At 62.9% G+C, this 113,551-nt stretch carries 83 protein-coding genes (1 of these 83 cut by a window edge); 42 read left to right on the top strand and 41 right to left on the bottom strand.

The window, feature by feature from the left end; translation table 11 throughout:
• The 5 genes from B2527_RS19270 to B2527_RS19250 all read left to right on the top strand — a co-directional run.
• On the top strand, window positions 1-1,574 hold a 1,574-nt coding region (locus B2527_RS19270), incomplete at its 5' end, for an Ig-like domain-containing protein (RefSeq protein ID WP_293717304.1).
• Between the two features lie 26 nt (window positions 1,575-1,600).
• The gene (locus tag B2527_RS19265) at window positions 1,601-3,490 is read left to right on the top strand and encodes a hypothetical protein (protein ID WP_293717303.1); all 1,890 of its coding nucleotides are present in this window, start codon (window positions 1,601-1,603) and stop codon (window positions 3,488-3,490) included.
• A gap of 601 nt (window positions 3,491-4,091) precedes the next feature.
• Window positions 4,092-5,054: an OmpA family protein gene (locus tag B2527_RS19260; RefSeq protein WP_293717302.1), complete on the top strand. Its 963-nt coding sequence runs from the start codon at window positions 4,092-4,094 to the stop codon at window positions 5,052-5,054.
• A gap of 112 nt (window positions 5,055-5,166) precedes the next feature.
• On the top strand, window positions 5,167-5,853 hold the full coding sequence (locus B2527_RS19255; protein WP_293717301.1) for a response regulator transcription factor: 687 nt from the start codon (window positions 5,167-5,169) through the stop codon (window positions 5,851-5,853).
• 4 nt (window positions 5,854-5,857) lie between these two features.
• Entirely contained in the window at window positions 5,858-9,511 is a 3,654-nt protein-coding gene (locus B2527_RS19250; protein WP_293717300.1) for an ATP-binding protein, read from the top strand.
• 36 nt (window positions 9,512-9,547) lie between these two features.
• Here the strand turns inward: B2527_RS19250 and B2527_RS19245 are convergent, their stop codons facing one another.
• The 28 genes from B2527_RS19245 to B2527_RS19110 all read right to left on the bottom strand — a co-directional run bounded on the left by B2527_RS19245 (window position 9,548) and on the right by B2527_RS19110 (window position 44,028).
• A complete protein-coding gene (locus B2527_RS19245; protein ID WP_293717299.1) occupies window positions 9,548-10,600 on the bottom strand; it encodes a protein-glutamate methylesterase/protein-glutamine glutaminase in 1,053 nt (350 codons plus the stop codon).
• Window positions 10,597-11,196 carry a chemoreceptor glutamine deamidase CheD gene (gene cheD, locus B2527_RS19240; RefSeq protein ID WP_293717298.1) on the bottom strand — a complete coding sequence of 200 codons (600 nt, stop codon included), beginning with the start codon at window positions 11,194-11,196 and terminating at the stop codon, window positions 10,597-10,599. Before cheD ends, B2527_RS19245 begins: the two co-directional genes overlap by 4 nt.
• Window positions 11,193-12,038, bottom strand: a complete 846-nt coding sequence (locus B2527_RS19235; RefSeq protein ID WP_293717297.1) for a CheR family methyltransferase — start codon at window positions 12,036-12,038, stop codon at window positions 11,193-11,195. The genes cheD and B2527_RS19235 overlap by 4 nt, the downstream gene beginning before the upstream one ends.
• Window positions 12,039-12,051: 13 nt before the next feature.
• Window positions 12,052-14,211 (bottom strand): methyl-accepting chemotaxis protein, encoded by a 2,160-nt coding sequence (locus B2527_RS19230; RefSeq protein WP_293717296.1) that lies wholly within the window; start codon window positions 14,209-14,211, stop codon window positions 12,052-12,054.
• Window positions 14,212-14,340: 129 nt separating this feature from the next.
• Window positions 14,341-16,716 (bottom strand): methyl-accepting chemotaxis protein, encoded by a 2,376-nt coding sequence (locus B2527_RS19225; protein ID WP_293717295.1) that lies wholly within the window; start codon window positions 16,714-16,716, stop codon window positions 14,341-14,343.
• Between the two features lie 82 nt (window positions 16,717-16,798).
• On the bottom strand, window positions 16,799-17,185 hold the full coding sequence (locus B2527_RS19220) for a hypothetical protein (protein ID WP_414717148.1): 387 nt from the start codon (window positions 17,183-17,185) through the stop codon (window positions 16,799-16,801).
• A gap of 121 nt (window positions 17,186-17,306) precedes the next feature.
• Window positions 17,307-17,801: a chemotaxis protein CheW gene (locus B2527_RS19215; protein ID WP_293717294.1), complete on the bottom strand. Its 495-nt coding sequence runs from the start codon at window positions 17,799-17,801 to the stop codon at window positions 17,307-17,309.
• Between the two features lie 163 nt (window positions 17,802-17,964).
• The gene (locus B2527_RS19210) at window positions 17,965-18,732 is read right to left on the bottom strand and encodes a flagellar brake protein (protein WP_293717293.1); all 768 of its coding nucleotides are present in this window, start codon (window positions 18,730-18,732) and stop codon (window positions 17,965-17,967) included.
• Window positions 18,733-19,084: 352 nt separating this feature from the next.
• Window positions 19,085-21,316 (bottom strand): methyl-accepting chemotaxis protein, encoded by a 2,232-nt coding sequence (locus B2527_RS19205; protein ID WP_293717292.1) that lies wholly within the window; start codon window positions 21,314-21,316, stop codon window positions 19,085-19,087.
• 395 nt (window positions 21,317-21,711) lie between these two features.
• The gene (locus B2527_RS19200) at window positions 21,712-23,955 is read right to left on the bottom strand and encodes a methyl-accepting chemotaxis protein (protein WP_293717291.1); all 2,244 of its coding nucleotides are present in this window, start codon (window positions 23,953-23,955) and stop codon (window positions 21,712-21,714) included.
• Between the two features lie 327 nt (window positions 23,956-24,282).
• Window positions 24,283-26,250: a chemotaxis protein CheA gene (locus B2527_RS19195; RefSeq protein WP_293717290.1), complete on the bottom strand. Its 1,968-nt coding sequence runs from the start codon at window positions 26,248-26,250 to the stop codon at window positions 24,283-24,285.
• A gap of 36 nt (window positions 26,251-26,286) precedes the next feature.
• The gene (locus B2527_RS19190) at window positions 26,287-26,652 is read right to left on the bottom strand and encodes a response regulator (RefSeq protein ID WP_293717289.1); all 366 of its coding nucleotides are present in this window, start codon (window positions 26,650-26,652) and stop codon (window positions 26,287-26,289) included.
• Window positions 26,649-26,957 (bottom strand): STAS domain-containing protein, encoded by a 309-nt coding sequence (locus tag B2527_RS19185; protein WP_293717288.1) that lies wholly within the window; start codon window positions 26,955-26,957, stop codon window positions 26,649-26,651. Before B2527_RS19185 ends, B2527_RS19190 begins: the two co-directional genes overlap by 4 nt.
• 242 nt (window positions 26,958-27,199) lie before the next feature.
• Window positions 27,200-28,216, bottom strand: a complete 1,017-nt coding sequence (locus B2527_RS19180; RefSeq protein WP_293717287.1) for a chemotaxis protein CheW — start codon at window positions 28,214-28,216, stop codon at window positions 27,200-27,202.
• Entirely contained in the window at window positions 28,213-28,995 is a 783-nt protein-coding gene (locus B2527_RS19175) for a ParA family protein (RefSeq protein ID WP_293717286.1), read from the bottom strand. Before B2527_RS19175 ends, B2527_RS19180 begins: the two co-directional genes overlap by 4 nt.
• Window positions 28,995-29,936, bottom strand: coding sequence for a flagellar motor protein MotD (motD, locus tag B2527_RS19170; protein WP_293717285.1), 942 nt, complete (start codon window positions 29,934-29,936; stop codon window positions 28,995-28,997). The genes B2527_RS19175 and motD overlap by 1 nt, the downstream gene beginning before the upstream one ends.
• A 3-nt stretch (window positions 29,937-29,939) precedes the next feature.
• Window positions 29,940-30,680, bottom strand: coding sequence for a flagellar motor protein (locus B2527_RS19165; protein ID WP_293717284.1), 741 nt, complete (start codon window positions 30,678-30,680; stop codon window positions 29,940-29,942).
• Between the two features lie 214 nt (window positions 30,681-30,894).
• A complete protein-coding gene (locus tag B2527_RS19160; RefSeq protein ID WP_293717283.1) occupies window positions 30,895-32,748 on the bottom strand; it encodes a chemotaxis protein CheA in 1,854 nt (617 codons plus the stop codon).
• A 3-nt stretch (window positions 32,749-32,751) separates the two neighbouring features.
• Window positions 32,752-33,372 (bottom strand): protein phosphatase CheZ, encoded by a 621-nt coding sequence (locus B2527_RS19155; protein WP_293717282.1) that lies wholly within the window; start codon window positions 33,370-33,372, stop codon window positions 32,752-32,754.
• The gene (gene cheY / locus B2527_RS19150) at window positions 33,372-33,764 is read right to left on the bottom strand and encodes a chemotaxis response regulator CheY (RefSeq protein ID WP_293717281.1); all 393 of its coding nucleotides are present in this window, start codon (window positions 33,762-33,764) and stop codon (window positions 33,372-33,374) included. The genes B2527_RS19155 and cheY overlap by 1 nt, the downstream gene beginning before the upstream one ends.
• Before the next feature lie 12 nt (window positions 33,765-33,776).
• Entirely contained in the window at window positions 33,777-34,526 is a 750-nt protein-coding gene (locus tag B2527_RS19145) for an RNA polymerase sigma factor FliA (protein ID WP_293717280.1), read from the bottom strand.
• The gene (locus B2527_RS19140; RefSeq protein ID WP_293717279.1) at window positions 34,523-35,407 is read right to left on the bottom strand and encodes a MinD/ParA family protein; all 885 of its coding nucleotides are present in this window, start codon (window positions 35,405-35,407) and stop codon (window positions 34,523-34,525) included. The genes B2527_RS19145 and B2527_RS19140 overlap by 4 nt, the downstream gene beginning before the upstream one ends.
• Entirely contained in the window at window positions 35,394-37,127 is a 1,734-nt protein-coding gene (gene flhF / locus B2527_RS19135) for a flagellar biosynthesis protein FlhF (RefSeq protein ID WP_293717278.1), read from the bottom strand. The genes B2527_RS19140 and flhF overlap by 14 nt, the downstream gene beginning before the upstream one ends.
• Before the next feature lie 140 nt (window positions 37,128-37,267).
• Window positions 37,268-39,355, bottom strand: a complete 2,088-nt coding sequence (gene flhA, locus B2527_RS19130; protein ID WP_293717308.1) for a flagellar biosynthesis protein FlhA — start codon at window positions 39,353-39,355, stop codon at window positions 37,268-37,270.
• A gap of 17 nt (window positions 39,356-39,372) precedes the next feature.
• Window positions 39,373-40,503 (bottom strand): flagellar biosynthesis protein FlhB, encoded by a 1,131-nt coding sequence (flhB, locus tag B2527_RS19125; RefSeq protein WP_293717277.1) that lies wholly within the window; start codon window positions 40,501-40,503, stop codon window positions 39,373-39,375.
• A gap of 166 nt (window positions 40,504-40,669) precedes the next feature.
• Complete coding sequence (locus B2527_RS19120) at window positions 40,670-42,796, bottom strand: putative bifunctional diguanylate cyclase/phosphodiesterase (RefSeq protein ID WP_293717276.1); 2,127 nt, start codon at window positions 42,794-42,796, stop codon at window positions 40,670-40,672.
• 166 nt (window positions 42,797-42,962) lie between these two features.
• Entirely contained in the window at window positions 42,963-43,754 is a 792-nt protein-coding gene (gene fliR, locus B2527_RS19115; protein WP_293717275.1) for a flagellar biosynthetic protein FliR, read from the bottom strand.
• A gap of 4 nt (window positions 43,755-43,758) precedes the next feature.
• Complete coding sequence (locus B2527_RS19110) at window positions 43,759-44,028, bottom strand: flagellar biosynthetic protein FliQ (RefSeq protein WP_293717274.1); 270 nt, start codon at window positions 44,026-44,028, stop codon at window positions 43,759-43,761.
• Between the two features lie 393 nt (window positions 44,029-44,421).
• On the opposite strand from B2527_RS19110, the gene B2527_RS19105 reads away from it, so the two are divergent.
• The 6 genes from B2527_RS19105 (at window position 44,422) to B2527_RS19080 (ending at window position 51,322) form a co-directional block, all read left to right on the top strand.
• A complete protein-coding gene (locus B2527_RS19105; RefSeq protein ID WP_293717273.1) occupies window positions 44,422-45,417 on the top strand; it encodes a ligase-associated DNA damage response exonuclease in 996 nt (331 codons plus the stop codon).
• Window positions 45,417-47,021, top strand: coding sequence for an ATP-dependent DNA ligase (locus tag B2527_RS19100; RefSeq protein WP_293717272.1), 1,605 nt, complete (start codon window positions 45,417-45,419; stop codon window positions 47,019-47,021). Before B2527_RS19105 ends, B2527_RS19100 begins: the two co-directional genes overlap by 1 nt.
• On the top strand, window positions 47,018-49,510 hold the full coding sequence (locus B2527_RS19095) for a ligase-associated DNA damage response DEXH box helicase (RefSeq protein WP_293717271.1): 2,493 nt from the start codon (window positions 47,018-47,020) through the stop codon (window positions 49,508-49,510). The genes B2527_RS19100 and B2527_RS19095 overlap by 4 nt, the downstream gene beginning before the upstream one ends.
• Entirely contained in the window at window positions 49,503-50,144 is a 642-nt protein-coding gene (gene pdeM / locus B2527_RS19090; RefSeq protein WP_293717270.1) for a ligase-associated DNA damage response endonuclease PdeM, read from the top strand. Before B2527_RS19095 ends, pdeM begins: the two co-directional genes overlap by 8 nt.
• Window positions 50,145-50,292: 148 nt before the next feature.
• Window positions 50,293-50,541, top strand: a complete 249-nt coding sequence (locus B2527_RS19085; protein WP_293717269.1) for a hypothetical protein — start codon at window positions 50,293-50,295, stop codon at window positions 50,539-50,541.
• A gap of 499 nt (window positions 50,542-51,040) precedes the next feature.
• Window positions 51,041-51,322, top strand: a complete 282-nt coding sequence (locus B2527_RS19080; protein ID WP_293717268.1) for a DUF3247 family protein — start codon at window positions 51,041-51,043, stop codon at window positions 51,320-51,322.
• A 45-nt stretch (window positions 51,323-51,367) separates the two neighbouring features.
• On the opposite strand, the gene B2527_RS19075 is transcribed toward B2527_RS19080, so the two are convergent.
• The 3 genes from B2527_RS19075 to B2527_RS19065 all read right to left on the bottom strand — a co-directional run bounded on the left by B2527_RS19075 (window position 51,368) and on the right by B2527_RS19065 (window position 54,956).
• Window positions 51,368-51,589, bottom strand: coding sequence for a hypothetical protein (locus tag B2527_RS19075; protein WP_293717267.1), 222 nt, complete (start codon window positions 51,587-51,589; stop codon window positions 51,368-51,370).
• Between the two features lie 13 nt (window positions 51,590-51,602).
• Window positions 51,603-52,214 (bottom strand): DNA-3-methyladenine glycosylase, encoded by a 612-nt coding sequence (locus tag B2527_RS19070; RefSeq protein ID WP_293717266.1) that lies wholly within the window; start codon window positions 52,212-52,214, stop codon window positions 51,603-51,605.
• A 90-nt stretch (window positions 52,215-52,304) separates the two neighbouring features.
• Window positions 52,305-54,956 (bottom strand): bifunctional diguanylate cyclase/phosphodiesterase, encoded by a 2,652-nt coding sequence (locus B2527_RS19065; RefSeq protein ID WP_293717265.1) that lies wholly within the window; start codon window positions 54,954-54,956, stop codon window positions 52,305-52,307.
• 321 nt (window positions 54,957-55,277) lie between these two features.
• Between B2527_RS19065 and cls the strand changes: the two genes are divergently transcribed.
• Window positions 55,278-56,543: a cardiolipin synthase gene (gene cls / locus B2527_RS19060; RefSeq protein ID WP_293717264.1), complete on the top strand. Its 1,266-nt coding sequence runs from the start codon at window positions 55,278-55,280 to the stop codon at window positions 56,541-56,543.
• Between the two features lie 126 nt (window positions 56,544-56,669).
• Here cls and B2527_RS19055 read toward each other — a convergent pair whose 3' ends face one another.
• Window positions 56,670-59,105, bottom strand: a complete 2,436-nt coding sequence (locus B2527_RS19055) for an aminotransferase class V-fold PLP-dependent enzyme (RefSeq protein ID WP_293717263.1) — start codon at window positions 59,103-59,105, stop codon at window positions 56,670-56,672.
• A gap of 678 nt (window positions 59,106-59,783) precedes the next feature.
• Here B2527_RS19055 and B2527_RS19050 point away from each other — a divergent pair.
• Window positions 59,784-60,119 (top strand): hypothetical protein, encoded by a 336-nt coding sequence (locus B2527_RS19050; RefSeq protein WP_293717262.1) that lies wholly within the window; start codon window positions 59,784-59,786, stop codon window positions 60,117-60,119.
• A gap of 339 nt (window positions 60,120-60,458) precedes the next feature.
• Entirely contained in the window at window positions 60,459-61,121 is a 663-nt protein-coding gene (locus B2527_RS19045; protein ID WP_293717261.1) for a hypothetical protein, read from the top strand.
• A gap of 595 nt (window positions 61,122-61,716) precedes the next feature.
• Here B2527_RS19045 and B2527_RS19040 read toward each other — a convergent pair.
• The 4 genes from B2527_RS19040 to B2527_RS19025 all read right to left on the bottom strand — a co-directional run bounded on the left by B2527_RS19040 (window position 61,717) and on the right by B2527_RS19025 (window position 71,855).
• Window positions 61,717-65,580 carry an SIR2 family NAD-dependent protein deacylase gene (locus B2527_RS19040; RefSeq protein ID WP_293717260.1) on the bottom strand — a complete coding sequence of 1,288 codons (3,864 nt, stop codon included), beginning with the start codon at window positions 65,578-65,580 and terminating at the stop codon, window positions 61,717-61,719.
• A gap of 528 nt (window positions 65,581-66,108) precedes the next feature.
• Complete coding sequence (locus B2527_RS19035; RefSeq protein ID WP_293717259.1) at window positions 66,109-67,986, bottom strand: UvrD-helicase domain-containing protein; 1,878 nt, start codon at window positions 67,984-67,986, stop codon at window positions 66,109-66,111.
• The gene (locus B2527_RS19030; protein ID WP_293717258.1) at window positions 67,983-70,289 is read right to left on the bottom strand and encodes an ATP-dependent nuclease; all 2,307 of its coding nucleotides are present in this window, start codon (window positions 70,287-70,289) and stop codon (window positions 67,983-67,985) included. The genes B2527_RS19035 and B2527_RS19030 overlap by 4 nt, the downstream gene beginning before the upstream one ends.
• A 486-nt stretch (window positions 70,290-70,775) precedes the next feature.
• Window positions 70,776-71,855: a site-specific integrase gene (locus B2527_RS19025; RefSeq protein WP_293717257.1), complete on the bottom strand. Its 1,080-nt coding sequence runs from the start codon at window positions 71,853-71,855 to the stop codon at window positions 70,776-70,778.
• Between the two features lie 103 nt (window positions 71,856-71,958).
• Between B2527_RS19025 and B2527_RS19020 the strand changes: the two genes are divergently transcribed.
• Complete coding sequence (locus B2527_RS19020) at window positions 71,959-72,876, top strand: DNA-binding protein (protein WP_293717256.1); 918 nt, start codon at window positions 71,959-71,961, stop codon at window positions 72,874-72,876.
• 337 nt (window positions 72,877-73,213) lie between these two features.
• Here the strand turns inward: B2527_RS19020 and B2527_RS19015 are convergent, their stop codons facing one another.
• Genes B2527_RS19015 through B2527_RS19005 form a run of 3 tightly spaced genes read right to left on the bottom strand, consistent with a single transcriptional unit; the run spans window position 73,214 to window position 77,912 of the window.
• Window positions 73,214-76,207 carry a Tn3 family transposase gene (locus B2527_RS19015; protein WP_017355001.1) on the bottom strand — a complete coding sequence of 998 codons (2,994 nt, stop codon included), beginning with the start codon at window positions 76,205-76,207 and terminating at the stop codon, window positions 73,214-73,216.
• Between the two features lie 23 nt (window positions 76,208-76,230).
• Complete coding sequence (locus B2527_RS19010) at window positions 76,231-77,502, bottom strand: site-specific integrase (protein WP_017355000.1); 1,272 nt, start codon at window positions 77,500-77,502, stop codon at window positions 76,231-76,233.
• On the bottom strand, window positions 77,499-77,912 hold the full coding sequence (locus tag B2527_RS19005; RefSeq protein ID WP_014159604.1) for a MerR family transcriptional regulator: 414 nt from the start codon (window positions 77,910-77,912) through the stop codon (window positions 77,499-77,501). The genes B2527_RS19010 and B2527_RS19005 overlap by 4 nt, the downstream gene beginning before the upstream one ends.
• 105 nt (window positions 77,913-78,017) lie before the next feature.
• On the opposite strand from B2527_RS19005, the gene B2527_RS19000 reads away from it, so the two are divergent.
• The 11 genes from B2527_RS19000 (at window position 78,018) to B2527_RS18950 (ending at window position 92,970) form a co-directional block, all read left to right on the top strand.
• On the top strand, window positions 78,018-78,635 hold the full coding sequence (locus B2527_RS19000) for a cation transporter (RefSeq protein WP_014159605.1): 618 nt from the start codon (window positions 78,018-78,020) through the stop codon (window positions 78,633-78,635).
• 1,185 nt (window positions 78,636-79,820) lie between these two features.
• Window positions 79,821-81,536 carry a phosphoethanolamine transferase gene (locus B2527_RS18995; protein WP_017354999.1) on the top strand — a complete coding sequence of 572 codons (1,716 nt, stop codon included), beginning with the start codon at window positions 79,821-79,823 and terminating at the stop codon, window positions 81,534-81,536.
• A 73-nt stretch (window positions 81,537-81,609) separates the two neighbouring features.
• Window positions 81,610-81,981 (top strand): diacylglycerol kinase, encoded by a 372-nt coding sequence (locus tag B2527_RS18990; RefSeq protein ID WP_017354998.1) that lies wholly within the window; start codon window positions 81,610-81,612, stop codon window positions 81,979-81,981.
• 141 nt (window positions 81,982-82,122) lie between these two features.
• Entirely contained in the window at window positions 82,123-82,434 is a 312-nt protein-coding gene (locus tag B2527_RS18985) for a hypothetical protein (protein ID WP_017354997.1), read from the top strand.
• Between the two features lie 56 nt (window positions 82,435-82,490).
• On the top strand, window positions 82,491-83,744 hold the full coding sequence (locus B2527_RS18980; RefSeq protein ID WP_017354996.1) for a TolC family protein: 1,254 nt from the start codon (window positions 82,491-82,493) through the stop codon (window positions 83,742-83,744).
• 50 nt (window positions 83,745-83,794) lie between these two features.
• A complete protein-coding gene (locus tag B2527_RS18975) occupies window positions 83,795-84,994 on the top strand; it encodes an efflux RND transporter periplasmic adaptor subunit (RefSeq protein WP_399622552.1) in 1,200 nt (399 codons plus the stop codon).
• A 15-nt stretch (window positions 84,995-85,009) separates the two neighbouring features.
• The gene (locus B2527_RS18970; protein WP_293717255.1) at window positions 85,010-88,246 is read left to right on the top strand and encodes an efflux RND transporter permease subunit; all 3,237 of its coding nucleotides are present in this window, start codon (window positions 85,010-85,012) and stop codon (window positions 88,244-88,246) included.
• Between the two features lie 78 nt (window positions 88,247-88,324).
• Window positions 88,325-90,784: a heavy metal translocating P-type ATPase gene (locus B2527_RS18965; RefSeq protein WP_293717254.1), complete on the top strand. Its 2,460-nt coding sequence runs from the start codon at window positions 88,325-88,327 to the stop codon at window positions 90,782-90,784.
• 1 nt (window position 90,785) lies between these two features.
• Window positions 90,786-91,499 (top strand): response regulator transcription factor, encoded by a 714-nt coding sequence (locus B2527_RS18960; protein WP_017354993.1) that lies wholly within the window; start codon window positions 90,786-90,788, stop codon window positions 91,497-91,499.
• 82 nt (window positions 91,500-91,581) lie between these two features.
• Window positions 91,582-92,304 carry a hypothetical protein gene (locus B2527_RS18955; RefSeq protein WP_017354992.1) on the top strand — a complete coding sequence of 241 codons (723 nt, stop codon included), beginning with the start codon at window positions 91,582-91,584 and terminating at the stop codon, window positions 92,302-92,304.
• Window positions 92,305-92,691: 387 nt separating this feature from the next.
• Window positions 92,692-92,970: a hypothetical protein gene (locus B2527_RS18950; RefSeq protein ID WP_027080079.1), complete on the top strand. Its 279-nt coding sequence runs from the start codon at window positions 92,692-92,694 to the stop codon at window positions 92,968-92,970.
• Between the two features lie 12 nt (window positions 92,971-92,982).
• On the opposite strand, the gene B2527_RS18945 is transcribed toward B2527_RS18950, so the two are convergent.
• Window positions 92,983-94,080: a UvrD-helicase domain-containing protein gene (locus tag B2527_RS18945; protein ID WP_017354990.1), complete on the bottom strand. Its 1,098-nt coding sequence runs from the start codon at window positions 94,078-94,080 to the stop codon at window positions 92,983-92,985.
• A complete protein-coding gene (locus B2527_RS18940) occupies window positions 94,058-95,638 on the bottom strand; it encodes an ATP-dependent nuclease (RefSeq protein WP_017354989.1) in 1,581 nt (526 codons plus the stop codon). The genes B2527_RS18945 and B2527_RS18940 overlap by 23 nt, the downstream gene beginning before the upstream one ends.
• A 272-nt stretch (window positions 95,639-95,910) precedes the next feature.
• On the opposite strand from B2527_RS18940, the gene B2527_RS18935 reads away from it, so the two are divergent.
• The 16 genes from B2527_RS18935 to B2527_RS18860 form a co-directional block, all read left to right on the top strand.
• Complete coding sequence (locus B2527_RS18935) at window positions 95,911-96,951, top strand: DNA-binding protein (protein WP_017354988.1); 1,041 nt, start codon at window positions 95,911-95,913, stop codon at window positions 96,949-96,951.
• A gap of 74 nt (window positions 96,952-97,025) precedes the next feature.
• A complete protein-coding gene (locus tag B2527_RS18930; RefSeq protein WP_017354987.1) occupies window positions 97,026-97,376 on the top strand; it encodes a helix-turn-helix domain-containing protein in 351 nt (116 codons plus the stop codon).
• A gap of 174 nt (window positions 97,377-97,550) precedes the next feature.
• On the top strand, window positions 97,551-97,970 hold the full coding sequence (locus B2527_RS18925; protein ID WP_080354476.1) for a CopL family metal-binding regulatory protein: 420 nt from the start codon (window positions 97,551-97,553) through the stop codon (window positions 97,968-97,970).
• A gap of 115 nt (window positions 97,971-98,085) precedes the next feature.
• Window positions 98,086-99,957 carry a copper resistance system multicopper oxidase gene (locus B2527_RS18920; protein WP_017354985.1) on the top strand — a complete coding sequence of 624 codons (1,872 nt, stop codon included), beginning with the start codon at window positions 98,086-98,088 and terminating at the stop codon, window positions 99,955-99,957.
• Window positions 99,954-101,231, top strand: coding sequence for a copper resistance protein B (locus tag B2527_RS18915; RefSeq protein ID WP_017354984.1), 1,278 nt, complete (start codon window positions 99,954-99,956; stop codon window positions 101,229-101,231). The genes B2527_RS18920 and B2527_RS18915 overlap by 4 nt, the downstream gene beginning before the upstream one ends.
• 12 nt (window positions 101,232-101,243) lie before the next feature.
• Window positions 101,244-102,014 carry a c-type cytochrome gene (locus tag B2527_RS18910; RefSeq protein ID WP_026070603.1) on the top strand — a complete coding sequence of 257 codons (771 nt, stop codon included), beginning with the start codon at window positions 101,244-101,246 and terminating at the stop codon, window positions 102,012-102,014.
• A 19-nt stretch (window positions 102,015-102,033) separates the two neighbouring features.
• Entirely contained in the window at window positions 102,034-102,543 is a 510-nt protein-coding gene (locus B2527_RS18905) for a YybH family protein (RefSeq protein WP_293717253.1), read from the top strand.
• Between the two features lie 14 nt (window positions 102,544-102,557).
• Window positions 102,558-103,082, top strand: a complete 525-nt coding sequence (locus tag B2527_RS18900; RefSeq protein WP_229301210.1) for a DUF411 domain-containing protein — start codon at window positions 102,558-102,560, stop codon at window positions 103,080-103,082.
• Window positions 103,083-103,152: 70 nt separating this feature from the next.
• A complete protein-coding gene (locus B2527_RS18895; RefSeq protein ID WP_026070601.1) occupies window positions 103,153-103,503 on the top strand; it encodes a four-helix bundle copper-binding protein in 351 nt (116 codons plus the stop codon).
• Window positions 103,504-103,665: 162 nt separating this feature from the next.
• Window positions 103,666-104,049: a copper homeostasis periplasmic binding protein CopC gene (copC, locus tag B2527_RS18890; RefSeq protein ID WP_017354979.1), complete on the top strand. Its 384-nt coding sequence runs from the start codon at window positions 103,666-103,668 to the stop codon at window positions 104,047-104,049.
• A 10-nt stretch (window positions 104,050-104,059) separates the two neighbouring features.
• On the top strand, window positions 104,060-104,989 hold the full coding sequence (gene copD / locus B2527_RS18885; RefSeq protein WP_017354978.1) for a copper homeostasis membrane protein CopD: 930 nt from the start codon (window positions 104,060-104,062) through the stop codon (window positions 104,987-104,989).
• Between the two features lie 61 nt (window positions 104,990-105,050).
• Window positions 105,051-107,477: a heavy metal translocating P-type ATPase gene (locus B2527_RS18880; RefSeq protein WP_080354477.1), complete on the top strand. Its 2,427-nt coding sequence runs from the start codon at window positions 105,051-105,053 to the stop codon at window positions 107,475-107,477.
• A 44-nt stretch (window positions 107,478-107,521) separates the two neighbouring features.
• Entirely contained in the window at window positions 107,522-107,944 is a 423-nt protein-coding gene (locus tag B2527_RS18875) for a hypothetical protein (protein WP_017357200.1), read from the top strand.
• Between the two features lie 129 nt (window positions 107,945-108,073).
• The gene (locus B2527_RS18870; RefSeq protein WP_239503521.1) at window positions 108,074-109,396 is read left to right on the top strand and encodes a TolC family protein; all 1,323 of its coding nucleotides are present in this window, start codon (window positions 108,074-108,076) and stop codon (window positions 109,394-109,396) included.
• Window positions 109,393-110,805 (top strand): efflux RND transporter periplasmic adaptor subunit, encoded by a 1,413-nt coding sequence (locus B2527_RS18865; RefSeq protein ID WP_017357198.1) that lies wholly within the window; start codon window positions 109,393-109,395, stop codon window positions 110,803-110,805. Before B2527_RS18870 ends, B2527_RS18865 begins: the two co-directional genes overlap by 4 nt.
• Window position 110,806: 1 nt before the next feature.
• On the top strand, window positions 110,807-113,551 hold the 5' portion of the coding sequence (locus B2527_RS18860; RefSeq protein WP_049404640.1) for an efflux RND transporter permease subunit. Its footprint extends 405 nt past the window's final position; only the first 2,745 of its 3,150 coding nucleotides appear in the window; its start codon is at window positions 110,807-110,809; its stop codon lies off the right edge, out of view.

Raw genomic sequence — 113,551 nt, 5'->3', positions numbered from 1 at the left:
TCAGCGACGATGTGGGCAGCATCCAGGGCCTGCTGGTCCAGGGTGCCGATACCGATGACACCACCCCGACCCTGGCCGGCAGGGCCGAGGCCGGCAGCATCGTGCGCATCCATGACAATGGCAGCCTGCTGGGCAGCGTCACTGCCGATGCCAGTGGCAACTGGAGTTACACCCCCGGCACGCCGCTCAACAATGGCACGCACAGCTTCACGGTCACCGCACAGGACAGCGCCGGCAACCTCAGCCCGGCATCGAATCCGTATGCGATCACCATCGATACGGTGGCACCGGGCAAGCCCTCCATCGAGATTGTCGTTGACGATGTTGGCAGCGAAACGGGAGCGATTGAAAACGGTAGTGAAGTCGATGACGCACAGCCTGATATCTACGGGCGTGCAGAAGCAGTTAGTTCCGTCATCATCCGCGACAACGGCGTGGAGATTGGTCGTGTAACGGCGAATGCCGAGGGTGAGTGGCGCTTCACCCCTGCGGAAGAACTATCGGAGGGCCAGCACCGGTTCACGGTGGAGGCGGTGGATCTCGCAGGAAACACCAGCGTCCCGACCGATGCTTTTGACATGTCGTACTACGTAAACGGTGACGACTACCCGGACGAATTGATGGATGGCGCACCAAGTTTCAATGCCATGGTGGCAATTGATACCTCCGGCAGCATGAATGGTGTTCCGCTGGCGAATGTGAAGCTGTCCTTGAGAACCTTGGCTGATGAGTATCTGAACGCGGCCAAGGGCGAGGTGGTGACCCTGACATTGATCGACATGAGTACGGTCAGCCCGGTCACCTATACGTTCGCCTCAGTGCAGGACGCGGGGTATGCGAGTTACCTCAATGCCCTGAACAAACTGAGCGGCTCCGGGGCCTACAACTACGAGACGATGATCAACAAGGCGATGGATAGCATCCAGTCCGCCTATGAAGGGGGCAACGGACCGAGCCAGATATTTGTGCTGGGGGACGGTCAAAATCCACTGACAGTGGGGGCGGCGGACAGGTGGCAGCAGATGTTGGAGAACCCGACTGGGAGCCAGCTGATAATCCCAGCGATCCAATGCACGCCCATTTCGTTCGCCCCTCTGCAATCATCGTCGAGGTTCTCGTTCGACGGCATTGCAACCGGTGGCGAGGCGATCGACATGCCCTCGGCGGAGAAGTTGCCTGGCATCTTCCTGGGTAACACCGTGGCTGACAGCGTGGGTGGGAACGTTCTGCTTAACGATTCGAAGATCGAGCTGGATGGGAACGAGCGCTTGACCGAGGTCAGGTTCGATGGCGGAGTGTTCCGTATCGGAGCGGACAACATTCTTGTGCATGAGAACGTCAGTTCCAGTGTCGAATCCTTTGCCTACAAGCCGGACAGCGGTCTTCTGACGATTGAAACCACAGCTGGTTGGTTACGGATCTACGTGCATGGAGAGGGGGGCGCGGCTGCGGGCAGCTATACCTATTCTGCGCGGCTTTCGCAGCAGTACGTGGGCGAGCAGCAGGTTGCAGAGGTATTTGGATATACCGCAGTCGGGCCCGATGGAAGAAGCCAGGCTGCAAACCTGCTATAGCGATCGCTCAGCCGGACGTCACGGAGTTGATCGAGATCTCCAACATAGGCAAGGACAGTGTTTCACTGGGCGACTTCATGACCGCAAACGGCGATGCCGGGCGTGAAGTGTCGGGTGCCATCAGGATGCCGCTGGGTGAAGGGATGCAGCTTCAGGTATCTGTTGATGGCGGCCAAACCTGGGGTGACGCGCAGATCGCCGGACGCAAATGGGTGTTCATGGACATGACCACGCACACCAGTAGCTGGGACGTGCAGGTGCGCGTTACTGATGGAACCGCGCATGGCACGAAGATCGTGTCGCAGCACGTCGAGTATATGGCGCCGCTGGGCAAGGCCAGCATTGCGAGCATCCCGGATGCAGACGGCATCTACAAAACTGCCGAGGCTGCGGATGGTTCGGAGGTGGTGGTATCCATTGCCGGTACCGGAGCGCAGTCCGGTGATACGGTCCACGTTCAATGGGGGGTAATCAGCGTGGACTACACGTTGGGCGATGCAGATATCGCTGCGGGCTTCGCCACAGTGAACATACCTTCCAATGTCACTTCCAATGTCCAGACGGCGGCTTATGACTTCTCCGTCACCGCACAGGTTGTTGGGAAGGGCGGGGCGATTGGTCCCGTCTCGGATCCCTACGAAGTGGTTGGCAACTACAAGAAGACGGAGTCCTACGATTCGCTGCAAGGTGCGGTCGTTGACAATGCTTACGCCGGGTCAGGCTTTGCCGCCAGCACTGACGGGACGATGGCCATGGTTGGCAGTTCGGCCACCCACCTGGCCGGTATGAAGATCAGTGGTGAAGGCAGTGCCACAGCTACCTTTGCAATGGATGGTCCGCGCGATACGTTCTCATTGACACTCACGGGTATAGACAATGAGCTGGGCGCGATGATCGAGGTGTTCGATGTGGAAGGGAACCTCGTTCATTCCGAGAGTTTTGTGGGCGGTACTGATGCCCACCATACAAAGTTGTTCTCATTCAAGGTGATGGAAGTAGTGGGAGGCCCGGGTGTCATCGAGGTTGGGTCGTTCAAGGTCACTTCATTTGGCCCTTCCATCACCCTGTCCGGGCTGAACATGACGTCGCCGAAGCACATTGTTGATGCGCGACCTGCAGATCAGATTGAGTACATGTCGGAAACCTACTACGGCAGTGATGGCGACGACACAGTGTCGCTCGCCCTCTGGCCGACAACGTACTTTGCACAGGATTCGGCGGCCATCCATGGAGGTGGGGGTGTCGACGAGCTGAGGATCGCCGGTGGTGGCTATCCGCTGGACATGACAACTGCGATTGGAAAGATCAGCTCGATGGAGATCATCAATCTTACCGGCACCGGTAACAACACCCTGACCCTGAATTTGAGAAACGTGATCGACAACGGCGGTGTGGACCTGTTCTACCAAGGCGACCAGAGCCGCGTGCAGATGATGATCAAGGGCAACCCGGGCGATGCAGTCATGCTGAGTGACGTTCTTGGGGGCGGAATCGATATGGGGGATTGGATGCAGACCGGCAGCGTGGTAGTGAACGGCAGCGCCTATGTCAGTTACCAACACTCGGGCCTGGCGGTGGAGCTGTTGGTCCAGAGTGGAGTGGTCGTTACCCTCAGCAACACAGAGGGCCCAGCAGGCCGCTCCACTACTGGCGTGGATACCCTTGGCGCAGATGTGCTGTCCGATGCGTTGACCATTCCCTTCGAAGATATTCCTGGGGTCACCAGTGCGGTGGTAGCGGAAAGCGCGACTCACAGCGCGTCAGGATTGCGCATCAGCGGTGGCGATCTGCGTGAGGGCGGGCTGGAAGCAGCGGATGCCTTGTTGACGCATGCCAGCGACAACTTCACTACGGTTGACGGAAGTTTGGCTTGGCTGTCGCTTCAGCAAGAAGAGGCAAGGCTCCATATGAGCTGAACGGACTGATCCGGCGTTGATGGGAAGCGCTTGAGACTATTCCCAATTCGGTATCAAAACGGAGCGCCAAGGCGCTCCGGTTGAAATACTAGTGCGCATGGAATGGCGATCAAATGAGTTTCAGGAAGTTTCCAGCCGTTCACCGAGAGTGGATTGGATGGACAGCTTGCTACGGTTACGGACTGTGGCTATCTCCTGGTTCTCTATCAGAGTTTTTCCGATGCTGCTGCAGGGCGATAGCAACTTTCGGGCCGGCTGCCCCACGGTGCAGAACTGTGGGGCTGTCTACTGCAAGCGGAACGAAGCCAAGTCACTTTGCCCGTTTGCTGTGGCCTGGCGGGCCTGGTTCAGATCGTCGATGCAGTCGCACCGCGTAGTTCGTCCGCAACCGGAGTTGTTGCGGGCGATGGAATAGCCGCCAGCATCGTCCTGAACCCTGAGGGGATGAAAGCAAAGCCCGAACAGTGCCGTAGTCACTGTGGGTTAGGGGTTGGGCTGCAGGTGTGTCCTCAACGCAGCCATTTCCATGTCAAAAGACAACGAAAAAGCAGGAGTCACGGCATTGGGTCGTGGCTGATCAAAGAAGATCTACGGAGACATCATGAAGAATGAAATAGTGAAACAACGCGCAGCATCCATCCAGGCGGCGGCCAATCCAGTTCGCTATAGACGGGTCTGTGTACTGGCAGGATTGATCTGTCTCTGCATGCTTTCCTCAGCATTGCCAGCGCAGCCGCAGGACCGCACATTGGGCGCCAGTTTTTCCGAGTTGCAGCGCGTGGGCGCAGACCAAGCCCAGGTTGTCTACTATCGCGACAAACAAGCTGACGGCAGGAGCATTGCCAGCATTTATCTGGACAAACAGTTTGTCACGGCGCTGCGTCCCGGTGGTCATGCAAGTTTCTGCGTGGCCGCCGGAAGCCACCTGCTGGGGGCATATATGGACGATGCGCCCCGTTATGAGGGGAAGAACGAAGAGTTGTACCAGGCGGGCTTCTCCGGCGGGAAGACGTATTACATGAAGGTACGTGAGCAGGGGGGCAACGAGCCGCTCCCGGTCGGGAAGGAGCAGGCGCGTTTGGAGTTGGAAGGCAGCCGCCAACAGGTGCACCTGCTTTCGCGCGCGGACAGTGCCGAACGTTGCCGCCACTACGGGTTCCACGACAGGCCTGCCAAGGGTAGCCAGACGCTGGTGCTGCAGGCGGATGAAAGCTTCAGCGAAACCGGCAGCTTGAGTGTGTCCGGACGCCATGCGCTGGCTACGCTGGTGGAGGATCTGCGTGGAAAGGGTGCGCAGGTCGTCAAGGTTTCCGTCGAAGGGCATTCAGACCCGCTCGGCAGCGTGGCGCACAACCAGAACCTGGCGCAGCGCTGGGCGAACGCAACCCGTTTCGGCTTGATTGCCCAAGGTGTTCCTCAAGCCATCGTGTCGGCCGAGAGCATGGGCAGTCGCATGCTGCTGGAGCGCGGATGCTATGGCGACAAGCAACAGCAGCGCAGCTGCAATGCGCCCAATCGCCGCGTGGTCGTCCAGGTTGAGACAACAATGGTTGAGTCACCGTGAACAGTTACTTCTGGAGCACTCGTGTTGCTGCTGCAATGGTAGCCCTGCCTGTCGATCGCCATGTTGTCGCTCCGGACAGGGATGCGGTTCGGCAGCCTGCTGGAGAGCGGAAATGAGATCATCGGTTGCTTTTCCGCTGCGGATTGCCGTGCTGGATGATCATTCATTGATCCAGATGGCGTTGCAGCTGCGGCTTTCCCGGGAGCCTGACTTTCGTGTTGTGGGTGCCTTTTCCAGCAGCCGGGAGCTGATTGCTGCCTTGGCAAGACTGCCGGTGGACCTGCTGGTGCTGGACTATGCGTTGGGTGCAGCGGAGCTGGATGGTCTTCACCTCATTGGGTTGATACGCCGCAGGTTTCCCATGATGCGGATACTGGTAGCGTCGTCGGCAGAAACGCCGTCCGTGGTCAACTTGTCTCTGGCTGCGGGTGCCAACGGATTCTTCGGGAAGTCGGAAGATGCCGAGTTGCTGGTGGAAGCCATCCGGCGGGTGGCGCAGGGGCATACCTACGTTTCGCCACAGCTGTCCTATCGCCTGGGTACGATACCGGGCGCGCTGCGTCGTCCCCTGGAACAACTGGGTGGTGGACAGCGCCTGCTGGACGAACCTGCATTGTCGCCCAAGGAGCGGGAGGTTCTGCGCTGCTGCCTGGAAGGCATGTCGGTATCGGAGATATCCAGAAAGTTCATGCGTAGCATGAAAACCATCAGCGGGCAGAAACAATCGGCATTCCGGAAGCTGGGTGTTCGCTCCGATGCCGAGTTGTTCAAGCTGCAGCACAGCCTGATCGAGCCGTAGCCCCATGAAGTGCTTCAGGTTATTGCGGGACTGGAAGCGCAGCGCAGGTTGGGTGGGCGCGCTGCTGATGGCTTTGCATTTCAGTGCGCGCCCGGTACTGGCCGAAGAGGTGACGCTTCAGCTATATGATCGGTCCAGTCCCATTCAGCAGGCGCCAGCGCTGGCAAGTGAGGACTGGCAGTGGCTGCGTGACAAGGGAGAGCTCGTGCTGGGTGTGGCCATGCCGAGCAATACGCCGATGGAGATCCTCTGCGGCGAGGATTGCTATGAAGGCATTACTGCTGACGTATTGGGGGCACTCGGCCGCCAGCTGCATATCCCCGTCAAGGTAGTGCGCTATACCGATCGTGCAGCAGCGCTGGCAGCGTTGACCGACGGGCGCGTCGATCTGGTGGGAAGTGCCAACATCTTCGAGCAGCAGGCGCGGGGCGTGCGCCTGAGTGAACGCTACATCGATTCTGTCCCTGTGCTCTATGTGCGCAGCTCGGACAAGCGCCGCATGCCTGCGCAATTGGCCGACATGCGTATTGCCATGGCACAGGACTATCTGCCGATCGACCTGGTCAGGCAGCGCTATCCCCGGGCAAAAGTGATGACCTTCGCCTCCGCCGAGCAGGCGATGGCCGAGCTGGCGTTTGGCGACGCAGATATCTATCTGGGAGACGCCGTATCAAGCAATTACCTGGTCAACCTGAGTTATTTCAGCTACGTAAGCCTGCATGCTCGCTTTCCTGATGACGGTGTGGGGTTCTCATTTGCTTTGCGTCCGGACGCTGCCCGGTTGCAGACGATCATTGATACTGCATTGAGACAGGTGCGCGAGCGCCATGAAGCCGAGCTACTGAAACGCTGGTCGGGTGGGGGGGCATCCGTATCCGTGTCGAGGGTGAATCTGTCGCCGGCCGAGCAACGTTGGTTGCAGAACCATCCCACTGTGCGCTTCGTTGTCAGCAATGACACCGCCCCACTCTCATATTTCGACGCCGATGGTCGTTTCAGTGGTACCACCGCCGACCTGCTGAAGGCGGTGACGGCCCGCACCGGGTTGATTTTCGAGCCGGTGCGGGTGGCACGCTTGGAAGGGCAAATCAAGGCGCTGCAGGAGGGTGATGCCGATATATCGATGTTGGTTCCCACCGAGCAGCGTGAGCGGCTGCTGCGTTTTTCCGGTCCGTTGACCCAGACCGCGTTCGGCATCGTCAGCAGGGAGGGAACCCTGGGGTTCACTGGGGCCGAGCAGCTGCGGGGAAAACGCATCGCGCTGCCGGTGGATCATGCGCTGCGGGAGTTGATGCTGCCCGTGGGTGACTACGAGTTCGTGGATGCCGAGACCATTGCTGCCGCGATGGAGATGGTCGCCGCAGGCAAGGCCGATGCCACTGTGGCGCTGTTGCCCATGGCGCAGTACTACGTTGCTACGTTGCATGATGGGAAGCTCAAAGTTTCCGGCATGTTGGAAAACCTGCCTGCACGGCTGGCGTTCGCCACCCGTCGCGAGGACGCAGAGCTGGCCGGCATCGTTGAGAAGGCCCTGCGACAGATTCCGCCGGATGAGGTGGACATCTTCCAGAACCGATGGCGCCCGCGAGCCGACGTGGGCTCGGCCACCTGGACCGACTATCGCAGCCTGATTTATCGCTTTGCGGCAGCAGGGCTGGTGATCCTGTTCCTGCTGGCCGGCTGGAACCTGCACGTGCGTTCGCAGAACCGACGGCGCCGCGAAGCCGAAGAGGCGCTGGGCGACCAGCTGACCTTCATGGAGTCATTGATCAACGGCACCCCGCATCCCATCTATGTTCGTGACCGCGCGGGGCGTTTGCTGACCTGCAACGCCAACTACCTGGATGCATTTGGTACCACCCTGGACGCTGTAACCGGAAAGACCGCGCTGGAAGGCGTCAAGATCGACCGCGGCGAAGGAGCGGGCTTCCACGATGACTATCTTTGGGTAATGGAGCATGGAAAGCCGCTTGAGGTTGATCGGACCTTGCATGTGCCGGGACGCACGCTGAGCATCTATCACTGGATACATCCCTATCGCGATGCGCAGGGTCAGGTGCGCGGTGTCATCTGCGGCTGGATCGATGTCAGCGACCGCCGGCAGCTCAACGAAGAACTGCGGGCGGCGTTGGACGCGGCGGATCAATCCAGTCGCGCCAAAACCACCTTCCTGGCGACCATGAGCCATGAGATACGCACGCCCATGAGCGCGGTCATCGGCATGCTGGAGCTGGCATTGAAGAATGCCGACCAGGGTAGGCTGGACCGCGCGGCAATCGAGGTTGCCTACGATTCGGCACAGGGACTGCTTGATCTGATAGGTGACATTCTTGACGTGGTCCGGATCGAATCCGGGCACGTCAGTCTCAGCCCAAGGCGGGCAAATATCCGCGAGCTGGTCGAATCGGTTGCGCGGGTATTTGACGGACTGGCGCGGCAGAAGTCCCTTTCACTGGATCTGCGGCTGGATTCGATAGTGAATCGCGATGTGCTGGTTGATCCCATGCGCTTCAAGCAGGTCCTGTCCAATCTCGTCGGCAATGCGATCAAGTTCACCGACAATGGCTCCATACGAATCGATGTGGAGGGCGATGTCTCCGATGGCGCGCATCTTCGGTTGAAGATGAAGGTGGCCGATACCGGCATTGGAATTCAGTCCAGCGAGATCGATCGCTTGTTTGAGCCGTTCATGCAGGTGGATCACGAACGTAGCAGCCGTGGTGGCACCGGGCTTGGCCTACCCATCTGCAAGTTCCTGTGTGAGCTGATGGGCGGTGAGATCGCCGTAAGCAGCGTGCCGGGGCAGGGGACGGTGGTATGTCTGGAGTTGCCTTTCAGCATGTTGCCGGATTTGCCACAAAGCAAGGCTGCAACCGTACAGAAGGCGCGGCAGCATCCGCGTCTGAAGATACTGGTGGTGGACGACCAACCGGCGAACCGGGTATTGCTGGAACAACAGCTGCGCTTCCTGGAGCAGGAGGTGGTGTGTGCCAGCAACGGCGAGGAGGGCCTGTTCGAGTGGCGTCAAGGCGGGGTTGACGTGGTCATCACCGACTGCAGCATGCCCATGATGAATGGCTATGACATGGCACGTGCGATCCGCCGTGAGGAGCAACGGCGCGGTTTGCTGCGCAGTGTGATCATCGGCTTTACTGCCAATGCCCAACCGGATGAGCGCGATCGCTGCCGTGCAGCGGGGATGGATGACTGCCTGTTCAAACCGGTCAGCCTGGCAAGCTTGTCGCAATTGCTGCTGGGTGTACCGGTAGCCCAACAACAGAAGGATGCACAGATTTCGGTCTATGAAAGTGACGTCGAAAGCATCCTGATGGAACTGACGGGGGGCGACGCGGACGTCCGCCAGGCGCTTATCGCAGAAGCCCATCGCAGTTATCAGAATGACCTTCGAGAGTTGGGCAGGTTGGCCGCCGAGGGCGATCCGCTGAGCTTGGGCAACCTGTTCCACCGCATCAAGGGTGGAGCACGCATCTTCAATGCCCTGCCGGTGGTGGACGCCTGTGACCTGGCGGAAGCACTGTGCAAGCAGCAGCCATTCCAACGCGATGCTGCCGTTGTGGCAGCGGAGCGGGTGGCGGAGGAGCTGGAAATCCTGCTGGCGCACCTGCCCGGCTACGGACAACTGGTGGAAACGGGGTGAAGCAGGGGAGTGGGGTTGAGACAGCGTGCCGCTTCCTCAACCGCGCGAAAGTGCCAGCAGGCGCTCGGCAATCCTGTCCAGAGGCAGTACTTCGTCCACGCCGCCCAGTTTGACCGCGCTGCCTGGCATGCCCCAGACCACGCTGCTGGCCTCGTCCTGCGCCAGGGTGGCGGCACCGGCCTGCTTCATCGCCAGCAGGCCGCGCGCGCCATCCTCGCCCATGCCGGTGAGGATGGCACCGATGGCGTTGGCGCCTGCGTTCTGCGCCACCGAGTGGAACAGTACGTCGACGGCCGGCTTGTGCAGGTTGACCGGCGCGGTGTCGTCGACCCGGCATCGCCAGCGTGCGCCATCGCGGATCACCCGCAGATGGCGCCCGCCCGCGGGCAGGTAGGCGTGACCGGGGAGGATGGCCTCGCCATCGCTGGCTTCACGTACGGACATGGCCGAGTGCCGGTCCAGGCGTTCGGCAAAGGCCGTGCTGAAACTGGCGGGCAGGTGCTGGGTCATGACGACGGCCGGCGCGTCTGCCGGCATGCCTTCCAGCACCACCCGCAAGGCTTCGGTGCCGCCAGCGGAGGCGCCGATGGCAATCAGGCGGTCGGTGGTGCGGAAGCCGATAGTGGCTGCAGCAGCGTTGCCTGCTGGCCGGCGCATCGGCGAGGCGCTGGCGCGCACCCGTGAACGTGCGGCCATCTTCACCTTGCCACGCAATTCCTCCGCATAGGCCTCCAGTCCCCTGGCAACATCAAGCTTGGGTTTGGCCACGAAGTCGACGGCGCCCAACGCCAGCGCCTGCAAGGTGGTATCGGCGCCGCGCTCGGTGAGCGAGGACACCATCACCACCGGCAAAGGGTGCAACCGCATGAGATTTTCAAGAAAGGCCAAGCCATCCATGCGCGGCATTTCCACGTCCAGGGTCAGCACGTCGGGGTTGAGGCGCTTTATCTTTTCCCGCGCCAGCAGCGGGTCGGCGGCCGTGCCAACCACTTCGATGCCGGGGTCGGCCGCAAGTATTTCGCTCAGTACCTGGCGTACCAGCGCCGAGTCGTCGATCACCAATACACGGCAGGGCGGGGCGAGCGTCATTGGAACAGCTCCACGCCGCCGCTGACCGGGGTGCGTGAAAGCTGTGCGCGCACCGCCGATTCGGTGGCGGCCACTTCAGCATCATGCGCATGCGGCAGGCGCTGCACCACCACGCGTCCGGTGGTCGGGAAGAACCAGATCTTGCGTGGATGGATGCCGCACAGGTCCTCGGCGATGATCGGGATATGTTCGGCGTGCAGATAGTGGCGCACGAACTCGGCGTTGCGGGTGCCGACAGGGTTGCTGGTGAAGCCCTTGAGCACATTGGCACCGCCAAACACCTTGGCCTCCAGGCGCTTGCGATGCGCGCCGCGCTTGAGCAGGTCGTTGATCAGCAGTTCCATGGCATAACTGCCGTAACGGGCGGGCGCACCGTCACCTACATTGCCTTCCGGCAACAGGAAGTGGTTCATGCCGCCGATCCCGAGGATGGGGTCGCGGATGCAGGCCGCTACGCAGGAGCCCAGAATGGTGGTCAAGGCGGTGTCATCGTCCACCACCAGATACTGGGTGGGTAGCAGCTTGGCGGCAATGGTCTGGAAACGACTGTCGCGGTAGCGCATCACCTCATCGGGATGCTGGTGGGTGGGCTTCATGCGCCAGTCCTTCGGGTGCGACGGTACAGCGTGCGACCACACGGCTGGATCAGGTCGGCGGCGTGCAGGTAGTTTTCGGAGTGGCCGGTGTACAGCAGGCCATCGTCGCCCATGTGATCGACCAGGCGCGACAGGATGGCGCGCTGGGTAGGCTTGTCGAAATAGATCATCACGTTGCGGCAGAACAGGGCGTCGAACGGACCGCCAACGTCGTAGCGCGGCGCCAGCAGGTTGAGCTGGCGGAATTCGACCAGCGAGCGCAGGGCAGGATTGATCCGACACTTGCCTTCGTTCGGGCCGCTGCCACGCTGGAAATAGCGACGCTTCAGTTCCGGGTCCAGACCGGCGATGCGATCAATGGCGTAGACGCCCTGGCTGGCGGTGGCCAGCACCTGGGTGTCGACATCGGTTGCCAGGATCCGCACAGGTGGGGTCAGCGTGCCGAAGGTCTCGCAGGCGGTGATCGCCATGGAGTAGGGCTCTTCACCGGTGGAGGCCGCGCAGGACCACAGTTTGAGCGGGGCCTGGCTGGCACGTTGCTGCAGTTCCGCACCCAGCTTGTCGAAGTGATGCGGTTCGCGGAAGAACGAGGTGAGGTTGGTGGTCAGGGCGTTGGTGAATGCCTGCCACTCTTCGCCTCCATGCTGTTCAAGCTGGTCCAGGTAGTCCTTGAAGGAGCGCAGGCCCAGGCTGCGCAGACGTCGCGATAGACGGCCATAGACCATATCGCGCTTGGCCGGGGCAAGCGCGATGCCGGCGCGGGCATGGATCAGCTCGCAGACGCGACGGAAGTCGTGGTCGTTGAACTCGAAATCACGTTCGTTGCTGTCGAGATTGGCCATGGGCGGGGGCCGTTCAGCTGGCCAGGGCCAGCGTTGCCGGCGTGGCCGGGGCAGCGGCCTGGCGGCTCAGCTGGAACACCGCGACAGCCTGGTCCAGCAGGGCTGCCTGTTCTTCCATGGCGCGGGCGGCGGCGGTAGCTTCCTCCACCAGCGCAGCGTTCTGCTGGGTGGTTTCATCCATCTGCATCACCGTCTGGTTGACCTGCTCGATGCCCGCCGACTGCTCCTGCGAGGCGGCCGAGATTTCGGCCATGATGTCGGTCACCCGCTGCACCGAGGCGACGATCTCGCCCATGGTGCTGCCGGCCTGCTGGACCAGCTGCGAGCCTTCATCGACGCGGCTAACCGAGTCCTCGATCAGGGTCTTGATCTCCTTGGCGGCGGCGGCTGAACGTTGGGCAAGCGTGCGCACTTCTGCGGCAACCACGGCAAAGCCACGGCCCTGTTCGCCGGCACGCGCGGCTTCCACTGCGGCGTTCAATGCCAGGATGTTGGTCTGGAAGGCGATGCCGTCGATCACGCTGATGATGTCGGCGATGCGGCGCGAGGATTGCTGGATCTGCCCCATCGTGGTGACTACGTCTTCCACCACCTGTCCGCCGCGCGAGGCAACCCCGGCCGCCCCCATCGCCAGCTGGTTGGCCTGGCGCGCGGACTCGGCATTCTGGCGCACGGTGGAGGTCAGTTCCTCCATAGAGGCGGCGGTTTCCTCCAGGTTGGCGGCCTGCATTTCGGTACGGCGCGAAAGATCGGCATTGCCGGTGGCGATTTCGCCCGCTGCCAGGTTGATGCTGTCAGCCGATTGCTGGATGCCGGAGACAATGCCAGCCAGCTGTTTGACCGTGCTGTTGGCATCCTCGCGCATTTGCGCGAACACGCCCTGTGCATCCCCGCTCAGGGTAATGGTGAGGTCGCCGTCAGCCAGCGCCCGCAGCAGGCGCGAGACCTCGCCCAGGTTGTCGTCGCTGACCTGCATCATGCTGTTCAGGGCGCGCACCATGGCGCGGAAATCGTGCTCGAAGCGGTCTTCGTCACCGCGCTGGCTGAAATCGCCCGCAGCGGCGGCACTGCCCAGCCGCTTTATCTCGCCGTTGATCGCGGCAAGATTGTTCTTGATGGCGGCCATGGTGTCGGTGATGACGCGCTTGTCGCCCGGCAGCACCGGCATATCCTGGCTCAGGTCGCCGACCGCATAGCGTTGGGCCAGGGCGATGACCTGCATCTTGACGTCGATATGGCTGGCAACCAGCACATTGGTTTCTTCCACCATCACGCCGTAGTCGCCGGGGAAGCGACTGGCATCGATCCGATAGGCGATCATGCCAGCGTCGTGCTGGCGGGCCATCTCCGCTTGGGCACCAATCACCGCACGCAGCTGATCCTGCATGTGCGCCATGCTGCCCAGCAATTGGCCGGTTTCGTCCTTGCTGGGGGCTGCGATGGGGTTGTCCATGCGGCCCTGGGCGATAGCGGTGGCCACCGCGGTAGCATTGCGCAACGGCAGGACGATGCGGTTGCCGATGATCCAGCTCAATGCCACCACCAGCAGTACCAGCACTCCACCGGCGACAGTCATCACCGCGGTGAACTTCAGCGCCTGTGCCTGCAGGTCGTCCATGTAAACGCCGCTGGAAACCACCCAGTCCCAGGGTTTGTACAGCCCGGCATAGGCCAGCTTGCCGACGACGCCGTCCTGGCCGGGCTTGGCCCAGCTATAGGCGACATAGCCACCACCCTTGCGCGCTGCTTCGACCTGTTCATAGTAAAGACGTACGCCATCTTCGCCGCGGAAATCCTTCATGTCCTTGTTGACGAGATCTGCGCGGAAGGGATGCATCAGCATCACGTACTGCGTGTTGTAGACGTTGAAATAGTTGACGTCGCCGTCGGAACGCATCTTCTGCAGTGCTGCCAGTGCGTACTTCTGGGCGTCCTCCAGTGGAATGGCGCCGGTCTGTGCTTCCTTGACGTAGTGGTCAAGCACGCCGTAGCTCATCTCCACCTGGGCACGCAGTGCGGCCTTGCGTGTTTCGTACAGATCCAGGTACTGCATGCGCGCGGCGATCATCGACAGTGCGATGACACCGACGACGATCAAGGCCGTCAGCAGGTTCAGCTTGCGCCTGACGGAGATGTTGGAGATGTAGTTGGTCCAGAGCGAGGAGATGATCATGGGATCCGCCGCTGACCTTGCGGTACCGGCGCTGCGTAAGGGGATACCGGGGTTATCGGCCGCAACACGGCCGAGTTGAGTGCCCTCAACGAACAACCCCGGCCAGGGCCGGGGTTGTTCGGGGTGGGTTTAGAATTCCTGCCAGTCCGACTCTGCCAGCTCGGCCACGGCCGTGCGGGCCGGCGCCCGACGGCGCGGTGTTGGCATGGTTGCAGGTGCCTGTGGGACAGGGCGGTCTGCCGGTTCACGCTGCGCCGCCGCGCTGCTGGTATCGGCGCTATCTTCTTCCAGCTGGAAGACAGAGACCACGTTGGCCAGATGGGCTGCCTGTTCTTCCATCGAACGCGCAGCGGCAGTGGCTTCCTCCACCAATGCGGCATTCTGCTGGGTGGTCTCGTCCATCTGCACCACAGTCTGGTTGACCTGTTCGATGCCGGCGGACTGCTCCTGCGAGGCGGCGGAGATCTCGGCCATGATGTCGGTGACGCGCTGCACCGAGGCGACAATCTCGCCCATGGTGGTGCCCGCCTTCCTGACCAGTGCCGAGCCATCGGCCACCTTGCCCACGGAGTCATCGATCAGGCCTTTGATCTCCTTGGCCGCACCTGCGGAGCGCTGGGCAAGGGTACGGACTTCGCTGGCGACCACCGCAAAACCGCGGCCCTGTTCGCCGGCGCGGGCGGCTTCCACTGCTGCATTCAGCGCCAGGATATTGGTCTGGAAGGCAATGCCATCGATCACCGAAATGATCTCGGCGATCTTGCGCGAGGACTGCTCGATCTGGGTCATGGTGCTGACCACCTGGCTGACCACTTCGCCACCCTGCGAGGCCACCGACGCGGCGCCGATGGCCAACTGGTTGGCCTGGCGTGCCGATTCGGCGTTCTGGCGCACGGTGGAGGTCAGTTCCTCCATCGAAGCGGCGGTTTCTTCCAGGTTGGCGGCCTGCTGCTCGGTACGTCGCGACAGGTCGTTGTTGCCGGAGGCGATCTCGGTGGCGGCCGAGTTGATCGAGACCGAGGACTGCTTGATGCGAGCGACGATGCCGGTCAGCTGATCGGCCGTGGCATTGGCGTCGTCACGCATGGTGGCGAACACGCCCTGGTAATCGCCGTGCATGCGGACGGTGAGGTCGCCGCGTGACAGGGCCGACAGCAGCGCCGAGATCTGCTCCAGACTGCTGGCGTTGGCGTCGAGCAGGCTGTTGATCTGCTCGGCCAGCTGCAGGAAGAAACCGTCCTTGCCAATGGTGTCGACGCGGCCGCTGAGGTCGCCGGCGGCGGCGGCCGCGATCACGCGTGCTACTTCCTTTTCCACCAGCGCCTCGGTGGTGCGGTCACGCCACTCGACAACATTGCCCACCGGCGCCCCGGACTCGTCACGGATCACCGAGATGGTCTGTGCGAACTCGGCGCTGCCGAAGCGCATCTCGCGCTTGAACACACCCGTCTTCTCCAGCACGTCGATGACCTTGCCGTTCACTTCACCGCGGTACTCCAGCGCGGTGACATGCTGGCCGATCAGCGGTTTGCTGGCATCGTAATGGGTGAGCTCGGTGGCGATGTCCTCGCTGTATTGGGCGAGCTTGTCCTGCAGGGCGCGGTTGGCGTAGACGATCTCCAGGTCGGTGTTGGTCAGGTATACGCCGGTGGAGGAGTAGTCCAGCGCGGTGCGGATGCGCAGGTTCTCGTTGGCAATGACCTGATCACGCTCGATGCGCTCGCGCAGATCGCGTTGCATGCGCTGCATGGCGCGCAACAGGTCGCCGACTTCATCACTGCGCGCAACATCGATATGGCCATCCAGCTTGCCGCTGGCAACCTCGTTGGCCACGTCCACAGCGCCGCGCATGGAGCCAACCAGCGAGCGGGCAAACAGCCACACCAGCACCAGCCCTGCAATGACACCGACCAGTACGGCGACCACGATCAATACTGCGGATGCGGTGTAGGTCTCGGATGCCTGTTTGGCAGCGGCCTGGGCGCGGGCATTGTCGTTGGTGGCCAGTGCCTGCAGTGACGTATAGGCCTTGCGGTGCAGGTTGCGGGTTTCGCCGACGAAAGTGTCGATGGCGTCATCCGGGAGCTCCAGCTCCAGCATCTCGGTGACGGCGTCGTAGGAGCGCTCAGTGGCCTTCCAGTCAGTGACGAAGGCATCAAACAGCTTCTTCTGTTCCGGATTGTCAATCAGCTTGGGATACGCGGCGATGGTTGCATCGATCTCCTTGCGCAGCTCGCCTGCTCGCGCCTTGGCGTCTGCTTTCACCTCGTCGCTGGCACGTACCAGGCTCTGGTAGGAGGCATTGCGGTACTCGCTGACCATGCCGCTCAGTTCGCCGGTGGTGCGCAGGCTGGGCATGCGGTTGTCGGCGAGATCGGTGGTGACGTTGTTGAGCGAGTGCAGGCCGCGATAGGCCACGATGCCCTGCAGCAGCATGACGAACAGCACGACGCCAAAGGTAAGCATCAGCTTCGGCTTGAGTTTCAGCGAGTTGATCCAATGCATCTTGCGCTTTCTCCGGAAACAGCACCGCGCCCTTACAGCGCGGAGGGCCACGCCGGCAGCGCCGGCGTGCACACAGGCATGATTACTTGATGTTGGCCAGCTTCAGGCCGGCCGGCGAACTGACTTCGATTTCAGCGCGCGAGGCATCGCGCTGGATGCGGCCGATCACGCACACGGTCTTGCCTTCCAGCGTTTCCAGCGGGAAGCCGAACTTGCTGCGGTTGGCGCCGGCGATGCGGGCCGAGAAGGTGTGGCGCGGGAACGCGCCGCCCATGTGCAGGAAGGTCGGCTGGCCTTCGGAGCCTTCGGCATAGCGGGCTTTCTCGACCTTGCCGCAGACCATGCCGTCCTTGCCAGCGAAACGAGCAGCGGTTTCCGGCGGGATCATTTCAGCCGTATCGGCAGCGGCGGCGAACGAGGCGGTTGCCAGGACGGCAGCCGAGAACAGCGGAAGCAGGTGCTTGTACATCGATATCTCCGGGATGACGTTGGGCCCGTCGGGGAGGGCGGGCATGCAAGCGCTATCGGCCGTGCTCAGGCAGGCTGAAGTCCTGCGTCCTGATTTGTGACGGCGCTCATGGTTTGGCGGCTCAGGCGACGGCCTCTTCGGCGCTGGCCGGGTGGCCAAGGTCGGCGGTGTCGAGCAGGGTCTCGATGTCCAGCAGGATCAACATGCGGTCGTCCTGGGTACCGATGCCGGAAATGAAGCGGGTATCGACGGCGGCGCCAAATTCCGGGGTGGGCCGGATCTGCTCGGCGGCAAGCGGGATCACATCGGACACGCTGTCGACGACGATGCCGACCACGCGGTCTTCCACGTTGAGGACGATCATCACGGTGAACGCATCGTAGCGGGCTTCATCCAGGCGCAGCTTCAGGCGCAGGTCGATCACCGGCACGATGGTGCCGCGCAGGTTGATGACGCCCTTGATGTAGTCCGGTGCGTCCGGAACGCGCGTTACCGAATCGTAGCCACGGATCTCTTGGACCTTGAGGATGTCCACGCCGTAGTGCTCGTTGCCGAGGGTGAAGCTGAGGTACTCGCCGCCGGTGCCTTCGGCGGTGGGGTTGCGGGTATCGTTCATGGCGGGTCCTGGTCCTGGCGGGTGCCGGTGCGTGCGGCTGTTGCACCGGTATCGGCGCCAGGGACGAGGACTTTAGCGACGGGGTGCTGTTGCTTGCCAGCTTGCCGGCGGGCATTGCGGCCACGCCGGGACCGCGGGGTGGGCAACCGCAAGGGAGGGCGCGTCAGTCGCCGTTGCTGCGGGCTTTGCGCAGGCGGTCGATACGGAAGATGTAGCGCTGGATCGTATTGTCGGCGCCGCGTGGCAGATCGCTGAAGCGCAGCCCGGCCCGGGTCATCTCCACACCGTTGGGCTGCTTCTGCTGACGCAGGTTGCACACCACCAGGGCGGTGGAGAAAGGCGTGCTTTCCGGTATGTCGAGCATACCGGTATAGCGTGACTGCAGGTTCAGCAGGGTCTGCTCGGGCGGCAGCAGCAGGGCGATGCCGCCGGCGCTGATGTCGAGGACGCGCAGGCGGATCGGCGTGCCGCCCTCGGGGTCGGGCAGTTCGAAGTAGGGCGAGTCTCCTACCGGCGTTTCCAGTCGATAGAACTCGCGACGCTGCAGGTGGTACACCTCATCGGGAAGCTCCACCTCGAAGGCGACATGACCTTCGCGGTTGATGCGGCGATGGCCGTGCAGCTGGAAACGAACCGTTACCTTGTCCACCTGGCCGAAACAGAGCAGGCCGGCAGCGGCTTCGGCGGTGTTGTTCACCGACGGCACAGGGCTGGCATCCAGCACCATGCTGTCCCCGTCCACCTCAAGTATCGCGGACGGGAAGGATTGATCACGACCGTCCGGGTGCACGGTGACCATGGCGCGCTGGTCGATCATGGCCTGCAGCAGATGCCTGATCTGGTGGCGGTTGCGCACCATGAAACGTTCATCGGCATACAGGTTGCCGGCATGGGGAGAGGCCGTGGGTGCTGGTGATGCGTGGTCGGGCATGGGCACTTGTGCGTGGCGGCGTTGAGCAACAACCCGCAAGGGCGGGTGCTGCGAAATGTGATATCGGCCGCCTTTTTAGCATCTTTAGTGCCCCCTGTTACGGTTTGCGGTCAAATCGAGACAGGCTGGTAATGCGTGCAAAGCGGATACCGGTTCTGCTGGCTCTGTTGCTCGCATCCACTTGCCGTGCGCCGGGATTCTGACGCTGGCGAGTGGCGATGCCACGACAAACGACAGAGTGCGGTGCGGGCCACCGTGCTGGCGGCTGCAATCAGAAGCATCTTGTTTCAAACCCAGGAAAGCGGCGGCAGGCAGGCCGGAGAGTTTCCCGCCCGCCGCCCAAGGCGGTGGCTCAGAACTCCTGCCAATCCTCACCGCCGGTCACCGGCGAGCGGGAGGGGGCTTTGGGAATGGCGCGCAACGTCGGCCGTGCCCGTGCTTGCGGCGGCGGCACGCTGGCGGCTACGCGGGCCAGCGAAACACTCACACTGTCGGCCAGTTGGAACTGTGCGACCGCTTCGGTCAGTTGGCGCGCCTGGTCCTCCATCGAGCGTGCTGCTGCGGTGGCTTCCTCCACCAGCGCTGCGTTCTGCTGGGTGGTCTCGTCCATCTGCATGACCGTCTGGTTGACCTGCTCGATGCCGGCGGTCTGTTCGTGCGAGGCGGCGGCGATATCGGCCATGATGGTGGTTACCCGTTGCACGGAGGCGACGATCTCGTCCATGGTGGTGCCGGCGCGGCGCACCAGCTGTGAGCCTTCACTGACCTTGCCGACCGAGTCATCGATCAGCGATTTGATTTCCTTGGCGGCAGCGGCGGAACGTTGTGCAAGCGTGCGTACCTCCGAGGCCACCACGGCGAAGCCACGGCCCTGGTCACCGGCACGCGCTGCTTCCACGGCTGCGTTCAGGGCCAGGATATTGGTCTGGAAGGCAATGCCATCGATCACACTGATGATGTCGGCGATGCGTTGCGAGGACTGTTCGATGGAGGTCATGGTATTGACGACCTGTCCGACTACCTCGCCCCCCTGTGCCGCCACAGTGGCCGCGCCGCGGGCAAGCTGGTCGGCCTGCCGTGCATGCTCGGCGTTCTGGCGGACGGTGGAGGTCAGTTCCTCCATCGAGGCGGCGGTTTCTTCCAGGTTGGCGGCCTGCTGCTCGGTACGGCGCGACAGGTCGTTGTTGCCAGTGGCGATTTCGGTGGCCGCCAGGCTGATGCTGCCGCTGCTGGCCTGGATGCGGGTGACGATGGCTGCCAATTGGTCGATGCTGCTGTTGCCGTCGTCACGCATGCGAGCGAACACGCCGTGGAAGTCGCCGTCCATGCGCGCGGTCAAGTCGCCTTGGGCAATGGCCTGCAGCAGCCGCGACAGGTGGCCCAGGTTGTCCTCGGTGCTGTGCATCAGGGCATTCAGGCTGCCGACCATGTCGCGGAAATCGTACTCGAAGCGCTCGGCGTCACCGCGCTGGCTGAAATCTCCCGCGGCGGCGGCCGAGGCCAGTCGCTTGATCTCGGCATTGATTGCCGACAGGCTGGCTTTGGTGCCGTCCATGGCGTCGGTGATGACGGCTTTTTCGCCAGGCAGGCGATCCATGTCCACCGACAGGTCGCCGCGGGCATAGTGGCGCATGACATCGACCGCCTTCATCTTGACGGCGATGTGCTGTGCGACCAGGGCGTTGACGCCGCCCACCATGTGCCCGAATTCACCGGGGAAGCGACTCTCGTCCATGCGGTAGCTGATCTGGCCCTCGTCGTGCTCGCGGGCCATCTCCAGCTGTGCGGCGATGACCGATTTCAGCTGGTTCTGCATGCGCTGCATCGATGACAACAGACTGCCGATCTCATCCTTGCGGCTGCTGTCGATGCTGCCGTCCAGGCGGCCGTTGGCGACGTCGTCGGCAACTCGCAGGGCGGCCCCCACCGGACCAACGATAGAGCGTACGATCACCACGCCCAGCGCTGCGGACAGTATGCCCAGCAGCGCCATGCAGAGGAAGATGACGGTGATGCTGCGTGCCTGGGTAGCATTGGCAAGTGCTACTTCGCGGTCCAGCGCGGACACCACATAGACCGAGAGCTGCTCGACGGCATCGAACATTTCGCGACGGCTGACCCTCGACTGGTCATTGGAAATGGTCTGTGCCAGTTCATGCTGCCCGTCGCCGATCGCTTTTTCCATCAAGGCGTGGGCGCTGAAGTAGCTTTCCATGGTTGTCTGCATCTGTGCGTACAGACGCTGTTGTTCGGTACTGGCCGTCAGGGCCTCGTATTGCTTGCGGTGCTCGGCCAACTTCTGCCGCTGGTCGCTGATGCGCTGGTTGTATTCGGCCACGAACTGCGGTTCGTCCAGATGCGAGAGCTGCGACAATTCGGCGATGCGGATTTCCGCCAGATCGGAGCGGATCCGTTCCAGATACTGGACGGCTGGCATGTAGCGGCTGGTGACCTCATCCAGTTGGGCGGTGGCCTGCTTGAGGCGCACGACGGCAAAGCCGCCCAAGGCGAGGGTAGTGAGCGTGGTCAAGGTGAAAGCGATCGCGAGTTTGCGGGCAATGCTCAGGTTGCGGAAGAACTCCATCTCTCTCTCTCCAGATCATCAGCGGCTGTACCGTGCGGGCCCACGTTCCTCGTGATGGCCCCCGCGCGGCGGGTCTGCAGCACCGCGTTGCGGTGGTGTTAGAGCGGATAGCGGCGCTTGCAATGAAGGCTGTAGAGAGCGAAGGGTCATAGTTTTCTTAAGAATTCAGCGCGGATCATTGCGTAGATTTCACCTTGCTGAGGCCTTCACATTCGTCAGAAAGAAAGCGCGACCAATGCCCGTAAGAGAATGTGCGTCATGACCCGTTTCAATCTTGCGACGGTGCCGGTACGGCTACTTTTGGTGGTGCTGGCGCGCGTTCTGCTTACGGAAAAAAAAAGAGCCCCCGCACGGGTGCGGGGGCTGTCTGTCTGGGGCGAACGCTGGTGGTCAGGTTAGAACTCGTGCCAATCACCACCATTGACCAGGCGCGCAACCGGTTGAATTGCCAGCTTTGCAGGTGCCGGGCGAACACGATGGGCAGCCGTGGGAGCCGCAGTCTTCCCCGGCAGCGGTTGGGTTGGAGCGTGGGTCAACTGTTGTTCCAGTTGGAAGGCGGCGACAGCAGCGGTCAACTGTGCGGCCTGTTCTTCCATGGCGCGGGCGGCGGCCGTGGCTTCCTCGACCAGGGCGGCGTTCTGCTGGGTGGTTTCATCCATCTGCATCACGGTCTGGTTGACCTGTTCGATGCCGGCGGATTGTTCCTGCGAGGCGGCGGAGATCTCGGCCATGATGTCATTGACGCGTTGTACCGAGCCGACGATCTCGCCCATTGTGCTGCCTGCCTGATGGACCAGCGCCGAGCCTTCGCCCACCTTGCCGACCGAGTCCTGGATCAGGTCCTTGATCTCCTTGGCGGCCGATGCCGAGCGCTGGGCCAGGGTACGGACTTCGCTGGCCACCACCGCGAAGCCGCGACCCTGCTCACCGGCACGGGCGGCTTCCACGGCGGCGTTCAAGGCCAGGATGTTGGTCTGGAACGCAATGCCATCAATGACGCTGATGATGTCCGCGATCTTCTTCGACGAGGCTTCGATGTCACCCATGGTGGTGACGACCTGTTCGACCACGGCGCCACCGCGACTGGCAACGTCATGTGCACCGCTGGCCAGTTGGTTGGCCTGGCGTGCGTGTTCGGCGTTCTGGCGCACCGTGGAGGTCAGCTCCTCCATCGACGCAGCGGTTTCTTCCAGATTGGCGGCCTGCTGCTCGGTACGCCGTGACAGGTCGTTGTTGCCCGTGGCTATCTCGCTGGCGGCCAGATTGATCGCCGAGGCCGCGTGCTGGATGCGGCCAACGATGCCGGTGAGCTGGTCCACGGTGGCGTCGGCATCATCGCGCATGCGGGCAAACACGCCGTGGAATTCACCCTGCATACGCACGGTCAGATCGCCGCGGGCAATGGCCTGCAGCACGGTGGACACTTCGCGCAGGTTGCCATCGGTGGTGTCCATCAACTGGTTCAGGCCGCCGACCATGTCGCGGAAATCGTGTTGGTAGGCCTCGGTATCGCCCCGCAGGGTGAAGTCACCGTGGGCGGCGGCGGTGGCCAAGCGTTTGATCTCGCTGTTTATCGCCGACAGGCTGGCCTTGACTGCATCCACGGTGTCGGTCATGGCAGCCTTTTCAGCGGGCAGCCGCTCGACGTCATGCGACAGGTCGCCATTTGCATACTGCCGGATGATGCCCAGTACGTGCAGTATCAGCTGGACGTGCGAAGCTACCAGGGCGTTGCTTTCCTTGACCATCACGCCATAGTCGCCCGGGAACGCAAGCTCGTCCATGCGATGGCTGATGTAGCCCGCATCATGTTGCTGCGCCATCTCGCGCTGGGCAGCGATCACCGCCTGCAGCTGCGTCTGCATGCGCTGCATCGATGACAGCAATTTGCCAACCTCATCCTTCCGGGATGTATCGATGCGGCGGTCGAGCTTGCCGGCGGCCACGTCATCGGCCACCTGCACTGCCTCTTCCAAGGGCACCATGATGGCGCGGATGATGGCCCAGGCCAGGCCCGCAGCAGCCAGCAGCGCCAGTGCGATGCCGATGATGATCGCCAGCATGGAGCGCGACTGTGCGTGCTGCGAGGCGGCGGTCTGCCTGGCCAGTTGGGCCTGGTTGTACTGCGACAACTGCTTGAGCTGGTCGAACAGTGCACGGCGTGCCTTGCGCGACTCATCGCTGGAAATGATGCGGGCGGTATCAAAATCGTCGCTGGCGATCGCTGCGGCGATACGCTCATGCGCGCTGAAATAGGCGGCACGGTATTGTTTCACCTTCTCGTACATCGCCAGCTCTTCGGCGCTGCTTGCCACTTCGATGTCGTCGTAGGCTTTTTCCGCAGCAGTGATCAGGGCATGGGTGTCGCGCAGGCGCTTGTCGTAGTCGGCGAGCTGCGCAGCGTCGCCCTGATAGCTCAGCTGGGCCTGCTCGTAGGTGCGGTACTCGCCGAGCTGTGCGCGCATCTCCCCCAGCGCCTGCACGGCTGGCATCCAGTTGTGGTCCACGGCCTCGATCTGGCTGCTGGCCAGGCTCATGCGCCAAAGGGCGAACACGCCCAGCAGCAGCGTGAACAAGCCGGTGATGCAGAACGCGAAAACCAGCTTGCGCGTGATGGATAGATTTCTGAACCAGTTCATTGCGAACGCCTCCGATGGCGTGCAGGTAGTGCCGCAGCCGCAGGTCGCGGGCGGGATCGAGAAGGGCCGAAATGGGCCGTGGCGAAGTCTTGCGTACCGTCTTGGTCAGCGGTATCGGCGCGATGGCGGTGGTTCTTAAGCGTTTATTGCAGGCTTGGGTAAGGCGTTTTTGCCAAGCGCGCTGCACAGCGACTTCAGGCTGGCGTGTGGAGCAACTGCAGGAGGGGTGCGCCTATGCGCTCGCGCCCTGCGCCGTTGCTACAGGGCAGGGCGCAGCGGGCTTGGAAAGTGGGCGTCGCGGCTTGCGCCGCTTCTGCCACGGGCAGGTCAGGCGGCCTGCGGGGCGCGCAGCGAACGCACCAGGCCCCCGATATCGACGATCAGGGCGACCCGGCCGTCACCCAGGATGGTGGCACCAGACACGCCACTGATGCGACGGTAGTTGTTCTCGATGTTCTTGACCACAACCTGCTGCTGGCCCAGCAGTTCGTCCACTTCCAGCGCGATCTTCTGGCCATCGCCTTCCACCACGACCACCAACGGATCGGAAGTGGCATTGCCGGGGTAGCCGTAGTAGTCGCCCAGCGACAGGATTGGCAGGTACTCACCGCGGACCCTTAATACGCGACCTTCGCCGGCCATCGTGCGGATGTCGTCGGCCTGCGGCTGCAAGGCTTCCAGCACGTAGGCCAATGGCAGGATCAGGGTTTCCCCGGCCACCGATACCGTCATGCCATCGAGGATAGCCAGGGTCAGCGGCAGTCGGATCAATACGCGGGTGCCGGCACCGGTGCGGCTTTCCAGCTGCACTTCGCCGCCCAGGGCCTGGATGTTGCGGCGTACGACGTCCATGCCAACGCCGCGACCGGACAGCTCGGTGACTGCATCGGCGGTGGAGAAACCCGGCTGGAAGATCAGGTCCCAGACCTGCGCGTCGGTCGGGCTGTCGGGAATGCTGATGCCGCGCTCGCTGGCCTTGGCCAGGATCTTGTCGCGGTTGAGGCCGCGGCCGTCATCGCTGACCTCGATCACGATATGGCCGCCCTGGTGTGACGCGGCCAGGGTGATGGTGCCGGTTTCGTCCTTGCCGGCCTCGCGGCGGACATCCGGCATCTCCAGCCCGTGATCGATGGAGTTGCGTACCAGGTGGACCAGTGGGTCGGCGATTTTCTCGATCAGGCCCTTGTCCAGCTCGGTACCTTCGCCGATGGTGCGCAGGCGCACCTGCTTGCCGAGGCGGCTGGACAGGTCGCGGACCAGGCGGGGGAAGCGACGGAACACCGCGTCCACCGGCAACATCCGCACGCCGATGACGGCCTCCTGCAGGTCACGGGTATTGCGTTCCAGCAGATCCAGGCCCGCGAACAGGCGCTCGGCATGCACCGGGTCCAGGCCGCCGGACACCTGCTTGAGCATGGCCTGGGTAATGACCAGCTCACCAACCAGGTTGATCAGTGCGTCCACCTTGTCCACGCTGACGCGGATGGAGGTTTCGGCGTCGTGATTGTTGCCTGTTGCCGCCTTCGCGGGCTCGGCGGTGGCGGCAGTGACGGCGGCGGCTGTGGGCTCAGGGGCTGTTACCGCCAGGCTGGGCGGGGCGGCCGGGCGGATGTCGAGTTCGCAGTCGTCGACCACCCAGGCAAACGTGTCTTCGATGCGGCTGCGCGGCACCTTGCCAACCAGGCCCAGATCCCAGGCCAGGTAGGCTTCCAGCGGATCCAACTGCTCGAAGCCAGGCAACCGCTCCATGCGCGGCTCCACATGCAGTGCACCCAGGGTTTCCAGTTCACGGATGATGCGCAGCGGATCATTGCCGCTCATGAACAGTGAAGGGGCAGGTACAAAGCCGATCTGCCAGGCGTCCGGTGTTTCGTCCTGCTTGGCCGCTGCCGCGGCGACGGGGGCAGTGCCTGCCAGCACCGCCTGCAGACGGTCGGTGACGGCCTTGACGGCCGCCGGGTCGGCTGCTTGGCCATGCTCGGCCTCGCGCAGCAGGGCGCGCAGCACGTCCACCGATGCAAGCATGGCGTCGACCGCGGTGCCTTCCAAGGCGCGCTTGCCGGCGCGCAGCTCGTCCAGCAGGGTTTCCAGCACGTGGGTCAGCGCGGCGATCGCCTCGAAGCCGAACGTGCCGGCGCCGCCCTTGATCGAGTGGGCGGCACGGAACACCGAGTTGATGACTTCCGGGTCCTGCACGCCGTCTTCCAGCGCCAGCAGCCCAGCTTCCATCGCATCCAGCCCTTCGCGGCTTTCCTCGAAGAAGGTGGCGTGGAAACGTTGCAGGTCCATGCTCATGGCGCGGTATCCGATCGGGTGGGGCAGGTGGGCGTATCAGCCCAGGACTTTCTGTACGGTGGCGACCAGCTGTTCCGGGTTGAACGGCTTGACCAGCCAGCCGGTGGCACCGGCAGCCTTGCCCTCGGATTTCTTGTCGGCGGCGGACTCGGTGGTGAGCATCAGCATCGGGGTGAACTTGTAGTCCGGCAGCTGGCGCAGTTCGCGGATCAGCGAGATGCCGTCCATGTTCGGCATGTTGACGTCGGTGACCACCGCGTTGAAGCGCTGGCCCTTGGCGCGGCCCAGGGCCACGGCGCCATCTTCGGCTTCTTCAACCGAAAAGCCGGCCGAGGTGAGGGCGAATGCGACCATCTGGCGCATCGACGCCGAGTCATCCACCACCAGGATTCGTGCGCTCATGCAGCGTTCTCCACAGATTTCAATGTGTCAGGGGTTGCTTCCAGGCCAAGGGCCTGGAGGACACCGAGCAGGCGCGCGGCGTCACGGAAGGTATCGGTAACATTGTCGAAGACGGTGCCGTGCCCGGCCTGGCGCCGCGCCAGCACGAAGGCGCACAGCACCTGCATGGCGGCGGTGTGCACGCGGCTGACCTGGCCGGCGTCCAGCCGCAGTTCCCCGGCCTGGGCCAGGTGCGGGGCCAGTTGTTGCTTCAGGTCGCTGGTGGACTCGATACCGAGATCCTGCGACAGGGCCACAGTGCTCATCGTTGCTCCGGACAAACGTTACTGGGAGGGATAGCGGCGCTCACGCGGGTAACTTTAGGGAGACGATTGATAGTGTTAACTACGGCACACTCCTGCTGCGGGCCGCAGATGGCAGCCTTCCCGGCCTTCCCCCAGGCTGCGCCGAACGTATTGCCTGAACGAGCCCCCTGCAGGAGGCTGCGCACCGCTCGCGCCGGTGGCATGAGAGGAGGACGCCGGGTCTGTGCAAGCGGTGCTTGCAATCACTGCAGCAGGCGGGTGGCGTCGAGCAGGATCATCGGTTGCGCACCCAGGCGGGCGACCCCGCGGAAAAGTTCGTTGGATATCTGGCAGATGCGTGCGGTGTCCGGGGGCTCTATCTGCGAATCGGTGAGGCTGGCCACGTCTTCCACCGCCGACACGCGCAGGCCCAGTGTTTCGCCGTTCTCCTCCAGCACCACGATGCGGGTCTGGCCATCCTCTGCGGAGCTGGCCATGCCCAGGTGGGTGCACAGGTCCATCACCGGCACGACCTGGCCGCGCAGGTTCATGATGCCCAGCATCGAAGCACCAGTGCCGCGTAACGCCAGCAACGGCACCGGCAATACCACTTCCTGCACCTTCAACAATTCCAGCGCATAGGTCTGCTGGCCACAGCGCAGGCGCAGCCAGCGCGAGGCGCGCTCACTGGCGCGGCGTTGGTGTGCGGTCGGCGTAGGCGGGCGCTGGGCCTGTGCCTGCAGTTCCTGCCAGCTGGTGGGGCGCACGGCGAGCGCTGGGTGGGAGCGCGGTGCCACTGACGGCGCCGGTCGCCCTGCGGCAACCTCGAAGGCTGCCTGCAGGCTGGGCGTGTCGCTGTGCGCCATGCCGCTGCTTTCGGCGGCGCTGGCCTCGTAGATCACTTCGTCGGGAAGGTCGTCCCAGGTGGGTTCGCGGCCCTGCTTGGCGGCAAGCGCCGCAGCATGCGCATCGTCGAAGGCGGCCTGCAGCGCATCACTGTCAGCGGGTACGGCAACGGGTTTGCTGGTGGTGGCGTCCGCCCCGGCCAGCGCGGCCTCAAATGCGCCTTCCTGCTCGGGCGTGTCGCCGGGCACCAAGGTTGAGGCAGGAGCGACGGCCTTGGCTGCCTCAATTTCGGCCAGCGCCGCTTCGAAGGCGGCTTCCAGCTCTGGCGTATCACCAGGTACGGCAGCTGCTACCGGCGTTGGCGGTGCGGCCGCAGGAACCGCTTCACGCAGCAGCTCGCCCAGGTAGTCATCCAGCACATCGTTGCTGCTCATGCCGCGCGCTCCAGCTGCGCGGCCTCGTCGGCCAGCAACCAATCCAAGGCGCGGCGGTAGGCGGCCATGCCGCGTCCCGGATAATCGTCGCCCAGCAGCGGTACGGTGAGCGCCGCGGGGTTGCAGATGCGGGTGTCCACCGGGATGGCATCTTCCCAGACGCGTTGGCCGTGGGTGTCCTGCATCAGCTTGAGGGTCTCGTTGCCAGCGCGGGTGCGACGGTCGAACAGGGTGGGCAACACCGAGATCGGCAGCGGGCGCTTGCGCGAGCGCTCAACCATTTCGCCGGTGCGGACCATGCCATCCAGGCCATGCAGCGCCAGTGGTTCGGCCTGGGTGGGGATGATCAGGCGATCGGCAGCAGCCAGCGCGTTGATCATCAGCAGGCCCAACGTGGGAGCACAGTCGAGCAGGATGTAGTCGTGGTGCTCGCCGTGGCGTGCCAAGGCCTGCTGCAGGGCAAGGCCGAGGCCCGGCTGGTTGGCGCTACGGCGCTCCAGCGTCGCCAGCGAGGCTTGCGCGCACAGGTAATCCAGACCGGGGATGGCGCTGTTGCGGCTGAGTTCGGCGATGGCGTGGGGCGGGGTGGCGAACAGCTCCTGGACGCCCTGCGGCACTGGCTCCACCGCAACACCAAAGGCACGGGTCAGCGAGGCGTGCGGGTCCAGATCGATCAGCAGTACCTTGTAGCCTCGCGCGGCCAGGCCGCGGCCCAGCGACAGCGTGGTTGTGGTCTTGCCGACGCCACCCTTCTGATTGGCAATGGCCCAGGTACGCATCAGTGAACTCCTTCAATTACTGCCGGTACACCGGCATTGGCAGTGCCTGCCGTGCTGCCGCCGCCGCTCGGCGCCGGCTCCTCCGCACTGGCGGTGGCACTGGCAGGCAGGCTTGCGGCGCCGGCCTGGTCGGCCAGGATGATGACCATCACCCGGCGGTTGCGGTTGCGCCCGGCCGCCGCGTCATTGCTTTCGCGGGGGCGGAACTCGCCATAGCCCACCATCGCCAGGCGCTGCGGTTGCACGCCGTGGTCGGCAAACAGATGCACGACGCTGGCGGCGCGGGCTGCGGACAATTCCCAGTTGGACGGGAACTGCGCGGTGGCGATGGGCAGGTTGTCGGTATGGCCTTCCACGCGCACCCCATTGGGTGCGTCCAGCAACACATCGGCCAGTTTGCCCAGGGTGTCACGGGCGTCGGCGTCGAGGGCGGCCGAACCGGTGCCGAACAGGATGTCGCTGTTGATCTCCACTTCGATCCACAGTTCGGTGCGGCGCACGGTGATCACACCCTGCTTCACCAGCGGTGCCAGCGCTTCGCTCAGGCGGTTGGCGATCTGCCCGAGCTGGCGCTCGGCGCGTTCCAGTTGCTCGCGGTTATGGGCCGAAACCGGCATGCGCATATGCGATGCCATCGATGGCAGCTGGGTAGGGTCGGCCATGGCACCGCCGGTCATGCTGGGTGAGCGGATCACCGACGGAGTGTCGTGGCCGCCACCCTGGATCTGCATGTTGCCTACCTGTACCTGGGTGATGGTACGCGGCGCGCCGCCGAAGGCAGTGGTCAGGGCATCGGCCATGACCCGGTACTTGCCCTCGTTCAATGAAGAAATGGCATACATGACCACGAAGAAGGCGAGCAGCAGGGTCATCAGGTCGGCATAGGGGATGGCCCATGCTTCGTGGTTGGCGTGCTCTTCGTGGTGCTTGCGACGGGCCATGGTTCAGTTCACGAAGCCGGCCAGGCTGTTTTCGATATTGCGCGGGTTCTCGCCCTGGGCAATGGCGATCAGGCCTTCGATGACCATCTCGCGCTCGCGGCTGCTGTTGGCGATAACGCCCTTGAGTTTGGCCGAGACCGGCAGGAACAACAGGTTGGCCGAGGCGATGCCATAGATGGTGGCGGTGAATGCCGCGGCGATGCCGTGGCCGAGCTTGCTGGGGTCGGCAAGGTTTTTCATTACCGCGATCAAGCCCAGCACCGCGCCTATGATGCCCAGGGTGGGCGCATAGATGCCCATGCCTTCGAACACCTTGGTGGCGGCCAGGTCCTGCTGCTCCTGGCTGCCCAGTTCGATTTCCATCATGTGGCGGATGGTCTCCGGTTCCACCCCGTCCACCACCAGCTGCAGGCCCTTGCGAATGAAGGGGTCGTCCTGCAGGTCCACCTGTGGCTCCAGCCCGAGCAGGCCCTGGCGGCGGGCGATGTTGCTCCAGTCCACGATCTGCTGCACCAGTGCCTGGCGGTCGCTGGCCGGCGGGCGGATCACCCAGCGCACGATCTTGAACGCGTGCTTGAACACGGCAGGCGAGGTGTGCAGCAGGATGGCGGCGACGGTGCCGACGATCACGATCACGAACGCAGCCGGTGACCACAGCGAGGACAGGCCGGCGCCCTTGAGGATGCTGCCACCCACCAGCGAGGCGAGGGCGAGGAAGAGTCCAATGATGCTGAGTCGGTCCATGGTGCGTATATCGGCCTGGTTGGAGCGGTCTTGAATCAGGGCTTTGCTTGAGCCCCTCTCCCGCGTGTGGGAGAAGTGGGGGGGGCTGAGGGCAGCTTTCTGCGTTACAAGCTGAAAGCGCCCCTCACCCGCCCCTTCGCGGGGCGCCCTCTCCCGCAGGCGAAAGAGGGGACTGACGGGATCGCGAACGCTGTCGGTGCAATCAGGAGATCGCTCACCCCTGTCCTCCACGCAACCCATCCACATCCAGGATCAGCGCCATGCGGCCATCGCCAATCAGGGTGGCGCCGGCATAGCCCTTGAGGCCGCGCAGGGCGCGGGGCAGGGGCTTGATCACCACTTCCTCGCGGCCGCGCACCTGGTCGACGACCAGGCCAAAACGGGTTTCGCCCATCTGCAGCACCACGATGGTCAGCAGGGTGGACGGGGTGGGCGGAACGCCGAGCCAGTCGCGCAGGTCCACCAGTGCCAGGGTATGGCTCTTGCGGTCCAGCACGGCACGGCCATCGAACCAGCCCAGCGAGGTGGCGGGGGCATGCAATACCTCCATCACACGGGCCAAGGGCAGGGCGTAGACATCGTCGCCGGCCTGCACCAGCAGGGTCGGCAGGATGGCCAGGGTCAGCGGCACGCGGATCAGGAAGCGGCTGCCACGGCCCAGTTCGGACTGGATCTGGATCTGGCCGCTGAGCTCGCGGATGCGCGATTGCACCACGTCCATGCCGACACCACGGCCGGAGATGTCGGTCACCTGCTGCTTGGTCGAGAAACCAGGCAGGAACACCAGGTGCAGGCATTCCTCGCTGCTCAGGCGGGCGGCAGCTTCCGGGTCGATCAGGCCTTTTTCGCGTGCCTTGTTGCGCAGGCGCTCGGGATCGATGCCGGCACCGTCATCCTGCACTTCGATGCTGACGTAGTCGCCTTCCTGCTGGGCAGACAGGCGTACCCGGCCCATCCGCGGCTTGCCCTGTGCTTCGCGCAGGTCGGGGCCTTCCACGCCGTGATCGATGGCGTTGCGGACCAGGTGCACCAAGGGGTCAGCCAGCGCTTCCACCAGGTTGCGGTCCAGCTCGGTGTCGGCGCCGATCAACTCCAGGTCCACTTCCTTCTGCAAGGAGCGGGCGACATCACGCGCCACCTTTGGGAAGCGCGAAAACACCTTGCCCACCGGTTGCATGCGGGTGCGCATCACTGCCGATTGCAGGCGTGCAGTGGCGATGTCCAGGGTGGATACGGCGCGGTCCAGCTCTTCGTCCTTGAGCCGTGTACGCAGTGTCTTGAGCCGATTGCGCGACAGCACCAGTTCGCCGATCAGGTTGACGATCGCGTCCAGCCGTTTGGTATCCACGCGCACCGTGTGCTCGGGCTCGGCGGCTTTCGCGGTGGCAGGTTTGGCTGCAGGTGGTGCTGCGGCTGCGCTGGGCGTGGGCGCGGGCCTGGCGGCCGCCGGCGCGGCGGCAGGTGCCACGGCCGCTGGTGTGCCTGCGCCGGGCGCAGCGCCGGCATGCAGCTTGTCCAGCAAGGCTTCGAACTCGTCCTCGCTGATCAGGTCATCGGCGGCGGTTGTGGCGACAGCGCTTGGCGCGGCCGTGCCGTGCAACTGATCGAGAAGGGCTTCGAATTCATCCTCGCTGATCAGATCACTGCCGGCAGGCGCTGCTGCGGCTTTGACCGGTGCCGGTGAAGGCGCGCTGCCCATGTCGAACTGGGCGATCAATGCGGCCGGCGCATGCCCGGGCTCGGTGCCGGAGGACACCGCGTCGAGCATGGCCTGCAGCCAATCCAGTGATTGCTGGGCGGCGTCGAAATGGTGTGCCAGCAGCTGGCCCTTGCCAGAGCGGGCCATGCCCAAGGCTTCCTCGGCGGCATGGCACAGCTCGACCATCGGCGTGATCGACAAAAAACCGGCACCGCCCTTGAGCGTGTGAAAGCCGCGGAACACGGCATTGAGCTGGTCGGCATCTTCCGGTGCCTGCTCCAGCGTCACCAGCTGCTCGCCGAGTCGATCGAGGATCTCCTGCGCTTCGAGGATGAAATCGGCGGCGATGTCGTCGGCGAACGTGCTCATGGCTTACAGCCCCAGGTCCGACAGCAGGTCGTCGGCGTCATGCTGGGACACGGCGTGGCGGTCCAGGCCGTCCACCGCGGGACCGGCCAGCCCGTTGTTGCGGGCCGGGTCTTCCGGCGGTGGTAGGCCGAGTGCGCCAAAGCCTTCGTGGACGCGCCGGACGATGCCGACAACGCGACGGATGATCTGCCCGGTCAGGTCCTGGTAGCTCTGGGTAAGGGCCACCTCGGTGAGGTTGTGGCGGATGCGGTCCAGGATCTCGCCCTGGTCGGCATTGAGCCCGTCGGCACGCAGGCGCTCGGTCAGCGCACGGCACTCTTCGGCCAGGTCCAGGGTGCGATGGGTGGCCTGTTCGGTCATCTCCACCACGTGGTCCAGGCGCGCGCAGGCGTCGTCCAACTCGCCGGCTTCGCTGGGCACGCTGGGCAGCTCGCCCAGGGCCTGGCCCAGCTCGCGGGCCAGGCGGCCCAGCCCGGCCATCATCGGCTGGGTACGCAGCGCTGCGAGCGCGTCGATTTCCTGGCGCCACGCCGCTTCGTCACCGCTTTCCAGCGCGGCAAGCGCATCCTGCAGGCGTTGCACCAGGGCCGATTTGTCGCTCAGCGATTGCGCCAGATCGTCCATCAGGCGCTCGCTGCCAGGCGTTCGAAGATCTTGCCCAGCTTTTCTTCCAGGGTCTGCGCGGTGAACGGCTTGATGATGTAGCCGTTGACGCCGGCCTGGGCGGCCTCGATGATCTGCTCGCGCTTGGCTTCGGCGGTGACCATCAGCACCGGCAGGGTCTTGAGCTTGGGGTCGGCACGCACGGCCTTGAGCAGCTCGATGCCGGTCATGACCGGCATGTTCCAGTCGGTGACCACGAAATCGAACGGCTGGCTCTGCAGCAGGGCCAGCGCGGCATGCCCGTCCTCGGCTTCGGCGGTGTTGGTGAAGCCCAGGTCGCCGAGCAGGTTCTTGACGATGCGGCGCATGGTCGAGAAATCGTCGACGATCAGGATGCGCATGTTCTTGTTCAAAAGATATTCCTCTTAGTGTTCCTCGAGCCCGGCGTCGGCCGACTCGAAAATCTTCAGCCGCCCACGCAGGCGCAGCATCGCCTGGCCGTGGATCTGGCAAACCCGCGACTCGCTCACACCGAGCACCGCGCCGATCTCTTTCAGGTTCAGTTCCTGCTCGTAGTACAGCGACAGCACCAGCTGCTCGCGCTCGGGCAGCAGGCCGATGGCCTTGCCCAACTCGGCGCCGAACTGGCTGCGTTCAAGCATCTGCTGCGGGGTGGGGCCGCCGGTGGTAGGGGTATCCAGCTCGCCCTGATCCTCGATGCGCGACTCCAGGCTCAGCACCTGGCCACGCGATGCGTCTTCGACCAGACGCATGTATTCGGGCAGCGGCATGTCCATGGCCTGCGCCACTTCGGTGGCGCTGGCAGCACGGCCGGAAGCCTGCTCCAGGCGGCGGATGGTGGCGGCGGCATCGCGGGCACGACGGTGCACCGAACGCGGCACCCAGTCGCCACGGCGGATTTCGTCGATCATCGAGCCACGGATGCGGATGGACGCATAGGTCTCGAACGAGGCGCCCTGCTCGGCGTCGTAGCTGCGCGAGGCTTCGATCAGACCCATCATGCCGGCCTGGATCAGGTCGTCGACCTCGACACTGGCGGGCAGGCGGGCAGCCAGGTGATGAGCGATGCGGCGTACCAGGTCGGCGTGGCGGGCAATGCAGTCATTGGCCGCGTTGCGCTGGACCTCACGGTACTGGGCTGCGGCGTTGTTCATGCGCTCACCTTCTGCTGGAGGATGCGTTCCAGGAAGAACTCGACGCCACCGCGCGGTGCGGTCGGTGCCTGCCAACGGGAGGTGCGGCGTGCGATCTCCTGGATGGCCAGCGCCGCCGGCGCGGACGGGTACAGCTTCACCACCGGCTGCTGGCGCTGCACCGACAGGCGCAGCCAGTCGTCCTGCGGCACGCAGCCCAGGTAGTTCAGCGAGACATCGATGAGGAACTTCTCGCAGACACGCACCAGCTTTTCGTACAGGGCGCGGCCTTCGTTGGGGTCGCGGGCCATGTTGGCCACCACCTGCACGCGGTCCACACCGCGCTCGCGCGAGAGCACCTTGATCAGCGCGTAGGCGTCGGTGATGGAGGCGGGCTCGTCGCAGACCACCACCACGGTGTCCTGCGCGGCCTGGCAGAAGGTCAACACGCTGTCGTTGATGCCGGCGGCAGTGTCGATGATCATCACATCGAGGTCGCGCTCCAGCTCGGAGAACACGTTGACCAGGCCCACGTGCTCGGCCGGCTGCAGCTCGGCCATGTGGCGGCGACCGGAAGCCGCCGGTACCACCAGCACGCCGTTGGGGCCTTCGATGATGACGTCTTCCAGGCTGGCGCGCCCGGCGACCAGGTCGGCCAGGGTGTGCTTGGGCTGCAGGCCGAGCACCACGTCGATGTTGGCCAGGCCCAGGTCGGCGTCCAGCAGCAGGGTGCGTTTGCCCATGCCGGCAAGCGCCACGGCCAGGTTGGCCGAGACGTTCGTTTTGCCCACACCGCCCTTGCCGCCGGTCACCGCGATGGTGCGCACCGGGCCGGCTGGCTCGCGGCGGGTGGCCGACAACGGGAAGGTATTGGTCAGCTTGGCGTACTCACGCGACTGCATTGTTCAACTCCGGGTTGCAGGGCATATCGGCCGCGCGGCGCAAATCTTCAAGGCGAAGTACAAGATTTGCGGCCGAGGCCCGGTACAGGTCTTCCGGCACGTCCTGGCCGTCGGTCACCCAGGTGATCGGCAGGCGGTGGTCCACGGCCACCGACAGGGCCGACCCGAAGCGGCCGGTCTCGTCCAGCTTGGTCAGCACTACCCCTTGCGGGTTGGCGGCGCTGAAGCGGCGCACCACTTCATCCATGTCCTGGAAGCTGGTGTTGGCCGGCAGCACCAGCAGGGTGCGGATCTGGCCGGCGGCACGCAGCCACTGCAGCTGGGCGGTGAGGGCACGGTCGCGCTGGCCCAGGCCGGCGGTGTCGATAAGCACCAGCTTGTAGTCGGCCAGCTTGTGCAGCAGCTGGTTGAGATCGGTGCCGCTGTTGGCCTCGTGCACGGCGATGCCGAGCTGGCGCCCAAAGCCATACAACTGTTCGCGGGCGCCGATGCGCTGGGTGTCGGTGGTGACAAGGGCGACGTCACGTGCGGCGTGGGCTTCGGCAAAGCGCGAGGCCAGCTTGGCGATGGTGGTGGTCTTGCCGGCGCCGGTGGGGCCGACCAGGGCAATGACACCGCCGGTTTCGATCGGATCGCTGGGGGCGATCGGCAGCTTCCTGGAGATCAGCCCCAGCATCAGGCCGCGGGCACGGGTGGGATCGGTATCGGCCGGGATCTGGATGGCGACGTCGCGGGCCAGCCCGGCGTCGAAGCCATACTCGTCCATCAGGTCCAGTGCATTGGCGCGCACCGCACTGCCGCGCAGGCGTTCGTCGGTGAAGCGATTCATCTCGCGCTCGATCAGATGGCGCATGCCGGCTACTTCCTGGCGCAGCTGCAGCAGCTGTTCGTCGTCGCGCGGCGCGGCGGCAACCGCTACCGGGGCGGGAACGGAGGCAAGGGCAGGGGCAGCGACAGGGGCCGGTGCGATGGCAAGCGGGGCAGCGGGCGCGCTGACAGCAACCAGCGGCGGCACGGCGGCGGCAACTGCAGCAGCCACAACCGGTTCCATCGCGGCCGATGCAGCTACGGGCGCGGTGAATTGTGGTGCCTGTGCCTGTACCGGCAGCGGCGGGTCGATCTGGAACTGGGCCCGGCCCTGCGGACGTTCCGCATGGACCGTGGCCGCCGCCGCGTGGGCCGAGAAGCTGACGCTGTCCTCCACCAGTGCTGGGGATTTGACAGCGCTGCCGACGGGACGGAAGGCAGGTACCACCGGCGGCTCGTCGGCGCTGGCCGGCAAGGTGGCGAACACCTGCCGCGCTGCGGTGGCGCTGGGTTCGGCGGCAGGTACCTTGAGCAACGCTGCAAAGCGGCTGCCCGGGGCCAGCTCGATGCTGTTGTCGATGGAGCGGCCAGTGGCCCCCACCGCGGAGCGCGCCAGCGCGGCCACGGCCGACGCGGTGGCCACGACCGGTTCCTGCGCCGGCGCCTTACGACGGGTTACCGCCGCCATGATGGCTTCGGCGGCGCTGCGCGGCTTGGCCGGTGCCGGCGGTGCCGGGCGGGTGGCTTCCAGCGCCTGCTGCACTGCGGTTTCGTCGTAGTACGCGGCCGCCACGATCTCGACGCCTTCCTCGATCCGGCGGTTGGACAGGATCACGGCGTCAGGCCCATGTTCCTTGCGGACCAGGTTCATGGCGGTGCGCATGTCGGCGGCGACGAAACGTTTGATCTTCATGTTCTGGTACCGGGAGTGGGGCTGCGGCGAAGGCGTGGCGTTGGCGATGTGGAACATGGCGTGGCGGGCTCCTTCGTGCGCGGTTGTTGCGGGATCGGGTCAGGTGTCTGTTTTCTGTCGCGTTGCCGGTGGGCCGCGCCTCAGCTGATCGTGCCGACCAGCTTCAGGCGCTTGTCCTCCGGCACCTCGCTGTAGGCCAGGACCGACAGCGACGGCACGCTATGTCGGACCAGGCGCGCCAGCGCGGCGCGGACCGGCGCCGGTACCAGCACGACCGCGGGCTCGTTGCGGGCCTCCTGCTTGCCGACGCAGTCGGCAAGACTCTGGTGGAGGCGTTCGGCGAGACCGGGTTCCAGTGCGGCACCATTGCCTTGCGTGGACTCCTGCAAAACCCGTTCCAATTGCGGGTTGAGCGTGAATACCGGCAGCTCCGGCGACATCCCGGCGATCTCCTGCACGATGAAGCGGCCCAGCGCATTGCGCACGGCGGCGGTAAGCGCCGTCGGGTCCTGGGTGACCGGTGCGGTTTCCACCAGCGCCTCGGCGATCTTGCGCAGCTGGCGTACCGGGATGCGCTCCACCAGCAGGTTCTGCAGCACGCGCGCCACGGTGGACAGCGGCAAGGCCTTGGGCGAGAGATCCTCTGCCAGCTTGGGCGCAGTCTTGGCGAGGGTGGCCAGCAACTGCTGCACTTCTTCGTGGCCCAGCAACTCCGGCGCGTGCTCGCGGATCAGGTGCGACAGGTGGGTGGCAATGACGGTGGCCGGATCAACCACCGTATAGCCCAGCGATTCGGCCTGGGCGCGCTGATGGGGTTGGATCCAGGTGGCATCCAGGCCGAATGCCGGATCCTTGCCGGCAATGCCGTCCAGCTTGCCCATGGCGCTGCCCGGGTCCAGCGCCAGTTCGCGGTCGGGATGGATGTCGGCGGTGGCTACCGGTACCCCGTGCACCAGCAGACGGTAGCTGCTGGCCTGCAGTTCCAGGTTGTCGCGGATGTGCACCGGCGGGATCAGGAAGCCCAGGTCCTGGGTGAGCTTGCGCCGTACCCCCTTGATGCGTGCCATCAACTCGCCGCCCTGGGCCTTGTCGACCAGCGGGATGAGCCGGTAACCGACCTCCAGCCCCAACGGATCCACCGGGCGCAGTTCGTCCCAGCTCAGTTCGGCGGTCGGCGCCGGTTGCGGCTGGCCCAGTGCATTGAGGGTACCCTCCGCGGCAGTGCTGGCTGCCGCCGCCTTGCTGGCGGATTCGGCAACATCGCGCTTCCAGAACTTCCAGGCCAGGAAGCCGAGCACGGCGGCCAGGCTGAGGAAGGCCAGGTTGGGCATGCCCGGCACCAGGCCGACCAGACCGATGATGCCGGCGGCGATGGCCAGCGCACGGTACTGGCCGAACACCTGGCCCATCATCGCCTGGCTCATGTCCTGTGAGCGCGAGGCGCGCGTGACCAGCATGGCCACCGCACTGGACACCAGCAGGGCCGGCAGCTGTGCCACCAGGCCGTCACCGATGGAAAGCAGGGTATAGGTGGCGGCAGCATCGCCGAACGGCATGCCGTGCTGCATCACGCCCACGGCCAAGCCGCCAAGCATGTTGATGAACAGGATCAGGATGCCGGCAATGGCATCACCGCGGATGAACTTGCTGGCGCCGTCCATCGCGCCGTAGAAGTCGGCTTCCTCGCGGACTTCCTCGCGGCGCAGCTTGGCTTCCTCGCGCGTCAGCAAACCGGCGTTGAGGTCGGCGTCGATCGCCATCTGCTTGCCGGGCATGGCATCCAGAATGAAGCGGGCAGTCACTTCCGACACGCGGCCGGCACCCTTGGTGATCACCACGAAGTTGATGATGGTCAGGATGGCGAACACCACGATGCCGACCGCGTAGTTGCCGCCGATGACGAACTCGCCGAAGGCGGCAATCACCTTGCCCGCGGCCTCATGGCCGTCTTGGCCGTTGAGCAGGATGACGCGGGTGGAGGCCACGTTCAGTGCCAGGCGCAGCATGGTGGTGACCAGCAGCACGATGGGGAAAATGGTGAAATCCAGTGGCCGCTTCACATACACCACGGCCAGCAGCACCATCAACGAGATGGCGATGTTGAGGCTGAACAAGGCATCCAGCACCGGCGGGGCCAGCGGCACCACCACCATGGCCAGCAGGGCAAGCACGATCAGCGGAGCGCCGATGCCCTGGCGCAGCATTTCCAGCAGGCGGCGGGCGGACATGCCGTTGGCGGCGTTGCTCATGGCTGTGCCCCCTTGGCGAATTCCTCAACCTCGAGGGAAGGCAGCTGGGGCATCGGGCCGGTACGCCACTGGCGTAGCTGGTAGACGTAGGACAGGACCTGGGCGACGGCCGAATACAGTCTCACGGGGATTTCCTTGCCGAGTTGGCTCTCCCGATACAAGGCGCGTGCCAAAGGCGGGGCAGAGACGATGGCGACCTTGTTGCCGTCGGCCACCTGGCGGATGCGCAGGGCCAGTTCGTCCACGCCGCGGGCCACCACGGTGGGGGCATTCATGCGCCCGCTTTCGTACTTCAGGGCAACCGCGTAGTGGGTGGGGTTGACCAGCACCACGTCCGCGCTGGGCACCGCTTCCATCATCCGTCGCTGCGAAAGCTGCATCTGCATCTGCCGGATGCGGCCCTTCACTTCCGGGCTGCCTTCGCTTTCCTTCAGCTCGCGGCGCAGCTCCTCGCGGGTCATTTTCAATTTCCGCAGCCAGTTCCACTTCTGGTACGGCGCGTCAATGGCGGCCAGCAGCGCCATGGCGCCAGCGGTAGCCAGCAGCAGCTTGAGGGTGAAACCCAGGCCGTGGCCGATGGCCGATTCCAGTGGCTGGTGCAGCAACCCGCGCAGGGCCTGCGCGCCTTGCCACAGGCACAGGCCGGCGGCCGTGCCGACAAAGGCCACCCGCAACAGGGATTTGACCAGCTCGGCCAGGGCTTCCGGCCCGACCAGGCGCTTGAATCCGGTCATCGGATTCAGGCGGTTGAGGTCGGGCATCAGCGCCTTGTTGGAAAAGCGCAGGCCGCCCATCAGCACCGGGGCGATGAAGCCGGCGCCCACGCAGATCAGCAGCAGCGGGCTGAAAGCCAGCATCAACCTGAGCAGCATCCAGCCAGCGTGGCCGAACAGTGCATTGGGGGTGTCGAGAAGGGCAGGGTCGGGGGAAAGCGCGGCCCTCATCCACTCCCGGGCCGAGCCGCCCATGCTGCCGGACAGGGCATACAGCCCCACCACCGCGGCGACGAAAACGGCGGCGGTCGCCAGCTCACGGGAGCGGGGGATATTGCCTTGTTCGCGGGCCTCGCGCAGACGTTTTTCGGTGGGAAGTTCGGTTTTTTCCCCGGCCTGTTCGTTTTCGGACATTGCACGGCTTGGATGAGGGTGTCATCGAAGCGGTGCAAGAACCATTCCACTTGGCCGATGCCGGGTGGGCACGGTGTCGACCGCTGAGCCGATATGCCAGCGGCGGCCGGTTTGCAGGGTAGCCGGGCATTGACAGCTTCACAGCCAGCGCAGCCGCTAACCTGGTTCAGAGGGGATCGGCCGCCCCTTGCAGCGATGTCAGCCGGGCATCCAGTGCTGCCTGGCGGGCATCGCCGCTGTGCAGGCGCATGAAGTTCTCGGCGCTCACCGGGCGGCCCAGCAGGTAGCCCTGCAGGTGATCACAGCCCAGCCGTTCCACATAGGCGCGCTGCCCCGGGGTCTCGATACCTTCGGCAACCACCTGCAGGTTGAGGGCGTGAGCCAGGGCGACGATGGCCGACACGATGACCACGTCCTCGTCGCTTTCCTCAAGCGAGACGACGAAAGCGGGGTCGATCTTGATTTCGGTGGCAGGCAACCGCTTGAGGTGCAGCAGGCTGGAGTGGCCGGTACCGAAATCATCGATGGAGATGCCCACCCCCAGTCCGGCCAGGCTGCGCAGCACGTTGATGGCGTTGTCGGTATCGCGCATCACCGCGCCTTCGCTGATCTCCAGGATCAGCCGCGCGGGGGCCAGCTCGCTGTGCTGCAACGCATGGCGCACGTCCTCCAGCAGCTTCTGCGAGCCCAGTTGGCGGCCCGACAGGTTGACCGAGATGCGCCAGTTGTCATGCCCTGCGTCCTGCCAGCTGCGCATCTGCCGGCAGGCTTCTTCAAGGACCCAGGCGCCGAGGGTTTCGATAAGGCCATTGTGTTCGCCCAGGCGGATGATGCGTTCGGGGGGTATGTAGCCATGCTCGGGGTGGCGCCAGCGGATCAGCGCCTCGGCACCGCTGATGCGGCCGCTGTTGGCGTGCACGCGTGGCTGGTAGTGCAGGAACAGCTGCGATGTGCCGATGGCCTTGCGCAGATCCTCCAGCAGGCGCGCATCCTGTTCGGCGGTATCGTTCATCCAGTCGGCGAACATGACATGACTGTTGCGCCCGGACTGCTTGGCACAGCGCATGGCGGTTTCCGCCATGGCCACCAGCTGCGGTGCGGTCACGCCGCCGCCGCTGTGGACGACCACACCCAGGCTGCCGGTCATGCGCAGGTCACGGCCGGCCACCCGCACCGAATTGACGGCCAGGATGATGCGCTCGCACTGCGCATCGATATCGGCCGGGATGGAAAGCGCACTGGCAATCACGAACTGGTCGCCGCCCATTCGGCCTACCAGGTCCTCGGCCGGCAGCAACTGACGCAGGCGTTCGGATATATCGACCAGCACCGCGTCGCCGGTCTGCGCGCCGAAGGTGCCGTTGATGTGTCGGAACCCGTCCATGTCGATCGACATCACCACGAACGCGTTGTCGTCTTCGATCATCTGCTCGATGCGTTCGTGCACCAGCTGCCGGTTGGGCAGGCGGGTCAGGGCATCGTGCTGGCTGGCGTGGAACAGCTCCTTGCGGGCATCGTCCAGCGACGCCGCCAACATCGAGTTGCGCAGGTGCAGCAGGCGTGCCTGCATGCGCTGCTCGAACAGCGAGATCGTCAGCACGACAGCCATCACGCCCACGGTCAGCAGTACCACGCAGGCAGCCAGCCATTCGGTAGGTACGCCCCCTTCGCCGGCGGCACCACATACAGCGCCTTCCGGAAACTGCGCGGCGGCCATGCCGGTGTAGTGCATGCCTACGATGGCCAGGCCCATGACCGCCGCCGCGACCAGGCGCGGCGGCAGCGCGTACTCGGCGGTGCGCAGGCGGAAGGCGATATACAGCGCGCTCCAGGAGGCGGCCACCGCAATCACGATGGACAGCACGAACCAGAGGCGGTCGTACTGGATATCCGGCTGCATGCGCAGGGCGGCCATGCCCACGTAGTGCATCCAGGCAATGCCCAGGCCCATCAGCAGGGCGCCCAGTGCCAGGCGCAGGTGGGGCAGGGTGGGGCGGGAGACCAGCCACAGGGCGAAAATCGATGCTGCGATGGCGACCAGCAGCGACTGCAGGGTCAGCCACAGGTCGTAACCCAGCGGGATGGGCAGGCGGAAGGCAAGCATGCCCACGAAATGCATGGACCAGATGCCGCAGCCCATGGCCACACCACCGGCCAGCAGCCAACGTGCGGCGGTACGTCGCGGTTGCGTGGCGGTAACCCGGGACGCCATGTCCAGTGCCGTGAACGAGGCAAGGATGGCAACCAGGATGGACAGCACCACGAACAGCGGGTTGTAGCTGCCTTCTAGCATCAAACCCCTCCTTTTGGTGTCCGCATCGCGAACGCGATAACGGGGGCCGCGCGGCTTTCTGTCCCCTGCCGCCCATGGCTACTGTAGGACTATCCTCGGGTAACAGCGAGCCAGCAAGAGGGCGGCTGACGAATGCAACAGCCCGAGTGCCGAGCTGTGGCTGATGTCACATTGTTACCTGGCGGGCGGCATCAAATGCGGTGTCGAACAGGCGCTGCACCGGCGGTCCCATTTCCCCCGCCAGCAGGGTCAGCAGTACCAGGCCCAGCAGCAGCGCTACCGGCAGGCCGAGCTGCATCGGGTTCAGGGCGGGCGCGGCACGCGCAAGTACGCCAAAGGCGAGGTTGATGGCCAGCATGGCCACCACCAGCGGCAATGCCAGTGACATGGCGCCGCGGAATATCTGCACTGCCAGCGTCGGCGCCAGGGCGGCCAGGGCATGGGGATCAGGCAGGGCGGTGCCGATGGGCAACGCCTTGTAACTGTCCACCAGCAGTGAAATCAGGGCCAGATGGCCGTTGCTGGTAAAGAAGAGCAGGCCGAACATCAGGTAGAACCATTGCCCGATCACGCCGGAACTGCCGCCGCGCATGGGGTCGGCCATCTGCGCGAAGGCCAGGCCGGTGCTCTGGGCTATCATTTCGCCGGCCATGGCGCCCGCCTCGAAGATCAGCCGCAACAGGAAGCCGATGCTGACCCCGACTGCCACCTCGCGCAGGACGGTGAGTACCGTCGTGGAGCTCAGGCCATCGAACAACGGCACCGCCGGCAACACCGGCGCCAGCGCAACGGACAGCGCCACCGCCAGCATGACCCGTACCCTGGCCGGGACTGCGCGGGTGCCGATCATCGGCATGGCCATCAGCATCGCGCCGATCCGCAGCATCACCCACAAGGTGGTGCTGATAATGGCGAAGGCCTGCTGGCCATCGATGGCCATGCGGGTGACAGCGTCCATCCGGCTAGCCGATAAGGTGCGGTATGCGCTGGAACAGCAGGATGGTGAACTCCACCAGATGGCCCAGCAGCAGGCTGCCAAGCGCGAACAGCGCCGCGGTCAAGGCGCCGGCCTTGGCGACAAAGGCGATGGTGGGCTCGTTGAGCTGGGTGGCGGCCTGGATGATGCCAACCACTACGCCAACGATCAGGACAACAAGCAGCAGTGGGCCGGCCACCCAGAGGGTGGTCACCAGGCCACCGCGCAGTTCGGTAAGGGCAAGTTCGGGACTCATGGCCTGCTGGATGCAAGACCGGTGCCAGTCCACTGGTGTCGGTTTCCTGTCGCGCAACCTCATGGGAATCGGGCGGGGCGCGCAGCCTGGGCTGGCGGGTGCAGCCTGCCCAAGGTCTGATCAGGGCGGGGCGCTCCACCAGCGCCGGCCAGCCCATCTGGCCGCATGTGAGCGCACTCGGCGGGCTGTTCCCGGCGCCATCAAGCCGCGCAGATGGGGCTAGCGCAGCGATGCGCGGCTCCGCATCTTTGTTGCCGGGTGACTGTGGAAGTTGAGGCTGTTGCTCCGGCCCGTCGCCTCGGGCGCGGCCGCAGCGCGCTGTGCTGGCATCCAACGCGGTCTACACGGCAGCCATGGCAAGGTCGGGGCAGGTATTGCGCTGGAAGACGGCACATGCAAGGTGATCTGGTCGAACTGCGACCCGAGGGCATGTATTGCCCTGCCGGGGATTTCTATATCGATCCGGGCAGCCCGGTGCCGTGTGCGGTCATCACCCACGGCCACGGCGATCATGCGCGGCCAGGGATGGGCTGCTACCACCTGGCCCAACCCTGCCTGCCGGTGTTGCAGTGGCGGCTTGGTGCACAGCGCTATGTCTGCCACGCCTACGGTACGCCGTTCAGGCTGGGGAAGGCCTTGGTGTCACTGCACCCGGCGGGACACGTGCTGGGCTCGGCACAGGTGCGCATCGAGGTGGACGGCGAGGTATGGGTGGCCTCCGGTGACTACAAGCGCCAGCCCGATCCGACCTGCGCGCCGTTCGAGCCTGTACGTTGCGATACCTTCATCACCGAATGCACGTTTGGCTTGCCCATCTACCGCTGGCCGGACACGCCGTCGGTGGTGGCCGACATCGCGGCGTGGCGGCAAGAATGCGGTGCGCGCGGCGAAGCCGCCATTCTCTACTGCTATGCCTTGGGCAAGGCGCAGCGCGTGCTCGCCGAACTGCTGGCCTTGGGTGACACGGCCCCGGTGTGGCTGCATGGCGCCGTGGACAGCGGCGTGCAGGTCTATCGGGAGGCTGGCATCGCCATGAAGGAAACCCGGCGGGTCGCGGAGGAGGAGCGCGGCGCCGATTTCAGCGGCCGCCTGGTCATCGCGCCGCCGTCGGCGGCGGGCAGCAGCTGGCTGCGGCGGTTCCGGCGTGCCCAGCATGGCTTTGCGTCCGGATGGATGCAGTTGCGTGGCAACCGGCGCCGTGGCAACTACGACCGTGGCTTCGTGCTGTCCGATCATGCCGATTGGCCGGCGCTGCTGCAGACCGTGCAACAGACAGGGGCGCGCCGGGTAGTCGCCACCCATGGCAACACCGACGCGCTGGTGCGCATGCTCAACGAAAGCGGCGTCAAGGCGACCACCTTTGCGCTGGCAAGGGGCGAGGAAGACTGATGCGTGCCTTTGCCGCCCTATACCAGCGCCTGGATCGCAGTACATCTTCCTTGCAGAAGCGCGCGGCGTTGGTGGCGTACTTCCGTGTGGCCCCTGCCGAAGACGCGGCCTGGGCACTGTGGCTGCTCACCGGGGGCAAAGTCGGCGGTGCCAAGGCGCGCATTGCCAGCAGCAGTGAGCTGCGCCAGTGGATAGGCGAGGAGAGCGGGCTACCCGGGTGGCTGGTGGACGCCAGCTATGACCAGGTGGGTGACCTGGCCGAAACGCTCGCTCTGCTGCTGGACGAAACCACGGACCCGGCCCCGGATATCGGGCTGGCCGAATGGATACGGGAGCATTTGCTGCCGGTGGCCAACGCCGCGCCGGAGCTGCGCCGGGCTGTTGTCACCCGGGGCTGGCGACAACTGCCGATGCGTGAGCGCTTCGTCTTCAACAAGCTGCTCACGGGCGCATTGCGCGTAGGTGTCTCGCAGGGCTTGGTACAACAGGCCCTGGCCGAACTGTCAGGGCTGGATGTGCCACTGCTGGCGCAGCGCCTGCTGGGCTTCAGCGCACCCAGCGCCGAGGCGCTGCAGGCGGTCCTGGCAGAGGCTGGGCAGGCAGGCGACACGCGCTTGCCGTATCCCTTCTTCCTGGCATCGGCCTTGGAGGTGGAGCCAGGTGCCCTGGGAGCAATCGATGACTGGTTGCTGGAGTGGAAGTGGGATGGCATACGCGTACAGTTGATCCGGCGCGGCAACGACATCGTGCTGTGGTCGCGCGGGGAAGAACGCATGGATGGGCGTTTCCCCGAGATTGAAGCCGAGCTGGCGCGGCTTGCGCATGATGCGGTGATCGACGGCGAGTTGCTGGCATGGCAGCAGGACGCTCCCCAACCGTTGCCGTTCACCGTGCTGCAGACCCGCATCCAGCGTCGCAAGCCCGGCCCCAAAGTGATGATGCAGGTGCCGGCAAGGGTGATGGCTTACGATCTGCTGGAGCTCGACGGGCAGGACCTTCGTGAGCAGCCACTGCAACAGCGCCGTGCATCGCTGGCCGCGCTGCTGGCCGCGCATGATTCGCCTGTGCTGCAACTGTCGCCAGCGCTGGCGTTGCCGGACTGGGACACAGCGGCGGGGCTGCGCAACGAAGCGCGGCAGCGTGGCGTGGAAGGCTTCATGCTCAAACGTCGGCAGTCGCCCTACCGGCACGGGCGCAAGCGCGGTGATTGGTGGAAATGGAAAGTTGATCCGCTGACCGTGGATGCCGTGCTGCTGTACGCCCAGAGCGGACATGGCCGCCGCAGCACCCTGTATACCGACTATACGTTCGGTGTCTGGGACGGGGACACCCTGGTGCCCATCGCCAAGGCTTACTCGGGCCTGGACGACAAGGAGATCGTCGAGCTCGACCGTTGGATCCGCGCACATAGCACCGAGCGCTACGGTCCTGTGCGGGCAGTGCAGCCGCTGCAGGTATTCGAGTTGGGCTTCGAGGCGGTCAATCTGTCCAAACGACACAAGTCGGGCGTGGCGTTGCGTTTTCCGCGGATAGTGCGTTGGCGTCACGACAAGCCCGCCGGCGACGCCGACCGCTTGGAAAGCCTGCGCAAGGTCGCGCAATGATCAATGTCCGTGAAGTGGGCAACATCCGCTTCGAGCAGCCGCTGACCCAATGGTTCGCACTACGCGGCTGGAAGCCCGCAGCGTTCCAGCGCGAGGTCTGGCGCCGCTACAGACAAGGTCAATCGGGGCTGCTGGTGACACCCACCGGCAGTGGCAAAACCCTGGCAATGCTGGGCGGCCCGTTGCTGCAAGCCGTGGCCGAGGTCGAGGCCGCAGCCGGCGCTGCGGCTCCGGGCAAGGGGCGGCGCCGGCCAGCCGCGCAGGTTCGCATCCTGTGGGTCACCCCGCTGCGGGCCTTGGCCAGCGATACCGTCCGTGCGCTGCGCGAACCCATCGACGGGTTGGGCTTGCCGTGGACGGTGGCCATGCGTACCGGCGACGCCAGCGCCCGCGACAAGCGCCTGGCACGGCAGGGCAGGGCCGAGGTACTGGTCACCACACCCGAGTCGCTGGCATTGCTGTTGAGCTACCCCGACACCCAGGCGCAGTTGACCGCGCTGCAGGCCATCGTCGTCGATGAGTGGCACGCGCTGCTGGACAACAAACGTGGCGTGCTGCTGCAACTGGGCCTGGCTCGGCTGCGCGGATGGCGGCCCAGCGTCCGCATCTGGGGTTTGTCTGCCACCGTGGGCAATCTTGAGCAGGCGCGGCAGGTACTGCTTCCGCATCTCCCCGACGCCGCAATGGTACGCAGTGCGGCACCGCGCAGCCTGCGCGTGAAAACGCTCCTGCCGCCGCAGGGTGTGCGTTTCCCCTGGGCCGGGCATCTGGGGCTGTCCCAGATGCAGGCATTGGTGGAACAGATTGGCAGGGCGCGTACCACCTTGGTGTTCACCAACACCCGTGCCCAGGCCGAGCTGTGGTACGAAGCGTTGCATGCCGTCTGGCTGGAACAGGCCGATGCGCTCGCATTGCATCACGGTTCGTTGGATCCAGGCCTGCGGCGCGAGGTTGAAGCGGGTTTGCGGGACGGCCGCATCCGTTGCGTCGTGGCTACTTCCAGCCTGGACCTTGGCGTTGATTTTCCCACCGTGGACCAGGTCATCCAGTTGGGCAGCCCCAAGGGCATGGCCCGGCTGCTGCAACGTGCCGGGCGCGCGCGGCACCGCCCGGGCCAGGCAGGAGAGATTGTGTGCGTGCCCACGCACGCGCTTGAGCTGGCCGAATATGCAGCGGTGCGGCAGGCGTTGCGCAGTGGCATGGTGGAGGCCCGGCAGCCCCTGCAGCTGTCGCTGGATGTGCTGGCCCAGCATTGCGTCAGTGTGGCGCTGGCCGGTGGTTTCGATCCGGATCAGCTGCTACGCGAGGTGCGTACCACACACGCCTTCGCCCGGTTGGAGGACAGCCATTGGATGCAGGTGCTGCAGTTCATCACCCAGGGCGGTAAAGCCCTGCAGCACTATCCCGAGTTCTGTCGTGTCACCCGCGATGCGGAAGGACGCTATACGGTCAGCGACCGGCGCGTGGCCTTTCGCCACCGGTTGTCGATCGGCACCATCACCAGTGACGGTGCACTGCTGGTACGGGTGGCCCGCGGCGGTGCATTGGGCAGCGTGGAGGAGGGCTTCCTGGCGCGCCTGCGGCCGGGGGATGTCTTCCAGTTTGCAGGGCGTGCGCTGCGGTTGCTGCGGCTGCAGGACATGACGGCCTATGTGCGGCCTGCCAAGCAGGGCAGTGGTGTCGTGCCCCGCTGGCAGGGGGGACGATTGCCGATGTCCACCCATCTTGCCGCGCAGGTGGCTGATGTGCTGGCCGACCCGCCCGCAACGCCCGAGCTGCGGGCACTGCGACCGTTGCTGGCGCTGCAGGCAGCGTTGTCCGCCGTGCCCGGGCACGGCCAATTGCTGGCCGAAAGCGTACGGACGCGGGATGGCTGGCATCTGTTCCTGTATCCCTTTGCCGGGCGTGCCGTGCACGAGGGTTTGGCCGCGGTGGCTGCGCTGCGCTGGAGCCGGCGCGTGGCCACAACGTTTTCGTTTTCGGTGAACGACTATGGACTTGCCCTTACCGCAGCCGGCCCGCTTCAGCTGGACGAACAGCTGGTGGCGGATCTGTTGTCAGCTGATGCCTTGCTGCCGGACCTGTTGGCCGCGGTGAACATGGGGGAACTGGCACGCCGGCAGTTCCGCGAGATTGCCAGAGTGGCCGGCTTGCTGCCCCCTTCGCTTCCGGGGCGCGCGTTGCGCAGCCTGCGGCAGCTGCAAGCATCCAGCAGCCTGCTGTATGACGTGCTGCGGCAATACGATCCGGACCACATGCTGCTGCGTCAGGCCGAACGCGAAGTGCTGGAGCAGCAGTTGGATGTCCCCCGGCTGCAGCGCGTTGTGGCCGGATGCAATCGCCGCCAACTGCTGTTGGCAAGGCCCGCAACCTTGACCCCGCTCTCGTTCCCGCTCTGGGCCGAGTCCAGGCGTGGGACCCTGAGCAGCGAAGACTGGAAGCAGCGGGTGCAACGGATGGCGCAGCAGTTGGAGCGGCGTCATGGCTGAGCGCCTGGAGATCGCACTGGCAGGCGAGCCTGTCGTGCTGTTGGCTGACAGGGCGTTGTACTGGCCGGCACGGCGCAGATTGATCGTCGCCGATCTGCACCTGGGCAAGGGCGAGGTGCTGCGCAGGGCCGGCATACCTGTGCCCAGCGGCGGTACCCGGGCTGATCTGCAACGTCTGGCGAGGCTGCTGGCCATGACGTCGGCGACGTCACTGTGGATCCTGGGCGATTTCCTGCATGGCGCACGCTCCCGCACCAGCGACCAGGCCTGGGAGGGGTTTCGCGCTGCGCACCGGCTGGTGGCGATGGCTGTGGTGCCAGGCAACCACGACCGGGCATTGGATGCGGACGCAGCCGGATTGGAGCGGATCGCCGACGGTGAACGCGAGGGTCCCTTTGTGTTCCGCCACGCACCCGCGGCGGTTGTGAGCGGTCCGCCAGGTCACCAGATCTGCGGGCATCTGCACCCGGTGCTGAAGTTGCCGGGCATGGTGGCAACCCCGTTGTTCTGGATGCGGGAAGGCAGCACCGTCCTGCCGGCGTTCTCGCTGTTTACCGGCGGTTTTCGCCTGGACCTGCAACGCGCACGTGGCAGCGTTGCATGCGATGGGGTGGAGCTGCTCAAGCTCGGCTGACCGCACCATCAAGCGCGCTGAAACCGCGCGGGCGATCACAAAAGCAGTGCTGATTCACCGAATTTTTCCGCGTCTTCACGTGACCACTCCTATATACATTCGGCCGGATGATGGGGGGCAACTTTCAGGAGGCTAGGCTGTGAAAAGCATGAAACTCTATCTGGAAGGACCGGGCCGGGAGCGGCGGGTGGTCAAGGTCATTTCGACAGAGCAAAGAAGCTTGCGGACCGTGTTGGATGTCCCGGGTCGGCGCGCGTCAGGCCCGGGAATGGAGCGCATGGTCGAGGTGAATACCTTGATGGATGAAAAGGGAAACCTTGCACAGCAGATTGATTGCGAAGGTTTCAGATACAGGTTCAAAGGATCACAGTTACCCTGGTCATTGATCGTCGGTTGAGTGTAGCGGGCCCCTGGCGGGGCCCGCTTTGCTTCGGGTGCAAGTCGAGTGGTTCGGAAGGAATTCCGTTGGATTGGAACTCCGCAAATCCTGCCGGCATCCTTTCTGATCCGCCGCCTTTGCTGGCACGAAAGGCGATACCGGATCACTGGCCGGGAAGGTTTCCTCAAGCGCTTCATCCTGGTTCGCACTTTCATGCGCCTTGCGCTGTTGGCGCTGGGTGCCTGTTTCCGGAGGGTTGCGCTCTCGCGGTGCTTCGGGGGGATCCTTGCGATCTCTGATCACGTTGGCTGCTCCTGTGTCTGTGATTGCCTGCAGGGGATGTGCGGGCTGCAGGCGTTGATGAAACTGCGCCACTTATCGCTAGCCGGGTGTGGAGACCGGGCCTACCCGTGTGAAGGACATGCCGCCAACTGCGTCGTGTTTTTTAACCGGCGGTTAGCACGGGCAGGTTCAGCATGCCCGCGTGTTCCACAGGTTCAAGCGAGAGGTTGTGCAGATGGCCAGGACCGCACCGCGGATTCATACCGCCCAGGCGGAAATTGAACGGCTCAAGGCGTTGCAACAGGGTTTGGATGCGGAGCTGATCGTCGAGCTGCGGATGAAAGACGGACGTGTGCTGAAGGGCACGGTGACCGAGCGGCCGACGGTGCAGCAGTTCCGCGGCCCGGATGAACAGGAGGGCACGAATGGACAGGTGCCCGTTGATGTGCCGGGTGAAGGCGTGCAGTTGCTATGGCTGGATGAGATTGAAGGCTTCACCCGCTTGGGCAGTAACTGACTCAACGGACAGCGTGATTGCCGCATTGCTGCGGTCCGCGTGCGCTCAGCTGTCCTTACCGGCCCGGTAGTGCGCTCCACTGGCCTGCAAGCCGGCCAGCGCGAAGCGGTGCAGGTGGGCGACCAGCGGCTGCTGCGACCCTTGCATGATGGGGCGTAGCGGGCCGGGCAGATCACGGCCGACCACGATCAACATCATGCACGGCGCAGCGATGCTCAGCAGGCAGCGCAGCAGCGCCGGATCATTGACGGGTGTCCAGGGCCTCATTGCCCCGTCAGGGTTACTTCTTGGCAGCCCCACGTGATACGCAAGGATTGCCTGGCACGGACCAGCGCCAGGGAAAGTCCATCGCCTTGGATATCCCGACCCGCGGGCCGACCAAGGGCGTCGAGGGCGGGGCTGTTGCATCGGATGCGATGAGGATGCCAGCGTCGCCACGCACCAGGTCCGCGCCGTCGAAGGAGCGGTTGATTCCAAAGGCCTGCGACAGCTTGCCTGGTCCACTGGCCAGGTCGGCGGGGCGCTTGGCCGCGGGCCGTGCCGCGTACATCAGGTCGAGATGGTGCAGGGGCTCGGCCGCCCGCAGCAGCACGCCAACTCCTTCACCCACCTCCCCGCAAACGGCATTGCTACCCCAATGCATGCCGTAGGTGAAGTAGACATACAGATGGCCAGGCGGGCCGAACATCGTGGCGTTGCGCGCGGTCTTGCCACGGTAGGAGTGCGCTGCCGGATCTTCGCTGCCGGCATAGGCTTCGACTTCGACGATGCGGGCGCAGCGACCATCCGCCCGTACCAGCAGCTTGTTGAGAAGCTCGGGGGCAACCAGGGCAGGGTGACGGCGATAGAACGCACGCGGCAATACTTCAAACCCTGCAATCGATACATCCACGGTGATCCACCTTGTGCCTGCCAGCTGCCTACACCTTACGCCATGGCGCTGCCTGCGGCGCATGGCTACGCAAGCGTGCATGCCGGCGCCTTAGCGCTGGAACAACACCCGTTCCGGCCGGTGCAAGCCAAAACCCTGGCCATAATCCACCCCGAGTGAGCGGGCGGCGTCGCACAGGTGGGCATTGCTCACGCCCTCGGCGATGACCTTCAAACCCCTTTGGTGGCCGATCTGGGCAATTGCGCTGATGATGGTATGACTGATGGGGTCGTCGTCCAGGTCGCGGATAAAGCTGCGATCGATCTTGATCATGTCCAATGGCAGGTTTTTCAGGTAGCCGAACGAGGACATGCCAGCGCCAAAATCGTCCAGCGCGATACTGCAACCTGCCTGGCGCAAGCGCTCGACCACGGCGACCACCTTCAGCAGGTTGCGTACCGCTACCGTCTCCGTGATCTCGAAGCACAACGCCTGCGCCGGCACCCCATGCAGGTCGATACAGGCAAGAATGAAGTCGGCCAGGCCTTCATCTTCGATGCTGGCCCCGGACAGATTGATGGCACAGCTGCCCAGGCTGGCCACCGTGGGGTGCAGACGGGTGAAGTTGGACAGCGCGGTGCGTATCACCCAGCGATCAATTGCCGGCATCAGCCCATAGCGCTCGGCCGCGGGCAGGAAAGCACCCGGCAATACGATGTCACCGTCCTCGTCGCGCAGCCGTAGCAGCAGTTCGATGTTGGTACTGCTGTCGTGGCCATCCAGCGAGATGATCTGCTGGTAGTCCAGCAGCAGGCGGTCCTGCTCCATGGCCCAGCGCAGGCGGTTGGCCCATTCCATTTCGCCCTGGCGCTGGCTGGTTTCATCATCCTCGCGATAGACGTGGATGCGGTTGCGGCCGTTCTCCTTGGCCAGGTAGCAGGCCGTGTCGGCCCACGCCAGCAGATCCTTCAAGGTGGGCACCTGTTGATCGATCAGCACCATGCCGATGCTGCAGGTGACTTTGTAGCTGCGGCCCTGCCAGGAGAACATCAGTGCCTCGATGCAACGGCGCAAGCGCTCGCCGAGTTCCAGCGCACCGTCGGCGTCTGCATGGAAGGTCAGCAGCCCGAACTCGTCACCGCCCAGGCGCGCCAGCACATCTCCACCGCGCAGCTGCTGCTGCATGGTCAGCGCAAGCTGTTCAAGCAACTGGTCACCGGCCATATGCCCGGATACGTCGTTGATCAGTTTGAACTGGTCCAGGTCGATGTACAGCATGGCGCAGGAGCCGCAGGTGCGGGCGGTCCCATGTTCGCGCAATGCGTCCTCCACCCGGCGCTCGAACTCCCGTCGGTTGTACAGGCCGGTGAGCGCGTCGTGGGCGGCCTGGTAGCTCAGCCGGTCAGTCAGTTCGCGCTGCTCGGATATATCGGTGGCCACCATCAATAGATGCGGGACCCCATCCATATCCACCTCGGCGACGGAGGCATTGGCCCAGAAGCTGCTGCCATCCAGTGCCAGCAGCTCGGCCTCCAGGTGGTTCCAGCCGGTGTGGTTGTCGCTGGCATCGCGGATGCTGGCCTGCAGCCTCTGGTCGGCGAAAAGTGCCGACAACTGCAGGCCGGTGGCATCGCCCAGCCGCAGGCGGGCGGCCTGGTTGGCGTAGACGATATGCCAATCGCGGACATCTGCCAGCAGCACCAGCGCAGGCAGCAGTTCGTTGAGCGTGCGGAACCGGCGTTCGCTCTCCCGATAGCGCGCGCTCATCTGCGCGCCCAGCGCCAGTGCTTTGCGGCGGGTGACGGCCAGTGACCAGAGCAGGGCCGACAGAAGCAAGCTGATGATGCCGCCGCCGATGAGGATGGATGGCAGACTTCCCCACTCCATTGGCTGCGGCCGCGGCAGCATTTCCACACGCCACTGGCGGCCACCAAAAACGAGCGTCCGCACGAGGGCGGGGTGGTCGGTGCTCGTGTCGGTGTTCGAGTCGTAAAACGGAGCAGCGCCGGCCGCAGCGTCGCTGATACGTACACGAAAGCCGTCCATTACCGAGGGCGAAAGTGCCGCTTCCACCAGGGGTTGAAGGCGGATGCCCACAGCCAATGCGCCGATCTCGCGCAGTCGGCGCTGCTCAATGGTGGTCGGTGTTGGACCGTTGGAATACACCGGCAGGCGCAGGGTGACGCCGAGCGGGCTCTGTCCGGGCTGAGCGTTCTGGCGTAATACGAAAGGCGCGGACATCACCACCGAATCGCTGTCACGGGCACTCCGCAAAGCGGCCAGGTTGGCCTTCTGGGTGACCATGTCAAAACCCAGCAGGGATGTATTGGCCTGATAAGGCGACACCATCGCATAGCGATAGGCCAGCGTTGGGCTTGCTGAACCGCCGATTGCATGGCGGCTTGCAAATGCAAGCGAGGTATACGGGCCCGGCTCACGCGTGCTGAGAAGGCGCTCGTAGTATTGCTCAAACTGCGCCTGGTCCATGTCGTCGTTGGCCAGGAACAGTGTCTGCATGGCCCGCAATATGGAGGCTGCCCGCTCCAGCGGCATGTGCAGCTGCGATACGCCGGCATCGGCCAGATTGCGCTCGGCCTCCTTGCCGCGCTGATGCAGGTCCCCCCACTCGCGCACGCCCAGCAGCACGGTGCAGGCAAGCCCGAACAATAAACCGCAGAGCGCCCAGATGAGCGGGGAGACGCCGCGACCTGGTGGCGACAAGGGAAGTACAGGTTCGGATTGGAGCTGGTTGGTGTTCTTCACGACCCTGGCTTGCTCCTGCGTTGTGTTGGGCTGCTGGCCCGGCTCCTCGATAAGGTGCGACGACCGCTAAGTCATCGCAGACCCATGAACGGTAGTGAATCGATCCCCCACGTTCCGTGATGCAGCTCCCGTGACCCACATCAGGGAGGAATATCGGCGTTCCCCGCTTCATCTTTATAGCGCTGCATTGACCAAGCCCGCGGGCTGGGAAAGCAGTGGCTGCTGGCTGCTTTCACATTGCAACGACCACCATGGTCGTTAGCTTCCTACTCCGCCCCTTGCGGGAACACCCCCATGTCCTCCGGCTGGAGTCGCAAGCGAATGGCCTGGACGATCCTGGCGAGCATCATTGTCACCTTGCTGGTGGCGGTGGTGGCAATGAACTTCAAAACCTCGGAAAAAAAGCTCGAACGTAAGATCGAGCATCTCTACGCGACCGACAGCCCCCAGTTCCGCCGGGAAATGGGCGTGCTGCTTGGGCCGGGGCTGGTGCCGGGCAACAAAGTAACCGATCTGGAGAACGGCGACGAGATATTCCCGGCGATGCTGGACGCAATCCGGTCGGCGCGGTCCACCATCACCTTCGAAACCTATATCTACTGGTCCGGCACGATCGGTCAGGCGTTCGCCGATGCCTTGGCCGAGCGCGCCCGGGCCGGGGTGAAGGTGAAGGTGATGGTGGACTGGATGGGCAGCCTGAAGATGGAGAACAGCCTGCTGCAACAGATCCAGGACGCCGGCGTGGAGGTGCATCAGTATCGGCCACTGAAGTGGTACAACCTTGGCCGGCTGAACAACCGAACGCACCGCAAGCTGCTGGTGGTGGACGGCAAGCTGGGTTTCACCGGGGGTGTCGGCGTTGCCGACCAATGGAGTGGCCATGCCCAGGACGGAGAGCATTGGCGCGACCTGCACTTCAGGATCGAAGGCCCGGTGGTGGCGCAGATACAGGCGGCTTTCAACGACAACTGGATCAAGACGGTGGGGGTTGTCCTCAATGGGCCGGAGTACTTTCCGGCCGTTGCACCGGCAGGGGAGATGGACGCCCATATGTTCGTTGCTTCGCCATCGGGCGGCAGCGAGAGCATGCATTTGATGTACCTGATGGCTATCGCGGCAGCGGAGCACAGCATCGATCTGCAGGCCGCATACTTCGTGCCTGATGACCTGATCATCAAGGCATTGATCACCGCGCGCCAGCGCGGGGTGCGCGTGCGCATCACCGTGCCGGGCAAGCACATCGACTCGGAGACCGTACGCTTGGCCTCCAAGGCGCACTGGGGTGAGCTGCTGGCAGCGGGTATCGAGATCTACGAATACCAGCCAACGATGATGCACAACAAACTGTTGATCGTGGACCGGTTGATGACGTCGGTGGGCTCGACCAACTTCGACGTGCGCAGTTTCCGGCTCAATGACGAAGCCAGCCTGAACATCTACGACGCGGCGTTTGCCGCGCGCATGAGCGCGGTGTTCGAAGCGGACCTGAAACCTACAGTGCAATACACCTACGCCATGTGGCAGCGGCGCCCGCTCAGGGAGAAGCTGGTGGAGAAGTTCATCCTGCCGATGAAGTCGCAGCTGTGAGCTGTATGCGACGCGCTCTGCAGCGTAATCAGGTAGCGCCCGCCGGGTCTGCCTTTGCAGCGTCGAAAGCCGCAGCAGGGCTGGGCGCGCTGGGATCGGCTCGATCCTGGTGAAGGCAGCCAGGTGCTAGGACGCGCCCATCGATGATACCGCTTCCTGCAGCCCGGGGCTCTCGATGTCGAGCAGGCACTGCGCGAACAGGTAGAACCGATAGGCATCGGCGAAGTTGGAGCCAAGCCCAAACGAGACACGGACCGCACCACAATCGCCTTTTCCAAGGATCTTCTCGTCGAAGGTGCGGCAGTCAAGAATCCTTTCGCCCTTGTCCAGTTCGCAATGTTCGGCGCCGGCAGTGATGTACGTGGCCTGTTGCACGGCACCAAGGTTGCAGAAGCAGCCGTTGCGGACGCTGATACCACAGGCCTCCGCCGCGCGACGGACCAAGGCATGCGGCATTACCGCACCGTAGCAGTCAAAGAAGTTCAGCATCAGCGTCGCACCCTTGGGCACGCCTGTAGGCGCGTAAACGCGACACAGCAGGGCTTGGCTTCTGCTTGTGTGGCGCAGCCCTGAAAGCCGTGCTTCCAGCCAATGCGCCAAGGTTGCCGAGCGTGATGCAAGCTCATCCACGCCGAGCCGGTCTAGAAAACCAAGCCCGTGGCTGATGGCAGGGAAGGAGGCGTAGTTTGGGGTGCCTATCTCGAAGCGTTGGCCGTCCTCGCGGTACAGCAAGCGATCAGTGGGCGACCAGGGGCCGGAGTAATAGCACACCGCGCCCCCCGCAAAGGAAGGTGGTACAAGCGTGGCAAGTGATGTCCTTCGCGCCAGTAGGCAACCCACGCCGGTGGGGTAGCCAAACATCTTGTAGAACGAGATTGCAACAAAATCCGGCTGATGCGCGGAGAGATCCAACCGGGCCTGTGGGACATATGCGGCCGCATCGCACAGAACCATGGCACCGTTCGCCTGCGCTTGTTCGATCACTGAAAGGTCATGACGTATGCCGGTGGCGTTGGACTGCGCAGGGAAAGCAAACAGATGTGGATGACCCCCGGCCAGTTGTTCCAGCGAGCGCGAAAGCAAGCCGCCGTTGACCTGCAGGCTCTTGTCCAGCGGCACGTACTTGACTGACGCACCTTTGGTTCTGGCGTACTCGCGCAGGCCATGCACGGAGGTGTGATTGTCCTTGGTCAGCAGTACCTGTGACCCTGGCTCGAAAGGGAACGACTCTGCGACCAGACGGATCGCAGCGCTGGCATTGGCGGTGAAGAGGATTTCGTATGCATGTGGATCGCAGTTGAAGAACCGGTAGATAGCTGCGCGTGCCTGCGCATAGGCCGCGGCGGAGCTGGGCGAGCCACTATGCGGATTGCCCAGGATGCTGGCTTTCAGGGCCTGAAGATCCTGCTCAAGCAGGCTTTCCGGGGGCAGGGTACCTCCCACGTGGTCGAGGTAGGTAACCTGCTGCTGGTCGAGGCGGGAGAACTCCTGCCTGCGCAATGCCTGCACCGCCGCCTCTGGAAACTCGCGGTTGGCGCGGAGGAACTCCAGCTTCGCGGCCTGATAAGCCAGCAATTGCGGCGAGGCTGACGTGCTGGCATTGCCGGCATCGAGGTTTTCAACCTCGGCGGTGAGTGCGCGGAATGCCGCGACCGGGGAAAAGTCCGGCGGTGCGCAGGCGACAATAGCCTGTTTGCAGGCAGCATCCACCTGCCCACGCAGCAGCCAGGCGTCCACCTGGTAGTTCCGGTCTGGCACCTGGGTGTTGAAGGCCTCCAGCATCAAATCCAGATAGCGTTCGCGTGTGCGCGTATCGCACTGGTTGAACTCCTCCAGCAGGATGCAGGCATTGAACAGGAACTCCCGCGCGTCCGCATCGTCCAGGAAGAATGTAAGCGGACGCGAAACAGCTACTTCCTCAACCCCCTTGTCGAGACCTTCCAGTGCGAACGGGCGCGTGATGGTAGCGGGGTCGGCCAGGCTGAGCGCCGCATCCATGATGGCCGAAGGTGTACCGAAGTGCTGCAGCGATTGCTTCCACGCCAGGTCAAAAAGCTCGTTGTAGTGAAACACCGTGCCGTAAATCTTCCCGCCGGGGCGCAGCACACGTTTGAACTCGCGCGCTACCCGCGCCTTGTCCGGCGGAAACATCAGCCCGAATCCGCAGACGATGATGTCGAAGCTGTTGTCGGCGAAGGGCAGATCAGCCATGTCCACGTCGTACTGGAAGCGGACATTGCGTTGCAGCTCGTCGCTGAGCACCTGTTTGGCGACATCCACGGCTATTTTTGAAAGATCCGTGGCTACGAGCTGCAGACCAAGTGGCTTGGCCAGATCCTCGTATAGGTGCGCAGTGATCAGGCCGGTACCGCAAGCCACTTCCAGCACGGCGTTTGGTGGTGCGGAAGGATCCATGTCATTGAGGATTTCCTCCACCAGCAGTTGCCCATAGGGCTTGAACAAACGCGGCCCGAGCACCCGTTCGTAAAATTCCATGAACGTACTGAGCGACCATTTCTGATCGGACACCGTCTTACAGTGATGCTGCGCTGCGTCATGCATTGCCGGCTCCCTATGGACAGTACTGCTGGCGGTTGCGCGGTTTATCTCATGAAATTTTCAGATGAAACAGTGACGCGGGCCGCCTGGGTCACAATTCTGTGGCGTGCGCGCAACAGCTGATGCGTACTGTGATGAAGTGCGCTGCGCGTCTCGCGTGTTTAGCAACGGGCCGGGTGGCGTGCGACGGGCCTGATCAGGGCCACTGTTCGGTTGGTCATTTCTTTCCGTCACAGCGGCACGCGTGAAGAACGAGCCCGGTCTTCTGCTTTGAATCCGAGGAACTTCAGCGGCTGCCGGATCGGAGCCGTGAGAATTCGCCATGGCGCCGCCGGGCTGATAGATCAGGGTTCTCGTCACTTCTATCTGCGCGTTCATAGGGTGCTGCACGCTGCAGGCGCGTTGTGGCGTAGCAAATGAACGTGTAATTTCCTTCAGAACCAATCAACGAATGCTGCAGATGCGCGTATTGGGCTGGATGACCCTGGTAGGCGTCGCCGCATGTTCGGTGCCCGACGCAGCGCAGCGCGGTAACGGGGTAGCGACCGCTGCCACGGAGAGGGCAGTTGCCACACACCTGGCTCGACAAGAGGCGCTGCCTGCGTCAGCCCCCCGCCGTTTGCAGGTGCCTGGGAGTCCTGTGACGGCGCGGCTTCACCCGAAACCTGCAGTCGCTATCTTTTGATTCAACACGGCGACCGTATCTGCGGCACCTGGACCTACTTCGCCACGGGTCAGGAAAACGCGAGCACGGTGGTTGCCCGTGCAATTTCCGAAACCAAAGCGCGACGCACCCAGGTATGCGGTCGGCCGGGCTCCGAAACCGATACCCCCTGCGAGGAAGGCTGGCAGCAGATGGACAGGCCCCTTGAGCTCTGCGCCGGCAAGCTCAGCGACATGACGGGCGTTGGTGATGCATGTCTTGCTGACTACGAAGCCGTTCCCGCGGCCGAGGATGAGCTTGCTGCCTTGGAGGCTGCCCCGTGGGTGAAGAGCTGCCTCGCCACTACACCGTAACGCCTGGCAGGCAGTTGGTTCGAGGCGACAGGCTTCGCATTAGTGAGGGTTGCGTAGCTGCTGCTTGCTGCCTGGCGTGACGCAAGGGTGGTGCCGATCTGGTCGAATCAGGGTAGGGCGGCCGGAGAGCCGACAACATCGGTAGTAGGCTGGACGCCGCCAAGAGCCCGCAGCACGGGGTGGATATTGCGCGGCAAGAAGCCTGCCGTGATCCCGCTGCGAAGAACCCCGTTATGATCGCTTCCGTGTCCAGCCAGTGAAGGCGAAGGGGGGGAGCGCGTGCAGTAGCTTGTACTCAAGCTGGCGGGGGGTCTTGGCCACAGGACTGCAGGCGAGGTCGTGGTGGTCCTGTCCTTGTTGTTGTTCTTGCTGCTCAAGGGCCTTTATTCGCTGAACACAGACCGTGCCAAAGCCAGGCAGGAGTTCCTGCAACTCTGGGATCTCGAGCGAGCAAAGCGCGACCCGCTTTGGTGCGAGGTATTGGTTCGGCATTACTGCCGCGCGTTCCTGCCGGCCAATCTTGTGGTCAACGTCGCTTCGAAATCGCAAGCAGCCGATACCTTGTGGACCTTGAGCTATTCGGCGCGGCTTTATCGCCTGGATGATGGCCTTCTGCACTGGAGGAACAAGCGGCATGCGAATCCTCTGTACGTGGCATTTGCGGTGATCTTGGGTTTTGGGCTTTATTTCGTATTGGCGATGTCTTCGCTGACGCTGCTGCTTGCGAGCATCCGAGGCTTTAGCACGACTTCAGGCTATCTGATTGTTCTGATGGCACTCGCGGGATTGTTGCTGGGCGGAGCTGCCATCAAGGCACTGAACCACGGTTTCGACCTCGGTGGGGCGCACCAGAATTTCCTCAAGATCCAGAGAATGCAGCCGTGGCTAGTTCCTCAGCCAATGAAGGATTGGAACGACGTATTCGGGAGCGGGCTCTTCCGCAGCGTTGGGAAGCGCAGTACATCGCGAAGATCGACGTCGCCAAAGCAGCGGAGCAAGTGAGTTTGTTGCGTGACGCGTCACGTAATTTTGGTTTCGCCCGCTATCTGCGCTTCTTTGGCGATGGGGCTTTCGGTGATAAGGGATGTTTATCAGGGGTACGACAGTTCCACCTTCGAATGTATGCTGACTCTCGTTAATACAATCTAGCCTGCTTTTTGGCGGCAAGGCGGACTTCAGGTAGCAAAAATCAGTGAAGGGGCACCTCATGATTGGGCGCGCATCAAAGATGTCTTAACCTGCAAACTCCAGTCTTGATGAAGTCTGCGCCAAGCGCGTCAAGGTCGATCATCACTGTAGTGGCGCTCAATGCGGACGCTCGCGTAGAGAATGGTTCACCTAACTTGTTCAGATCCGGGAGAAGTGTAGTATCTGAACGGAACGCACGTTGCGCGGAATTGGGGTCGTGCCCTGATGCGCTCGCGTCACACAAGTTGACGGTGAGCGCCCTGTGATCTTTTTAAAGTGCCACCCGCTGATCGCTGCGGTTGCTGAGGTCAAGCCGTAGGGGTAGGGACTCCAAAGCGATAGCAGTGCTGCAGGCGGCACCGCCTACCTACAACACTTCACACCTCGGCGGCTGCGCGCGAAAGCCCACCTAGTTCGTATCGAACCTGAAACGCCCGAGCCGAATTTCCGGTAGCGGATCGTTCTTGGCCTCTTCCAGCCAACCGCGTGCGCCGGGCGCGTCCAACTTGTTGACCTCGACCATGATGTAGGCAAGTCGTACTGCGTAGTACCTAATCTGTGGAATGGCTTCGCGTGGTATTGAGTCATTGCGCGCAACGCGCGCGTAGCTCAGGGCTCCTTGGAGCTCAGTGAGGGCAATGTCGATCAGGTTCAGCGTGCGCCTGTTGGCGTAACGGCGCCATGCATGCTTGGGCAGAGATGAAAGTAGATTTAGCGTTTGGTGTAGCGAAATGACACGTTGCATGAGGATGCCTGCCACCAGCGCATCAAAGATCATCTGACCTGCTTCTTTAAGACGACTGTCTTTAAGCGATAGCAGATCATAGCTTGCTTGGAACGCGTTCCCCGAATTTTGCGGAGTTCCAGTTGCGACGCGATGGGCAACGGCCTTCGCATCCTGCAGGAGCTTGATCCCTGATGTAGCGTCAAAGTTGATAAGCCGCGCTGCGATTCGAACATGGGGAATAGGGAAACGCTCCAACTTGAGAGAGATGGCATGCGCGCGCGCCATCAACGACTGGGTGGTCTTTGATGGCTTGCTTGCTTCAAGCGTATCGAGGCAACGGGAGATAATCATGTCCGCGAAACTACACACGTCTTCCAGGGCATAGCGAATCTCGTCGCTCTTGATGTCCTGGAGCAGGTTAGCCTGCTCCGCGTCCAGCCATTCGTCGATTCTCTGGAATGTCTTGGAAATATGGGAAAGAGATGGGGTAGCAAAGATGATGGCCGCATGGATCTGCCCGACCGTGCCTATTGCGCCGTCTAAACTGTAAGAGCGTTCGGAACTCGCGAGGCTGTACCGCCTGCTGCCAGATTCGAAGGGGGCAAGCGGGCGCGTGAGGAGCCGCTCAAGAAACAACGAAACTGGGTTGGGAACCGGTGACGGCCAGTACAGCGTGCCATGAGGGTAATGCCCTGGCATAGCGGGCCAGCCACCATCGGCGATTGCGGTCCAGAGGATAGCTCCCACGTTCTCCCGGTGTTCTGGCGTCAGTAATTTTAAGCGATCCAAAGCAGATAGACGCGCCCACACTCGGGCTACATGCATTGACGCTGGTTCCGTGCGCAGCTTGGCGATCAGTTCCTCGACAATACCCTCCCTCTGGATTTCATGATGCCTGCGAATATCAACTCTGCAGGCGCTGGAAATCGCCCTAACGTCTACCCAGCGCTCGATCTCATGAAGGTCTCTGTTTCCAAAATCGGCTGACGCAGGCACCAGGGGAAGCCGGAACACTTCAATCAATAATGGTGCATGCATGTCATCTGGCAAAGCCTCTATTAGGCGAGTGATAGCCTTGGACGCCAAGCCCCAAAGCTCGCTGTAGGCTTGGAAGGCGGCGCTGCGATGCAGATCGAAAAGGTCCCTGGCCCATGCCAAAATTTTCTCTGTTTTTTGAACGCGAACCGCGAACCGTGCGAATGCCTCAAGAAGGAATTCACCGCGATCTCTTGGATAAAGGCCCGACTGTCCGTCCCGTAGGTCTCTCTTGAGATGGTCCAGCATTGCCTGTGCAAGTTCAGTGGCAGTGCTCTCTTGTAGTGTCGCCATCTCGTACCGGTCCAGCCATCCGGTGAGGTGTTGTCGACCATGGCGATCGCGAGGCTTGAGTGCATTCTTGCGCTGCGCGCGCAACAGTAGCCCCGTTGATCTCTCTGGCGTGTCATGAAATCGAGCCCACCAGGCTGCTTGAAGCATCTCGTCAGAGTAGAACAAGGCGCCACTGGTCCGATGGGGAATACCCACGCGCTCCAGGAGCTCCAGCCAGGCAAAGCTAGCTGAAATCTTCTGTGTCAAGTCGTAGGGCACACCTAATGACTGTTGCGATGTCGATGTTCCTATGTCGAATCCGACAAAGGATCTTTGTGACGGTGCGGGCGGCGCTGCTTCCGCATTGAGTCTGGACAGGAAGTACGTGAGCTCGTCCTCGGCAGAGTAGCCACGCGTCATAAGCACGCTCAGACGCTCATTAAGGTTTTCCTTGTCGATGAAGCTTTCTTTTCCATCCGAGTCGTCCTTAAGGTTGGGATCGTCTCCAGCCCCCCCCCTTCTGGTTCTAAGGAGGAGGCCCGCAGCATCATGCAGGTGGCTGGCCACCAAGCAAGCCCAAGCCTCCTGGGAGATCAACTCTGGATCATTCGGGCGAGAACGCTGCTGGCGTCGGAGAATCTGAATGCCGTGCCCTAGCGTGGCAAGAGCAGTCGTAGTGTCCCCCAGCTCCGCGAGCAGGGCGCCCCGAAGAACGTGCGCGTATGCGTTAGCACTGGTCGGGCGCCAGCTACGGGTCTGGACCAGCGCGGAAGGCAGGTCAGCATGTTGCAATGAGTTCAATATCTGCTCGTAGATCAGGTGATCGAGAACGCGCGCGTCCTCCTTCTGCATGACTTCGAGTGAGCGCTTTATCTCAATGTACTGGGATGTATGGTGAGACTGTCGAGCCCACGTAAGAAGCGCCATGGCCACACGAACGCGGACGCGCTGCGGGCTATTGGCTTCCGACGCCTGAATGGAATCAATCAGTTTAATCATCTCAGCGCCGTGCTGAGGTGCCTCTGCTGGCTGAGCCGCCAGTAGCGCTATTCGACCGACCTCTGCAATGTCATCGATGATCGGCCCCAAGACAACTCGCTGGGTCCAGCAGTAGCAGTCGATGACGAGCAGGATCAGGCTGGGAGGGCAAGTGCTCAGATGAGACAACAGCACACTATTGCACAGAGTCCGTTCGAGCCATTCGGCCGCTTGCCTGAATCGAGACCTTACCTTCCGGGGCGCTACGATCCAACCCGGATAGTCTTCTCTGCATCCGGAAATCTGAGCAACAACCTGCATGAAGACCAAGAATTGAGCCTGTATATCTCCCTCATGGGCGATGTGGGGCAGCTCGGCGCTGAGCTCCCAGTCCAGTGGAGAGTTCTCAAGGGGTTTGGCCAGCTCACTGAAAAGAGCTTTGTATCGAGCCTTGTAGTCGCCTGGTGGCAATTCGCTGGAGGTCGGAAGTACGACGGGCACTACACCTCGCGCCTCGTACAGCTTTCGTTCGCCTAAGGTCGGCTCCTGAGCTAGAAAGAGGTAGACCGGAAGTGCGTGCTTGTCGAGCATGTCGCGCACCCACCCCAGCCAATGCAGGAAGTTGGGATCGTCACCCGAAAACCCGATCAGGCAGAACACGTTCTCCAGCAGTGACTGCCTGACCATGTTGACGAAGGGCGCGAAGCGTTCGGGATAGGTGCGGTACTCCTCTTCGGTAAGTATGAAGGGACGGTGGGAAGGAAAGGAGCCATGCAACTTGACGATTCGACGTCGGCCCAGGAGCTTCGATTGAGGGATGTCCTCGCGCGCGCAGATGGTGAAATAGCCGACCTCGAACATCCGCTCGGCGGTACGCTCCAGCAGCGTGTCGTAGTTAGTGGTGAAAATCTCAGACCAAGGCAGCTCCAGCAGTTGTGTATGCAGCCTCCCCGGGGACACCTGATCGTCCGGAACGCATCGTTTGATGAGCATTTCCAGATGGGCCGGTGAGAATACTTTTGCGTACTGCTCCGCAAGCTGTGCAACATTTCCAGGACTGAAGTCGCTGGGCTGCCGGCCGGGCTCCAGGTCCGCGGCCAAGGCCTCGCCGAGCTGCCGCCATGTTGCGAGGTTCTCGCCACCTTCTGCGTTCTTGCTAAACCCAGCGCCTACCATCACTGCTGCGCTCCTGTTTGCCAACGCTTTGCGAATGGCCAGAAGATGGATGTCTGCATCGACTAATGCGGGCGGTTTCAACATGAGAGGGGCCTGTTTTGAAGTGATGATATGTGTCAACGACGGCCTATGTTCAGCACCGGGCCGCTTATGTGCGCATTGGAAGAATTTTATTTGCGCGCATATGGGTGTGTACAGGCAGACTGGAATATCTGGCCCAACTCATAACGGAGCTACCTGATGACCAAGGCTGGGTTAGGTCTCTTTTGACAGTATTAGGATCGCACTACTTAGGGCGAAGCCGCCCCACGCTTTGGACCGGACGTAGGGAAATCGGCCGCAAGTACGGTCACATAACGCGGCGGGTAATCATATCTCCGCTTAGTAATACAGCCATTGTCGCGCTCCGTTGCGGATCCGTCCGATACGCGCACTGGCCGATGTCTACCTCTCGCCTTGGCGGACGTCGGCGAGCTGATTAGGAAGATTTATCGAGGGTAGGGGGGGGCTTCCAAGTGTCCAGTGGACGTATCTGAGCATCGAAATTTAACCAAGCATTAACTTCTATTGCGCTTTACGTGTGGTGTCAAAATCACCGTTGGAAAGGCTCGGCTATCCCAGATCCGCTATTCCTCGAATCGCTTCCTGAGGGAAAAGCTTCCTTTTCTCGATCGCTTCTTTAGCCGCCTCAACATCGGGAGCGAAGATCACCACCGCCAAGTCCTTCGTGGCGCGCGAGCAGCAGACGTAGAAGAGCCTGCGGGTTCGGTCAAGGACAGACTCTTCTCCTGCTGCGATATGCTCTTCGTCGCTCTTCGATGTTTCTGTGTAGCCAAAGTATTTACCGTAAGAGTACTGCCGGTAGTTTGCCTCTTCATCATCGATCACAACTAGCACTCGCTCGAACTGAGCGCCCTTTACGCCGTGATGGGTTGCGAAGGGGGACTCCTCGGCAAAGTAACGTCGATAGGCCCATAGGTCCTGGACACTACAAGCGATGAAAGCTTGAATGTTCTGGTATCCACTGCTGTCGTCGTTCTGAGGTTCGTCGGCAAGATGAACTCCGAATCGGTCATCGAGTCGGAGCAATTCAGTGTCGCGCACATGCCTCAGCACATCAGATATGGTTGCCTGGGAGCCTTCAGCGAGAAGCTCCACAAGTACTCTCAGCGCTTCCTGTAGGTCGCCGAGAGCCGCCGCAGCATCCTGGCCACTTAGCCTGTCAGCTTCGAGCTTCGGACTAACGCTGCGTAGTATGGAAATGACATTGAAGCTCTCGCCCGCCAGTTCCGCCACGACGAGCGGAAGAATGTGCTGGACGAAGGGCCTTAGCGGCCAAGCTGTTCCATCGCTCAGACCCTCGCTCAGACTCATCGGTGCGCGGTCATTGAGCGCGGCGTAGAGGGCGGGGAAGCCAAGGCGGCTCGCTGCCATTCGATGAACCAAGACAAGCAGGCGCACGTCACTCTCGCGAACATCGCTTAGCCACTGAGCGTCGTTGGTATGCTCTGACATCCACTGCCGCACGGCGGCCAAGCGCGCAGTACGATCTCCGTCGGAGGGGAGGACGAAGAGATTAAAGGTCCCAGAAACAGGTTGTTCCTGACCATCGAAAATTCTAGTCCTGCCGCGAGTCTGTCTGAGTCCGTCCCCTTCGAGCCGGATGGCATTGATGACGTTCAGCACAGATGTAGGACACCTGAAGTTCTCAGGCTTGGTAATCGGCACCCAGTCTTCACCGAGTTCTATCGGGCCAGCCCCGCTCATATAGATCCGTTGCATTGGATCTCCGAAGAAGCCAACGCACAGCTTCGGATGCTCCGCGGCTATCGTCCGTAGCGCCTTGACTACGTCGGGATTGGTGTCCTGACTCTCATCAACGAAGATGTAGGGGAAATGTGTCGCAACGACTTGTCTCAGTAGCGGGTATAGAGCGATGCAGGCCGGTGCGAGCTTCAATATATCGTCATGACCGAGGATCCCCTCGCCGTAGCTACTCCCGGTTCCGTAATCGAATTTGTCAACTTTTTGCACTTCTGCAAGTTCAGCCTCAAGGTCGGCCATTTCCAGCTCAAGGCGATCTTTGGTTTTCTTCTGAGTCCTTGGCTTCTCGAAGTGTTCGCGGCGCTCGCCAATTTTCTCCCTAATACGACCCTGAACCCATACGGCGATATCCGATTGGAATGGCCTGACTATCGACCAAAGGAAGCTATGAATGGTGGAGATGTGAAAAAGAGAGGAGACGCCCACATCTTCCGATATCTCACCAACGGCCACTTCGGTGTAGGTAATGCAAGCAATCTTCTTGCCAGCACGACGCAGGGCAGGCCCGCGTGTCTCGCCTAGATGAGCAAGCGCTTTGATGAGCGAGGTGGTTTTGCCGGAACCCGCGCCGGCGACCATTACGAATGAGCGAGGTGGCTCTTGATCAAGGCACCCTCGAAGTTCCAGGTCGGCAGGCGTGTCGGGGCTTCCGATGCGGCTAGTCATTCCTGTTCAGCCTCTTCGACAGGGGCGCCGGCAGGCTGGGGTGCATTGCCATTTGGTTGAGGTTCTTCAGGCTCGGGGGGAGAGATTTCCTTCTCGAGCCAGGTTAGTCCATCGGCGATGTAGGCCGGCACTACCCATTTGTCCGGATCCTCTGCTAGAAGGCCAAGTGCAAAGTCGGTTTTGTTGAAGCTCTTGCTTTGAACACGCTTGTGAATGCGGTCGGCGAGCGTGCCCAGACTCTTCTCATTGGCCTTTGCAATGGCAAGGCGGAGCAGCTTGCGATCTTTGTTCTGAGACCATTGGAGATTCTCGAGCGCGAATGCCTCCTCCAAAGTGCGGCCCGCCAGCTTCTGGGTTTCCCCGCTCCACGTCACTTCTGTTTGGCACTGGTAGGCCACCCGCACCAGGGCGTCACCGTCCAGCACCCTTGGCTGAGTCTTCTGTTCGGGCGTGGCTTCCCAAAGTGCCGCCACTGTCCCAACTTTGGGAAGCCACTGAATTAGGGTTTGATTGGATGTTGCGGCGCCGGCATGACTGGCTATGCATGCCTTCCCGGGCTTGCCCGCTGCTTCTGCGGTGTCCTCCTCGTCGTCCTCATCCTCACAGTTTGCGTCTGTACCATCAGCGCCCGGTTCTTGCGGTGCAGCCGCGACAGCTTGTTCGGGCGCAGGTGCTGCGGGCCCAACCACGCTATCCAGATCCGTGATTATGAGAGTAGTTAGGCCGAGGAAGTCGATCAGAGATTTGAATCGATGGCCAAAGGCTCCGCCGATCTCCAGTACGGTGAGATATGTGGACTGTAGCCTCGGTGCTGCCTTGGCGATCATCTGTGGCAACAGCAGTCTTTCTACATTGCCTTCCACAAGTATCGCACCGTCTGCGAAGAACAGGTCACAGTGAGCGAGCTTAAGGTAGCGCTCGAGGAAGTTGCGATCGGCTTCTTCGGCGATGTTGTAGAACACAGAAAGGTTGAGAATTTCAGACGTTGCTGTGTTTTGCTCCCGCTTTCGGCGGAAGTAGCGGATTGGCTGGAACCCTCGTTCGTAGAGGATATGAGTGGAATGGGTGGTAACGACAATCTGACTAGTGTGATGCTTCTTGTGTTCATCGCTCAGCGCAAGGATGTCTATGACCTTTCGGATAAAGACCTGCTGTAGCTGCGCGTGAAGGTGCGCCTCCGGCTCTTCAATGAAGACCAGATGCACCGGCGGGCGATCCTCCTCGACTGCCAACCACTGGGCATGGAGGTCGAGTAGTTCCACAACCATGAAGATCAGATTCTTGAAGCCAAGCCCGTTGTACCTGTCCGGTAGCGTGGGTGGATTTGGATTTCCGTCATCGGCGCCGAGAGCGTAATGCACAGCTGCACCGTCACGGCCGCTCATGATCTGCGCTGGATCGAGCGCAGAGCGAATCATCATTCTTGGGTTGGTAAGGCCGGGATAGCCGAGTTTGGAAAGGTTCTTCAACGTCGGCTCAAACACGCGTTCAAGGTGCTTGTTGAGCGACACCTCGGAAGCTGCCAGTGCGCTCAGCGCCTCAATGTCGTCGCCCTTTTGTTCTAGATTTCGCTCATAGAAGCGGCTAAGTACACGGGAGAGCTCCTCCGACCGCGAGCCACCTTGGCCATCGGAAAGATGCCGTTGGGCATTGAGGAAATCGACTTGGAGGAGACTCTTAAGAATGTCCCGTCCGCTGCGCGATTTCCCGGTCAGAGGGGACGGTGCATAGCCTTCAGCAGCGACCATGCTGTCATCGAACTTCGCGGGATCCAGGACGAAGTACTGGAACTCATATTCATCATGAAGCCGGTCACGAAGGAACTCCCTAAGGTCACGAGGAGAAGGGTCATATGTTGGCGCGCCCTCCTTGTCCTTTGGTGCCGCATCCAGGGCGCGTTGTCGTACTTCCGCGTAGCGTGTATGTGTCGCTGTCGGATTGACTGGCGCATAAGCAATGCGCATACCAACCAAGCTGCCTTGCCAGGAAAGGCTGGGAAGCAAATCTACGACGCGATGGATATCGTCTGCTCCGATGTGAAACCAGATGTCTAGCTCGATCGAGGGCAACTGGTCTGTAGCTAGACCATCGCTTTGGCCATACGCATTGATCTGTGCCCAAAGATCGGAGCTGAAGTCGTGGATGTTGAAGCGGCCGCGGCCGCCGAACAGTTCCAGTGCGTGGCCAACGGATGTCTTTCCGCTGTTGTTGGAGCCTACGAAGATTGAGATATCTGAGGCGAGGTCAATGACAACGTTCTTGAGCCGTCTAAAATTTCGGACAGCCAGTTTCTTCAGGTACATCCTGCACCCCATTTAACGCTTCAAGTGGTATGTGTGCCCCGCCTGGAGATGCGTGCCGTCCATCCCCGACATGGGTGCCAAAAGCCAACGCAAGCATAATCCAGAATTTCTGGGCGTGAGCTCGCTCTCGGTTTTTTGTTCGCGAAAGGCCGGGAGGCAGTCTCGATAGACTCTGGTCTGCGGCGAGATCTGGTGCGGCGCTCTAGTAGTTAGCGCCGCGGCCACAAAGTGCTCCGGCACGCTGCAGTTCGTCCTCAGTCTTCCTGCCCCTAGTCCCTGGAGCAAAGGTACGGCGTTGCCCTAGTGCTCATCCTGGCTGGCACCGTAGATCCACTGCTTGTGCCGCTGGGGATTGCGCAGCACCAACAGGCCATCTAGAGGGGTCTGTTTACCGATATCAACATGCAAAGATCCGAGGTTTGACCTCAGCGGTTCCCGAGTGAAGCAGAACTAGGTTCTTAGGTGGATCGTCACATGTAAATCGGATTACTTCAGCAATCGGGCCGCGGGATTGTCCTCCGCTGCACCTGCTTGGAAATATCCAATGACGCTGGCCACCGAGCGATGTTCGGTCATTGCCATAACTGCCGGCAAGGGCACGCCTTGCTTGCCAGCCTCGGTGACAAACCCCGACCGCAGACTATGCGCCCCAAAATCCCCCACCAACCCAGCCAACGCACTCCGCCGCTTCACGATGGTGGCCACCGAGCCAGGGAGTAGGGCAGGACCCAAACGATTCTTCCAGATCCGCCGGAAGATCGCCCCATCCTGAATTTCTGCGGCGTCGAGCCAAGCCGCCAAGGCCTCAGCACTCCGCCCCAAGATTGGCTTGTCCGGCGTCGAATCCACCTTGACCCCGGCCTGCTGGGTCTTGGAATACTCCAGCCGGTAGATGTAACCGTCGTCGCCGACCTTGCGCAGGTCACGCATGTCCGCCGCGGCGATCTCGCTACGGCGGCGTCCACCACTGGCAAAGCCAAAGCAGAGTAGGGCACGGTCACGCAGTCCTTCCAAAGTGCCATCACAAGTCGCCAGCATGGCCTCGAGCTCGGGGCGCGTGATGGCGGTCTTCTTGGTCGGCTGCTCACCGCGTTTGACTGACGCTCGGCGGGCACGGCTCAACAGCGTCCTGATACTGGGCAGCTCGCACGGATTAGTCAGCCGCTTGAGTTTGTGGGCCGTAGACAGTACGGCCACGCGCTGGACCACGGTCGACAGCTTCAACGGCCCGACCTTGGCCTTGAGGCCGGCGGCCACCAACGCCTGGTCAATCGTCGGCGGCAGTTCGCTGACTAGGCCGGTCTTGCCTTTGCGCTGGATGTGGTCGACCAGGAACTGGATCACCACGGCCTCGCTCGCGGGCAACGCCAGTTCGATGCCGTAGCGGGCTTGATGCCAGCCGGCCCAGTAGCGCAGCGCCGTGGCGTAGCTGCGGGTCGTGTTCGCCGCTGCGGCTTCGGCGAGTAGTTCGCGTACCGCTTCCGCGGCCTGTTGGGCCAGCTGCTCGGGGAGTACCAGGTTTGCGGCCGTCGCTGCCACGGCAGGCAATGTGCTATTTCGTTTCATACTATGTAATGTACGTTATGAAATAAGGGGCGTACTAGTGATAATCATCACTTATCGACAGTACGTTACCAGCAGAGTAGGGCACCAGTACAGGAGACTTCCAATGGCCCGCGGCATCACCGAATCTGACGTCCATACCGCCGCCGACGAGCTGGTGGCCAAGGGCGAGCGCCCCACTGTCGAACGGATCCGTGCTCACTTGGGGACAGGCTCGCCGAACACGGTGACCCGCTGGCTGGAGACATGGTGGAAACGACTTGGCACGCGTCTGCAGTCAGCGCGCCCGGATCTGGAAGATGCGCCAGCGGTGTTGGCAGAACTTGCCGGGCAATGGTGGGAGCTGGCGCTGAAGCATGCCCAGGAGGCCGCCCGCCGAGAGCTTGCATCGTCCGAGCAGGATCTGGCTGCCGAGCGTGAAGCGCTGGAGGCCAGTTCCCGACTTGTGACTGAAGAGCTGGCGCGAATGAGTGCAGAGCGTGACCTTGCTATCACCGAGGAGAGAATTGCAGCGACCCAAGCTTCAGAGCTACAGCACCTGGTCGACCAGCTTCAGCTACAGATCTCTGAACTTGCAGAGCAGCGCGACCTCGAGCGCCGAAGAGCCGACCGAACCGAGACAGCGAGACAGGAACTCGATGCCCGCCTTAACGAGGCCTTAGAGACGGCGAAATCTGAGCGGGAGGGCTGGACCGAGTACGTCAGATCTGTCGAGAATCGAGCGCTCAGCGATGTTGATCGAGCCCGCCAAGAGCTGAAGGATCTCCAGGTGCAGCAAAGCAAGGCATCCGAACAACACAGGGCCCTTGAGAAGCAGCTGCGTCAGGACATCCAGGCCGCCCAATCGGCGGCCGCCACGGCCAGTCAGTCTGCCGACATCCTGCGCGGCAGATGTGACGCGCTTGAGGGGCAACTTTCAGGGCTTCGAGATTTGCCAGCTCAACTGGAAGTGGCGCTCAAGCGATCCAACGGAGTTCGCATCGCTGCTGGTGTGAGGCCGAAACGCAAGCGGTCGAAGCAATGACTGCCTGGCTGCAGATGAGTACGCAAGCGTATGGACATTTAACTATTGCGAGGATGGACATCTTCTTCTGAAAACAACAGCTGCGGCCGCTCGATACAGCTTTTCGCATAATGTATATTATGTTAGAGGTGAGGCGGCACAGACATTGCCGAATCCTGCACACCGCAGCTTCCCCGCTGCGCGTCTGACCAGGAGCAACAATGAAGAACAGGAAGTTGACCGGCCCGTGGGCCGGTTTTTGAGGGTCGGCAGGGAATCGTTACGTACAGGGCCAAAAGCTGCCTAAGCAATTGAAACGAAATGATAATTGCCTTATCCCGATAGCGGATCTCCCCGTCTATGGGGCCTGTTCAAGGACTTTCGCTGTATAGCTCAGCGGCGCCACTTCCCTATCAAGGTCGAGATGGTAGTCGCCGAAGCGATTGATGTGGCTGGTCCGATACGGCGACAGGCCGGCCAGGATCTCGGGGGTCAGTTCAATCCCCTCCTTCCGCATCTCAGCCAAGGTCCGGCTCATGCCTTCTACGTTGTGGAGGATGATCATGTTGGCGACCAGCTGGCTGTACTTGATGATCTTGCGCTGCTCGTGTTGGACGTTCTCAGCAATGATCCCCTGGCTGCCAAAGAACACCCATTTTACGAAGCCGTTGTACTCCTCGCTCTTGTTGGTCGCAGCATGGATCGTTTTCCGAATCTCGTTGTCGTCGATGTAGCGCAGCAAGAACAGCGTTCGGACGGCCTTGCCAACTTCCCGGAAGGCGAAGTACAGCTTGTTCTTCCGGCTGTAGGTGCCCAGCCGGCGCAGGATCGAGGACGCGGTGATCTTCCCCAATCGGATTGAGATCACCACCCGCAGCATGTCGTGGAGATGGGTCGCGATCAGTTGCCAGTCGATGCTGTCTCCGAACAGTGCCTGGATGTTCTTATAGGTCCTACCAGGTTCGGGCCGGAAGAATGTCAGATCCTTGATGTTTCGTATCCTGGGCATCAGCTGGATGCCCAGCATGTGGGCCAAACCGAAGACCGGATAGCTTTGGGCCTGCGTGTCGCCATGGACGATCTCGGGCTGGATGTCGGACGTGTTGGCCAGCAGGCCATCGAGGATGTAGATGCCCTCGTGCACGCCACAGGGAATGAAGTGGCTGAACAGCGCCACGTATTTGTCGGACACATGGTAGTAGCCGATGCCGCCGTAGCCGCCGTAGCGGATGTGGTACTCCGACAGCAGGTTGTCCTCGTACACGCTCCACTTGGTGCCATCTGCTGACGCGCTCTTGCCGCTGCCCCAATAGCCCGGCAGGTCAAATTTGTTGTAGGTATTGATGACCTCCACGATGGCCTTCTCAAGGACATCTTCGGTCACGTATTTGAGGTTGAGCCAAGCGACCTGGCGACGGCTGAAGCCCTTGATCGACCGCGCCGTCTGCGTCGGACCCAAGTTGCAGCCATAGCAAAACAGCGTGGTGATCACCCGTCGAGGGAGATCTTCAACCTGGCTCTCGGTGCCGGCGATCGGACGGAAGAATCGGTGCAGATCCAGCCATTGGCTGGCGTCGATCAGGACATCGACGATGCTGGACTCCGGGAGCCGTTCGGCGATGAGGCGGTCCACGGTGGCAATGGCGCTTGAGACCTCGGCGCGTTGCCCCTTCCGCAGTACCAGGCGTCCTTCCAGAATGTCCGCATGAACATTCTCGGGGAAACGCTCGTCAACTTCGTCGGCCAAGTCGGTCAGTTGTGCGCGCAACCCGGCCACGAAAGTCGCAGCGTCGGTGGGCAAGCCTGACACCTGGCCATAGGCTTCCAGTTCCTGGGCCAAGGTGGCTTCATCGACCAGCTGCTCGCGGTAGTCGTCAAATCGTTCGCTGCTCGGGATGAAGAGATCTCCCGACTTCAGTTCGTCCTTGACCTGCACCAGCACGGCCAGCTCGAAGTACTTACGGTGCATCCAGCCGGCGCCTGCCGCGCTGGCCCGCTTGCCAAACACGTGCTGACGCCAGAGCTTGGACATCCAATCGAAGTCCTTTTCCGGGTCCAGGCCGAGGGATGCGACCTCGATCAGCTCACGGCGTTGGTTGCGCAGCGACAGCACCGCTGCAATCAACGGCTCCATGCCGGCATCGTGGCTGGTTGCCCGCAAGTTCATCAGCTCCAGCCCATTGAACAGCAGCGGCCTGACCGCGCCGTAGGGTTGCAGCATGAAAGGCAGATAGTTCTTTCCTGCGTATGCCATATGTTCTTCGCATTCGGCCAACAAGGTCGACACTTCCGCTTCCAGACTGTTATCGATGGCATCCACGCGCTGACTATCGCTGCCGTCGAGCTGATAGGCCTGCAGGATTTCCTTGAGCTGGCCGATCAGGAAGTCGGCCCGCTTGGCATGTTCGAGCTGGTAGGCCAGCAGCTTTTGCTGGGCCGTGTTCTCCAGCCCGCGCACCTGCTTGATGAACAGCTCGGCTGCGTCATCCAGCGTCTTGGCATGCTGGGCGCGAATGAAGATGGTGGCCAACGCATAGCGCTTGTCCGGAGCCAGTTCGGCTAACTCGCTGGCGTCATAGGCGCGAGCCATTGCACGGAATTGCTTGAGCTTGGGCACCGGCACATCGATGGGAGGCAGCTGCTCGGCCAACTGCTGCAGCATGCGGATGTGCTGCAGATAGAACCGGACCTCCTTGTTGGTCGGTCGGCCAGGCTCGCGCTTGAGCGATTGCCAGCCAGTAAATCTGGAGCCTTCCGGTGCGCGCAGCAATTCGTCAATGAGCGTGCGCGTGGCAGGCGTCAGCGCGTGACTGATGCTGCGGTAGTAGCCCAGATTGACCCGCTCACGTGCGCCGATGGCGGCCAGCTCCAGGGTGCGGAAGCCTGGCAGTTCGTAGCGGTGGTGCACCAGCTCTTCGAGCAGGACGTTCACGATGTCCGGGATGGTGTGCTTGGTCTGGGCTGCTCCGGTGGCCACCGTGTCCAGCCAGGCCAAGCCTGATTTGTCCAGGGGATGTACCCCGATGAACTGCCGAAGCTGCGGCATATGGCGGCGCTGGCTACCGGAAGCGTCGTAACGTTCGAGCTGGTCGGTGTCCAATACGCGCCCGAGTCGGGCGGCCTTGGCGATGTGCTTCCGGATCCGCTCGGGCACTTCGGCTAACACCGTGAAGTAACCCAGGCGCTGGAAGAGCTTGAGATGAATCAGTACCGCCAGCTGCGGTCCCGGCTGGGTGGTCAGCTGCTTGGCGAATGCAATCTCAGCGGCGGTGGGGGTATAGATCTCCTCCAGTTCCTTGGCGGTGGGATCAGGCTTCAGTCGCGGGTAGGCGGTCTCGTGAAGGGTAGCCATTGGATCCGGAGGTTATGAGGGGATCAATCCCAGTGCCGGCCGTCGTCTGTATTGAGAGACGCTTCCAGGAAACACTGGTGCGTATCGGCCATGCGGTGCATGTCATCGAGCAACGTGGCCAGGATTTCATCCAGATCCCGGTCGGGATCGGTGGGAACAGTCAACTGGTACTCGCTGCTGGCAGTGTTCAGGCGCACAGCCTGGAACGGGGCCAAGCAGATCTCTTCGATCCGGCCTCGGGCCTTGGCCGCGCCGCGGCCCGTGCGGGCAAACGGGGTCAGCACCATGCGCAGGCGCAGCTGCAAGGCCGGTTTGCCCTCGGGCGCCGGCAGTGCCATCGCCGGTACCGGCGCGGTTGGACTGGGCAGGCTTGCTTCAATGCGGTCACGGGCAAAGGGGTCACGCCCGTCGAGATAGCGCATGGCCGACTGCACATCGCGCCAGCCCACGTACTCCATCAGCGCCTTCATGTCCCAGCCTTGGTCGTTGGCCCAGCTGGCAAAGCCGCGGCGCAACGAATGGCTGCTGTGGAGCCCCGCATCGGCAAAGCCGGCACTGGTCAGCAACTCGCGTAGCAGGCGCACCAAGCTGTTGGGATGCAGGCCCTCGGCGCTCACCTGGCCCCATTGGTTAACCGCCCGAAACACCGGCCCTTCGTGCAGGTCGGCCGCCTGCAGCCACACCTGGGTCGCCTCCACCGGGCACAACCGCGACAACGCCGGCACCTTGTAGGTGACGCCGGCGGCCTGGCGGTCGCCCTTGCTGCGCGGCAGGAAACAGGTCATCCCCTGTCCCGGCACCAGCGTGAGATGGGCCACGTCCAGACGCAGCAGTTCATCGCCACGGAAGCCCCGCCAGAATCCGAGCAGCACCAACGCTCGGTCGCGTTGATGGCGCAGCGCCGCCGCTCCGTCGCCCCGGGCATGCGCCGCCGCGATCGCGGCAGCCAACCAGTCATCGAGCTCGACCAGCCGCCGAATCTGCAGCGGCGCGGCTTGCTTGACCTGGCCCGGGTGCAGGGTCTGGATGCCTTTGAGCACCTTGCGCACCAGCGGCGACCGGGTCGGGTCGACAAAGCCGTGGTCGCGGTGCCAAGAGGCAATGGCGGCCAGCCGGTGGCGAAGCGTGCTGGCGGCTAGGGTCTGCGCATACGCGGCCAGGTACCGCGCCACGCTGTCCGGTGTCGCTGGGAGGTGGCCTTGCCATTCAACCTCGAAGTGCCGCAGCGCCGACGCATAGCTGCGCACCGTGTTCTGGCGCGTGGCTGCATCGAGGTAGCGGTCCAGTTCGGTCACTGGCGCGTGGCCTCCACAGCGACCGGCTGCCGCAGGGTCGACAGGATGGTGCATTCAGCCCGCTGCCCACCGTGGCAACTGGCAATCACCCGTTCCAACTCGGTGGCCATGCGCTCCAGGTCGGCCATGCGCGCCCGCACGTCGGTCAGATGGCTGCGTGCCAGCCGGTCCACGTCCCCGCACGAAAGCTCCTCATCGCCGGCCAGCTGCAGCAGGCTGCGGACCTCCTCCAGGCTGAAGCCTAGGTCCCGGCCGCGCGCAATGAAGCGCAGCCGCTCGATGTCGGCCGGGCCATAGACCCGGTAGCCATTGCCCGAGCGCCCCGGGCGCGGCAACAGGCCGATCCGCTCGTAATAGCGGATCGTCTCCAGGTGGCATCCACTGGCGTCGGCAGCCTCACTGATTTTCATTCGTAGTACGCTTGACTCCGTAGTAGCTACGGACTTTACACTCACCTGCTGTGTCATGCCAGCGACCCGCCCGGGCCCGGCTTCCCTGCGACTGGAGATGTTCCGATGAGTGATTGCGGCTGCCACCACGAGGCCAAGAATGCGCAGGAGCGGCGCGTCCTCTGGATCGCCCTAGCGTTGAACGCGGCGATGGCCGTGATCGGCGGCATCGCCGGCTGGATTGCCCATTCCACTGGCCTGCTGGCCGACGCTCTGGACATGCTGTCCGATGCCACCGCCTATGCCATTGGCCTGGTCGCTATCGGGCGCACGGCGCGCTTCAAGGCCAATGCCGCTTGGGTCAGCGGCAGCGTGCTGCTTGTGCTGGGTGTGGGCGTGTTGGTTGAGGTGGGCCGCCGGGTGATGTACGGCGCCGAGCCGGTCAGCGGCTGGATGATTGGCACCGCCCTGCTGTCGCTGGCGGTCAATATGGCGGTGCTGCGCATGCTGGCACCGCTAAAGTCCGGCGAAGTGCATCTGCGAGCGACGTGGCTGTTCACGCGGGCCGATGTGGTCGCCAATGTTGGGGTGATCCTGGCCGGTCTGTTGGTGTGGTGGCTGGCCAGCCCGTACCCGGATTTCGTGATCGGCGCCCTGATCGGCCTGTATGTGATCAAGGAAGCCTTCGAGATTTTAGGTGATGCCCGCCGGGCAGGTGCCGACGCGCGCAAGACGGCTGCATGACCAGGCTTGGCCGACTGAGCTCGGACTCTGGCGGCTGCGCTTGAACCCGGCACTGTCACGTGGCGCAGCTGGCCCCCGACCTAATCCGTCGCAGCTCAATCTGCGTGACCGTGCGGAAGCTCAGGCAAAACGTTAACTTTCTGTTCTTCGGATGCCGGATTCCGTCAATTTCCCGCGCCAGCTTTTGCCTGGCCACCTGACTCGCAGAGGCCACTCGAGCCCGCGAGATTGATGAATAAGCGTCAGCTTGCTGATGAGCGGTACCCAAGGTATCTTTCCGGCCTCAAATGTATCAGTCCTAGCCACACGTGCCTTCCATTGTCATCCATGCCAAGCGCTACGCTCTGGCACTGCTGCTCGCAGTGATGATCATCGTGCCTGTCGTTGATGCTTCGGTCTGCTTCTCTGAGGAGCAGTCACACCAGGAAGTGGCAGGGCCAGGCGATGGCCACCCCGATAAGGCGCATGCCGCTTGTGGTCACGGTCACTGCCACCACAGCAGCACTTTTGTGGCGTCCAACGGTTTCACCAGTGCCGAAGCCGCAAGAAATGAAGGCGGGCACACGTTCTACGAACAGCCCATGACGTCCCACATCCCGGACACGCTGATTAGACCTCCCAGGCTTTGATCGCATAAAAGGCGCAACGCGCCTGTCAGTCCTTCTGCGATCACCTTTGTGTAGGTCTTTCCATGAACACATCTTGTTGCTGGGCGCTCCGTGCGCTCGGCCGACGCGTGGCTGCACGTGCAGTCGCCGGCCAGTACTGCGCCGCCTTGAAGAAGGCGACCTGAATGCCCTTCTCAACATCTACCAATCTCCGAACTGCACGCGATCGAGCGGCACTACTGATGGCAACCTCCGTGCTTGCCATCGGCGCATCTCTTGGTGTGCGCGATTTTGGGCCTGTCGACGAACCGAGATTTGCCTTGGTTGCCACCCAAATGGTGGCAACCGGAAGCTCGCTGTTCCCGCGTCGGGGAGCGGAGCTGCACCCAGACAAGCGTCTCTTCATGTGGATCTCGGCTGCACTGCTGTCACTGACCCAAAACCTGCGGACCGCGGTCCTGGCCCCTTCGCTGGTGTCAGGCGTTGCATATGTGTGGATGGCTTTCCATCTAGGAACGCGCAATGGCGGCCGTGTGCGCTAGGGGCGCGCGCGGTGGTCAATAAAAAGGAATCACCAATGCATTACGTGAAAACAGAATTCAACCGAGGCAGTTCGCGCGGGGGCCTAGGCTCAGATCCACTGGGCCGTCTTGGCAAGCCCATCTGCGGCCCGCAGCTGGGCGTCAACACGTTGATTATCATCGTGGCGATGTACTTCACGTTCTTTCTCAACAGCGCGTTCTTCGCAGAAGTAATTGCGAAGAGTGGTGCGGACGGAGCAGCTCGTGCGCTACTTGTTATCTCTACGGGAGCGATCCTCACTGCCTTGAATGTGCTCATTCTCGGATTGCTATGCGTTCGATGGACGGTGAAGCCGGTTCTTGCATTGCTTCTCGTCGTGTCCGCTACTGCTGCCTACTATTCAGACAATTACAGCGTCTACTTCGACGCCAGCATGGTACGAAATGTGCTGAAGACCGACGGCGCTGAAGCCGGAGAGTTGCTGACCTGGGGCTTCTTTCTTGCGGTACTAATTAAAGGCGTCGTGCCAGCTATCGCGGTATGCATGGTAAGGCTCCAACGTTCTTCCAATGTGACGCGGGCGATACTTGCAAGAGTGCTTCTACTTGGCATGGCGGTTGTTGTAATCGTTGGCGCGGCAATTGCGTCATTCGACGACCTCTCATCACTCATACGCAATCACAAGCAAGTCAGATACCTTGCAAACCCTGGAAACTACATCGCTTCCATTGCGAAGGTTGTGCGAGAAGACACCCGTGCGGAGCGCGGTCCGATCCAAGTGGTTGGCCCCGATGCCATGATGACGCCTCATCCGCCAGGCGCGAAGCCCCACTTCTTGGTCATCGTTGTAGGTGAGACGGTTCGTGCGCAGAACTGGGGTTTGAATGGATACGGCAGACAGACAACGCCACAGTTGGCAGCGTTGGACGTCGTCAACTTCTCGGACGTGACTGCCTGCGGGTCAAATACTGAAGTTTCCGTGCCTTGTATGTTCTCGGTGTATGGAAGGCGAGACTACGATCGAGACAAGATCAGGGGCTCAGAGTCGCTGCTCCATGTGCTTGAGCGAGCTGGCATCAAGACGTTATGGCGGGACAACCAGACAGGTTGCAAGGGGGTTTGCGCGGACCTGGCGTTTGAGTCCTTCCGCGTGCCTACCAAGGATGGGTTGTGCGATGACCAAGCGTGTCGCGATGAGATCATGTTGCGGGGATTGCATGACGCTATCGATGACAATCCGGGTGATGTTGTGGTCGTTCTGCATCAGCTGGGGAACCACGGGCCGAGCTACTACAAGCGATATCCCGAGGATCTGAGGAAGTTCACGCCTGACTGCCGCAATGCAGATCTGGGCAAGTGCACGCGCCAGCAGATCGTCAATGCGTATGACAACGCAGTCCTTGCGACAGATGACTTCCTTGGAAAGACCATCCGGATGCTTGAGCAGGATCAGAGCCATGACACTGGATTGATCTACGTTTCCGACCACGGTGAGTCACTGGGAGAGGCGAACGTCTATCTCCACGGTCTCCCCTATGCCATTGCTCCCGACACTCAGATCAAAGTGCCCATGGTCATGTGGATGTCCGAGGGCATGAAGAGCAGCAACAACCTGGACCTTCAATGTGTCCGGGACCGATCAAACCGCCCGGCCAGCCACGACAACCTCTTCCATTCTGTACTCGGCCTCATGAACGTCCGGACGAAGTCGTTGGACGAAAGCCTGAATCTTTTCTCCGGTTGTTCCATCAACGCCGGGTCCACTTCATAACGGGCGACAACGAGCACGCTGCTGGAAGCGCCCAGCAGCGGCTCTTGGGGTCCTAAATTAAGGAAGCAACACAGTGGCAGATATGTACGGTCATCGTCCGCGGAGCATTGCCCGCGTTTTCAAGGCGCTCCGCTGGTCCCTCCAAGGACTACGATCAGCTTGGCTGCATGAATCCTCGTTTCGACTCGAGGTTGTCGCGGCCGTGGTGGCACTACCGGCAGCGATTCTGCTGGGCCACTCAGCGGTTGAGCGAGCACTTCTAATGGGGAGCGTGCTGGCTGTTCTGGCCTTGGAGCTGCTGAACTCCGCCATCGAAGCGGTTATCGAACGGTATGGCCCAGAGATCCATGAGCTGGCGGGTCGCGCTAAAGATATGGGTTCGGCCGCTGTGTTCGTGGCTCTTTGCAATGTCGCCCTCACATGGGCCGTTATCCTTGTGGGTTGATTCCCTGGGTCCCGACCTGAACGGGGCTAGGGTGCGTTCAAGCACAGCCACCGTAGTGTTTTTATGTAATTGTATCCGTCCAAAAGAGGTTGCTAACCTTTCCCAATGCGTCGCTCTCTGCCTGCTATTCGTATATACCTGATGCTGCTGCTTTTGGCGGCGTTCGTGGTCGTGCCTGTGGCCGAGGCATTGGCGTGCGCGCAAGAAGCGACGGTCAGCGTGGGCGATGTGCACGCCTTGCAAAGTGATTCAGACTCCGAGTCGAGCAAGAGCAAGGATTCGTCCAGTGCCGATGCCTGTGGCCATGGGCATTGCCACCATTCAACGGCAAGCCTCCCAGCTGCCGGTCACGACGATCTGTTCGCCGATGGCCGGATCTCGCTGCACAGTACCGAGCACGTGGACGTCTACGCGCTACGACTCGACGGTCCCATGCGCCCCCCCCGTATCTGATCTGGCTCTGCCTCGCACTTGCGGGTCGTTCGCTCAGATAATTTACGGGAGTTTTTATGTCGATTTTGCCAGGCCGGTCGCTTTCAGCGACCGGGTTGACTGTCGCTATTCTGTTGGCGTTGGTGCCAATCGGACATGTAGCTGCTCAAACTGCACCATCTTACGAATCGTTGCTTTCTCGCTTGAACCAGATGCCTGCGACGGTCCAAGGCGTCGCGCTGGCTGAGGCAGCCGAGGCGCGGGTACAACAGGCTCGGGCACTGCCCAATCCGACGGTCTCCATCGAAGCGGAGAACGCCTACGGCACTGGTCCCTACAAAGGTTTCTCAAACGCTGACAGCATTGTCACCCTCTCCCAGCCGCTGGAGATTTGGGGTCAACGAGGGGCCCGAGTGCGCGCCGCGCGTGCGGAGGCTGGGGCTGCAGGCTTGCGGGGTGATCTGATGCGCAGTGACGCAGCGGGTCGCCTGGCGGCGACATACGCCGAAGCAGAGGCTGCGCTGCGCCGATATGAGTTGGCCAGCGAGGCATTGGCCTTGATTGAACAGGACGCCAAGGCGGTAGCTGCGATGGTCAGCGAGGGACGTGAGCCCAACCTGCGCGGTGTGCAGGCACGGAGCGAGGTCGCCAATGCAAAGGCAAGCCTGGATGAGGCCGAGGCCTACCGGGATGCGGCGCTTGCTCGCCTGGCCGGCGTGTCCTTGGTGGACAGCCCCCTGACCGACATCGGTGAAAGCCTGCTTGACCGCGTGCCCTCTCACCCAGTCGCTATTGAGGTCGCCCCGCTTGCCGTTCGCATTGCCCAAGCTGAAGCGGAAGCCTCCGGCCGCCTTATCGATGTCGAGCGCAAGCGTGCGTTGCCACAACTGAGTGCATCCGTGGCTCAGACGCGCTTCCGCCAAGCGGGCGACCAAGCTTACAACGTGGGCATCAGCCTTTCGATCCCCCTATTCGATCGTAACCGCGGTGCGATCCAGGCGGCCTATGCGGAACAACGTGCTGCCGAAGCGGTTCTGGAGGCTCAGAGGCGTGACAGTGAGGCGGCCCGTTTGGGAGCGGTAGCGAGTCTCAAGGCATCCAACAGCCGCGTACGAGCAGCGGATGAAAGCGTACAGGCCGCAGATGAAGCCTATCGGCTGGCCCGCATCGGATTCGAGGCAGGTCGTATATCGCAATTGGAGCTGCGCAGCACGCGATCAACCCTGATCGCTGCGCGTGGCAGTGCTGTGGATGCCCGTCTTAGCCGGGTGGCAGCAGAAATCGACCTCGCCCGCCTTGAAGGGCGCGCACCGTTTGTGGAGGCAAAATGAACAAGTACGGAAACAAGACGCTCATCGGAGCGACGCTGCTGGCTACCTTGATGATGACCGGCGCGCTGACCTCATGCAGTGGCGGGGCGCAGGAGGATGCCAAATCCACCGGTACGGAGGCAGAAAAGCCGGCTGGAAAGGATGATGGTCACGACGATCACGCAGCTGACGCAAAGCCGGGCTCCGCCGAGGCGCACAGTGAAGGTGATGGTGATGGCGAACATGGCGAAGAGGAGTCCGAGGAAGGTGTAGTCAAGCTGACGCCTGACCAGATCAAGGCATCTGGCATCGGCGTGGTGGCTGTCGGCCGCGGCGGTGGCGCATCGACCCGCCTTGCAGGTCGCGTCGAGCCGGCCATCGGGGGGCGTGCTGCCATCGCCTCAACGGTCACCGGCCGCGTTGAGCGCGTGCTTGTTGCGCCGGGTACAGCCGTCAAGAGCAACCAGCCCCTGGTGATCATTGTCAGTGGAGAAGCTGCGACCTTCAAAGCCGCCGCCACTGCCGCTGCGGCGGAGGCCGAAGCCATCCGCCTGGCCTACGGCCGCGACAAGTCTCTTGTCGAGCAGGGCGTAGTGGCTCGCCAGGAGCTGGAGGCCTCGCGCGCGCGCTCTTTGGCCGCTGATGCCGCCGCTAGTGCTGCACGTGCACAGGTAGCGGCCAGTGGATCTCCGGACAGTTCCGGCCGGGTGACAATCTCCAGTCCTGTCGCTGGCGTGGTTGGCAACGTCCAAGTGACGCCCGGTGGTGTCGTCTCAGCTGGAACGCTTGTTGCGGAGGTTTCCAATCCGGACATGAATGAACTCGTATTCACTGCACCGCCAGCACTGGCCACTCTCGCGGTGCCCGGAATGAAGCTGGAAGTGACTGGCCCGGGCGGAAGCTTCGAAGCTGAGGTGATTGCCGCCGCTGCGAATGTGATGCAGCAGGGAGGCACCGCGACCATTCGCGCCAAACCAATTTCGGAGAAGTTGCCACCGGCCGGCTCCCCCGTTTCGGCCGTCATCATCGCCGATGGCGCAGCTGAAGGCATGAGCGTCCCGGCGGATGCGGTCCAAAGCGTTGATGGCAGAAGTGTTGTGTTCGTTGCTGTCGAGGGAGGCTTTAAGGCAACGCCGGTACTCGCTGGCCGTCGTGCAGGTAATCGAATCGAAATCCTTAACGGTCTGACAGGTAGTGAGCGCCTCGTAGGCGCCAATGCCTTCCTGCTCAAGGCCGAACTGGCCAAGGGCGAAGCCGAGCACGGCCACTAAGGGAACTCATACACCATGTTCAAGATCATCATTGAAGCAGCGGTCAAGTTCCGTTGGCTCGTGGTGTTTCTGGCTGCTTCGATTGCCTGCTTTGGCTTGTTCCAACTGAGCAAGCTGCCAGTCGATGCTGTACCAGATATCACCAACCGCCAGGTTCAGATCAATACCATCGCACCTGCCCTTACTCCGGAGCAGATTGAACGCCAGGTCACCTATCCTCTGGAGACGGCCTTGGCCGGCATCCCAGGTCTGAACACCACTCGCTCCCTATCACGCAATGGCTTCTCTCAGGTCACCGCGATCTTCACTGATCAGACCGACATCTATTTCGCCCGCCAGCAGGTGGCAGAGCGGATGCGGGAGGCTGCCGGAGATCTGCCCGAGGGCGTGTCCCCCATGCTCTCCCCGGTTACAACCGGGCTGGGCGAGGTTCTCATGTGGACGGTGGACTTCAAGCCATTCGACCCCAAGAAGCTGGCCAAGCCCGGCCAGGCTGGCTGGCAAGAGGGTGAGGTCTACCTGACACCAGAGGGCGATCGTCTTGGAACCGCCCAGGAGCGCGCAACGTACCTGCGTACTGTCCAGGACTGGATCATCGCACCACAGATGCGCTCCAGCCCCGGCCTGGCCGGTGTTGATACGGTGGGTGGGTACGTCAAGGAATACGGCATCTACCCCGACAGCGCTCGACTGGCGGCATACAACTTGGGTCTGGCCGATCTGGTCCAAGCACTGGAACGCTCCAACGTCCAGGCTGGCGCCGGATTCGTCCAGCGTGCGGGCGAAGGCCTGGTCGTTCGGGCCGACGGCCTTGCCCTTACGACCGACGACTTGGCTCAGTCGCCCGTTGCCACCAAGGACGGTGTGGTCATCCGGGTGGCCGATGTTGCCGAGGTCGGTATGGGGCGCGCCCCACGGCTTGGTGCAGCTAGCCGAAATGGTCATGAGGCGGTACTGGGCACGGCGCTCATGATCGCCGGCGGCAACAGCCGCACCGTCGCTCAAGCTGCAGCTGAGCGCCTGGCACAGGTCAATGAATCTCTGCCCGCCGATATCTTCGCAGAGCCAGTGCTGGACCGTAGTGTGCTGGTTAACTCCACTGTCAAGACTGTCGCCAAGAACCTGACCGAAGGTGCCCTGCTGGTCGTAGTTGTGCTGTTCCTGCTCCTGGGCAACCTGCGTGCGGCAGCCATCACCGCATTGGTCATTCCGCTGTCGTTCCTGTTCGCTGTTATCGGCATGAACAAGTTCGGTATCAGCGGCAACCTGATGAGCCTGGGTGCGCTGGACTTCGGAATCCTTGTAGATGGCGCGGTAATTGTGATCGAGTCCACCCTGCTGATGCTTGGCAAGCGGCGTGCCGAACTTGGCCGACCCCTCAATGCCATGGAGCGACTGCGTGTAGCCGCCGACTCGGCGAGGAAGATGGCGCGTCCTGCAGCCTTCGGTCAGGTGATCATCCTGTTGGTGTTCGCACCGATCCTTACCTTGGAAGGTGTGGAAGGCAAGACGTTCCACCCGATGGCCGCCACCTTCATGCTCGCCCTCGTTGGCGCATTCATCTTCTCCTTTACCTTCGTACCGGCGATGGCTGCCCTGCTGGTCAGGGAGCCCAAGCTCCACGCGAAGAAGGAAGGACACGAGGGCGACCAGGACGAAGAACATGAGACAGCCATCATCCGCGTCCTGCGCGGCCGCATCGAACCGGTGATCCAAGCGGCGATTCGTAGGCCCAAGGCAGTGTTCGCTGGCGCCCTCGTGATGCTCGCAATGGGCGTGGTCGGCTTTACGATGCTGGGTCGAGAGTTCATGCCAACGCTTGATGAGGGAAATCTCGCTATGCAAGCGTTGCGTGTGCCATCTACGTCGCTTGAGCAATCGTTGGCTATGCAATTGGCGCTGGAGAAGGCCATTGCTGCTGAACCAGAGGTTGTGACGGTCTTCTCGCGGACCGGTACTGCAGAAGCAGCTATCGACCCCATGCCGACCAACATCTCCGACAGTGTGATCGTACTTCAACCGAGAAAGGAGTGGCCAGACTCTTCCCTGAGCAAGGAGGATCTGATTGCAAGGTTTGAGAAGATCGCCGCCTCGCAGATAGGCAACAGCTTTGAATTCAGCCAGCCCATCGAGCTGCGCTTCAATGAGCTGATCTCAGGCGTGCGTACGGACCTGGCCGTCATGATCTACGGCGACAACTTCGAGCAACTGCAAGCTGTTGCCGATCAGGTCGCGCTGAAGCTGAGGAATGTCCAGGGCTCAGCGGATGTCCGTGTTGAACAGATTTCCGGCCTGCCCACGCTCAATGTGGCAATCGATCATCTTGCAGCTGCGCAGTATGGCCTCACGGCAGCGGACGTGAGCGACGCGCTTTCAACCGGTATTGGCGGCGCTGCGGCAGGCAAGATCTTCGAGGGCGACCGCCGGTTCGATGTTGTTGTGCGCCTCGGCGACGATGCACGCAATGACCCCGATCAGCTCGCGTCACTGCCGATTGCAACTCCAACTGGGGGCATCGTGCCGCTCTCCTCTGTCGCACGCATTGAGATCAGCGAGGGGCCGAACCAGATCAGTCGAAACAATGGAAGCCGTCGTGTGGTGGTGCAGGCAAATGTTCGCGGTCGTGACTTGGGCGGGTTTGTTGGAGAGGCCCAGGCGGCGGTGAAGGACGTACAGCTTCCGCCGGGCGCCCACATGACGTGGGGAGGTCAGTTCGAGAACTTGCAGCGGGCTGAAAAGCGACTCATGACAGTTGTTCCGATTGTCTTCCTATTGATCGGCAGCCTGCTGTTCATGGCATTGGGCAGCGCAAAGGAGGCGGGCCTGGTGTTCACCTGCGTCCCACTGGCCCTGGTTGGCGGAATTCTCGCGTTGCTGGTGCGTGGTATGCCGTTCTCGGTATCTGCCGCCGTCGGATTCATCGCGGTATCGGGTGTTGCGACCCTGAATGGATTGGTGCTCATGCAAGCCATCAGAGAGAGGCTTGATGCAGGTGACAGTCCATTGATCGCTGCAATGAACGGTGCCGGCAGCCGAATTCGCGCGGTGGTGACCACCGCGCTGGTGGCGATCGTTGGCTTCATTCCAATGGCTATTGCGAGTGGATCTGGTGCTGAGGTGCAGAAGCCTCTCGCCACGGTGGTCATTGGCGGCCTGTTGACCGCAACAGTACTGACACTTCTTGTGCTGCCGACATTTGCGGGGCGCTTGGCCAAGGCAGGCCCGAAAGGGCAACCGGAAACTGTCCACTGAATGATGGAGTGTTTGGGCCCGGCAGAGCATCTGCCTGCCGGACTTCCCGTTCCATTTTTATGACGTTGGAGGGAACAAATGAACCTGACCACAGAACTCGAACTGCCAGTAATACTCCCAGGTGTCTCTCGGGACGACAGCTGCGTCCAGAGGCTGGTCGCTGGTCTTCAGGACATGGAGGGAGTATCGCGCGTGCACATTCGCGAGGGTAGCGACGAAGCTCTCGGAACGCTCTGCATTCATTACGACCCCGAGATCGTCTCGCTTCAGCGAGTGCGAGAGGTGGCGGCATCCGTGGGCATTGAGTTGGGTGATCGGTATGGCCACCTTTTCTTGGAGCTTGGTTCGGCCGTTCACGCACGAAAGGCAAGGACAATTGCGGCGCAAGTGCAGGCCGTACCAGGCGTCATTGAAGCCACCACCAGCCCAGCTGGTGGCATAAGCATCGAGTACGAGAGAGCCAAGACAGGCGAGGCGGAGCTGAGAGCGAAGCTTGAGGCGCTGGGTGTAGCGCAAGAGCCACCGAGTCCGAGGGGAGATTTGAAGGATCAGCACGAAGGACACGATCACAAGGACCGACAGGACCCCGGTCATTCCCACGGGGGCACGCTAGGTGGCAATAGTGAGCTGATCTTCTCACTTGCTTGCGGCCTGCTCCTGATCGTGGGATTTGCGATTGAAAAGCTTGGGTTGACCCAAACGCCCTGGATCCCCACAGCGTTTTACGTAGCAGCCTACGTCTTTGGCGGCTGGTTCACGCTTGGCGAGGCGATCGGGAACATCAAGCTGAAGCGCTTTGAGATCGATACGCTGATGCTGGTTGCAGCGGCAGGCGCAGCCGCGCTCGGCGCATGGGCCGAAGGCGCCTTGCTTCTGTTCCTCTTCAGTCTCGGTCACGCCCTTGAACACTACGCGATGGGCCGGGCTAAACGTGCGATAGAAGCTCTCGCCAAGCTTGCCCCAGAAACTGCCAGGGTGCTGAGGAATGGGCAGGTCGTGGAAGTCCAGGTTGAATCGTTGATACCTGGAGATGTGGTGGTCGTACGTCCCAATGACCGGATGCCGGCGGACGGATTCGTTATCAAAGGGGCTAGCAGCGTTGACCAAGCCCCTGTCACCGGGGAAAGCATCCCGGTTGATAAGCTGGCAGTCAATGACGCTGCTCTAGCACGGGATCGACCTGATTCGGTGGTAATGGAGTCACGTGTTTTCGCCGGCACTATCAATGGCTCCGGCGCCCTGGAGGTTGAAGTCACGCGTCGATCAGGCGAATCGGCACTGGCCCGCGTCGTCAAGATGGTAAGTGAGGCTGAGACTAGGAAGTCGCCCACGCAGCGCTTCACGGACAAGTTCGAGAGAGTATTCGTTCCCGCGGTGTTGATTCTGGCTGTGCTCCTCCTTTTCTCCTGGGTTGTGGTTGATGAGCCATTCCGTGACAGCTTCTATCGTGCTATGGCAGTTTTGGTGGCAGCGAGCCCCTGTGCACTGGCCATAGCCACGCCAAGTGCTGTTCTGGCGGGCATCGCAAGAGCGGCACGTGGTGGTGTGCTCATCAAAGGTGGGGCGCCACTCGAAGAGCTAGGAATGATCCGCGCCATCGCGTTCGACAAGACTGGAACGCTCACTGAAGGCAAGCCGCGAATTACCGACATCAAAGTGATGCAGGGAACGACAGAGCAGGAACTGCTTCACGTTGCCGTCGCCGTCGAGGCTTTAAGTGACCACCCTTTGGCCGCAGCTATCGTTCGAGATGGTAATACTCGCCTGGGCGATGGACCGGTCATGGTAGCGACAGACCTCGCTAACTTCGCTGGAAGAGGCGTTCAGGCGAAGGTGAACGGCATTGACGTGTGGATAGGAAAGGCAGAAATGTTCGGTAACGACGGCATTGGCGCTCTATCCGCGGGTGCGGAGTCTGCCATTGAGGAGCTCCGTAACGCCGGCAGAACCACGATGGCCGTTCGCCTAGGTGATCGCGACCTAGGTGTCATCGGCCTTATGGATACGCCCCGGCCAGAGGCGCGTGAAGCCCTGGACAAGCTAAGGCGCTTGGGCATCCAACGAATGATCATGATCTCTGGCGACCACCAGACTGTAGCTCAAGCCGTGGCAACGGACGTGGGTCTAAACGAGGCATGGGGAAATCTCATGCCTGACGACAAGGTGAAGGCAATACGTCAGTTGAAGGAGACGGAGCGAGTGGCAATGGTCGGCGACGGTGTGAATGACGCACCCGCAATGGCTAATGCCAGCGTCGGAATTGCAATGGGTGCCGCCTCTTCGGACGTAGCGCTGGAGACTGCCGACGTCGCGCTTATGTCTGAGGATTTGAGACAGGTTGCATTCTCTGTAGCGCTTAGTCGACGCACGAAACGGGTGATCCGTCAGAACGTGTATGTGAGCCTGGGCGTCGTAGCGTTGTTGGTTCCTGCGACCATCCTAGGTCTTGGCATTGGACCGGCTGTGGCAGTGCATGAAGGTTCAACCTTGTTGGTTGTATTCAATGCGCTGAGGCTCCTTGGCTTCCGTCAGTCGTGACATGCGAATTCTAGTGATTGAGCGCGATCGAGAAGTCGCTTTGAAGATTCTGGCCTACTTCGAGGCCCGAGGGCATCAGCTTGATACCATCGGGGACGGCATCGCCGGCCTTCACTTTGCGGCGTCCAATGGTTACGACGCAGTCATTCTTGATTGGATGCTTCCTCGCATGGAAGGCCCGGAGGTTCTGAGAAGGCTGCGGTTGAATCACGGTGTTTCAGTTCCTGTTGTGATGTTGGCTGCAAAGGTTGCGCTCTCGGACAAAATCATCGCTTTCCGCTCCGGTGCAGATGACTATGTGACCAAGCCTTTTGAGCTCCCGGAGCTCGAAGTTCGCCTAGAGGCGTTGGTTTCCCGTACGGAGGGACGCGTAACAAGGAGGCGGCTGCTGATCGGAGAGCTCACGTTGGACCTGAGAACGTTGGAGGCCACACGGGCTGGAAAACGACTGCATCTGTACCCAGCTTGCAGGAAGCTCCTTGAAGCGCTGATGCGGGCAAGTCCTGCCGCTGTGACCAGGCGGCAGCTTGAGCACACTCTCTGGGGTGACGACCTGCCCGACGGGGATCTTCTGCGATCACAGATGTCCAGCCTGCGGCGAAGCATTGATGGTCCGTTTGAGGAAAAGATGATCCAGACGCTGCCGCGGGTTGGGTATCGACTGATACCGCCATCAAGGCCTATGCCCCCCCCCCGGGGAAGGGAGGCCCTATGACGGTGAGGCGTAGACATGGCTGCAGAGCCGTCAGTGCAGACCTTGAGCGCCTGACTATTTGGCCACGTATTCTGATCAGAGTATGACCATGTGGAAGCCAGCCGCACTCCCAATTGGCGCGTTCTTGGCCGCAGCGATTTGGGGCGCAGCGGCCATGGTGCCCTTCGCGCCGGCATCAGAAGAGATGATGTTTTGGATACCGGTGTCGATTGCGCTAACGAGTGCGGCTGCTGCATTGGTAGTTGCGATGATGCAAGACATCATTCTGGTCGCGGTAAAGAGATGGCCACTGTTCGTGAAATTCTATCCAACCCTCTGCTTGGAGCCACTCCCCTTTGCATTCCTTCCAATCGTGCTGTCACTCGCCGGAATTGCGGAGTTCGGTCCAGCGATGCTGAGTGCAGCTCTATTGCTGATCGGCTTCTCGTTTGCGGAGACTCTCTTCGCCGCCGCCCTCCACAGAGCCCGGGCGACGCCGACCGCGGTTGTGATCTCGATGCAGTGCGCTGCTCTGGTGTTTGCAGTTTACATGTACAAGAAAGGCATCCAAGCGAACGTCAGTGACATCAGTTGGCCGTGGTTCGCATCGTCTGTCACTGCCATGAGTCTATTCTCCTTCCTAGTCGGAAGGTATTGGGCCAACCTGCTTCGTGATGCTGAGGTGGGGTTCTCTCCCTTACTGAAGTGGGTTCTGGTCACCTTCATAGCTGAAGGATCTACTAGTGAATGGAGCCGGTGGAGATTGAAGCAACCTATTAAGCAACGCAGACCACCGGGGCTTCGGTCCAAGCCTCGCAGGAAATAGGATCCGATCAACCAATCCAAATCATGGAGGCTAATTCTTGACAACTGCGAGCGCGACAAATATGACGCAAGGGCGGATGGGACCACCCGTCGTCAGTCTCGCTCTGTGAGAGGTGGCGCATCGAGATCACGTTTGTGGAGGTCTTCTACCGGCCGGAAGCAATACCCCGAGGTAGGTCCGTGGTGGCGACTTCTGGTTTCAATGCGCCCGAAGCCCACCGGAGCCTCAAAGATGCGCGCTCAGGGTTGCAGCGGTCGCTGGCGACAGTCGTCATCGGCCGGAGCCTGTCCCCCGCCTACCAACCTTGCTGGCAAGGCCGGTGTTTTTTGATTGCAAGATTCAGACCTATCCCGCCTGACAATCACATTCCCTGGAGTCACCGCCAACATGAATGAAGCCGAGCTGGAACAAGTGCGTACGGCGATGTTTACCGACCCCGGCGTGAAAGCGGTGGATGACCTGCGCCTAGTCCCCGCCAAAGAGCGCGGTCGTGCGATCGCGGCCACCATCACCGTCGCTGCGCCCTCGGTCGACCTGGACCTGGTGCATGCGGTGATCGCCCGCGTGCTGGCCGATCAATTTGACATCGATCAGGTCATGCTGTGCTTCAACGACCCGGGTCCGGTGCCACCACAGCCCACCGCGGCGCCCTTGAAGAAAATGTGATCGCCCGTGGCTCTATGCGTCTGCGTTGGCGGGCGCATAGAGCTGATAACCCGGCAACGCGCACGCGCCGGCATACACAAAGGCCACGCTTTGCCGCGCCCGGGTGAAGGCCACGTAGTACTTTGGTGGGGCGGTGATACGCGCTGCATCTGCCGTGCGCAGGTACTGTGTCAGCGGGCCGTTCGGAAAGATGAGGACCCGGCTGTAGGTGCGGCCCTTGCACTGCCCAAAGTTCACGGCCGGTAGTCCGTCGCACGCTTGCCGCCGGTCATGCCGGAGCACGGTGGGCGCAAACTCCTGCATGTACGCTTCAACATCCGCTGGAGCGACGAGGTAGATGCCATCGTGCCCGGTGACCTCGCCATTGCCTGATTGGGTTCGCGGCATCTGCGGATAGAGCGTGTCCGCCATATCGCACAGGGCCTGGACGCAGCGAAGGCTGATGAGGCGGTGATCCAGCTGGCATAAGCCGTCCGCCTCCCAAATCTGAAACAGCGCTGCCAGATTGGGTCCACGATACTGGCTGTGCCTTTGAGCATAGTTGGTGGCATACGTCGCCTGCCGCGTATCACCCACCAACGTGATGGCAATGCCGCTCTTCAACAGCCGCTCGACCAGATCCAGATCAAAGCCGGCGAGGTCCTGAACTTCGTCGATGTAGAGCTCGTCGTACATGGCCGCCAGGCGTGCCATGACCTGACCTTGGGTGAGCTCATCGCAGCGCACAGCGAAATCGGCCGCCCGGTCCGAATACATCCGGTTGCCTGCCAAGTAGTGGCGCGCCACCTGGGTGCGTGGGGCCCTGTTATTGGTGACACCTTCTACGAACAGGATGGTCTCGATGCGAGGCTCAGGGCAAAGCGCTGCCTGGTACGGGCGGATGCACTGGCACAGCAGGAAGCCATACCAGCTGTGCAAAGTGACATGCACGGGGACCGCACCGGCGTGGACCTCAAACGAGCGCCGGATCTCTTCTAGATTCTCCAGCGTGTAGGTGACAATCGCGATGCGACGCCCAGGCCGCTCCAGGGCCTGCCGGACCAGCAAGGTGGTCTTGCCCGAGCCGGCCGCCGAAAGCAGGACCCGGTTAGGTGATGGCGCGCTGGACATAGTCCGGGAACCTGATCGAGTGCGGGCTGTTGAAGATCGCCAGGGCCGTATCGGTCTTATGGCCCTTCATGTACTTGAGCAGCGCCACCTCATCGGCAAACGTCTTGCCCAGCACGGTATTGAGTTCGGCCAGCGAGTTGGCTTTGATCAGCTGCTCTTCCAGCGATGGGGCGCTTTCGTCGGAATCGTAATAGATCGCGTTGATGTGTTCGGCATAGCGCTCCTGCACAACGGCGATATCGCCATCATTGTCGGTGATCACCTTGGCCTGGATTTTCAGCCGATCTGCAATCTGCAAGAAGCGCTTGAATGCCAGCGACTTGACCGAAATGATGTCTACGCCGCGAGCCATCGGCGCCACGCCATGGTGGTCGCTGTAGGCGCGCTGCACGATCAGCTCGTCGGAAGGGCCTTCCACCAGGATCGCCTGCTTGGCCAGGATCAATCGCAGCGTGTCGTGGCCCGGCAGCTTCATGAAATAGTCATGGGTATCGCTCGGCAGCTGGTCCAGCTTCATCTGGCCCTGCGCGCTGAACAGGATCACGTTGTCCACGCCCAGCTTATTCAACACGAAGCTGCTGTGGGTGGCGATGATCACCTGCTGGGCGGTGGAGAGGGCCGCAATCTTGTCGATCAGCTGGGTCATGCTGGAATAGGACAGATGGTTCTCCGGCTCCTCGATCAGCAGCACGTGGGCAGCGCCGGCCGCGTGCATCGCCAGCTTCATCTTCACCGCGCTTTGCTCACCCTTGCCGGCCTGGGTGAACGGGAGCTCATCCAGGTAAGGTGACAAGCTGGTTTCCCATGTTGAGCGCGGCGATGTGTCCACACCCACCGTCAGCGCCCGGTGGCTGATGTCCCCGGTGTGCTCGGTCAGGTACGCATTGATGGCCGCCACGTCCGCCTCTTCGGAAAAACTCTGCCGCATGCGGCGGAAGCTCAACGACAGCGAGACGCGCTGCGCAGGCGTCAGTGCCTGATCGATGATGCCGGCGATATAGCGATCGGCACCGGACAAGGTCTTGATGCCGTGAGTGTCGATGATGGTCGAATCGAACGGAATGCTGCGAGCGGTGACGCCATTGTTGGCGAAGGAATACCAGCGCACCGTGTAGTACTCCACCGGCAGGCTGACCGCACCCTGGTGCTGCTGCAGGTAGGCGTTGAACTCCTCGCGGTAGTCGTCGTTGAGCTCGACCAGCAGCCGGATGCCGGCGGTATCCAAGCGCAGGGAGTTGTTGGTGCCGCGCAACGACGCCAGCGCGACATCTGCGCCCAGATAGGCTTCGATGGAGATCCGTGGCGGCGAAGCCGGCGTGCCTGCAGCAAGGGTCGCCAGATATTCCTGCACCGCGGGCTGGTGGAACAGGTAGGGCGTGAGCTCGTAGGCGAGATTGCGCCCATGCAGTTGCCCGGTGACCACCACGTGGATGGCCTCCAGCAGGGTGGACTTACCGACCTCGTTGTCGCCCACCACCAGGTTCATGTGGGCGTTGAGGGGCAGGTCCAGATGGCGAAACGACTTGAAATTGTCGATGACGATACGTTCGATCGGCATGCACAGTCCTTTGATGGCCAACGAGTTCGGTGGCGGCGCCTGCTTGCACCCCGGCTGGCCTCCTTTCCGCTCTGGGCCATACTACCCAGGGATCGCCAGCCTTGGGCGGTTTCGTACTGTTTTGACGACTTGAAATGGCCGAAACGCTGGTTACGCGGGATAATTCCACATTATCCCGCCTTTAGATACGACCCGTACTCGGCGAGTAGTGTAACTTGATTGGTATGTAATTACGTGGTATGTAATACATTACGAAATAGTCGGAGAGTGCGATGGCACGCGGCGGCTTGTACAAGAGCGACATCCAGAAGGCCCGCGATGCGCTGCGGGCACAGGGCAAACACCCGTCGGTGGACGCGGTGCGGGTGGCGCTGGGCAACACCGGCTCCAAGACAACCATTCACCGCTACCTGAAGGAGCTGGAAGAAGATGAAGGGCAAGGCCTTGGCGCCAAGGTCGCGGTCAGCGACGCGCTACAGGACCTGGTCGGTCGGCTTGCCGGTCGCCTACACGAGGAGGCCGAGGCTGTAATCGCCGAGGCCCGGCAGCGCTTCGAAGCGCACTTGCAGGAGCGTAGCGAGGCGCTGGAACGCACCCAGCAGGAGGCGTCCACGCTGAGCGCGCAGCTTCAGCGCATTGAAACTGCCTTACGCGAAGAAAAGACGACCCACGCCGCAGCCCAGCAGGCCTTGGCCGAACGGGTCACCGAGGTCGCGCAGCTCGGCGAACGGATCGCGGGACTGACCGCGCGGCTGGCGGAGCACGAGGCGCATGCCCAGTCGCTGGAGCAGAAGCACCAGCATGCTCGCGAGGCGTTGGAGCACTACCGCACCTCGGTCAAGGACCAACGCGAACAGGAACAGCGCCGCCACGAGCACCAGGTGCAGGAACTGCAGGTCGCGCTGCGCCAGGCCAACGAGGCGCTGACCGCCAAGAACCACGAACTGGTTCAGCTCAACCGCGACAACGGGCAGTGGCTGGAACGCCACAGCCGCCTAGAGAGGGAACTGGCGCAGGTGCGGCAAGCTGCGGACGACCAGCGGAAGGAGCTGGACGCGCTGCGGCTTACGGCTGCGGAGTACCAGGCCTTGCTGGCACGCTGGACCCAGGACGCCCAAGCGTTGGAGAGCGCACGGGTCAAGCTGGCCAATGCTCACGCCGACTTGGCCAAGGAGCGAGAACGGCGTGAACAAGCCGAGGCCGAAGCGTTGCGTGCCGGTGTGCGCCAGGACACCTTGGAGCAGTTGCTGGCGCAGTTGCGGCCCGATCGCGCCGACAGTTCAGGTACCAACAAAAATCCGGCAACCAAATGATTTCACGGAAGAAAAAAAAATTCTGGGGGGCATTTTTGCACGTATCTCGGCTTAACCCCACATCCGCCATCCTTATGGGGTTTCCATGGGGGGTGCGCGTGACTTTGTCCGTCGACTCAACACCGACCTTCGCTCGACGCCTCCAACAAGCCCGCCTGCACACGGGTTTGTCGCAGAAGGAGTTGGGCATCCGGGCCGGTCTGGATCCTTACGTGGCCAGCCCCCGAGTCAACCAGTACGAACGTGGCAAGCACGAGCCCAAGCTGGAGACTGCTAAGCGGTTGGCCCAAGCGTTGGGGATCCCCGCCGCCTTCCTTTACACCGACGATGATCTGCTGGCCAAGTTGCTCCTGCGCTGGGGCTCGCTAAGCAAGCAGCAGAAGCGGGAGTTGGTGAAGCTGATCGAGGCCACACCCGAGAAGTAAACCGAACAAGCGCTAGCCCTATGGGCAACCCTTCGCCTCAACCCGCCCATTGGGCGCTCCTGGAGGGAGCTGCAGTGGCCGTGACTAGTGCGACTGACAAGTGGCGGCATCTCAGGCCTACTTGAGATTTTGTTCACGACCGATACACACGCGCCTTGTCTAAAGTGATTTACAATGTCGCCCGTGTCAGCCTCCTCACTTCTACTGCGACTGCTCCTGATCGTCATGCTCGTGCTTAACGGCGCGTGGTCGGCATTTGCGTCGATCAGTATGAACCCGGCCATGGAAGCGCAGGCCAGCGAAGTGGCTGCCGCGGTGCAAGGCGACGAAGACTGCGTCGCCCATCACAGTGCTGAGAATCATCCCGATGCCACCTCGATTGAAAGGGCTGGCACTGGGCATGGCGACCATGCCGGTCCCGACTGCTGCAAGTCTTCTGCGTGCCGGTGCGCCTGCGTACACGCGTGCGCGAGCGCACTTCCGGCGCGCCTGCATGTTTCGGTGCAACTGGCCTTGGGCCTGGATGTCATGCCGCTGCCCCTAGGGCATGCGGCACCTGCCTTGCCTCATCTGATCCGACCACCGATCGGCTAAGCGTCCCTAAGCGCCGCAATGGCGCCGTTGGTGTGGCTTGCATGCCTATTTATAGGCCAGCCGCCCGCTCTGTACCACCGCCCGCCGGTGGCAACACGACGCTTGGAGCATTTTCATGTCGCATGATGATTTTCGTGGTCCACACGGTGGACCGCCGCTGCTACCTTCGCGGCGGCGATTTGTCCAGGGCTTGGCCTTGGGAGGCGCAGTCGCAGGATTAGGTTTCTGGCCCAAAGCCAGTTGGGCGCTCAAGGGCCCGGGACAACCCAACGTACTATCGGGCACCGAGTTTGACCTAACCATCGGCGAGACGCCGATGAACTTCACCGGCAAGACCCGCACCGCGATCACCGTCAATGGGTCCGTTCCGGCGCCGTTGCTGCGTTGGCGGGAAGGCACCACGGTCAACCTGCGTGTCTCCAATGCATTGCCCGCTAACTCCCTCCATGGCGCGGACACCTCCATCCATTGGCACGGCATCATTTTGCCGGCCAACATGGACGGCGTGCCGGGCCTGAGCTTTGACGGTATCGGACGTGGTGAGACCTACCACTACCGGTTCACCCTGCATCAGGGCGGCACCTACTGGTACCACAGCCACTCGGGGTTCCAGGAACAAGCCGGGCTCTATGGCCCGATCATCATCGACCCATTGGAGCCGGAGCCCTTCAGCTTCGATCGCGACTACGTCGTGATGCTGAGCGATTGGACAGACCTGGACCCGACGGCCCTGTTCGATCGTTTGAAGAAGATGCCGGGCCATGACAATTACTACAAGCGCACGGTCGGCGATTTTGCGCGCGATGTGAAGCGCAACGGCCTGTCGGCCACGTTGGAAGATCGCAAGATGTGGGGCGTGATGCGGATGACGCCCACGGATCTGTCCGACGTCAACGCCAACACCTACACCTACCTGATGAACGGCACGACCTCGCTGGGCAACTGGACCGGTTTGTTCCGCAGTGGCGAGAAGGTGCGCCTGCGTTTCATCAATGGCTCTGCCATGACGTACTTCGATGTGCGTATTCCGGGGCTAAAGATGACCGTGGTGGCAGCAGATGGCTTGTATGTCCATCCGGTTTCCGTCGACGAGTTCCGCATCGCGGTAGCAGAAACCTTCGATGTGATCGTGGAGCCCTCCGGGCAGGACGCATTCACCATCTTTGCCCAAGACTCCGGTCGCACCGGCTACGTCAGCGGCACGCTCGCCGTGCGCGAAGGATTACGCGCGCCCGTTCCGTCTGTGGATCCCCGGCCGCTGCTGACGATGGCAGACATGGGCATGGATCATGGATCGATGGATATGTCTGGCGGCAGCAAGGGCATGGAAGGCGGCTGTGGTGCGGCCATGGGCATGCCTGGCATGACCCCACCTGCCAGCGGTAACGCGACCTCGGCCCATGCAGGCCATGCGATGCCCGCCGCCGGCGATGGTGCCATGGCAGGCATGCAGCACGGGGGCATGCAATCACACCCTGCCAGCGAGACCAACAATCCCCTGTTGGACAACCAGGCCATGAGCGTGAGTTCGCGCTTGGATGATCCGGGTAATGGCCTGCGCGATAACGGCCGTCATGTACTGACGTATTCCATGCTCAAGAGCACCTTTGAAGACCCTGACGGACGCGACCCCGGTCGCGAGATCGAGCTGCATCTGACCGGACATATGGAGAAATTCTCCTGGGGCTTCAACGGTCAGAAGTTCTCCGATGTCAAGCCGCTGCGGCTGAACTACGGCGAGCGTATGCGCATCGTATTGGTTAACGACACGATGATGACCCATCCCATCCATTTGCACGGCATGTGGAGTGACGTGGAGGACGACAACGGCAACTTCATGGTGCGCAAGCACACGGTGGATATGCCGCCGGGTAGCCGACGCACGTATCGCGTGCGTGCCGATGCGTTGGGCAGCTGGGCGTTCCATTGCCACCTGCTTTATCACATGGAAGCCGGAATGATGCGCACGGTGAGGGTCGACGAATGAACATCAATAGACGCGATACCACCCTGACTGCGCTGACGCTGGCTATCTCGCTGGCCCTGGCCAATGCGGCCAGCGCCCAATCCATGCAGCACGGCTCCATGCCGATGGAGCAGGGCGCGCAGACCCAGACTCAGGATCACTCTGCACAACAGGCGCCGACATCAAAACCTGCGCCAGCCCAAAAGCCTGCAACACCGGCCAAGCCGAGCGAAGCGACGATCGATCATGCGACGATGGGCCACGCCGCGCCGCAGGCTAAAGCAGCCGAGCCTGCCATGCAGGGCATGGACCATTCGCAAATGGGGCACGTCTCGCCCGCGAGCACACCTGCGGCGCCCACAGCACAGGCGCAGTCGATGCAGGGCATGGATCACAGTCAGATGGCACAGCCCGCTGCAGCCGACACCTCTAGTACGGCCACGCCTGCGATGCAGGGGATGGACCATTCCAAGATGGGGCACGGCGCGCCTCCGAGCACGCCCGCAACGCCCAAAGCGCAGACACAGTCGATGCAGGGCATGGACCACAGTCAGATGGGACACGGGCCTGCAGTGCCAACGCAGCCGCGCACCCCGATACCCGCGGTGACGGACGCGGATCGCAAGGCGGCCATCGCGCCGGAACACGCGCATCCGGTGCATGACAACTCGATCAAGAGCTACGTGCTGCTCAATCGCCTGGAAGCCTGGGATGCCGATCCGGGCACCGGGCTGGGCTGGGAGGGCCAGGCTTGGATCGGTACGGACCTCAATCGCGTCTGGCTCCGCAGTGAAGGCGAACGCACGGATGGTCAGACCGAGTCGGCTGATCTGGAAGTGCTCTACGGCCGCAGTATCTCCACGTGGTGGGATGTGGTGGCCGGTGTGCGTCATGACTTCAAGCCTGGGGCATCTCAAAACTTCGCCGCTATCGGTGTACAGGGCTTGGCGCCGATGAAGTTCGAAGTGTCCGCCACAGCCTATCTCGGCGAAGGGGGCCAGACTGCCGCCAATGTCGAGGCCGAGTACGAATTGCTGCTAACCAACCGGCTGATCTTGCAGCCGCTGGTGGAAGTCACCGCCTATGGCAAGAACGATCCATTGCGCGGGATAGGTTCGGGTCTGAGTACCGCTGAGGCGGGGCTACGACTTCGTTATGAGTTCACCCGAAAGTTCGCTCCCTACATCGGCGTGGTGTACGAGCGCGCGTTTGGCAATACCGCAGACATGCGACGCGAGCATGGCGAGTCCTTTGAAGACACGCGCTTGGTCATCGGCCTTCGTACCTGGTTCTAAGGGGAACTGACAATGAAATCCAACAAAAGGATGTGGGTATGGCTCGGTGCCGGCGTGGGATTGGTTGCGGTCGCGGCAACTGCCACGGTCTCTCTGGGCGTGTACAACGTGGCCGCCGACGATCCGCATAGTCGCCCGGTGTATGCGCTACTTGAAACGGCGCGCGAGCGTTCCATTGAGGTGCGCGCCGCCAAGCTTCAGGTGCCCACGAACCTGGATGATCCTGAGCGTATCCGCCAGGGTGCGGGCAACTACAACGCCATGTGCGTGACCTGCCATCTTTCGCCAGAGGCGGCGGCCACCGAGATGAGCAAGGGCCTGTACCCCGCGCCACCGAACCTAAGCAAACAGTCGGTCGCTCCAGCTGAGGCGTTCTGGGTGATCAAGCACGGCATCAAGGCCAGCGGCATGCCCGCGTGGGGCGGCAGCATGGACGATGAGTTCATCTGGAACATGTCGGCCTTCCTGCAGAAGCTGCCCACGCTGGACAAGGCCGGTTACCAGGCGTTGGTGGCCAGCAGTGATGGTCATTCGCATGGCGGCGGCGAGACGCAAGGCCACCATGACGACGAAAAGGCCGAGGATCACCCTGCCCTATTCGAGCCGGGCAACAACTCCATGCCGCATGCGCACCCGCCGGGCGTGGACGACGATCACCACGGCCCGACACCCAGCGACACGGAAGTCGGGTTGGTGAGCCACGGCCATCCCGACGGCAAGGTGGAGTCGCACCCTGCACCACACACGCCCGTGGCCGATGACGGCCATGCGCACACCCATTGATCTCCTTGGAGCCCACGCAATGAACGCAACAGCAATCTCGTTCACCCTCGCACTGGCACTGGCCGTCGTGTCCCCCGCAATGGCGCAGGCGACACAGCCGCACGCACATCACCCCGCTGCCGCGGCATCTGCGGACGTCGACGTCCCAGTCACTGCAGAGGCCGCGGTCGCCGTAGCGGAGCGTTTCAACAGGGCCCTGTCTAGCGGCGATCTGGCCATGGTCGAAGCCCTGCTCGCTGCCGACGTCCTCATCCTCGAGTCCGGGGGTGCCGAGCGCAGCCGCGAGGAATATCTGGGTCATCACGCAGTCAGCGATGCGGCATTCCTCAAGGGCGCCCATCGCCAGCTGCTCCGTCAGCGTGCACGCACCGCTGGTGAGTTCGCATGGGTCGGAACCGAAAGCGAGCTGCACGCCCAGAAAGACGGTAAGCCACTGACCGTCCAGAGCACCGAGACCATGGTGCTGAAGCAGACCACCGACGGTTGGCGGATCGCCCACATCCACTGGTCTTCGCGGACCAAGCGCTAAGCGGAGAACCAGAAATGAAAACCTGCAGATTGAACCGACTGGCGTGGGCGGCTTTTGCGGTCGCCGGCCTGGGTGCCTGCACCCAAGCGGCTACACCCGCGCAATCCACCATCGCGCCCACTGCACAGGTCGTCCCGGAAACAGCCGACGCGACTCCAGCCGCCCTGCCACGCATGACCGTCCACAAGACCCCGACCTGCGGGTGCTGCGGTAGCTGGATCGACCACGTGAAGAAGGCGGGGTTCACCGTGGATGTGCATGACATGGATGACCTGGGTCCGGTCAAGGAGCGCCTGGGTGTCCCCTATGCAAAGGGCTCCTGCCACACGGCCGAGGTCGACGGATACGTCATCGAAGGCCATGTCCCGGCCGAGGACATCAAGCGCCTCCTCGAAGAAAAGCCGGACGCACGCGGCCTGGTCCTGCCCGGAATGCCGCTCGGTTCGCCGGGCATGGAGGTCCCGGAAGGACGCCAGCAGCCGTATACGGTCGAGCTGGTCCATCACGACGGAACCACCGAACCCTTCGCACAGCATTGATCCGCAAGAGCAACAGGGGGCGGTGTTGCGGGCGCGCCGATTCTCGTCCGCGATGAAGCAGGAGATCCACATGACTCACCATTCCGAAGACCACCGGTCTCAGGCCATGAACGAGTGCATCGACAACTGCACGCAATGCCACGCGATTTGCCTTGAGACCATCAACTATTGCCTGAGCAAAGGAGGTGCCCACGCAGCCCCGGAGCACATCGCCCTGCTGGCGACGTGTGCCGATATCTGCGCCACCAGCGCCGACGCCATGTTGCGTGGCGCCAGCGCTCACTCGGTGGTTTGCAGTGCCTGCGCGGAGATCTGCCGCCAGTGCGCCGAAGCATGCGACGCCATGAACGACCCGGAGATGGCGCGCTGCGCCGAAGTTTGTCGCCGTTGCGCGGAAAGCTGCAGCGCCATGGCGGCTTGACGCGTCGAGGATCCCGCCTGAGCGGCGGGATCCTCATCTCAAATATCAAAAGCCGACCAACCGTGGTTTCGGTGACAGCCCGACACCTAACGCTTGTCGGATCCAACACAGCACGGCGCCGAACGGGGCTTTGCATCACATTCGCAATGAGGATTTATCCCTATGAAATCATCAAACGTCCTTCGCTCCTTCGCGCTCGTCCTCGCGATTGCGGCTGGGCAGTTCTCCCTGCAGATCGCGCACGCCCACGCCGCGCTGCAGCAGTCCACACCGGCGGCAAATGCGGTGGTGGCTTCGCCGGGCCAGATCGATCTCGTGTTCAACGAAACATTGATTCCGCGGGCGTCGCGTCTCAAGTTGCTCATGAAGCACGGCAGTTCCACCATGCCGATCGAGAATTTCACGACCGAGATCGTCAACAACGGTAAGACCCTGCGTGCCAAGTTGCCCCAGCCGCTGACTCCGGGCGTCTATACCGTGGAATACCGCGCCGTCGGTGGTGACAACCACCCCATGCCGGGCAGCTTCAGCTTCACGGTGCGCTGAGGAGTCGCGAATGTTCGACCTGTCGGCTTATGCACTGAGATTCCTGGAATACCTTGTCATCATGGTTCTTTTCGGGGTTCCACTCTTCGGTTGGTACGGGTCGCGTCGATCGGCACTCGCCGACGCCTTGGCCGGGTGGTCACTCATGGGCGTTCTATTGGCGGGTGCCGTAGCCGGTCTCGTGCTCACCGGGCTCGATGTCGTCTTCAAGACCGCGGGCATCATGGGAATGCCGCTTGCCGAGGTTGATCGCGCATCGCTTGGCTGGTATCTGCTCGAGACGTCCGCGGGCCGGGCAGCCATGGCGAGAGGCGCGCTGCTGGTCGCCCTGATGTTCGTGCTCGGATGGCATCGTCGCCGCGGGAAGGTGGAGACCGCCTTCCCGCTGGGGGCGATGCTGGCGGGCGGCGCACTCGCTTCGCTGGCATGGAACGGCCACGCCGCCGCTGGCGAGGGCTTGGCAGGCGCGGTCCGGCTTGCTGCAGGCATCGTCCATCTTCTCGCGGCAGGCGGCTGGATCGCAGCGGTCCTGATGTTCCTTGCCATGCTGCTGCGCGGCAAAGAGACGAACGGCAGCGGGCGTCTGCGATCAACGCATGACTTTCTGCATGGTTTTTCGACGCTGGGAACGATCTTCGTTGGTGCGCTCATCGTGTCCGGCATCGCGCACTACGGGGATCTCACCGCGTGGTCGTTTTCGGCCCTGTTCCAGAGCACCTACGGGAAGTTGCTGCTGTTCAAACTGGCCCTGTTCGCTGGAATGCTGGGTTTGGGAGCGCTGCACCGATGGACGCTGGTGCCGCGCTTGGAACGAGCGCTGACCAGCGGAGATCCCGCGCAGGAGGTGCGGGCTTTGCGGCAGAGTGTTACGGCTGAGGCCGCGCTGGCCATCTTGATCCTGATTGTTGTTTCAGTGCTCGGGACGCTCAGCCCCGAATAGCTGTGTAACCCGCAATGGCACACTGCCTTGGCAGTCCATCCCCACTAAAGCGAGCATCGGCATGAACTCACCGTCGTCCCATGACCATCACCATTCTGCAGGCGCAGCCCCTGTCGAGGCTGCGGATGGACGGGTCACCGATCCGGTCTGTGGCATGCAGGTCGATCCCGCCACGACGCAGCATCATGCGACCCACGCCGACACACCTTTCCACTTCTGCTCGGAGCGATGCCGCGCGAAGTTCGTGGCCGATCCGGAGCGCTATCTGACGCCCCAGGACGAACCCGAGGTGGCACAGCCCGGCGCCATCTACACCTGCCCGATGCACCCGGAAGTCCGGCAACAAGGTCCAGGCAACTGTCCCTTCTGCGGCATGGCGCTGGAGCCGGAAATGCCGAGCCTGGAGGACGATGACAATCCGGAACTTCGCGACTTCTCGCGCCGGTTCTGGTGGACGCTTCCGCTGACTGTGGTGACGCTCGTGCTGGCCATGTTCGGCCAGTACCTCCCGCGTGTCGTGCTGGGCGACGTGCAGATCCTGCCGTTGTCGATCGACGTGCAGACCTGGGTCGAGCTGGTCTTGACCACACCAGTCGTGCTGTGGGCCGGCTGGCCGTTCTTCGAGCGCTGCGTGCAGTCGATCCGCAACCGCAGCCCGAACATGTTCACCCTCATCGGGATTGGCGTTGCGGCCGCCTTTGGCTACAGCCTGGTCGCCACGCTGGCACCCGGCTTGTTCCCACCGTCGTTTACCGAACATGGGCGCGTCGGGGTGTACTACGAGGCGGCGGCGGTGATCGTTTCGCTGACCCTGCTCGGCCAGATGCTGGAACTGCGGGCGCGCTCGAAAACGTCCGCGGCGATCAAGGGCCTGCTTGGCCTGGCGCCGAAGGAAGCCCGGCGGGTCAACGCCGACGGCACCGAGGAAGACATCCCGCTGACCCACGTCCACGTCGGCGACCACCTGCGCGTGCGTCCCGGCGAGAAGGTGCCGGTGGATGGCGAAGTGGTGGAAGGCCGCTCCAGCGTCGACGAGTCGATGCTCACGGGTGAACCGATTCCGGTCGAGAAGACCGCAGGCGACCAGGTCATCGGCGCGACCCAGAACGGCACCGGCGCGCTGGTGATCCGCGCCGCCAAGGTGGGCTCCGACACCGTGCTGTCGCAGATCGTGCAGCTGGTCGCGCAGGCGCAGCGCTCCCGCGCGCCGATGCAGCGGATGGCCGATATCGCGGCCTACTGGTTCGTGCTCGCGGTGCTGGCGATCGCGGTGGCCACCTTCTTTATCTGGGGCTCCTTCGGTCCGGAGCCGGCCTGGACCTTTGCGGTGCTCAACGCGGTCTCGGTACTGATCATCGCCTGCCCCTGCGCGCTGGGCCTGGCGACGCCGATGTCGATCATGGTCGCCACGGGCAAGGCGGCGCAGGTGGGCGTGCTGTTCCGCGACGCCGAGGCCATCGAGCACATGCGCCGCATCGACACCCTGATCGTCGACAAGACCGGCACCCTCACCGAGGGGCGCCCCGCCTTCAAGGAAGTCGTGGCCTTCGAGGGCTTCGACGCCGACCGGGTCTTGCACCTGGCCGCCAGCCTGGACCAGGGCAGCGAGCACCCGCTGGCCGACGCCATCGTCGCCGAGGCTCGACGCCGGAACTTCGAGTTCGACCGCGTGGAGGACTTCGACTCGGTGACCGGCATGGGTGTGCGCGGGTCCGTGGCCGGCCATGCGCTTGCGCTGGGCAATACCGCGCTCATGGACGACCTGGGCGCCAATCCCGCTGCGCACGTCGACGTGGCCGAGCGGATGCGCCGCGAGGGCGCGAGCGCCATGTTCCTGGCCGTGGACGGGCGCCTGGCGGGGCTGGTCGCGGTTGCCGACCCGATCAAGGCGTCGGCCGCGGCGGCCATCAACGAGCTCCACGCCGCCGGGCTGCGCATCATCATGGCCACCGGCGACGGGCTCACCACCGCACGGGCCGTGGCCACCGAGCTGGGCCTGGACGAGGTGCATGGCGAAGTCCGCCCCGAGGACAAGGCCGAGCTGGTGCAGCGCCTCAAGCGCGAAGGCCGGCGGGTGGCGATGGCGGGCGACGGCATCAACGACGCCCCGGCGCTCGCCGCGGCCGACGTCGGCATCGCCATGGGCACGGGCACCGACGTCGCGATGTCCAGTGCCCAGATCACCCTGGTCAAGGGCGACCTGCGGGGCATCCTGCGCGCCCGGAAGATCTCCCAGGCCACCGTGGCCAACATGAAGCAGAACCTCACCTTCGCGTTCCTCTACAACGCGCTGGGGGTGCCGGTCGCGGCCGGGGTGCTCTACCCCGCATTCGGGATCTTGCTGAGCCCGATGGTCGCGGCGCTTGCGATGAGCTTGAGCTCGGTGTCGGTGGTGGCCAACGCCCTTCGCCTTGCCAAGTCGGCCGCCGTACCGTCCTCGCCGACCACATCTGTGCCGCGCCAGCCCCTGGGCCTGGCCAAGGATTGACTTGGATCAATTGCATCGGTTCCAGTAAGAGGTAAGCTCACGCCATGGTCCACATCCGCCATCGGAACTTGTTCCAGCGCACCGCCCTCCTCGCGATGGTGGCCCTGCTCTGGTCCCAGTTCGCGCTCGCAGGCCATGGCGATTGCCTGGATCTCCCAGTCACGCCGGCGGCGTTTGTCGCTGCCGCCACCGACACCCGACACGACCATGGCCACGGCTGCGATGCCGAGCTCCCCTCAGCGAGCAAGGCAGTGTGCGACGCGCACTGCACCGAGGGTGACATCTCGGCGGACAGTGGGCGCATCCCTTCGATTCCGCCGCTGCTGGCCGAAGCCTGGTTCTCCTGGCTTGCGATCGCCGCGATTGCGGATGCTGCGCCAGGTGTCACGGCTACATGGGTGGATTCGCCGCCCAGACCCGCCTGGCACCGACCTACCGCCCATCCAGCGGCACTCCTGCTGATCTGATGCCTGGACGCTGACTGCTCCGCACGTCTGTGCGGCGCAGTCCTGTGCGTTCGCGCCGTGGCTGCGTCACGGCATGTGTTCCTGCCCTCGTCCGAGCGACCTGCGTCGCGTCGGCCCAAGGACACTGATATGGCATCCCCGTTCGACCGACTGCCGGCCAGGCGCCTGCACCCTCGCCCTCTGTCCCGCCGTCTGCCACCGCTCCGGCACCTTCTTGCCGGCGTGCTTGCCGGCGCCTTGTGGGCCCTGGCGCTGCCGGTGACCGCCACCGAACCCGTCCCGGGGCACAGCCTCGAGTCGATCCGCGCCTGGGTTCTGGAACACAACCCGGAATTGCGGGCCATGGACTTCGAGGCCCAGGCCGCCGAAGCACGGATCCAGCCAGCGGGCGCCCTACCCGACCCGACGGCTTCCCTTGGATTCCGCGGCCTCGATCCGGACAAGCCCTGGCGCTCCGCCGGTGCCGAGCGCGAGGTCAACTACGCGCTGCGCCAGCGCCTCCCGCTTTGGGGCAAGCGCGCCCTGGCGCGGACCGCGGCCAGCCAGGACGCGGTCGCGGTCGGACTCGATCGCCTCACCACTGCGCGCGACTTGCTGGCCGACGCCGAGGCGGCCTACGCACGCTACTGGCATGCCGACCAGGCCGTGGCCGTGCTTGATCGCCGCATCGCCCTGCTCCGCCAGGTGGAAGAGATGGCCGGCGTGCGCTACGCCCTGGGTCGCGCGGCGCAGCAGGATGCCATCCGCGCCCAGGTCGAGCAGACCAGCCTCCAGCGCGAGCGGATCGAACGCCTCGCGACCAAGCAGGAGGCGGCCGCCACCTTGAACGCGGTGCTGGGGCGCCGGTCCGATGCACCGCTGGCGACTCCCGACGAGGCGCCGCGCCTCGCCGTCCACAGCGCCTCGCTTGCCGAGGCACTGGATGACGCCGATGCGCATCCCGCGGTGCGCTCGCAGCAGGCTCGCGCCGAGGCGGCGCGCACGAACGTGGTACTGCAGCGTCGCAACCGCTTTCCCGACATCACCCTGGGCGTGGGTGCGATGCAGTTCGGCAACGGCATCGAGAGCACCGAGCTGATGTTCGAGGTCGAGATCCCGTTCCAGCAGCGTGCCCGCCGCGAGCGCGAGCGCGAATCGCGCCTGCTCGAAGACGCAGCGCTTGCCCGCAGGGACGCCACGCTGCGGGCCGTCGAGGAACGCGGCGCTTCCGCCTGGTCGCAGTGGACCAACGCGCGCGAGCGTCGCGGACTGATCGAGAACACGCTGCTGCCGCAGGCCGACGCCACCTGGCAGTCCGCCCTGGCCAGCTACCAGGTCGGTGAAGTCGACTTCGGGACGCTGCTGGAAGCACTCAATGAATGGCAGGGCGCCGACCTCGCACGGGTCGATGCACTGCGTGACGAACTGTTGGGCGCCGCCGCCGTGCGCGCCATCGAAGGAGAGATCCGATGACCCGTGTCCAGACCCTGTCGCTCGCCATCGGCGTTGCACTCGCCGCCCTCGCCGTCGGCTGGATTGCCGGCCGCGCCACGAACGACTCCCCGACCGCGGGCACGTCGATCGACGGCCCGGCCGCAGAACGCAAGGTGCTCTATTACCGCAATCCCATGGGCTTGGCGGACACGTCGCCGGTGCCGAAGAAGGATTCGATGGGTATGGACTACGTCCCGGTCTATGCCGACGACGCACCGCCGGCGGCACCGGGCACGGTGGTGCTGCCGCCGGACAAGGTGCAGGCGCTGGGCGTGCGCACCGAAGCGGTCAAGCGCGGAGCCCTGTCCGCTACCGTGCGCACCAGCGGCACGGTCGAGGTCGACGAGACCCGGCAGTACGCGATCGCCCCGCGCTTCGAAGGCTGGGTGGAGCGGCTGTACGCGAACCAGACCGGCATGCGGGTCAGCGCCGGGCAGCCGCTGCTCTCCGTCTACAGCCCGCAGCTGGCCGCGGCGCAGCAGGAATACCGGCTGGCCGACGAGACCGCCCGCAGGCTGGCCGGGTCCGATCCCGCGAGCGCGGCGTCGATGGTCCGCCTGCGCGATGCCGCCCGCACCCGCCTGCGCAACTGGGAAATCAGTGACGCGCAGATGGGCAAGACGGGCCTGGTGCTCACCGCGCCCGCGGACGCGGTCGTGATCGAGAAGCCGGTGGTCCAGGGCGCGCGTTTCGAGCCCGGCGAAACCATCCTGCGCCTGGCGGACCTGTCGAAGGTGTGGGTGATCGCCAAGGTGCCGGCGGCGCAGGCCGCGGGTATCCAGCCCGGCCAAACGGCCCGCTTTGAAACCGTGGCCCTGCCGGGCCAGGTGGCCGAGGGCGAGGTCACCTTCGTGCAGCCCGTCATCGATGCGATGACGCGCACCGTGGATGTGCGCATCGCCCTGCCCAACCCCGCTGGCGACCTGCGGCCCGGGCTGTATGGGACGGTGGTGCTGGAGGAGCCGGGGGCTGGACCGGTCCTGACCGTTCCGCGCTCGGCCGTGCTCGACAGCGGCACGCGCCAGGTGGTGCTGGTCGAGACCGGCCCTGGCCGCTTCGCACCGCGCGATGTCAGCCTGGGGCGGCGCGGCGGCGATCGCATCGAGATCCTCGACGGCCTGACCGAGGGCGAGCAGGTCGTGGTCTCCGCCAACTTCCTGATCGACGCCGAAAGCAACCTGCAGTCGGCACTCCAGGGTCTTGAGGGTCACACAGGACACGGCGCGCCTTCGGGCACCGCTGAGGATCCACACGCCGGGCACGGCGAGGACGCCGCCGACCCGCACGCAGGTCATGGTGACGAGGCCTCTGATCCGCACGCCGGTCATTCCATGCCGGCTACCCCGGAAGAGACTCCGCCCGCCCCCACCGGCCACGAGGGGCACTGACATGCTTGGCCGTCTCGTTGAATGGTCGGTGCGCAACGTCTTCCTGGTGCTGCTGATGGCGCTGGCGATTGTCGCCGGTGGCATCTACGCACTGATGAACACGCCGCTGGACGCACAACCGGATCTGTCGGACGTGCAGGTGATCGTGTTCACGGAGTACCCGGGGCAGGCGCCCCAGGTGGTCGAGGACCAGGTCACCTATCCGCTGACCAGCGCCCTGCTCGCGACGCCGAAGTCGAAGGACGTCCGCGGCTTCTCGTTCTTCGGCGCCTCCTTCATCTACGTCATCTTCGAAGAAGGCACGGACCTGTACTGGGCGCGCTCGCGCGTGCTCGAGAACCTCAACGTCGCGTCGAAAAACCTGCCGGCTGGCGTGGCACCGGCACTGGGACCCGACGCGTCCGGCGTGGGCTGGGTCTACCAGTACGTGCTGCAGAGCGACCGCCACTCGCTGGACGAGCTGCGCGCGATGCAGGACTGGTACCTGCGTTACCAGCTCACCACCGCGCCCGGCGTGGCCGAGGTCGCCAGCGTCGGCGGCTTCGTGCGCCAGTACTCGATCACCGTCGATCCGGTCCGGCTGCGCGAGTTCGACATCCCGATTTCACGCGTGTCCGAGGTGATCGCCGAGAGCAACCGCGACGTCGGCGGCCGCGTGATCGAGATGGCCGAGACCGAGTACATGGTGCGGGGCCGCGGCTACCTGCGCGGTATCGAGGATATCGAGAGCCTGGTTCTGCGCGCCGAAGGGGGCGCACCGGTGCTGATCGGCGACGTCGCCCGGGTCGAACTGGTACCCGATGAGCGCCGTGGCATCGTCGACCTGGACGGCGAAGGCGACGTTGTGGGCGGGATCGTCATTGCGCGCTTCGGCGAAAACGCCCTGGCCGTGATCGGGGGGGTGAAGGACAAGATCGCCCAGCTTGCGAGTGGACTCCCCGAGGGCGTCAGCGTCCAGGCGGTCTACGACCGCTCCGATCTCATCGTGCGCGCGATCAAGACGCTACGCACGACGCTGCTCGAGGAGAGCCTGATCGTCGCACTGGTGTGCCTGGTATTCCTGTTCCATGCGCGCAGCGCGCTGGTCGCGATCGTCATGCTGCCCGTCGGCGTGCTGATCGCGGTGATCGCGATGCGCATGCTGGGCATGAACTCCAACATCATGAGCCTGGGCGGCATCGCGATCTCGATTGGCGTGATGGTCGACGCGGCGATCGTGATGATCGAGAACGCGCACAAGCACATCGAGCGCTCCGACGGCTCCCGCAGCCGGACCCAGCTGATCATCGATGCCTGTCGCGAGGTCGGGCCGGCGCTGTTCTTCAGCCTGATGATCATCACCGTCTCGTTCCTGCCCGTGTTCGCCCTGGAGGCTCAGGAAGGTCGCCTGTTCAAGCCGCTGGCCTTCACCAAGACCTTCGCGATGGCCGGTGGCGCGCTGTTGTCGATCACGCTGGTACCGGTACTCATGCTGCTGTTCGTGCGCGGCAAGATCGTGCCCGAGCACAAGAATCCGGTGAACCGGTTCCTGGTTGCGGCCTATCGGCCGGTGATCAACGTCGTTCTGCGGCATCGCATGGCCACAATCATGTTTGCGTTGGCCGCCCTGTTTGCAAGCCTGTGGCCTGCATCGCGGCTGGGCAGCGAGTTCATGCCAACCCTCAACGAAGGCACGCTGCTGTACATGCCCGCGTCGCTTCCGGGCATGTCGGTGACCAAGGCCTCGGAGCTGCTGCAGCAGCAGGACCGGATCATCAAGGGCTTCCCGGAAGTGGAGTCGGTGTTCGGCAAGGCGGGCCGTGCCCTGACGGCCACCGATCCCGCACCGCTGGAGATGTTCGAGACCGTCATCAACCTCAAGCCCGAGGACGAATGGCGGGACGGCATGACCACCGACAAGCTCATCGCCGAGATGGACGCGGCGCTGAAGTTCCCGGGCGTCGCCAACTCCTGGACGATGCCGATCAAGGCGCGCACCGACATGCTGGCCACCGGCATCCGCACGCCCGTGGGCATCAAACTCTTCGGCACGGACCTTGAGCAACTCGACGCGCTGGCCACCGAGATCGAAGCCGTGGTGCGCGAAGTGCCGGGCACGACCAGCGCGTTCGCCGAACGCCTGACCGGCGCCTACTACCTCGACATCACCCCCGACCTTGGCAGCCTGGCCCAGTACGGCGTCACCCTGGGCGAGGTGCAGAACGTGGTGGCCGCCGCGCTGGGCGGCGAGATCGTCACCACCATCCTCCAGGGCCGCGAACGCTTCAGCGCGATCGTGCGCTATCCCCGCGAACTCCGCGACGATCCGCACCGGATAGGCAGCCAAGTCCTTGTGCCGGTGCCCGGCGGCGCCCAGGTGCCGCTGGGCGAACTGGCGCGGATTGAGGTCAGGAAGGGTGCGCCGAGCATCCGCACCGAGAACGCGATGCTGGCGGCGTACATCTACGTCGACACCCGAGAGAGCGATCTCGGCCGCTACGTGAAGGCTGCGCAGGAAGCGGTCACCGAGCAGGTGCAGTTCCCGCCTGGCTACTACGTGACCTGGAGTGGACAGTACGAATACATGCAACGTGCCGCGGAGAAGATGCGTGTCGTCGTTCCGGTGACGCTGGCGCTGATTTTCCTGCTGCTGTACCTCAACTTCCGCCGTGTCACCGAGTCGCTGATCGTGATGCTGTCGGTGCCCTTCGCACTGGTCGGTGGCATCTGGCTGATGTGGATGCTCGACTACAACACCAGCGTCGCG

It is taken from the genome of Stenotrophomonas sp. UBA7606, from assembly GCF_002477705.1.
Taxonomy (GTDB): Bacteria; Pseudomonadota; Gammaproteobacteria; order Xanthomonadales; family Xanthomonadaceae; genus Stenotrophomonas.
The sequence above is the reverse complement of the archived record's forward strand: the minus strand, read 5'-3'. Positions and strand labels throughout refer to the sequence as shown.

Bases quoted from the DNA above. Each gene is read 5' to 3' on its own strand.
- B2527_RS19075 (WP_293717267.1), bottom strand. From the start codon at position 51,589: ATGAGGCCCTGGACACCCGTCAATGATCCGGCGCTGCTGCGCTGCCTG.
- motD (WP_293717285.1), bottom strand. From the start codon at position 29,936: ATGGCCCGTCGCAAGCACCACGAAGAGCACGCCAACCACGAAGCATGG.
- cheD (WP_293717298.1), bottom strand. From the start codon at position 11,196: ATGAAGCCCACCCACCAGCATCCCGATGAGGTGATGCGCTACCGCGAC.
- B2527_RS19260 (WP_293717302.1), top strand. From the start codon at position 4,092: ATGAAGAATGAAATAGTGAAACAACGCGCAGCATCCATCCAGGCGGCG.
- B2527_RS19005 (WP_014159604.1), bottom strand. From the start codon at position 77,912: ATGAAAATCAGTGAGGCTGCCGACGCCAGTGGATGCCACCTGGAGACG.
- B2527_RS19205 (WP_293717292.1), bottom strand. From the start codon at position 21,316: ATGGAGTTCTTCCGCAACCTGAGCATTGCCCGCAAACTCGCGATCGCT.
- B2527_RS19015 (WP_017355001.1), bottom strand. From the start codon at position 76,207: ATGGCTACCCTTCACGAGACCGCCTACCCGCGACTGAAGCCTGATCCC.
- B2527_RS19180 (WP_293717287.1), bottom strand. From the start codon at position 28,216: ATGAGCAGCAACGATGTGCTGGATGACTACCTGGGCGAGCTGCTGCGT.
- B2527_RS19030 (WP_293717258.1), bottom strand. From the start codon at position 70,289: ATGTACCTGAAGAAACTGGCTGTCCGAAATTTTAGACGGCTCAAGAAC.
- B2527_RS19165 (WP_293717284.1), bottom strand. From the start codon at position 30,680: ATGGACCGACTCAGCATCATTGGACTCTTCCTCGCCCTCGCCTCGCTG.
- fliR (WP_293717275.1), bottom strand. From the start codon at position 43,754: ATGGACGCTGTCACCCGCATGGCCATCGATGGCCAGCAGGCCTTCGCC.
- cls (WP_293717264.1), top strand. From the start codon at position 55,278: ATGGCCTGGACGATCCTGGCGAGCATCATTGTCACCTTGCTGGTGGCG.
- B2527_RS19120 (WP_293717276.1), bottom strand. From the start codon at position 42,796: ATGCTAGAAGGCAGCTACAACCCGCTGTTCGTGGTGCTGTCCATCCTG.
- B2527_RS19210 (WP_293717293.1), bottom strand. From the start codon at position 18,732: ATGCCCGACCACGCATCACCAGCACCCACGGCCTCTCCCCATGCCGGC.
- B2527_RS19195 (WP_293717290.1), bottom strand. From the start codon at position 26,250: ATGAGCATGGACCTGCAACGTTTCCACGCCACCTTCTTCGAGGAAAGC.
- B2527_RS19095 (WP_293717271.1), top strand. From the start codon at position 47,018: ATGATCAATGTCCGTGAAGTGGGCAACATCCGCTTCGAGCAGCCGCTG.
- B2527_RS18980 (WP_017354996.1), top strand. From the start codon at position 82,491: ATGTCGATTTTGCCAGGCCGGTCGCTTTCAGCGACCGGGTTGACTGTC.
- B2527_RS19245 (WP_293717299.1), bottom strand. From the start codon at position 10,600: ATGACGCTCGCCCCGCCCTGCCGTGTATTGGTGATCGACGACTCGGCG.
- pdeM (WP_293717270.1), top strand. From the start codon at position 49,503: ATGGCTGAGCGCCTGGAGATCGCACTGGCAGGCGAGCCTGTCGTGCTG.
- B2527_RS18915 (WP_017354984.1), top strand. From the start codon at position 99,954: ATGAACATCAATAGACGCGATACCACCCTGACTGCGCTGACGCTGGCT.
- B2527_RS19055 (WP_293717263.1), bottom strand. From the start codon at position 59,105: ATGCATGACGCAGCGCAGCATCACTGTAAGACGGTGTCCGATCAGAAA.
- B2527_RS18925 (WP_080354476.1), top strand. From the start codon at position 97,551: ATGTCGCCCGTGTCAGCCTCCTCACTTCTACTGCGACTGCTCCTGATC.
- B2527_RS19025 (WP_293717257.1), bottom strand. From the start codon at position 71,855: ATGAAACGAAATAGCACATTGCCTGCCGTGGCAGCGACGGCCGCAAAC.
- B2527_RS18880 (WP_080354477.1), top strand. From the start codon at position 105,051: ATGAACTCACCGTCGTCCCATGACCATCACCATTCTGCAGGCGCAGCC.
- B2527_RS18900 (WP_229301210.1), top strand. From the start codon at position 102,558: ATGAAAACCTGCAGATTGAACCGACTGGCGTGGGCGGCTTTTGCGGTC.
- B2527_RS19000 (WP_014159605.1), top strand. From the start codon at position 78,018: ATGAGTGATTGCGGCTGCCACCACGAGGCCAAGAATGCGCAGGAGCGG.
- B2527_RS18870 (WP_239503521.1), top strand. From the start codon at position 108,074: ATGGCATCCCCGTTCGACCGACTGCCGGCCAGGCGCCTGCACCCTCGC.
- B2527_RS18875 (WP_017357200.1), top strand. From the start codon at position 107,522: ATGGTCCACATCCGCCATCGGAACTTGTTCCAGCGCACCGCCCTCCTC.
- B2527_RS19230 (WP_293717296.1), bottom strand. From the start codon at position 14,211: ATGATCATCTCCTCGCTCTGGACCAACTACATCTCCAACATCTCCGTC.
- copD (WP_017354978.1), top strand. From the start codon at position 104,060: ATGTTCGACCTGTCGGCTTATGCACTGAGATTCCTGGAATACCTTGTC.
- B2527_RS18945 (WP_017354990.1), bottom strand. From the start codon at position 94,080: ATGTCCAGCGCGCCATCACCTAACCGGGTCCTGCTTTCGGCGGCCGGC.
- copC (WP_017354979.1), top strand. From the start codon at position 103,666: ATGAAATCATCAAACGTCCTTCGCTCCTTCGCGCTCGTCCTCGCGATT.
- B2527_RS19190 (WP_293717289.1), bottom strand. From the start codon at position 26,652: ATGAGCGCACGAATCCTGGTGGTGGATGACTCGGCGTCGATGCGCCAG.
- B2527_RS18930 (WP_017354987.1), top strand. From the start codon at position 97,026: ATGGGGTTTCCATGGGGGGTGCGCGTGACTTTGTCCGTCGACTCAACA.
- flhA (WP_293717308.1), bottom strand. From the start codon at position 39,355: ATGTCCGCCCGCCGCCTGCTGGAAATGCTGCGCCAGGGCATCGGCGCT.
- B2527_RS18935 (WP_017354988.1), top strand. From the start codon at position 95,911: ATGGCACGCGGCGGCTTGTACAAGAGCGACATCCAGAAGGCCCGCGAT.
- B2527_RS19215 (WP_293717294.1), bottom strand. From the start codon at position 17,801: ATGAACGATACCCGCAACCCCACCGCCGAAGGCACCGGCGGCGAGTAC.
- B2527_RS19225 (WP_293717295.1), bottom strand. From the start codon at position 16,716: ATGCATTGGATCAACTCGCTGAAACTCAAGCCGAAGCTGATGCTTACC.
- B2527_RS19140 (WP_293717279.1), bottom strand. From the start codon at position 35,407: ATGCAGTCGCGTGAGTACGCCAAGCTGACCAATACCTTCCCGTTGTCG.
- B2527_RS19200 (WP_293717291.1), bottom strand. From the start codon at position 23,955: ATGAACTGGTTCAGAAATCTATCCATCACGCGCAAGCTGGTTTTCGCG.
- B2527_RS18950 (WP_027080079.1), top strand. From the start codon at position 92,692: ATGAATGAAGCCGAGCTGGAACAAGTGCGTACGGCGATGTTTACCGAC.
- B2527_RS18970 (WP_293717255.1), top strand. From the start codon at position 85,010: ATGTTCAAGATCATCATTGAAGCAGCGGTCAAGTTCCGTTGGCTCGTG.
- B2527_RS18940 (WP_017354989.1), bottom strand. From the start codon at position 95,638: ATGCCGATCGAACGTATCGTCATCGACAATTTCAAGTCGTTTCGCCAT.
- B2527_RS19220 (WP_414717148.1), bottom strand. From the start codon at position 17,185: ATGTACAAGCACCTGCTTCCGCTGTTCTCGGCTGCCGTCCTGGCAACC.
- B2527_RS19105 (WP_293717273.1), top strand. From the start codon at position 44,422: ATGCAAGGTGATCTGGTCGAACTGCGACCCGAGGGCATGTATTGCCCT.
- B2527_RS19035 (WP_293717259.1), bottom strand. From the start codon at position 67,986: ATGACTAGCCGCATCGGAAGCCCCGACACGCCTGCCGACCTGGAACTT.
- B2527_RS18985 (WP_017354997.1), top strand. From the start codon at position 82,123: ATGCTGCTGCTTTTGGCGGCGTTCGTGGTCGTGCCTGTGGCCGAGGCA.
- B2527_RS18920 (WP_017354985.1), top strand. From the start codon at position 98,086: ATGTCGCATGATGATTTTCGTGGTCCACACGGTGGACCGCCGCTGCTA.
- B2527_RS19175 (WP_293717286.1), bottom strand. From the start codon at position 28,995: ATGCGTACCTGGGCCATTGCCAATCAGAAGGGTGGCGTCGGCAAGACC.
- B2527_RS19155 (WP_293717282.1), bottom strand. From the start codon at position 33,372: ATGGACGATCTGGCGCAATCGCTGAGCGACAAATCGGCCCTGGTGCAA.
- B2527_RS18975 (WP_399622552.1), top strand. From the start codon at position 83,795: ATGATGACCGGCGCGCTGACCTCATGCAGTGGCGGGGCGCAGGAGGAT.
- flhB (WP_293717277.1), bottom strand. From the start codon at position 40,503: ATGTCCGAAAACGAACAGGCCGGGGAAAAAACCGAACTTCCCACCGAA.
- B2527_RS19100 (WP_293717272.1), top strand. From the start codon at position 45,417: ATGCGTGCCTTTGCCGCCCTATACCAGCGCCTGGATCGCAGTACATCT.
- B2527_RS18910 (WP_026070603.1), top strand. From the start codon at position 101,244: ATGAAATCCAACAAAAGGATGTGGGTATGGCTCGGTGCCGGCGTGGGA.
- B2527_RS19250 (WP_293717300.1), top strand. From the start codon at position 5,858: ATGAAGTGCTTCAGGTTATTGCGGGACTGGAAGCGCAGCGCAGGTTGG.
- B2527_RS18865 (WP_017357198.1), top strand. From the start codon at position 109,393: ATGACCCGTGTCCAGACCCTGTCGCTCGCCATCGGCGTTGCACTCGCC.
- B2527_RS19040 (WP_293717260.1), bottom strand. From the start codon at position 65,580: ATGTTGAAACCGCCCGCATTAGTCGATGCAGACATCCATCTTCTGGCC.
- B2527_RS18955 (WP_017354992.1), top strand. From the start codon at position 91,582: ATGACCATGTGGAAGCCAGCCGCACTCCCAATTGGCGCGTTCTTGGCC.
- flhF (WP_293717278.1), bottom strand. From the start codon at position 37,127: ATGAAGATCAAACGTTTCGTCGCCGCCGACATGCGCACCGCCATGAAC.
- B2527_RS19185 (WP_293717288.1), bottom strand. From the start codon at position 26,957: ATGAGCACTGTGGCCCTGTCGCAGGATCTCGGTATCGAGTCCACCAGC.
- B2527_RS19020 (WP_293717256.1), top strand. From the start codon at position 71,959: ATGGCCCGCGGCATCACCGAATCTGACGTCCATACCGCCGCCGACGAG.
- B2527_RS19255 (WP_293717301.1), top strand. From the start codon at position 5,167: ATGAGATCATCGGTTGCTTTTCCGCTGCGGATTGCCGTGCTGGATGAT.
- B2527_RS19235 (WP_293717297.1), bottom strand. From the start codon at position 12,038: ATGGCCAATCTCGACAGCAACGAACGTGATTTCGAGTTCAACGACCAC.
- B2527_RS19110 (WP_293717274.1), bottom strand. From the start codon at position 44,028: ATGAGTCCCGAACTTGCCCTTACCGAACTGCGCGGTGGCCTGGTGACC.
- B2527_RS19160 (WP_293717283.1), bottom strand. From the start codon at position 32,748: ATGAGCACGTTCGCCGACGACATCGCCGCCGATTTCATCCTCGAAGCG.
- B2527_RS18905 (WP_293717253.1), top strand. From the start codon at position 102,034: ATGAACGCAACAGCAATCTCGTTCACCCTCGCACTGGCACTGGCCGTC.
- B2527_RS18960 (WP_017354993.1), top strand. From the start codon at position 90,786: ATGCGAATTCTAGTGATTGAGCGCGATCGAGAAGTCGCTTTGAAGATT.
- B2527_RS18895 (WP_026070601.1), top strand. From the start codon at position 103,153: ATGACTCACCATTCCGAAGACCACCGGTCTCAGGCCATGAACGAGTGC.
- B2527_RS18995 (WP_017354999.1), top strand. From the start codon at position 79,821: ATGCATTACGTGAAAACAGAATTCAACCGAGGCAGTTCGCGCGGGGGC.
- B2527_RS19145 (WP_293717280.1), bottom strand. From the start codon at position 34,526: ATGAACAACGCCGCAGCCCAGTACCGTGAGGTCCAGCGCAACGCGGCC.
- B2527_RS19085 (WP_293717269.1), top strand. From the start codon at position 50,293: ATGAAACTCTATCTGGAAGGACCGGGCCGGGAGCGGCGGGTGGTCAAG.
- B2527_RS18965 (WP_293717254.1), top strand. From the start codon at position 88,325: ATGAACCTGACCACAGAACTCGAACTGCCAGTAATACTCCCAGGTGTC.
- B2527_RS19080 (WP_293717268.1), top strand. From the start codon at position 51,041: ATGGCCAGGACCGCACCGCGGATTCATACCGCCCAGGCGGAAATTGAA.